Here is a 113959-nt window from a genome sequence, read left to right on the forward strand (position 1 = left end):
CCCGCGCCGGCCGCGGCGCAGGCTTGCACGCGGGCGCCCGCCTACACCCCCCGCCTTAACCCCCCCCCCCTCAAAACAAGACCGGTGGGGCAGGACACCGCCGGTGTCCTGCCCCTCCTCCCGTTTCAGGATCAGGCGCGGTACGCGGTCCACATGCTCTTCATGCGGGACACCTGGCCCGCGGTGAACTGGTACATGCAGGAGTCGTACGTGTAGTCCATGAAGTTGTGGATCGGGTCGACGCCCGCCTTGTTGGTGCAGCTGTCGCGGCCGGTCGGGCACTCGAACGCCGCGCTCTTCTCGGCCGGGGTGTCGGAGACGGAGTCGCCGCTGCCCGAGCAGCCGCCCTGGAAGGTGTGGTAGAGGCCCATCCAGTGGCCGACCTCGTGGGTGGCGGTGTCGCCCTCGTTGTAGTTGGCGGCGGAGCCGCCCGGGAGCGAGGTGTTGAGGAGGACCACGCCGTCCATGTTCGGCTGGGAGGCGTAGGAGCTCGGGAAGGTCGCCCAGCCGAGCAGGCCGCCGCCGAGGTTGGCGGTGTAGATGTTGAGCGCGTTCTTGCCGCCCTTGCGCAGGGCCGTCTTCATGTCCTTCTCGGCCTGGGTGCCGTCGGACACGTTGTACCAGGAGGCGTTGTCGGTGTAGTCGGTGCCGGCCAGCGAGAACTGGAAGCCGGAGTCGACGTTGCCGGTGCCCTGGCCGCTGTAGGCGGCGTTGAGGACCGCGATCTGGTTGCTGATGTCCGTGGCGGTCAGCTTGCCGGCGGTGCCGGAGGTGATGACGTGGACGTACACCGGGATGGTGGTCGCGGTGGTCGCCTCGGCGGCTCTCATGAGCCGCTGCGGGCCCTGCTCGGCGAGCTTCTTGCCGAGGTCGGCGTCCATGGCCTTGACCTGGGCGTCCGTCACCTCGTTCGGCTCGGCCGCCTTCTTGTCCTTCGGGCGGGCGATGCGTGCGTTGGCGGAGGCGTCCGTACCGGCGCAGGCCTCGGAGCCGGACTTGGCGGCGGCGAAGGTGGTGGGGGCGGTCAGGGGGGCGAACGCCAGGGTTCCGGCCAGGACGGCCGTACCCATGAGGCGGCGGCGGAGCTTGGGGGATATGCGGGCAGCAGCGCGCACGTGCGACTCCTCGCGAAGCGTGGTGGGGGGTGAGGGATTTCCTCACGCTGGCGCGAAGCTTATGTGTCCATGTCATGCATAGAGCAAGACCTGTAAGTAAAAGATTTGTTGCTTCTGCGTCCGAAGGGGCCCCTGGTCTGCACCAGAGGCCCCTTCAAACGAGAGATTTGACGGATCGTCAGCGGACCGGCTGGTAGACCCGTTCCACCTTCTGCGTGCCGTTCAGTGTCCGGAACGAGCGGGTCCATGCGGAAGTGGCGTCCTGCCGCCGCTTGTCGGATATGACGTAGTAGTCCATCTGTGAGCGCTCGGCCGTCACGTCCAGCACCCCGTATCCGTGGGCGTCCATGTCCAGCCACTTCACGTGCCAGTTGGCGGCCCTGATGGCGGACTCGGCCACCAGCGAGGCGGTGTCCGCCGGCACGTGCAGCATGTCGTCGATGTTGTCGGAGGTCACCGACGTCACCACGAACTCGGTCGCGGCCGTCCCCGAACCCGGGTACGTCGCCATGTTCACCGGAACCTCGTTCGCCCACGCCATGTGGATGTCACCGGTCAGGAACACCGTGTTCCTGATGTTCCGGTCCCTGAGGTGGGCGAGCAGCTCCTTGCGGTCGTCCGTGTACCCGTCCCACTGGTCCACGTTGATGGCGAGACCGCCCTCGGGCAGGCCGAGCAGCTTGGTGAGCGGCCCCAGCAGGTGCGCGGGCAGGGAGCCGAAGGCCACCGGCGAGATCATCACCGACGTGCCGACCAGCTTCCAGGAGGCGTTCGAGCTCGCCAGGCCGGACTTGAGCCAGTCCAGCTGGGCGCGCCCGGTGATGGTGCGCTCCGGGTCGTCCACGGCGCCGCTGCCGACCTTGACCTGCTCGGAGCGGAAGGAGCGCAGGTCCAGCAGGTGCAGGTCGGCGAGGGTGCCGAAACGCAGCCGCCGGTAGACGGTGCCGGCGGTGGAGGTGCGTACGGGCATCCACTCGAAGTACGCCTGCTTGGCGGCGGCCGCCCGGGCCGCCCAGTCGCCCTCGGCCCCCGGGGTGTGGTTCTCCGCGCCGCCCGACCAGGCGTCGTTGGCGAACTCGTGGTCGTCCCAGATCGCGACGATCGCGTGCGCGGCGTGCAGGGCCTGGAGGTCGGGGTCGGTCTTGTACGTGCCGTGCCGGGTGCGGTAGTCGGCGAGGCTGAGGATCTCGTGCTGGGGCTCGTGCCGGCGTACGACGTACTTGGCCTCGGGGTAGCCCCCGGTCTGGTACTCGTAGATGTAGTCGCCCAGGTGCAGGACCGCGTGCAGGTCAGAGCGGGCGGCCAGGTGGCGGTAGGCCGAGAAGTAGCCGGATTCCCAGTTGGCGCAGGAGACCACGCCGAAGCGGACCCCGGGCGTCGTGGTGTCGTGGCCGGGGGCGGTCAGGGTCCGGCCGACCGGGGAGACGGCGGAACCGGCGGTGAACCGGTAGAAGTACGCGGTCTGCGGCCGCAGTCCGCGGACGTCCGCCTTGACCGTGTGGTCGGAGACGGCGCTCGCGGTGACGGAGCCGCTCGCCACGATCCGGGAGAAGGCCTTGTCCTCGGCCACCTCCCAGGTCACGGGGGTGGCCGGGCCGACGCCGGAGCCGGGTACGGCCTCGGGGACCGGGGTGACGCGGGTCCACAGCAGGATCCCGTCGGGCAGCGGGTCGCCGGAGGCGACGCCGTGCAGGAAGGCGGGCGCGGTGTCGGCCGCCGACGCGGAGGGGGCTCCCAGGGCCGCCGTCGCGAAGGGGACGAGGGCCGCGGTGGCCGCCGCGGCCTTGACGACCGAACGGCGGCGCGGCGAAGCCGCAGAGGAAGGGGGGAGTTGACTGGTCACGGACGATCATATTACTGACGGGTATAACCCCCGGTACACCCTTGTGCGGCAACGGGCGGGCGAACTCTGGGAGTACGCCCGCCCGTTGACGGACCGGCCGGTCGGCCGTCTGCCGTCAGCCCGTCTGCCGTGGGCCTTCGGCCCGCGGCCTCCGGTCAGCCCGCGAGAGCCTTGTCGACGGAGGCCGTGAAGTCCTCCGGCGTCATCTTCTGGATCTCGATCTTCTTGCCGTCCATCTTCAGCGACGGGGTGCCCGTGACGCCGCTCTTGTCGAAGACCTTCGACATCTCCACCGCCCAGCGGTTGTACGTACCGTCCTCGACGGCCTTCTTGAACTCGGCGTTCCCCTTGAGCGCCGGCACCTGGTCGGCGACCTGGAGCAGGTAGTCGTCCTTGCCGAACTTGTCGTCCTTCTCCTCCGGGTGGTTCTCCTTGGAGTAGAGGGCCGACTTGTACTCCAGGAACGCCTCGGGGCTGACGTTCAGGGCCGCGCCCAGCGCGCTCAGGGCGTTCTTGGAGCCGCTGCCCCCGAAGGCCTTGTCGAGGAAGGTGGCGCCGACGTACTGGATCTTGTACTTGCCTGCGTCGAGGTCCTTCTTGATCTGCGGTCCGACGTTCTGCTCGAACTGCGAGCAGACCGGGCAGCGCGCGTCCTCGTAGAGCTCCAGCGTCTTCTTGGCGTCGGCCTTGCCCAGGACGACGGTCGTGCCGTTGTCGCCCGTGGTGTTCTTCGGCGCGACCAGCTGCGCGTCCGCGGCCTTCTCCCATTCGCCGGGCTTGTTGGCCTGGACGACTGCGTAGCCGATGACGCCGGCCACGGCGAGGACGCCGACCACGCCGAGCGCGACGATCACCTGGCGGCGCGCCTTCGCCTTCTTCGCCTGCTTCTCGCGCTCGGCGCGCAGCCGCTCGCGGGCCGCCGCCTTGTTCGCCTGGCTGTTGCGTGAACTCATGTGGATCTCCGTGGTGTGACAAAAGGGGTGGAAGGAACTGCCGTACGCGTCTCAGGCGCTCAGGAGCGCCGCGCGTACGGGAGGTCCCCGACGTCCCACGGAGTGGACGGGAAAGCGCGTACGTGCCGCCGCGCCCGCAAGCGCCGGCCGGGGCGTCCGCCGCGCCGGGCGGGCGGTCACCGCGGCCGAGGCGGCCACCAGCAGCAGCGGCCGGAACGCGAAGGCGGCCACCGCCCGCACCAGCCGGCCCAGCGAGCGCTCCCCGTACCGCAGCCAGGCCGCGGCCAGCAGCCCGACGCAGACGTGGCCCCCGAGCAGAAGCCAGGGCGTCCACGGGCCGGGCGAGGCGAGCAGCGCGGCCGGATCGCGGCCGGGCGCGGGCACCCCGGCCAGCGGCCCGCCCACCGGAGCCCCGCCGCACAGGCCGTCCAGCCCGATGGCCCGCAGCGGCCCCGAGACGGGGCCGCCCGCCGGGCCGTAGCAGACGTGCTGCCCGGTGGTGAAGACCGTGTCGGCGGCCAGTTCCAGCGGTACGAGCAGGGCGGCGATGGGGCCGAAGCCCCGCTCGCGGCCCGCCAGCGCGTACGCGATCACGAAGACGGCGGCGAAGGCGCCGGCCACCGTCGCGGGAGGCAGCGGCGCCCGCGACAACAGGACGTGCGAGCCGGCGGAGAGCAGCACGACGAGTGCGCTGAACAGCGCCGCCCGCAGCCCCCTGAGTCCTGCCCCTGATATGCCCATCGCCGCGAGTGTGCCATGCCTCCCTGTGAATCCAAGGCCTGGGCCCCGGACCGCCGGGACCTTACGGCCGGATCCTGCCGTTGCGGAAGAGGTCGACGAAGATCTGGTGGTCGGCGCGGGCCCGGGCCCCGTAGGCGTGCGCGAAGTCGACCAGCAGCTCCGCGAAGCCCTTCTCGTCGGCCGCGATGGCTGCGTCGATGGCCCGCTCGGTGGAGAACGGGACCAGCGAGTGGCCGCTCCCGGCCTCGTCGGCCGCCGCGTGCATGGTCGCCGTGGCCCGCCCCAGGTCCGCGACCACGGCCGCGATCTCCTCCGGGTCGTCGAGGTCGCCCCAGTCCAGGTCCACCGCGTACGGGGAGACCTCGGCCACCAGCTGCCCCGACCCGTCCAGCTCCGTCCAGCCCAGCCACGGGTCGGCGTGCGCCTGCAGGGCCCGCTGGGAGATCACCGTGCGGTGGCCCTCGTGCGCGAAGTAGTCCCGCACCGCCCGGTCGGTGATGTGCCGGGAGACGGCCGGGGTCTGCGCCTGCTTGAGGTAGATCACGACGTCGTTCTCCAGGGCGTCGCTGTGCCCCTCCAGCAGGATGTTGTACGAGGGCAGGCCGGCGGAGCCGATCCCGACGCCCCGGCGGCCCACCACGTCCTTGACCCGGTAGGAGTCCGGCCGCACCAGCGACTCGTCGGGCAGGGTCTCCAGGTACCCGTCGAAGGCGGCCAGCACCTTGTAGCGGGTGGCGGCGTCCAGCTCGATGGAGCCCCCGCCGGCCGTGAAGCGCCGCTCGTAGTCCCGGATCTCGGTCATCGAGTCCAGCAGCGAGAACCGGGTGCGGGAGCGGGCCGCGCGCAGGGCCGCCAGCAGCGGACCCTCGGCGGTGTCCAGGGTGAAGGAGGGCGCCTCCTCGTGCCTGCCGCCCGTCGCGAGGTGGTGGATCCGCTCCCGGTAGGCGCCCGCGTAGATCCGTACGAGCTCGCTGATCTGCTCGTCGCTGAAGGCCTTGGTGTAGCCGATCAGGGCGACGGAGGCGGCGAACCGCTTCAGGTCCCAGGTGAAGGGGCCGACGTAGGCCTCGTCGAAGTCGTTGACGTTGAAGATCAGGCGGCCGTTGGCGTCCATGTAGGTGCCGAAGTTCTCGGCGTGCAGATCGCCGTGGATCCACACCCGGCCGGTCCGCTCGTCCAGGTAGGGGCCGCCGTGGCGGTCGTGCTCCAGGTCGGCGTAGAAGAGGCAGGCCGTGCCCCGGTAGAAGGCGAAGGCGGAGGCCGCCATCTTGCGGAACTTGACCTGGAAGGCGGCGGGGTCGGCGGCGAGCAGCTCACCGAACGCGGTGTCGAAGACGTCGAGTATCTGCTCGGCGCGCTGTTCGTTCGTCGTCTCGGGGACCGCCATGGCGGGTGCCTCCTGGTGGCGCGGGATGGTTCACGTTTTTGATCGTGAGGGCTCGGACAGGTGTCCTGGCCTTGCAACGGATGACCGTACCGGTCGGTGCCCCGGATCTGTCAGTCGGCCGACGTAGACTTCGAGGCTGCCCCCCTCACAGCCTCCGGAGGTCTGCAACCGTGACCAAGCCGCCGTTCACGCACCTGCACGTCCACACCCAGTACTCGCTGCTGGACGGTGCCGCGCGGCTCAAGGACATGTTCAAGGCGTGCAATGAGATGGGCATGACGCACATCGCCATGTCCGACCACGGCAACCTGCACGGGGCGTACGACTTCTTCCACTCCGCCCAGAAGGCCGGGATCACCCCGATCATCGGCATCGAGGCCTACGTCGCCCCCGAGTCCCGGCGCAACAAGCGGCGCATCCAGTGGGGCCAGCCGCACCAGAAGCGCGACGACGTCTCCGGTTCCGGCGGCTACACCCACAAGACGATCTGGGCGGCGAACGCCACCGGCCTGCACAACCTCTTCCGGCTGTCCTCCGACGCCTACGCCGAGGGCTGGCTCACGAAGTGGCCGCGCATGGACAAGGAGACCATCAGCCAGTGGTCGGAGGGCCTGATCGCCTCCACCGGCTGCCCCTCCGGCGAGCTCCAGACCCGGCTGCGCCTCGGCCAGTTCGACGAGGCCCTGAAGTCGGCGTCCGAGTACCAGGACATCTTCGGCAAGGACCGCTACTTCCTGGAGCTGATGGACCACGGCATCGAGATCGAGCGCCGGGTCCGCGACGGCCTGCTGGAGATCGGCAAGAAGCTCGGCATCCCGCCGCTGGTGACCAACGACTCGCACTACACCTACGCGAGCGAGGCGGCCGCCCACGACGCCCTGCTCTGCATCCAGACGGGCAAGAACCTCTCCGACCCGGACCGCTTCCGGTTCGACGGCTCCGGGTACTACCTGAAGTCCACGGACGAGATGTACGCCATCGACTCCTCGGACGCCTGGCAGGAGGGCTGCGCCAACACGAAGCTGGTCGCGGACCAGATCGACACCGAGGGCATGTTCACGTTCCGGAACCTGATGCCGAAGTTCGACATCCCGGAGGGCTACACCGAGGTCACCTGGTTCCGCGAGGAGACCATGCGGGGCATGCACCGCCGCTTCCCGGGCGGCATCCCCGAGGACCGCCTCAAGCAGGTCGAGTACGAGATGGACACCATCATCTCGATGGGCTTCCCCGGCTACTTCCTCGTGGTCGCCGACTTCATCATGTGGGCCAAGAAGCAGGGCATCGCCGTCGGCCCCGGCCGAGGCTCCGCGGCCGGCTCGATCGTGGCGTACGCCCTCGGCATCACCGACCTCGACCCCATCCCGCACGGCCTGATCTTCGAGCGCTTCCTGAACCCCGAGCGCATCTCCATGCCCGATGTCGACATCGACTTCGACGAGCGCAGGCGCGTCGAGGTGATCCGGTACGTGACCGAGAAGTACGGCCAGGACAAGGTCGCCATGATCGGCACGTACGGCACGATCAAGGCCAAGAACGCCATCAAGGACTCCGCCCGGGTCCTGGGCTACCCGTACGCCATGGGCGACCGGCTCACCAAGGCCATGCCCGCCGACGTCCTCGGCAAGGGCATCCCGCTCTCCGGCATCCTCGACCCGAACCACCCCCGCTACGGCGAGGCGGGCGAGATCCGCTCGATGTACGAGAACGAGCCGGACGTGAAGAAGGTCATCGACACCGCCATGGGCGTCGAGGGCCTGGTCCGCCAGATGGGCGTGCACGCCGCCGGCGTGATCATGTCCAGCGAGACGATCACCGACCACGTGCCCGTCTGGGTGCGGCACACCGACGGCGTCACCATCACCCAGTGGGACTACCCGAGCTGCGAGTCGCTCGGCCTGCTGAAGATGGACTTCCTGGGCCTGCGCAACCTCACGATCATGGACGACGCCGTCAAGATGGTGAAGGCCAACAAGGGGATCGACATCGACCTCCTGGCCCTCCCGCTCGACGACCCCAAGACCTTCGAACTGCTCCAGCGCGGCGACACCCTCGGCGTCTTCCAGTTCGACGGCGGACCCATGCGCTCCCTGCTGCGCCTGATGAAGCCCGACAACTTCGAGGACATCTCCGCCGTCTCGGCCCTGTACCGGCCGGGCCCGATGGGCATGAACTCGCACACGAACTACGCGCTGCGCAAGAACAAGCAGCAGGAGATCACCCCGATCCACCCCGAGCTGGAGAAGCCGCTCGAAGAGGTGCTCGCGGTCACCTACGGCCTGATCGTCTACCAGGAGCAGGTCCAGAAGGCCGCCCAGATCATCGCCGGGTACTCGCTCGGCGAGGCCGACATCCTGCGCCGCGTCATGGGCAAGAAGAAGCCCGAGGAACTGGCGAAGAACTTCACCATCTTCCAGGAAGGCGCCCGCAAGAACGGCTACAGCGACCAGGCGATCCAGGCGCTGTGGGACGTCCTGGTCCCCTTCGCCGGCTACGCCTTCAACAAGGCCCACTCGGCCGCGTACGGCCTGGTCTCCTACTGGACCGCCTACCTCAAGGCCAACCACCCGGCCGAGTACATGGCCGGCCTGCTCACCTCGGTCAAGGACGACAAGGACAAGTCCGCGATCTACCTGAACGAGTGCCGGCGCATGGGCATCAAGGTGCTCCCGCCCAATGTGAACGAGTCGGAGTCGAACTTCGCCGCCCAGGGCGACGACGTGATCCTCTTCGGCCTCACCGCCGTGCGCAACGTCGGCCAGAACGTCGTCGACTCGATCATCAAGACGAGGAAGGCCAAGGGGAAGTACTCCTCCTTCCCCGACTTCCTGGACAAGGTCGAAGCCGTCGTCTGCAACAAGCGCACCATCGAGTCGCTGATCAAGGCCGGCGCCTTCGACGAGATGGGCCACACCCGCAAGGGCCTGGTCGCCCACCACGAGTCGATGATCGACAACGTGGTCGCGGTCAAGCGCAAGGAGGCCGAGGGCCAGTTCGACCTCTTCGGCGGCATGGGCGACGAGGGCGGGAGCGACGAGCCCGGCTTCGGCCTCGACGTGGAGTTCTCCGACGTCGAATGGGAGAAGTCCTACCTGCTCGCCCAGGAGCGCGAGATGCTCGGCCTCTACGTCTCCGACCACCCGCTGTTCGGCCTGGAGCACGTCCTGTCGGACAAGACCGACGCCGGCATCTCCCAGCTGACCGGCGGCGAGCACTCCGACGGCGCCGTCGTCACCATCGGCGGCATCATCTCGGGCCTCCAGCGCAAGATGACCAAGCAGGGCAACGCCTGGGCCATCGCCACCGTCGAGGACCTCGCCGGGTCCATCGAGTGCATGTTCTTCCCGGCGACCTACCAGCTGGTCTCGACCCAGCTGGTCGAGGACACCGTCGTCTTCGTCAAGGGACGCCTCGACAAGCGCGAGGACGTCCCCCGGCTGGTCGCCATGGAGATGATGGTCCCCGACCTCTCCTCGGCCGGGACGAACGCCCCCGTCGTCCTCACCATCCCGACGGTCAAGGTCACCCCTCCGATGGTCACCCGCCTGGGCGAGATCCTCCGCCACCACAAGGGCAACACCGAGGTCCGCATCAAGCTCCAGGGGCCGCGCACCACCACCGTGCTCCGCCTCGACAAGCACCGCGTACAGCCCGACCCGGCCCTCTTCGGGGACCTCAAGGTGCTCCTCGGGCCCTCCTGCCTCGCCGGATAGCGCCCGCGACCCGCGCGGCCCGGGCCGCAGCACGCGACGAGGGGCGCGCCCGGAGGACCGGGCGCGCCCCTTCGCACACCGCTCGCGGAGGCGGTCAGTTGTGGCCGAACTTCTTCTGCCTGCCCTTGCGGGCCATGTCCATCGGACTGGGGGCCGACGACGCGTGCTCGGACACCGCTTCCGCCGAGCCCTTCGCGACGTCGCCCGCGGAGCGGGACTGCTTGGCGGGCTGCTTCTGGTTCTTGTTCTTGGCCATGGTGGAGCCTCCGTGAGGGTCTAGGGGCCAGGACCGCCTTCACCCTCACACAGCACCAGAAACCCCGCATTTTGGATCATTGCCGTCCGGAGGAACCGCGCCGGGCCCGGATCCGTCCCCGCTCCCGGAACATCCGCCACGCCGATGATCGAGTTCCGGCCGTCAACGCCCTTGCGGTCGGGCAGACTCGGGGGACCCGCAGAAAACACAGAGGATCCCCGGGGAAGAGGGTGGAAAGCGTGGACCGCTGCGTCGTCCTGGTGGATGCCGGCTACCTGCTGGGCGCCGCCGCAAGCCTCCTCGCGGGGGAGCCCTCCCGCTCCCGCATCACCGTCGACCACGCCGCCCTCATCCAGGGCCTGCGCGAGCGGGCCGAGGCCGACACCGAGCAGCCCCTGCTGCGGATCTACTGGTTCGACGGCGCACCCGACCGGGTACCGCAGCCCGAGCACCGCCGACTGCGCGTCATGCCCCGGGTCACCGTCCGCCTGGGCGCCCTGACCCGCAGCGACGGCCGCTGGGCGCAGAAGGGCGTGGACGCCGCCATGCACGCCGAGCTGACCGAACTGGCCCGCAACCGCGCCTGCTCGGACGTCGTGCTCGTCACCGGCGACGGAGACCTGCTGCCCGGCCTGATGTCCGCCAAGGAACACGGCGTCGCCGTCCACCTGTGGGCCGTCCAAGCCGCCGACGGCGACTACAACCAGTCCGAGGACCTCGTCGCCGAGGCCGACGAACGCCGCGTCCTCGACCGCGCCTGGATCACCCGGGCCGTCCGCGCCAGGGACCTCGCCGGGCTGTGCGCCCCGCCGCCCGCCCCCCGTCCCGAGATCGCCGCCATCCTCTCCGCCCCCCTGCCCGAGGCGGCCCTCGCCGAGGCCGCCCGCAGCGCCGCGGACAGCACCGGCGAGACCGAGCCCGTCCCCTCCGAGCAGAGCTGCGCCCCCGTCCCCGCACCCGCCACCGGCGGCAAGACCGTCCCCACCCCCAAGGACCTCGCCGGCGCCCTGCGCGCCCCCGGCCAACAGGCCGGCCCCGCCGGCGGCCAGGGCGGGACACCGCACCCGGCGGGCAGCAGCGCCCTGCGCTGGTCCTCCGACAAGGGGTGGATCGACCGGGCCGGTCCGCTGGGGGAGCCCGCCGAGACCGCCTCCCTGCCCACCCTCGCCCAGCTCACCTCCGCCGAACAGCGCTGGGCCGACCGCGAGGAGGACATCACCACCGTCGGGGGCGACCCCTTCGAGGTCGGCCAGGTCTTCGCGCGCCGCTGGATGGAACGCCTCCCCGACAGCGTCCACCTGCAGAAGCTGGCCACCATGTACCCGCGGATCCCGCACCGCATCGACGGCGAACTGCTGCGCTACGCCGCCCGCTTCGGGCTCCTCGCCCACAAGGACGACCAGATCGACGAGCACGACCGGTACGCCATCCGGGCCGGGTTCTGGCGGGAGATCGACGTCCGGGCCGCCGCCGAGCACGTGGCCGGGCCCCCCTCCCCGGCGGCCCAGGCGCCGACGAGCCCCGCGGCCGACTAGGACACCGACGCGGACACCGACGCGGACACTGACGGGGACACCCGGGACGAGACCCGCACGACACGCGCCGGAGACCCGGTGGAGGTGGGGGTACCTCGCAGCGGTGGCCCGGGGGAAAGCGCGTAGGCTGCTCCCTCGTGAGTACGGGCACAGCACAAGCAACACCGAGCACGGCGGTCGCCGCGGAGACGGCGGCCGACGTGGTCTGCGCGGTGCGTGACCTGGTCAAGACGTACCCCGCGGTACGGGGCCGGCGCGGGGCTCCCGCGCTGCCCGAGACCCGGGCCACCGACGGGATCTGCCTCGACGTCCGCCGCGGGGAGATCTTCGGCCTGCTCGGCCCCAACGGCGCCGGCAAGTCGACGCTGGTCCGGCAGCTCACCGGGCTGCTGCGGCCCGACTCCGGCGCCGTGACCCTGCTCGGCCACGACCTCGTACGCCACCCGGAGCGGGCGGCCCGGCTCCTCGCCTACCTCGGGCAGGAGTCCACCGCACTGGACGAGCTGACGGTGGCCCTGGCCGCCGAGACCACCGGGCGGCTGCGCGGGCTCGACGCCCGGGCGGCGCGGACCGCGCGGGACGCCGTACTGGAGGAACTCGGCCTGACCGGCATCGCCGGGCGGCCCCTGAAGAAGCTCTCCGGCGGACAGCGCCGGCTGGCCTGCTTCGCCACCGCCCTGGTCGGCGAGCGGCCGGTGCTGGTCCTCGACGAGCCCACCACCGGCATGGACCCCGTCGCCCGGCGGGCCGTGTGGACGGCCGTGGACCGGCGGCGCGCGCAGCACGGCGCCACGGTGCTGCTGGTCACCCACAACGTCATCGAGGCCGAGACCGTCCTGGACCGGGTCGCCGTCATCGACCAGGGCCGGGTCATCGCCTGCGACACCCCCGGCGGGCTGAAGGCCAGGGTCTCCGGCGAGGTCCGGCTGGAGCTGGTGTGGCGCACCGCACCCCCGATGGACGTGCCGGAGGTCGCCTCGCTCGCCCCGGCCGCCGCCGAGGCCGGCCGCCGCTGGGTGCTGCGCCTGGCCCCGGACGAGGCGCGGGCCGCGGTGGCCGCGCTGACCGGCGGGCCGGCGTTCGCCGCCCTCGACGACTTCACCCTGGCCACCCCGAGCCTGGAGGACGTGTACCTCGCGCTCGGCGGACGCACCGCGAAGGGCCTGGTGAAGGCATGAGCGCCGCCCAGGCCCCGGCCGTCCTCGCCCCGCGGGCCCGTCTCTTCCCGGCGCTGGCCGCCGTGTACCGGGCGCAGCTGTCCCGGGCGCGGGTCGCCCGTATCCCCCTGCTGTTCGTGGCCACCTTCCAGTCCGTCGGGATCATGATCCTGATGCGGGGCGTGGTCGACGGCGGTTCGGAGGCGCGGGCCGTGGTGGCCGGCTCCTCCGTGCTCGTCGTCGCCTTCGTCGCACTGAACCTGCTCGCCCAGTACTTCGGACAGCTGCGGGCCGGGGGCGGTCTGGACCACTACGCCACCCTGCCCGTGCCGCCCGCGTCGGTGGTGCTGGGCGCGGCCGCCGCGTACGCCTCCTTCACCCTGCCGGGCACGCTGGTGACGGCCGTGTTCGGGTGCGTGCTGTTCGGGCTGCCCATGGGCGGGCTGTGGATCCTGGCCGCGGTGGTCCCCCTGGCGGGGGCCGCGCTGGCCGGGCTGGGCGCGGCGCTGGGGCTGCTCGCGCCACGGCAGGAGCTCGCCACGCTGGCCGGACAGCTGGGCATGTCGGCGGCCCTGCTGCTGGGCGTGCTGCCGGCGGAGCGGATGCCGGAGGCGGTCGTGTGGGCACGGGACCTGCTGCCGTCCACGTACGGGGTGGAGGCCTTCGCACGGACCTTCGCCCCGCATCCGGACTGGGCGAAGGTCGCCGCCGACCTCGGCGTGTGCGGTGCGGTGGGCGTGCTCTCGCTGGCCGTGGCCACGTGGGCCTACCGCCGGGCGGCGGTCCGCTGACGCCGGTGCGGTCCGCGGCGGGCACACCTGGCACGATGTGGGGGTGACCGAAGCCGTGACCACACCACCCTCCCCCCTGCCCGAACCGCCGTCGCCCGCCGGGGGCATCACCCTCGGGGACATCCGTGACGGCGCTGCCGTCGCCCTGGTGACCGGGGTGTCCGGCGTGCTCCTCGGACTGCTGTGGCTGTGGCTGGCGCCGCGGGCGCAGTACGTGTCGAACGGCGAGGCCGTCTTCCTGCGGAGCACCGAGAGCGAGGCGCAGATCGGCGCCGACGCGACGTTCTTCCTGCTGTCCGTGGCCATGGGCGTGCTGTGCGCCGTGCTCGTCTTCCTGTGGCGCCGGCGCGGGAGCGTCCCCCTGGTGGTGGGACTGGTCGCCGGATCGGTCTTCGGCGCGCTGGTCGCGTGGCGGCTGGGCGTGTGGCTCGGGCCGTCCACGGACGTGGTGGCCGCGGCACGGGCGGCGGGCAAGGGCGTGCCGTTCGACGCGCCGCTGCAGCTGCGCGCGTACGGGGTGCTGCTGGTGTGGCCGATGGCGGCGGCCGCCGTGCACCTGGTCCTGACGGCGCTGTGGGCCCCCTACGACCCGGAGCCGGCCGCCCCGTGGTCGGGCGCCTACCCGCCGGCCCACGTCCACGCGGACCGGCCGGCCCCGTCCTCCCCCTCGTCCCCGGCGACGGACTCTTCGGCGGACTCTTCGGCGGACTCCGCGGCCCAGGACCCCCCGCGCCCCTGACCGGGGGCCAGGATTACCGGCGGGCGATGGGGGCCAGGACGGCGCCCGTCAGGGCGGTCAGCGTGGCCGGGGGCAGTTCGATCTCCAGCCCCCGGCGGCCCGCCGAGACGCAGATGGTGGGGTGCTCCGACGCCGAAGCGTCCACCACGGTCCGCAGCCGCTTGCGCTGACCCAGCGGGGAGATCCCGCCCAGCACGTAGCCCGTGGTGCGCTCCGCCACCGCCGGATCCGCCATCGCCGCCCGCTTCCCGCCCACCGCGGCCGCCAGCGCCTTCAGGTCCAGGCTCCCGGACACCGGCACCACCGCCACCGTCAGCGCACCGTCGACGTCCGTGACCAGGGTCTTGAAGACCTGGTCGGGACTGACCCCCATCGCCTCCGCCGCCTCCTGACCGTACGAGGGGTGCGCCGGGTCGTGGTCGTACGCGTGCGTCGTGAAGGCCGCGTTCGCCGCCGTGAGGGCCGCGATCGCGGGAGTGCCGGCCGCGGGCTTCTTCTTCGCCATCGGATTCGGATCCCCCGTGCGTTCTAGTTCGGGCTCGTCGGAGCGCGGGTCAGGTCCACCGCCGGGAGCGACGGCAGGTGCCGGATCACCGCGGTCTCGGTACGCAGCAGCCCCAGCTCCTCCGCGAGGCGCGTCGCCGTGTCCGGTGCCTGGAGCAGCCGCTGTTTCGCCGGGATGTCCAGTACGGCCGCCGCCGCCACCAGGTACGAGACCACCGACGGCTCGTCCGGCAGGTCCGCGCCGGTGCTCAGCGACCGCTCCCGGGCCCCCGCCAGCCGCTTCTGGTAGTTCCGGAAGGCCCGCAGCACGCCCTCGGCCAGCGCGCCCGCGCCCTCGCCCGCGTCCTCCGGCAGCTCCTCCAGTTCGGCGACGAGGTAAGGCCCGGAGGCGTCCACGGAGAGCAGCCGGACGCGGGTGGTGCCGGTGGCGAGGACCTCGAAGCTGCCGTCCTCCCGCTCCCGGATCGTCGCCGCGTCCGCGACGCAGCCCACCCGGTGGAAGGCCTGGATCGGGTCCGGGCCGAAGCCCGCGGCCGGGCCGCGCTCCGGCAGGGCCGTCTGGTCCGGCAGACCGGGCGCGGTCGGGGCGACCTCCCGGCCGTCGCGGATCGCGACGACCGCGAAGCGGCGCGGGGCGTCGTCGGCCGCCTTCAACAGCTCCCGCATCATGGCGCGATAACGCTCCTCGAAGACGTTCAACGGGAGGACCAGTCCCGGGAACAGCACCGAGTTGAGCGGGAAGAGGGGAAGGCGAACGGTCGTCACGAGGGACCAGGGTAGTGGCCGCAGGCCAGGCCCCATAACGCGTATCAGCCCCGTCTCAGCAGCCGCGAGGCGCCCGCCGCCACCGTCGTCGCCAGGATCCATCCGAGCAGCACCAGGGTCGCCGAACCCCACTGCCAGTAGCCCTCCACCTTCCACTGGCCGTCCTGGCCGAGATCGATGACCGGCAGCAGGAGGTCCAGGGCGTAGAGCGCCGCGTTCCACGTGGGGTGCTCGTCCTCCTTGATCGGCGGCGGCTCGTGCCGGGAGAACAGCAGCGCCCCCGCCGCCCACAGCACCGCCATCCACAGCGCGGCCCGCCCGGGCCGGTACCCGTACACCACCGTCCAGTCCTGGAGGTAGCCCCACGCCTTCACCGCCGGCGGCAGGGTGGCCCTGCGGCGGCGCTGCTTGGCCAGCAGCACCTCGCGGGCGTCCGCGTCCTCGCCGCTGGCGCGCAGCACGGCGGCCAGCCGCTCGTACGGCTCCGGCGAGTACTCCGGGGTGGCCGCCGCCACCCAGGCCAGCCGCCGCGCCAGCGGGAAATGGCCGCGGGGCGCGAGGTTCTCGTAGACGAAGCCCTCGATCGCCACCCCGCCCTGGCCCGGCCAGCTGGTGGAGGTGTCGACCAGCTTGACCACCTTGGCACCGGACAGCACCACCCGCCCCTGCTCGGGCCGCTCGCCCACGAACCGCAGCTCCGGGGTCTGGATGCGGCGCAGCGAGACCTCCTGCTCGTCGGTCAGGGTGAACCGGGCGCCGTAGAAGTCGACCGCGTCGCCGAAGCGGCCGTCGTCCAGCCGCAGGCCGCCCTGGCACTCGAAGCGCCGGGCCCGCTGCCCGCGGGTGGGGGTCTGGCCGAGTCCGTACGGGGGAGTGGAGGACCCCGAGTCGCCGAGGACGTAGTCCAGCGCGATCGAGGTCAGGTACAAGGTTCGCTCGACGGTGAGCTGCGGGGCGTTCAGGGCGCGCCGCCCGTATGGGTTGCGCAGCCGGGCGCCGCGCAGGTTCATCGACACGCCGATCTTCGCGCCGCGCAGGCTGACCTCCCCGTACGTCTCCAGCAGCTCCCCCTGGAAGTCCTGCGCGACCGACATGCCGTCCGCGGCGAACGCCCGGCCCTTGTTGTCGCGCTGCACCACGGCCTGGCTGATGAGGAGGTCGGTGCCGATCTGCGCGTCGGTGAGCCGGATCCCCCGGGCCACCCGGCAGCGCGGCAGGTGCAGGTCGCCCTCGGTGTGCAGGCGGGACGCGTCCAGCCGGGGGATCGCGCAGTTGATCATGCGCAAGGTGCCGAAGCGGGTCTCGGACAGCTGGATCTCGCTGTCGAAGCGGCAGGACTGGAGCTCCACGTACGGCTGCACGATGCCGCCCGACAGGTCGAGGCGGCCCGTGATCCGCACGCCGCGCAGCTTCAGCGAGGCCACCCGGCCCGGCTCCGGCGGCGGCCCGTGGAGCAGCAGCAGCGCCACCACCGCGGCGCGGACGCTGCGCTGCGGGCCCCAGACCTCCTCGTTGTGCGGGTCGTCGTGGTCGGCCGCCCGCGCACTGAGGTCGCAGACGCTGCCCGTGCGGTACGCCTGCCACATGCGCTGCTCGGGACCGGTGAGGTCGGCCGGCTCCCCGTCCGCGTGCATCTCGGTCATGGCGGCCCCCCTCCGCGGTCACATACGTGTAGGGGAACGCTAACGGGGGGCGCTGACAGCCGGGGCGTGTATCAGCCAGTGATACGGGCGGACGGTGGCGGGAGGCGGTCTGAGAGAATTGTGAGGTGATCTCTCGTATCGACCTGCGCGGTGACGCCCTCCCCGAGGGCGGCGCCCTGCGCGATCTGCTGCCCCGTGCCGAGTTCGACGTGGAAGCCGCCCTGGAGAAGGTGCGGCCCATCTGCGAGGACGTCCATCATCGTGGCACGGCGGCGCTGATCGAGTACGCGGAGAAGTTCGACGGGGTGAAGCTGGAGCAGGTCAGGGTGCCCGCCGAGGCGCTCAAGGCCGCCCTCGACGCCCTCGACCCGGCCGTCCGCGCCGCCCTGGAGGAGTCCATCCGGCGCGCCCGGACCGTGCACCGCAGCCAGCGCCGCAGCGAGCACACCACCCAGGTGGTCCCCGGCGGAACCGTGACCGAGAAGTGGGTTCCGGTCGAGCGCGTGGGGCTGTACGCCCCGGGCGGCCGCTCGGTGTACCCGTCGTCCGTCGTCATGAACGTCGTACCGGCGCAGGAGGCGGGCGTCGAGTCGATCGCGCTGGCGTCCCCGCCGCAGAAGGAGTTCGGCGGCCTGCCGCACCCGACGATCCTCGCGGCCTGCGCGCTGCTCGGCGTCGACGAGGTGTACGCGGCCGGCGGCGCCGTCGCCGTCGCGATGTTCGCGTACGGCACGGAGGACTGCCTGCCCGTGAACATGGTCACCGGCCCCGGCAACATCTGGGTCGCCGCCGCCAAGCGCTACTTCACCGGGAAGATCGGCATCGACACCGAGGCCGGCCCCACCGAGATCGCGGTGCTCGCGGACTCCACGGCCGACCCGGTGCACGTCGCCGCCGACCTGATCAGCCAGGCCGAGCACGACCCGCTCGCCGCCGCCGTCCTGGTCACCGACTCCGAGGAGCTGGCCGCCGCCGTCGAGCAGGAGCTGGAGCCGCAGGTCGCGGCCACCAAGCACGTCGAGGACCGGATCAAGCCGGCCCTCGCCGGCAAGCAGTCCGCCATCGTGCTGGTCGACAGCCTGGAGGACGGCCTCAAGGTCGTCGACGCGTACGGCGCCGAACACCTGGAGATCCAGACCGCCGACGCCGCGGCCTGGGCCGCCCGCGTCCGCAACGCCGGCGCGATCTTCGTCGGCCCGTGGGCCCCGGTCTCGCTCGGCGACTACTGCGCCGGGTCGAACCACGTGCTGCCCACCGGCGGCTGCGCCTGCCACTCCTCCGGCCTGTCCGTGCAGTCCTTCCTGCGCGGCATCCACATCGTCGACTACACGCGCGACGCCCTCGCCGAGGTCACCCACCACGTGGTCACCCTGGCCGAGGCCGAGGACCTGCCCGCACACGGCGCCGCCCTGAAGGCACGCTTCGGGTGGAAGGTGCCGCAGGCATGACCGGCATCGACGACCTGCCCATCCGGGACGAACTGCGCGGCAAGAGCCCGTACGGCGCCCCGCAGCTCGACGTGCCCGTCCAGCTCAACACCAACGAGAACCCCTACCAGCTGCCCGAACCGCTGGTGCGGCGGATCGCCGAGCGCGTCGCCGAGGCCGCCCGCACCCTCAACCGCTACCCCGACCGGGACGCGGTCGAGCTGCGGACCGGGCTGGCCGCCTACCTCACCCGTACCGGCGGGCACCCGGTCGCACGGGAGAACGTCTGGGCCGCCAACGGCTCCAACGAGGTCATCCAGCAGCTGTTGCAGACCTTCGGCGGGCCCGGCCGCACCGCGATCGGCTTCGAGCCCTCCTACTCCATGCACGCGCTGATCGCCCGCGGCACCGGCACGGGCTGGATCTCCGGCCCGCGCAACGAGGACTTCACCATCGACGTGGAGGCGGCCGGGCAGGCCATCGCCGAGAACGCCCCCGACGTCGTCTTCATCACCTCGCCGAACAACCCCACCGGGACCGCGGTCGAGGCGGAGACCGTCCTCGCGCTGTACGAGGCCGCCCAGGCCGCCAAACCGTCCCTGGTGGTCGTGGACGAGGCGTACGTCGAGTTCAGCCACCGGCCCTCCCTCCTCCCGCTCATCGAGGGCCGGCCGAACATGGTGATCTCCCGGACCATGTCCAAGGCCTTCGGCGCGGCCGGGCTGCGCCTGGGCTACCTGGCCGCGCACCCGGCCGTGGTCGACGCCGTGCAGCTCGTACGCCTGCCGTACCACCTGTCGGCCGTCACCCAGGCGACCGCGCTGGCCGCCCTGGAGCACACCGACACCCTGCTCGGCTACGTCGAACAGCTCAAGGCCGAGCGGGACCGCCTCGTCGACGAGCTGCGGGCCATCGGCTACGACGTCACCGAGTCCGACGCGAACTTCATCCAGTTCGGCAGGTTCGCGGATTCGCACACCGCATGGCAGAAGATCCTCGACCAGGGAGTCCTGGTCCGTGACAACGGCGTACCGGGCTGGCTGCGGGTCACCGCGGGCACCCCCGCCGAGAACGACGCGTTCCTGGAAGCGGTTCGCGCACTGAAGAAGGAGCAGCACGCATGAGCCGCATCGGACGGGTCGAACGGACCACCAAGGAGACCTCGGTCCTCGTCGAGATAAACCTTGACGGCACCGGCAAGGTCGACGTCTCGACGGGCGTGGGCTTCTACGACCACATGCTCGACCAGCTCGGCCGCCACGGCCTCTTCGACCTCACCGTCAAGACGGACGGCGACCTGCACATCGACAGCCACCACACCATCGAGGACACCGCCCTCGCGCTCGGCGCCGCCTTCAAGCAGGCCCTCGGCGACAAGGTCGGCATCTACCGCTTCGGCAACTGCACCGTGCCGCTGGACGAGTCCCTCGCCCAGGTGACCGTCGACCTGTCCGGCCGCCCCTACCTCGTGCACACCGAGCCCGAGAACATGGCGCCGATGATCGGCTCGTACGACACCACGATGACCCGGCACATCCTGGAGTCCTTCGTCGCGCAGGCCCAGATCGCCCTGCACGTGCACGTCCCCTACGGCCGCAACGCCCACCACATCGTGGAGTGCCAGTTCAAGGCCCTGGCCCGGGCGCTGCGCTACGCCGCCGAGTTCGACCCCCGCGCGGCCGGCATCCTGCCCTCCACGAAGGGCGCCCTCTAGCCGTGAACGGCCTCAACACCATCCTGATCGTCCTCGGCCTGTTCCTGGCCGGGGGCGTCTACTCCTTCCAGAAGCAGGAGATGCCCAAGTCGGTCGTCATCCTGCTCGCCATCGGCTCCGCGATGTGCCTCGCCGCCGGAGTCCTGCGGATCCAGGGGATTTGGGAATGAGCGCAGCACGCCCCACCAAAACGGTCGTGGTCTTCGACTACGGCTTCGGCAACGTCCGTTCCGCCGAGCGCGCCCTCGCGCGGGTCGGCGCGGACGTCGAGATCACCCGCGACTACGACAAGGCCATGGACGCCGACGGACTGCTGGTCCCCGGTGTCGGTGCCTTCTCCGCCTGCATGCAGGGCCTCAAGGACGTCCGCGGTGACTGGATCATCGGCCGCCGGCTGTCCGGCGGACGCCCGGTCATGGGGATCTGCGTCGGCATGCAGATCCTCTTCGAGCGCGGCATCGAGCACGGCGTGGAGACCGAGGGGCTCGACGAGTGGCCCGGCACCGTCGGCCCGCTGAAGGCCCCGGTCGTCCCCCACATGGGCTGGAACACCGTCGAGGCGCCGGCCGACAGCCAGGCCTTCAAGGGCCTGGACGCCGATGCCCGGTTCTACTTCGTGCACTCGTACGCGGCGAAGGACTGGAGCCTGGAGGTCACCAACCCCAGGATCAAGGGCCCCAAGGTCACCTGGGCCACCCACGGCGAACGCTTCGTCGCGGCGGTGGAGAACGGTGCCCTGTGGGCCACCCAGTTCCACCCCGAGAAGTCCGGCGACGCCGGAGCCCAGCTCCTCACCAACTGGATCGAGACCCTGTGATGACCCAGCCCTCCGCCACGCTGGAGCTGCTGCCCGCCGTCGACGTCCGCGACGGCCAGGCCGTACGCCTCGTGCACGGGGTGTCCGGCAGCGAGACCTCCTACGGCTCCCCGCTGGAGGCGGCCCTCGCCTGGCAGCGCGCCGGCGCCGAATGGTTGCACCTGGTCGACCTCGACGCCGCCTTCGGCACCGGTGACAACCGGGCCCTCGTGGCCGAGATCACCGGCGCCATGGACATCAAGGTCGAGCTGTCCGGCGGCATCCGCGACGACGCCACGCTCGCCGCGGCCCTCGCCACCGGCTGCACCCGCGTCAACCTCGGCACCGCCGCCCTGGAGACCCCCGAGTGGGCCGCGAAGGCCATCGCCGAGCACGGCGACAAGATCGCGGTCGGGCTCGACGTACGCGGTACGACCCTCAAGGGCCGCGGCTGGACCAGCGAGGGCGGCGACCTGTACGAGACGCTCGCCCGCCTGGACTCCGAGGGCTGCGCCCGCTACGTCGTCACCGACATCGGCAAGGACGGCACGCTGACCGGCCCCAACCTGGAGCTGCTGCGGAACGTCTGCGCCGCCACCGACCGGCCCGTCGTGGCCTCCGGCGGCATCTCCTCCCTCGACGACCTGCGGGCGCTGTCGGAGCTGGTGCCGCTGGGCGTGGAGGGCGCGATCGTGGGCAAGGCCCTGTACGCCAAGGCCTTCACCCTCGAAGAGGCCCTACGGGTGGTGTCCGCATGAGCGCTTCCGACGAGGTCCGCCGGATCTCCTCGGGCGGCCCCTACGAGGACGTCATCGGCTACTCCCGGGCCGTGCAGCTCCCCAACGGGCTGGTCCTGGTCTCCGGCTGCACCGCCGCCGACGGCGGCGGGCCGTACGAGCAGGCGATCACCGCCTTCGGCGTCGCCTTCAAGGCGCTGGAGCAGGCCGGGCTCGGCCCCGAGCACGTGGTCCGCACCCGGATGTACCTCACGCACGCCCGCGACGTGGACGAGGTCGGCCGCGCCCACAAGGAGCTCTTCGACGAGGTCCGCCCCGCCGCATCCATGATCATCGTCTCCGGTTTCGTCGACCCCGCCATGGTCGTCGAGGTGGAGGTCGAAGCCTTTGGTCCCCCAGGAGCCGCCGCATGACTCTCGCCGTACGGGTGATCCCCTGCCTGGACGTGGACAACGGCCGCGTCGTCAAGGGCGTCAACTTCCAGAACCTGCGCGATGCGGGCGACCCGGTGGAGATGGCCAAGCTGTACGACGCCGAGGGCGCCGACGAGCTGACCTTCCTCGACATCACGGCGTCGTCCGGCAACCGCGAGACCACGTACGACGTGGTCCGCCGGACTGCCGAGCAGGTCTTCATCCCGCTCACCGTCGGCGGCGGCGTCCGCACCGCGGACGACGTGGACCGGCTGCTGCGTGCGGGTGCGGACAAGGTCGGCGTGAACACCGCCGCCATCGCCCGGCCCGAGCTCATCCAGGAGATCGCGGAGCGCTTCGGGCGCCAGGTCCTGGTCCTGTCGGTCGACGCCCGGCGCACGGCGTCCGGCTCCTTCGAGGTCACCACGCACGGCGGCCGCCGGGGCACGGGCATGGACGCCGTCGAGTGGGCGCACCGGGCGGCCGAGCTGGGCGCCGGGGAGATCCTGCTGAACTCGATGGACGCCGACGGCACCAAGGACGGCTACGACACCGAGATGATCACGGCGGTCCGCAAGTACGTCACCGTCCCGGTGATCGCCTCGGGCGGCGCGGGCCGGCTGGAGCACTTCCCGCCCGCGATCGAGGCCGGCGCCGACGCCGTCCTCGCGGCGTCGGTGTTCCACTTCGGCGACCTGCGCATCTCGGAGGTCAAGTCGGCCCTCCGCGAGGCGGGCCACCCGGTCCGCTGACGCCCCGGCCGGGCGGCGGTGCCGGTGCCCGGGGCGTTGCCCCGGGCCCCCGCGGGGCCGGCCGGTGCGAGGGCGCCGTGCGGAACCGCGCCGTGGGGAGTCAGATGCCGAGCGCGGCCACCGTCAGCTTGGCCACGGCCTCCTTGTCGCCGTCCAGCTCCACCGCCGCCGCGTCCTGGCGGCCGAAGCAGAACAGCGTCAGCTCCCCGGGCTCCCCGGTCACCGTCACCACCGGCGTGCCCTTGTGCCCGACCGCCGTCTGGCCGTTCGGCCGGCGCAGGACCAGGCCGACCGGGGAGCGGCGGCCCGTCAGGCGGGCCAGCTTCTCCAGGCGGAACCAGAGCGCGTCCGAGAACACCGGGTCCAGGTGCCGCGGCGACCAGTCCGGCTGCGCCCGCCGGACGTCCTCGGCGTGGACGTAGAACTCCACCGCGTTGGCCGCCTCGTCGATCTGCTTCACCGAGTACAGCGACAGCTTCGGCGGGCCGGTCCGGATGAGCTGGATGAGCTCCTCGTACGGCTTGGCCGCGTACTCGGCCATCGCCTTGTCCAGGCGGTCCTTCAGCACGTTCAGCAGCAGACCGCCCGCCGCGTCCGGGCGGCGCTCCCGGACCACCACGTGCGCCGCCAGTTCCCGGGTGCGCCACCCCTCGCACAGGGTCGGCGCCTCCGGTCCCGCCGCCTCCAACAGGTCCGCCAGCAGCAGTCGTTCACGCTTCGCATGGGTTGACATGCCGGCAAGCCTACGGCCGGAACACGCCCGGTGCCTGCCCATCAGGCGGACAGAGATCCATGTCGGAGCCCTCCGCGCGGCACAATGGCCCGCATGAGTACGTCCTCCCTCGACCCCGCCATCGCCGCCCGGCTCAAGCGCTCCGCCGACGGCCTGGTGCCCGCCATCGCCCAGCAGTACGACACCGGTGAGGTGCTCATGCTCGGCTGGATGGACGACGAGGCCCTGCACCGCACCCTGACCACCGGCCGCTGCACCTACTGGTCCCGAAGCCGCCGGGAGTACTGGGTCAAGGGCGATACTTCCGGCCACTTCCAGCACGTGAAGTCCGTCGCCCTCGACTGCGACGCCGACACCGTGCTCGTCAAGGTCGACCAGGTCGGCGCCGCCTGCCACACAGGCGCCCGTACGTGCTTCGACGCAGATGTCCTTCCGCTGGCAGCCGAAACAGGCAGGTAGGGTCCCACGCAATGGATCTTGAGACGTTCCGCAAGCTCGCGGCGGACCGCCGCGTCATCCCCGTGAGCCGCAAGCTCCTGGCCGACGGCGACACCCCCGTCGGGCTCTACCGGAAGCTGGCCGCCGAACGCCCCGGCACCTTCCTCCTGGAATCCGCCGAGAACGGCCGCTCCTGGTCGCGGTACTCGTTCGTCGGCGTACGCAGCGACGCCACCCTGACCGTCCGGGACGGGCAGGCCCACTGGATCGGCACCCCGCCCGTCGGCGTCCCCACCGGCGGCGACCCGCTGGAGGCCCTGCGCGCCACGGTCCAGGCCCTGCACACGCCCCGCGACCTCGCGGGCGGCATGCCCCCCTTCACCGGCGGCATGGTCGGCTACCTCGGCTACGACATCGTGCGCCGCCTGGAGCGGATCGGACAGCACGCCGAGGACGACCTCCTGCTGCCCGAGCTGACCATGCTGCTCACCTCCGACCTGGCGGTCCTGGACCACTGGGACGGCACGGTCCAGCTCATCGCCAACGCGATCAACCACAACGACCTCGACACGGGCGTGGACGAGGCCTACGCCGACGCCGTCGCCCGGCTCGACGCGATGGAGGCCGACCTCGCCCGGCCGGCCCCCTACACCCCGACCCCGCTGCCCGCCTCCGAGCTCCCCGGGTTCTCGGCCCTGTGGGGCGGCGAGAAGTACCAGGCCGCCGTCGAGGACATCAAGGAGCGGATCCGGGCGGGCGAGGCCTTCCAGGTGGTGCCCTCGCAGCGGTTCGAGACCCCCTGCCGGGCCTCGGCGCTGGACGTCTACCGGGTGCTGCGGGCCACCAACCCGTCCCCGTACATGTACCTCTTCCGCTTCGAGAACGGCTTCGACGTCGTCGGCTCCAGCCCCGAGGCGCTGGTCAAGGTCGAGGACGGGCGGGCCATGGTCCACCCCATCGCGGGCACCCGCCACCGCGGCGCCACCCCGCAGGAGGACCACGAGCTCGCCGAGGAACTGCTGGCCGACCCCAAGGAGCGCGCCGAGCACCTGATGCTCGTCGACCTCGGCCGCAACGACCTGGGCCGGGTCTGCGAGCCGGGCTCCGTCGAGGTCGTCGACTTCATGAGCATCGAGCGGTACTCCCACGTCATGCACATCGTCTCGACCGTCACCGGCCGGGTCGCCGAGGGCAGGACCGCCTTCGACGTGCTGACCGCCTGCTTCCCCGCCGGCACCCTGTCGGGGGCGCCCAAGCCGCGCGCCATGCAGATCATCGAGGAGCTGGAGCCCACCCGCCGCGGCCTGTACGGCGGCTGCGTCGGCTACCTCGACTTCGCCGGGGACTCCGACACCGCCATCGCCATCCGCACCGCGCTGCTGCGCGACGGCACGGCGTACGTCCAGGCCGGCGCCGGGGTCGTCGCCGACTCGGTGCCGCAGCTGGAGGACAACGAGTGCCGCAACAAGGCGGCCGCCGTGCTGCGCGCGGTGGGAGCGGCGAACCGCCTCCACGACGCCTGAGCGCGTAAGGGATAGTGGGGTACGTGAGTGCCGTACCCCCCTCCCGAACCCCCTCCGACGCGCCGGCCGGCCCGGAGGCCGCGCAGGCCCCCGACGGCCGCGGCGGCCGCCGCAGCGTGGCCGTCGCCCTGCTGCTCGGCACGCTCGGCGCGACCGTCGTCCTGCTCGCCTCCGGCCGGGTCTGGGCCCGCGGCACCGCCGCCGTCGGGGGCGGTGCGCTGCCGCTGACCGCGGACGGGCGGGCCGTCACCGGGCTCCCGGCGGCCCTGGCCATCGTGGGCCTCGCCGCGCTCGTGGCCGTCTTCGCCGTACGCGGCAAGGGCCGCCTGCTGGTTTCCGGGCTGCTGGCCCTCAGCGGGCTGGGCGCGGCGCTGTCGGCCGTCCTCGCGGCGGACGGACGCCGGGCGCTGGACGCGCAGGCCGCCCGGATGACGGCGGACACCGCGGCGCACGTCGGCGCCCTCACCCATACGGCCTGGCCGTACGTCACCGCTGCGGGCGCGGCACTGATCCTGCTCGCCGGGCTGCTGGCCCTGCGCTTCGGCCGCAGCTGGCCCGCCATGGGAGGCCGCTACGAGCGGGACGGCAGCCCCCGTACCCGTACGCCCGCCCGGGTCGACCCCGACCGGCCCGAGGACCTGTGGAAGGCTCTGGACCGCGGCGAGGACCCCACCCGCTGACCATCCATCCGGCGCGGTGCGGGACAATGTCCCCGAGCGTTCGACACAGACCGCGTTTTCTTCACAGCACTGCGACAGAGCAAACGAGGAGCCACTCATGGCGGGCAACAACCACGGACACACCCCGGCCGCCTGGACCGGTGTCATCATCGCCTTCATCGGTTTCTGCATCTCCGGGGCCTTCATGGTGATCGCCAACCCCGTCGGTTTCTGGGCCGGTCTCGCCGTCGTGGCGATCGGCGGTGTCGTGGGTCTGGCCATGAAGGCCGCGGGCATGGGTGCGCCGAAGCCCGCGCACGAGGACCTGGCCGTCGTCATCGCCGCCAACAAGGCCGCCGCCAAGGTCTGAGCGTTTCCACACCCCCGAAAAGGCGCGGCCCGTCGGGCTGCGCCTTTTGTCATGACCGGAGAGAATCAGCGGGTGGACCCCTCCCAGAGCCCCTCCGCCGTGCCCGCGCCGCCGGGGCCGCCGGCCGCCGCCTCCCGGGCCCGGCGGCTCGCCGCACCGGTGCTCACCGTGGCCGCGGCGGCCCTGGCCTTTGCGTACGTGGGCGCCGTGGATCCCAATGAACCCGGCCACTATCCGGTGTGCCCGCTTTTCCGGCTCACCGGAATCCTGTGCCCCGGCTGCGGCGGACTGCGCAGTGCGCATGCGTTCGCCCAGGGCGATCTGATCACCGCTCTCGGGGCGAATGCCCTGGCCGTCGCCGGCTACTTCGTCTTCGCCGGGTACATGGCCCTCTGGCTGGTTCGCGCCGGTCGGGGCGCCCCTGCGCCCCGGTTCGTCCTGCGCAGGGCCTGGGCATGGGCCCTGGGGCCGGTGGTGCTGGTCTTCGTGATCGTCCGGAATCTGCCTTTCGGTTCCGCCCTCGCCCCCTGAGCCGCCCCCGGGCTCTGCCGGTGCTCTGCGGGCGACCCATATGAATGCCACATTCCGAATGTCCAGGTAATGGGACGGCGTCAACCGCGTGCGGAGGGCAAGGCCACCTCCGGATACCATTTGATTGCTGACCTTGCAGTTGTACGTGTCTGCAAGGCGGCCGACCGTCATCGACCCGGAAGGGGGCCGCTCGCGTGAGTGTGCTCGACGAGATCATCGAAGGGGTCCGCGAAGACCTTGCCGAACGGCAGGCCCGCGTCAGCCTCGACGAGCTCAAGGAGCGTGCCGCCAAGGCGCCCCAGGCCAAGGACGGCGTCGCTGCCCTGCGCGGCGACGGCGTCAAGGTGATCTGCGAGGTCAAGCGCTCCAGCCCGTCCAAGGGCGCGCTGGCCGCGATCGCGGATCCGGCCGGACTCGCCGCCGACTACGAGGCGGGCGGTGCGGCGGTCATCTCCGTCCTCACCGAGCAGCGCCGATTCGGCGGCTCGCTGGCCGACCTGGAGGCCGTCCGCGCCCGCGTGGACATCCCGATCCTGCGCAAGGACTTCATCGTCACGGCCTACCAGCTGTGGGAGGCCCGCGCCTACGGCGCCGACCTCGCGCTGCTGATCGTCGCGGCACTGGAACAGGAGGCGCTCGTCTCCCTCATCGAGCGGGCCGAGTCCATCGGCCTCACCCCGCTCGTGGAGGTCCACGACGAGGAGGAGGTCGAGCGTGCGGTTGCGGCCGGCGCCAAGATCATCGGCGTCAACGCCCGCAACCTCAAGGACCTCAAGGTCGACCGCTCCACCTTCGAGCGCGTCGGCCCGGAGATCCCGGCCCACATCGTCAAGGTCGCCGAGTCCGGCATCCGCGGGCCGCACGACCTGATCGCCTACGCCAACGAGGGCGCCGACGCCGTCCTCGTCGGGGAGTCCCTGGTCACCGGACGCGACCCGAAGGCGGCCGTGGCCGACCTCGTCGCCGCCGGCGCCCACCCCGCCCTGCGCCACGGACGGAGCTGACCCGGCCCATGGCCCCCCACCGTCCCTCCGTCCGCACCCGCCCGGGCCACGGCCCGGCCGGCGTGCCGACGGCGCACGCGCCGCTGGCGCGCGGCTGCCGCCCCCGCGGCTGCCGCGCCCCGGCCCGGCGCGTGCACGGGCGGCGGGTCAGGTACGTGATCGGCTCCGAGCCCGGACAGGTCAACGGCATGCGATGGCGCCGCGGAGGCGCGCTGTAACGAGGAGTCCTGGCGGCCGCGTGCCCCACGGACCCCGTACGACCTGAAGCCCCGGCCGACCGGCCCCGGGCGCGGGTCCCCCGTACCGTACGCGCGACACCCCCGGCCTTCCGGCCAGCGGGGTGCACGGGTCACGGGCGGGCGGCGCAATACGGTGAAAACCACCTCGCCGCATTCGCAATCCCGTAGGAGTGACTGGGCATGTCCAGCACCGTTTCGTTCTTCATCCCGGACCCCGAGGGTCAGGTCCCCAACGCCGAGGGGTACTTCGGCGACTTCGGCGGCAAGTTCATCCCGGAGGCGCTCGTCGCCGCCGTGGACGAGGTCGCCGTCGAGTACGAAAAGGCCAAGAACGACCCGGCCTTCGCGGCCGAGCTGAACGACCTCATGGTCAACTACACCGGCCGGCCCAGCGCCCTCACCGAGGTGCCGCGGTTCGCCGAGCACGCCGGGGGCGCCCGGATCTTCCTCAAGCGGGAGGACCTCAACCACACCGGCTCGCACAAGATCAACAACGTGCTGGGCCAGGCGCTCCTCACCAAGCGCATGGGCAAGACCCGCGTCATCGCCGAGACCGGAGCCGGCCAGCACGGCGTCGCCACCGCCACCGCCTGCGCCCTCTTCGGCCTCGAATGCACCATCTACATGGGCGAGATCGACACCCAGCGCCAGGCGCTCAACGTGGCCCGGATGCGCATGCTCGGCGCCGAGGTCATCGCGGTCAAGTCCGGCTCGCGCACCCTCAAGGACGCCATCAACGAGGCGTTCCGCGACTGGGTCGCCAACGTCGACCGCACCCACTACCTCTTCGGCACGGTCGCCGGCCCGCACCCCTTCCCGGCCATGGTCCGCGACTTCCACCGCGTCATCGGCGTCGAGGCCCGCCGCCAGATCCTGGAGCGGGCCGGCCGGCTGCCCGACGCCGTCGCGGCCTGCGTCGGCGGCGGCTCCAACGCCATCGGCCTCTTCCACGCCTTCATCCCCGACACCGGGGTCCGCCTGGTCGGCTTCGAGCCCGCCGGGCACGGCGTGGAGACCGGCGAGCACGCCGCCACGCTGACCGCCGGCGAGCCGGGCATCCTGCACGGCTCCCGCTCGTACGTCCTGCAGGACGAGGAGGGCCAGATCACCGAGCCCTACTCGATCTCGGCCGGTCTGGACTACCCGGGCATCGGCCCCGAGCACTCCTTCCTCAAGGACGCCGGCCGCGGCGAGTACCGGGCGGTCACCGACGACGCCGCCATGCAGGCCCTGCGCCTGCTCTCCCGCACGGAGGGGATCATTCCGGCCATCGAGTCGGCGCACGCCCTCGCCGGCGCGCTCGACCTGGGCAGGGAGCTGGGCGAGGACGGGCTGATCGTGGTCAACCTGTCCGGCCGCGGCGACAAGGACATGGACACGGCTGCCCGCTACTTCGGGCTGTACGACACCGACGGGGAAGTCGCCGAGAACGAGTTCTCCAAGGGGGACGACAAGTGACCGCCAACGGAAACATCGACCTGCTGAGCGCGACCCTCGCCAAGGCCAAGTCCGAGGACCGGGCCGCACTCGTCGCCTACCTCCCCGCCGGCTTCCCCACCGTGGACGGCGGGATCGAGGCCGTCAAGGCGATCATCGCGGGCGGCGCCGACGTGGTCGAGATCGGCCTGCCGCACAGCGACCCGGTGCTCGACGGCCCGGTCATCCAGACCGCCGACGACATCGCCCTGCGCGGCGGGGTCAAGATCGCCGACGTGCTGCGGACCGTGCGCGAGGCGCACGCGGCGACCGGAGCCCCGGTCCTGGTCATGACGTACTGGAACCCCATCGACCGCTACGGCGTGGAGCGCTTCGCCACCGAGCTCGCGGCCGCGGGCGGCGCGGGCTGCATCCTGCCCGACCTGCCGGTCCAGGAGTCCGCCCTGTGGCGCGAGCACGCCGACCGGCTCGGCCTGGCGACCGTCTTCGTCGTCGCGCCCAGCAGCAAGGACGAGCGCCTGGCGACCATCACGGCGGCCGGGTCCGGCTTCGTGTACGCCGCCTCGCTGATGGGCGTCACCGGCACCCGCGAATCGGTGGGCCACGAGGCCCAGGAGCTGGTGCGCCGCACCCGCGCCACCGACGGTGCCCGCCGCGGGCTCCCCGTCTGCGTGGGCCTGGGCGTCTCCAACGCGGCCCAGGCCAAGGAGGTCGCGGGCTTCGCGGACGGGGTGATCGTCGGCTCTGCCTTCGTGAAGCTGCTGCTGGACGCGCCGGACCTGCCGGCCGGGCTGGCCGCCGTACGGGCGCTGGCGGGCGAGCTTGCGGAAGGCGTACGCAGGAGCTGACGCCGGGCGGTTCCCGAGGGGGTTCTGTAGCCCGATCGGGTGGAAGTGGGAGCGGGGAGGCACGCGAGTGCCTCCCCGCTTCGTTTGGCCGAACGTGAGCGAGAAGAACGACGGTGCGAACCGCGAAGCGAAACGATCGGCCCGCGAGCGACTCCAGGTGGAGCGCGAGCGGCAGAAGAAGAAGGACAAGCTCCGGCGCACCCTCGTCGTGGCCGGGGCGGTGGTCGGGGTCCTGGGCCTGGCGGCCGTCATCGGAGTGATCGCGGCCAACAGCGGCAAGAGCGACAAGTCCACCAAGGCCGGCCCCGTGACGGCCCCCTCCGGAGCCACCGGCAAGGACGCGCTCGCCATCCAGACGGGCAAGCCCGAGGCCCCCTCGACCCTGACCGTGTGGGAGGACTTCCGCTGCCCGGCGTGCAAGTCCTTCGAGACCAACTACCGGGACACGATCCACGACCTGGAGGCCAAGGGCCTGCTCAAGGTCGACTACCACCTGGTCACCCTCATCGACGGGAACATGGGCGGCAGCGGCTCGCTGAAGGGGGCGAACGCAGCGGCCTGCGCGCAGGACGCCGGGAAGTTCTCCGCGTACCACGACGTCCTCTTCCAGAACCAGCCGCAGGAGGTCGACGACGCCTACGGCGACAACGCGAAACTGCTGGAGCTGGCCGCCAAGGTGGACGGGCTGGTCACGCCCGGGTTCCGCTCCTGCGTCCAGGACGGCACGCACAACAGCTGGGTGGCCAAGTCGAACGAGGCCTTCCGGGCCGGGAAGTTCCGCGGCACCCCCACCGTCCAGCTGGACGGCACGGACATCTTCGGGGACCAGGCCCACCCGGTCACCCCGCAGAAGCTCAAGGAGCAGGTGGAGGCCAAGGCGAAGGCGAAGGGGAACGGGGGAGCGACGGCGTCGCCGTCGGCCTCGGCCTCCCGCTCGGCGTCGCCTTCGGCCGCGGCCTCGGCGTCCTCGGCGGCCCGGGCGAAGGGCTCGTCGCAGTCGGGCTCCTCGGCGGGGTCCGCCTCGTCGTCCTCGTCCTCCTCCTCGTCGTCGTCGACCTCGTCCGGTTCCGGGGCGGGGTCGCGGGCGGGCGCCGCGCCGGCCGCCTCGAAGGGCGCCGCCGACGGCTGAGGACCGCCGGCGCAGGTGTCGATTTGACGGCAAGCTTGCCGGGCGGGTTGCAGTCCGTACCGCCCGGCAGGGTAGCGTCGGTCCTGCCATGACTCTTGCCTTCATCCCCAGCCCGTCGACCGGCGTGGTCCACCTCGGACCGATCCCGCTGCGCGGCTACGCGTTCTGCATCATCATCGGCGTCTTCGTCGCCGTCTGGCTCGGCAACAAGCGCTGGATCGCGCGCGGCGGAAAGCCGGGCACGGTCGCCGACATCGCCGTCTGGGCAGTGCCGTTCGGCCTGATCGGCGGTCGCCTCTACCACGTGATCACCGATTACCAGCTCTACTTCGGCGAGGGCCGCAACTGGGTCGACGCCTTCAAGATCTGGGAGGGCGGCCTCGGCATCTGGGGGGCGATCGCGCTGGGCGCGGTGGGCGCCTGGATCGGCTGCCGCCTGCGGGGGATCCCGCTGCCGGCCTGGGCCGACGCCCTGGCCCCCGGGATCGCGCTGGCCCAGGCCTGCGGCCGGTGGGGCAACTGGTTCAACCAGGAGCTGTACGGCCGCGCCACCGACCTGCCGTGGGCGCTGGAGATCAGCGAGGGCCCCAACCGCGTCGCCGGCACCTACCACCCGACCTTCCTGTACGAGTCGCTGTGGTGCCTCGGCGTCGCCGCCCTGGTGATCTGGGCCGACCGCCGCTTCAAGCTGGGCCACGGCCGGGCGTTCGCCCTGTACGTCGCCGCGTACTGTGTGGGCCGCGGCTGGATCGAGTACATGCGGGTCGACGAGGCCCACCACATCCTCGGCGTCCGGCTGAACGTCTGGACCTCCATCGTCGTCTTCCTGCTGGCCGTGACCTACCTGGTGCTCTCGGCGAAGCTGCGCCCGGGCCGCGAGGAGGTCGTGGAGCCCGACCGGGGCCCGGCCGCCTCCGACCCCGCGACCGCGCAGAAGGACGCCGCGGGCACGGCCGACGCCGATGCGGAGGCCACCGAGGCCGCCAAGGTCGCCGAGGACGAGCCGAAGGACGCCGTGCAGACGGACGCCGACGCCCCCGAGGTCGGCAAGAAGCTCTGACCGGGAGCGATCCGGGAGCGATCCGGACCACTGACAGAGGGGCGCCGCGCCCACCGCGCGGCGCCCCTTCTGCGTCCGTCCGCCCCACCGCCCGGGGCGGTCATTCGCGGCGGGCGAGGGCGACGATCCGTTCCGCGCCCGCCAGGACCGCCGCGTCGATGAACCGGCCGTCCGGGAGGGCCACCGCGCCGGGGGTCCGGCGGGCGGCCGTGACGATCTCCTGCGCGGCGCTGACCTCCTCCGGTCCGGGCAGGTAGGCCCGCTCGATCACCGGCAGCTGGCGGGGGTGGATCGCCGCCCGGCCGAGGAACCCCAGGGCGCGGCCGCGGGCGCAGGAGACGGCCAGTGCCTCCAGGTCCCGGATGTCCGGGAACACCGACTGGGCGGGCGGGGCCAGCCCCGCCGCGCGGGCGGCGACCACCACCCGCGAACGCGGCCAGTCCAGGCCCGCCTCCGCGCTGACGCCCAGGTCGGCCCGCAGGTCCGACTCCCCGAGGGAGAGCCCGCGCAGGGCGGGGTGCGCGCGGGCGATCTCGTACGCGCGCTCCACGCCCAGCGCCGATTCCAGCAGGGCCCACAGGGCCACCCCGCCGGTGCGGTCGGCCACCGTGGCGATCTGCTCCGGGGCGGAAACCTTCGGCAGCCGCAGCCCCGCGAGGCCCGGCAGCCCGGTCACGGCGGTGAGGTCGGCCCCCGCCCACGGGGAGTCGAGGGCGTTGACGCGCACGTGCACGGGGACCTGAGGCCGCTCGGTGAGGAGCTCGGCGGTCGCCGCGCGGGCGTACTCCTTGCGCGAGGCCGACACCGCGTCCTCCAGGTCGACGATGACGGCGTCGGCCCCCGAGCGCAGGGCCTTGGCGACCACCTGGGGGCGGTCGCCCGGGACGTAGAGCCAGGTCAGGATCACAGGGCCCCCTCCATCCGGAGTGCGCTGATCTCGGCCGCTGACAGGCCGAGTTCGGTGAGGACGGCCTCGGTGTCCGCGCCGTGCGGGCGGCCCGCCCAGCGGATGGCGCCGGGCGTCCCGGACAGGCGGAACAGGATGTTCTGCATGCGGAGCGGGCCGAGTTCGGGGTCGTCGACCTCGGTCACCGTGTCCAGGGCCGCGAACTGCGGATCGGCCATGATGTCCCGTACGTCGTAGACCGGGGCCACGGCGGCCTCGGCCTCCTCGAAGGCGGCGACCACCTCGTCGGCCTTGTGGCGGGCGATCCAGCCGCCGACCGCTTCGTCCAGCAGGTGCGCGTGGGCGACCCGGCCGGAGCTGGTCGCGAACCAGGGCTCGGCGACCAGCTCGGGCCGGCCGACCAGGCGCACCACCCGCTCCGCGACGGACTGGGCGGAGGTGGAGACCGCCAGCCAGCGGCCGTCGGCGCTGCGGTAGGTGTTGCGGGGGGCGTTGTTGGTGGAGCGGTTGCCGGTGCGGGGCTGGACGTAGCCGAGCTGGTCGTACCAGAGCGGGTGCGGGCCGAGCACGGTCAGGATCGGCTCGATGATCGCCAGGTCCACGACCTGGCCGCGGCCGGTGCGGTCGCGCCCGGCCAGGGCGGTCATCACGGCGTACGCGGTGGTCAGCGCGGCGATGGAGTCGGCGAGCCCGAAGGGCGGCAGGGTCGGCGGCCCGTCCGGTTCCCCGGTGATCGCGGCGAAACCGCTCATCGCCTCGGCGAGCGTGCCGAAGCCGGGCCGGCGCGCGTACGGGCCCTGCTGGCCGAAGGCCGTGACGCGGGCCAGGACCAGCCGGGGGTTGGCGGCGGACAGCTCGGGCCAGCCGAGGCCCCATTTCTCCAGCGTGCCGGGGCGGAAGTTCTCGATCACCACGTCGGCGGTGGCGGCCAGCCGCAGCAGGGTGTCGCGGCCGCCGGGGGTGGACAGGTCCAGCGTCACCGTCCGCTTGTTCCGGCCGAGCAGCTTCCACCACAGGCCGATGCCGTCCTTGGCGGGGCCGTGGCCCCGGGAGGGGTCGGGCCGCCCGGGGTGCTCGACCTTGACCACCTCGGCGCCGAAGTCTCCCAGCAGGGTGGCGGCGAGCGGGCCGGCGAAGAGGGTGGCGATGTCGAGCACGCGCAGCCCCTGCAGGGGGCCGCCCGGGGGCTCGGAGCCGGCGGCGGACCCGGCGGACGGCTTCACGAGGTGGCTCCGGGGGCGGCGCCGCGGGCGGGGCCGGATGTCTGCCGGGCCGCGGGGGCGGGGCCGTCGGGTCCGGGACCGGGGCCCGGGTCGGGCCCGGCCGGGGCGGCGGCGTCGATCTGCGCGCGGGTCGGCATCGAGTCCTGGGCGCCCGGGCGTTGGACCGAGAGGGCGGCTGCCGTCGCGGCCCAGGCGAGGGCCCCGGGGACGGGGCGGCCCTCGCCGAGGGCGACGGCGAGCGCACCGACGAAGGTGTCCCCGGCGGCGGTGGTGTCCACCGCCCGGACCCGCGGCGCCGGCACGGTCAGCGGCTCCTGCCCGCGGGCGGCGTACAGGCACCCCGCCGCGCCGAGCGTGATGACGACCTCCGGGACCTCGTGCAGCAGGGCGGCGGCTGCCTGGTGGGGGTCGGTGAGTCCGGTGAGGGCGGCCGCCTCGTGCTCATTGGGGACGAGCAGGTCCACCACCGCGAGCAGCTCGGCCGGCAGGGGCTGCGCGGGGGCCGGGGTGAGCACCGTACGGACCCCGTGGGCGCGGGCGGCGCGGGCGCCGGCGAGGACGGCGGACAGCGGGACTTCGAGCTGGAGCAGCAGGGAGTCGGCGGCGCCGATCCGGCTCTCGTCACCCGCCTCCAGGCCGGTGACGCGGGCGTTGGCGCCGGGGATGACGACGATGCTGTTGCCGCCCTCGTCGTCGACGGTGATGTGGGCGGTCCCGCTGGCGCCCTCGACGGTGCGCAGGGCCGCCGTCTCCACCCCGGCCCCCGCGAGCGCGGAGCGCAGCCGTACGCCGAACTCGTCGGCGCCGACCGCCCCGATCATCACCACCTCCCCGCCGGAGCGGGCGGCGGCCACGGCCTGGTTGGCGCCCTTGCCGCCGGGGACGGTGCGGAACTCGCGGCCGGTGACGGTCTCGCCGAGGCGGGGGGCCTTGGCGACGTAGGCGACGAGGTCCATGTTGGTACTGCCGAGCACGGCGATGGCCGTCATGAGCGTGCTGCCTCCTGTGCGGTGAGCTGGGCGAGGGTGTCGAAGCCGATGCCGTCGAAGCCGGGGACGGTGGTGGCGAGACGGTTCTTCAGCGGGGCGCTCCAGCGGGGCGGGACGGCGCCTGCGACGAGCGCGGCGAGGCTTCCGGCGGTGGCCCCGTTGGAGTCGGTGTCCCAGCCGCCGGACACGGCACGGCAGACGGAGTGGGTGAAGTCGCCGTCGGCGTGGGTAAGCGCGGCGGCGACGAGGGCGGTGTTGGGGACGGCGTGCACCCAGTGGTAGTGGCCGTGGCGGGCGTGCAGGTGGTCGACGACGCGGTCGAAGTCCGCGAAGCGCTCGGCGGCGGCGATGGCGTCCCGGACGGCGTCGGCCAGGCGCGAGCGGGGCGGTACGGCGGCCAGCCCGGCCGCGAGGGCGGTGTGGATGCCGGACCGGCCGGAGGCGGCCTCGGCGATGGCGGCGGCGGCGAAGACGGCGGCGTAGACACCGTTGCCGGTGTGGCTGAGGACGGCGTCCCGGTGGGCCTGGGCGGCGGCCGCGGCCGGATCGCCGGGGTTGGTCCAGCCGTGGACGTCGGCGCGGATGAGGGCGCCGATCCACTCGCGGAAGGGGTTGTGGTGGGTGGCGGTGGCGGGGGGTTCCAGCCCGAGGAGCAGGTTGCGGTATGCGATGCGCTCGGCGGTGAAGGTCCGCCCGGCGGGGAGCTCGTCGAGCCAGAGGCGGCCGACGTCGGCGGTGCTGAAGCCCTTGCCGTGGCGGCGCAGCAGGATCAGGTTCAGCAGGGGGTAGTCGAGGTCGTCGTCCTCGGGGGCGCCGTCGATGTTCTCGGCGAGGGAGGTGGGGGCGGAGCGGCGGTTCCACGGGTGGGCGGCCAGCACCTCCGGGGGGACGCCGCGGGCGGTGAACCAGTCGTCCAGCGGCCAGTTTCCCGCGGCGCGGGCGAGGGCCCGGATCCCCTCCAGGGGCAGCTTCTCGACGGGCTTGCCGAGCACGCACCCCACGGCCCTCCCCACCCACGCGGCCTCCAGCCGCCTCACCAAGGCGCCGCCCGGCCCGGCCGTGGCCCCCGCCGTCGCCCCCGCCGTGGCCTCTGCCGTCGCTGCCCCGGTGCCCCCCGGGCCCGGACGGGTGGCGGCGCTGAGGGCGGGCCAGGTGGCGGGCTCGTGGGGAGTCCATGGGGACGGGAGCCGGGCGAGCTGCGTCAGGAGCTCGGTGGCCAGGGAGCGGAGCTCCGGTGGCGCCGGGGCGGGGGAGGCCCCGGCCCGGGCGGGGGCCGGGCGGCCGCCCGCCGCCAGCCAGGCGCGCAGCAGGGGCCCCGCGTCGCGCCCGTCCTCCGCGGCCTGCCGCAGTTCGTGCCCGACCAGGTCCTCCGGCTGGACCCAGGTCAGCCGTACCCCCGCTGCGGCGGCCCCCGCGCGCAGGGCTTCCGTGGCCGGGGCAGGGGCGCCCGGAGTGGTGGAGCCCGGGGTGAGGGGTGGCATCAGGCGGTCGTCAGCGTCGTGAAGGCCGCTTCGTGGGCGCGGCGCCGGGAGCGGTCGCGGGCGAAGACCTCCCGGGCCACCGCGGCCAGCGCCGCCGCCGGGGCGTGCAGGTCGAGGCGGCTGGCCTCGGCCACCTGCTTCGCCCAGGCGGCAGGTACCGCCGAGACGCCCGACAGTGCCCCCGCGACCGCGCCCGCCATCGTGGCGATGGAGTCGCAGTCCCGCCCGTAGTTGACGGCTCCGAGGACCGCGCCCTCGTACGCCCCGTCGGCGACGACCAGCATCCCGAGCGCGATCGGCAACTCCTCGACGGAGTGCAGCCGCGAGGGCCGCCGCGCCCCCAGCGACGGCTTGCGGTAGTCCGGGCCGACCGAGTCGTACGGCTCCACCGCGGCCCGCAGCGGAGCCAGCGCCGACTCGAAGTCCCGGTGCCGGCAGGCCACTTCGCAGACCGCCTCGATCGCCGCCCGCGTGCCGTCCTTCGCCAGCGCGAGCGCGGTGTCGACGACCGACGCGACCGTCGCCCCGGGCACGCACGCCGCCGCGACCGCCGCCGCGAAAACCCCCGCCGCCTCCCGGCCGTACGAGGACTGGTGCGCACCGGCGATGTCCACGGCCTCTGCGTAAGCAGCCTGCGGGTGCCCGGCGTTGACGATGCCGACCGGTGCCATGTACATCGCCGCACCGCAGTTGACGATGTTGCCGCCGCCGGCCTCGCGGGGGTCCGCGTGCGCGTAGTGCAGCCGGGTGACCATCCACTTCTCGGCGAGGAAGATCCGCTGGAGCGGCAGGGCCTCGGCCTCCAGTTCCGGGATCCAGCGCGGGGTGCCCATCAGGTCGGGGACCAGGTGCTCGGCGACCGCGTACGCGTCCAGGTGGTCCCGTACGGCCTCGTAGACCCGCACCAGTGCGTGCGTCATGAGGGTGTCGTCGGTGACGTGCCCGTCGCCCTTGTGGTACGGGGCGATGGGCCGGGCCGTACGCCAGTCCTCGTACCAGGGGCCGACGATGCCGTGCACGCGGCCGCCGTGCCGTTCCACGATCTGGTCCGGGGACCAGCCCTCCACCGGGCCGCCGAGCGCGTCGCCGACGGCCGCGCCGACGAGAGCGCCGGCCGACCGGTCTTCGAGAGTGAGCGTCATGTCCGAATCATCCCTTGAACGAGGTGAGTTCCGTACGAGCGAGCAGCGCGGCGAGTTCGACGAGGTCGGTGCCGGCGAGGCGGGGGAGGGCGCAGCCGGAGAGCCTCCGGCAGGCCTCGCGCCAGGCGGGGGGCAGGGAGTCGCCGCCGCCGAGGGCGCCGGTGAGCGCTCCGGCGAGGGCGGGTGCGGAGTCCGCGACCCGCGACAGGCAGGCGGCGGCCGGGACGGCCTCGACGGCCCGGCCGCGGGCGGCGGTCGCGAGGGCGAGGGCGACGGGGACGGTCTCGGCCGCGGCGATGCCGTAGCTGTAGACGTGGTCCACGATCTCGTGTTCGAGGGTGGGGACGATGGCGAACGCGCCGTCACCGTCGGTGTGGGCGCGGGCGAGCCCGACGGCGTGGCGGGCGTTGCGGCCGATCTCGGTGGCCTCGGGCAGCTGGCCGAGGGCGGCGTCGACGGCGGTGTCGGTGTCCGCGCCGGCGAGGGCCGCCGCGATGGCGGCGGCCATGGCGCGGGCGCCGTGGACTCCGTCGCCGTCCTGGGTGTAGCGGGCGTCGAACTCGGCGAGGGCCGCCGCGGCGGCCGGGTCCCCGGGGTGCACGACGGCGAGGACGCAGGCGCGCACGCAGGCGGCGTCGTCGAAGTAGTGCGGGTTGTCGTGGCCGGTGGCGGGCGGACGCAGGCCGGCGGCGAGGTTGCCGAGGCCGGCCCGTACGGAGATCCGGGCGCGCAGCGGGAGGACGGCGGACTCGACCTCGGGGGCGCGTTCGGCCGCGGCGGCGACCTCGCTGGCCAGGGCGTTCCAGGCGAGGTCGATGGCGGCCCGCATCCGGCGGGACCGGGACAGGTCGCTGAGCAGGACCCCGGCGGCGGTCAGTACGGACTCGGCGGCGAAGGCGGCCCATTCGGCGTCGTCGGAGGGGCCGAGGCGCAGGGGCTCGGGGGGCTGGTTGAGGGCGATGGGGACGGGGAGGGTGGTGGTGGCGTTCTGCTCGGCGAAGGTGTCGAGCTCGCGGGTGAGCCGGCGGGTCCAGTCGGGCATCCGGCTGGCCCGGTGCCGGGCGGCGGGCCACCCGGCGGCGTCGCCTGCGGCGAGCCCGAGCAGCAAACCCTCGATCCGCCGGGCCCCTGCGGGGGGCGCGGCGGCGGTCCGGACCCGCGCCGGGCGGCCCCCCACCCCGCCCCCGCCCCGCGCAGGCCCGGGAACCTGCTCCGCAGCCAGCCCGGTGCCGCCCCCCGGGGGCCCGGGAGCCTGCTCCGCAGCCAGCCCGACCCCGCCGCCCCGGCCTTCCGCTCCGTTCCCGCCGCTGCCGCCGCCCCGCGCGGGTCCGGGAACCTGCTCCGCAGCCGACCCGGTGCCGCCCCCCAGGGGCCCGGGAGCCTGCTCCGCAGCCAGTCCGACCCCGCCGCCGGAGCCACGTGCCCCGTGCGGGTCGGGGGCCGCGGCGAGTGCCGCCTCGACGGGATCACCCCCCGGGCCGGTGCCCGTGCCGCCCCGGACCCCGGCGGCGCCACCCCGCGCCCCCGCCCACCCGCTCCCGGCTCCTCCGGCCACCCAGACCACCGCCGGGGGCTCTGCCGGGGCGGAGTCGGGCGGGCCGTCCGCCGAGGCCGGCTCCGCCGGAACGGGCTCGCCCGGAGGCTCCGTGAACCCCCCGCCCGGGGGCTTCGCCCTGCTGTCGGCCGGCGCGGGGGCCGTCGTGACTTCGGCCGGTGTCGGGGGCGTGGACCGACCGGGTGGGCGGGGTTTCGTCAGGTCGTCGGTCTGGGGGGTTGCCGACGGGGTGGGAGTCGTCGTCATCGGGGCGGCTCGGATTCCGGGGTGAGGAGGTCCGCGATGTCCAGGACGTGGTAGCCCCGCATCGAGGGGAGGCAGCTGCCGCGTACCGGTCCGATCGCCGAGGACCAGGCGGCGGGGATGGCGGCGGCGCCCGAGAGGGCGCCGGCCAGCGAGCCCGCCACCGCCGCGGTGGTGTCGGCGTCGCGGCCCATGTTGACCGCCGTCAGGACCGACCCCGCGAAGTCCCCGCCCGCCGCCGCGAATGCCCCGAACGCCAGGCCCACCGCCTCCGGCGCCAGGTCCGTCCACGGGTAGCCGCCGATCACCACCGCGGAGCGCACCGCCCGTTCGCCGCGCGGGGCGGCCGTGACGGCGCGGCGCAGGGAGCGGGCCGTCCAGGAGCCCGAGGGGATGACCGACAGGGCCGCCGATACGACAGAGGCCGGCGATCCGCCGGCCATCGCCGCCGCGACGCCCGCGGCCACCGCCTGGCCGCCGTAGATGCCCTCCCCGTCGTGGCTCACCGTGCCGTCGATCGCGACCAGCCGCGCCGCCTCCGCGGGGCGGCCCGCCGCGAACACCCCGAAGGGGGCCGCCCGCATCGCCAGCCCGTCCGACCACGCGTGCCGGTGCTGCGCGGAGATGGGCGCCGCGAGGCCCCGGCGGAGGTTCTCCAGGGTTCCGCGTTCGCTGAAGCCCGCTCCGCGGAACGGGCCCTCGTCCAGGTCCGCGATCCAGTGGTGCCAGGCCCGCTCCACGTGGGAGACGGTGAGCGCCGACCCGTGGCGGGCCAGCAGCAGCCCCGAGAAGATCGCGTACTCGGTGTCGTCCGTGCCGGCCGGGTCCTGCGAGACGAAGCCCTCGATGCGGCCCCATTTCGCCCGGATCTCCGACGGTTTCATGTTCTCGGCGGGGGCGCCCAGCGCGTCGCCCACCGCGAGGCCCAGAAGAGCGCCCCTGGCCCGTTCGAGGAGGACCTGTGGACTGCATGCGATCAGCTCCATGGCGCGGCGCCTCTCCACTTGATGGCCTCATCCTGAGCCCTTGGGGGATTTGTGCCACGACAGGTGGTTTGTCGGTCGCCGCGAAACACCCCGCCCGCACCCCCGTCACCCGGTCGCCGACCCCCAAATCCCCAGGTAAGTACGGCCTTCCTTGCTGGCGGGCGCGAAAAATCGTGCGTAGTTTCGAGGTGGCAGGGGGAGTGGGACGCCTCGCAGAGCCCGTCCGTACAAAAGGGGAGATACGCCGCATGTCCATCATCGACATCGAAGCACCGCTGCACACGGCGCACCGCGACAACCACACCCACCGCGACGTCAACGGTGGATGGCTGCGGCCGGCCGTCTTCGGCGCCATGGACGGGCTCGTCTCCAACCTCGCCCTGATGACCGGCGTCGCCGGCGGCGCCGTCGCCCCGCAGACCATCGTGATCACCGGCCTCGCGGGCCTGGCGGCCGGCGCCTTCTCGATGGCGGCCGGCGAGTACACCTCCGTGGCCTCGCAGCGCGAGCTGGTCCTCGCCGAACTCGACATAGAACGCCAGCAGCTGCGCAAGCACCCGGTGGACGAGATGGAGGAGCTCGCCGAGCTCTACGTCTCCCGCGGGGTCGAGCCCGCCCTGGCCCGCGAGGTGGCGATGCAGCTGTCCCGCGACCCCGAGCAGGCGCTGGAGATCCACGCCCGCGAGGAGCTCGGCATCGACCCCGACGACCTGCCGTCGCCGATGGTGGCCGCCGTCTCGTCCTTCGGCTCCTTCGCGCTGGGGGCGCTGATCCCCGTACTGCCGTACCTGCTGGGCGCCACGTCCCTGTGGCCCGCGGTGCTGCTCGCCCTTCTCGGCCTCTTCGCCTGCGGCGCGGTCGTCTCCCGGGTCACCGCCCGGTCCTGGTGGTACAGCGGCCTGCGGCAGCTGCTGCTGGGCGGCGCGGCCGCCGGTGTGACGTACGTCCTGGGCACCTGGATCGGCGCAGCCATAGGCTGACCGGGCGCCGATGAGGCACTATGCAGTCGGCAACATAAGTAATCCATTACCCTGCGGTTTCAGGCCCGTGTCCGACGGGCATCAGACGAGGGCGCTCCGGGGCAACGATGCCCTCACACCGCGTCGGGACCTTCGCCCCCTGTGATGTGCGTCTGCTCGACGTGCTTCTCATCCTCTGCTGAAGACCGAACCCGCTGAACCCCCGCGAAGGTCCCTCTTCTCTGCTCGCTCCGCTTCTTTCTGCTGCGTGCAGTGTCCGCATGGTGAAACGGCATATCCGCTTCTCGGGATTGCGGTCATCATGTAACCTGCACGAAATTTCGCAGAGGGCCAACGTCGTCCCTCGGCTATGCAAATGCCACGACGACGACGGGAGAGCCGATGCGTTCCGCATCCACGCACTCCGCGACCGGCCTGAGCACCACCGCCTGGTCGCCCATGGACGGTCGCCCCGCCCCCCAGGGCATGTACGACCCGCGCAACGAGCACGACGCCTGCGGCGTCGGCTTTGTGGCCAACCTCAGCGGCGAGGCCAGCCACACGCTGGTCGAGCAGGCGCTGACCGTACTGCGGAACCTTGAGCACCGCGGCGCCACCGGATCCGAGCCGGACTCGGGCGACGGCGCCGGAATCCTCTCCCAGGTCCCGGACGCCTTCCTGCGCGAGGTGGCCGGATTCGAACTGCCCGAGGCCGGCGCCTACGCCGTCGGCATCGCCTTCCTCCCCGCCGACGGCACCGCACAGGCCGTCGCCGTGGAGCAGATCGAGGCGATCGCCGCCGAGGAGAACCTCACGGTCCTCGGCTGGCGCGAGGTCCCGGTCACCCCGGACCTGCTCGGCAACGGCGCCCGCGCCACCATGCCGGCCTTCCGCCAGCTCTTCGTGAGCAACGGGACGACGGGCATCGAGCTGGACCGCAAGGCCTTCGTGCTGCGCAAGCGCGCCGAGCGCGAGGCCGGGGTGTACTTCCCGTCGCTCTCCGCCCGCACCATCGTCTACAAGGGCATGCTGACCACCGGCCAGCTGGAGCCCTTCTTCCCGGACCTCTCCGACCGCCGCTTCGCCTCGACGCTGGCCCTGGTCCACTCGCGGTTCTCCACGAACACCTTCCCGTCCTGGCCGCTGGCCCACCCGTACCGCTTCGTCGCGCACAACGGCGAGATCAACACGGTCAAGGGCAACCGGAACTGGATGAAGGCCCGCGAGTCCCAGCTGGCCAGCGAGGCCTTCGGCGAGGGCGCGCTCGACCGGATCTTCCCGATCTGCACCCCGGACGCCTCCGACTCGGCCTCCTTCGACGAGGTCCTGGAGCTGCTCCACCTCGGCGGCCGCTCCCTCCCGCACAGCGTGCTGATGATGATCCCGGAGGCCTGGGAGAACCACACCTCCATGGACCCGGCGCGCCGCGCGTTCTACCAGTACCACTCCACCCTGATGGAGCCCTGGGACGGCCCGGCCTGCGTCACCTTCACCGACGGCACCCAGGTCGGCGCGGTCCTCGACCGCAACGGTCTGCGCCCCGGCCGCTACTGGGTCACCGACGACGGCCTCGTCGTCCTCGGCTCCGAGGTCGGCGTGCTCGACATCGACCCGGCCAAGGTCGTCCGCAAGGGCCGCCTCCAGCCCGGCAAGATGTTCCTCGTCGACACCGCCCAGAAGCGGATCATCGAGGACGACGAGATCAAGGCCGAGCTGGCTGCCGCGGCGCCGTACGCCGAGTGGCTCGACAGCGGCGAGATCGAGCTGACGGACCTGCCCGAGCGCGAGCACATCGTGCACACCCACGCCTCGGTCACCCGCCGCCAGCAGACCTTCGGCTACACCGAGGAAGAGCTGCGCGTCATCCTCGCGCCGATGGCCCGTACCGGCGGCGAGCCGCTCGGCTCCATGGGCACGGACTCCCCGATCGCAGCCCTCTCCGAGCGCCCCCGGCTGCTGTTCGACTACTTCACGCAGCTGTTCGCGCAGGTCACCAACCCGCCGCTGGACGCCATCCGCGAGGAGCTCGTCACCTCGCTGCTGTCCTCGCTGGGCCCCCAGGGCAACCTGCTGGAGCCGACCGCCGCGTCCTGCCGCAGCGTCACCCTGCCCTTCCCGGTGATCGACAACGACGAGCTGGCCAAGCTCATCCACATCAACCACGACGGCGACATGCCGGGCATGAAGGCCGCCACCCTCTCGGGCCTGTACCGGGTCTCCGGCGGCGGCGAGGCCCTCGCCGCCCGCATCGAGGAGATCCGCGCCGAGGCCGACGCGGCCATCGCGAACGGCGCCCGCCTGATCGTCCTCTCGGACCGCCACTCGGACGCCGAGCACGCGCCGATCCCCTCGCTGCTGCTCACCTCCGCCGTGCACCACCACCTCATCGCCACCAAGCAGCGCACCCAGGTGGGCCTGCTCGTCGAGGCCGGCGACGTCCGCGAGGTGCACCACGTCGCGCTGCTCATCGGCTACGGCGCCGCCGCAGTGAACCCGTACCTGGCCATGGAGTCCGTCGAGGACCTGCTGCGCGCCGGTACCTTCCTGTCCGGCCTGGAGCCGGAGCAGGCCATCAAGAACCTGATCTACGCCCTCGGCAAGGGCGTCCTGAAGGTCATGTCCAAGATGGGCATCTCGACGGTCGCCTCCTACCGCGGCGCCCAGGTGTTCGAGGCCGTCGGCCTGAACGAGGAGTTCGTCGGCACGTACTTCCAGGGCACCGCCACCAAGATCGGCGGCGCCGGTCTGGACGTCATCGCCCAGGAGGTGGCCGCCCGCCACGCCAAGGCGTACCCGGCCTCCGGCATCGCGGCCACCCACCGCGCGCTGGACATCGGCGGCGAGTACCAGTGGCGCCGCGAGGGCGAGCCGCACCTGTTCGACCCGGAGACGGTCTTCCGCCTCCAGCACGCCACCCGCAACCGCCGGTACGACATCTTCAAGAAGTACACCGACCGGGTGAACGAGCAGTCCGAGCGCCTGATGACGCTCCGCGGCCTGTTCGGCTTCAAGAGCGACCGCCCGTCCATCTCCGTGGACGAGGTCGAGCCGGTCTCCGAGATCGTCAAGCGCTTCTCCACCGGCGCCATGTCGTACGGCTCCATCTCCAAGGAGGCGCACGAGACCCTCGCCATCGCCATGAACCAGCTGGGCGGCAAGTCCAACACCGGTGAGGGCGGCGAGGACCCGGAGCGCCTGTACGACCCGGCGCGCCGCTCCTCGATCAAGCAGGTCGCCTCCGGCCGCTTCGGCGTCACGAGCGAGTACCTCGTCAACGCGGACGACATCCAGATCAAGATGGCGCAGGGCGCCAAGCCCGGCGAGGGCGGCCAGCTGCCCGGCCACAAGGTCTACCCGTGGGTCGCCAAGACCCGGCACTCCACCCCGGGCGTCGGCCTGATCTCCCCGCCGCCGCACCACGACATCTACTCCATCGAGGACCTGGCTCAGCTGATCCACGACCTCAAGAACGCCAACCCGGCCGCCCGCATCCACGTGAAGCTGGTCTCCGAGGTCGGTGTCGGCACCGTCGCCGCCGGTGTCTCCAAGGCCCACGCGGACGTCGTGCTGATCTCCGGCCACGACGGCGGTACGGGCGCGTCCCCGCTCACCTCGCTCAAGCACGCGGGCGGCCCCTGGGAGCTCGGCCTCGCCGAGACCCAGCAGACCCTGCTGCTCAACGGGCTGCGCGACCGCATCGTGGTCCAGACCGACGGCCAGCTCAAGACCGGCCGCGACGTCGTCATCGCCGCGCTGCTCGGCGCCGAGGAGTTCGGTTTCGCCACCGCGCCGCTCGTCGTCTCCGGCTGCATCATGATGCGCGTCTGCCACCTGGACACCTGCCCGGTCGGCGTCGCCACCCAGAACCCGGTGCTGCGCGAGCGCTTCTCCGGCAAGCCCGAGTTCGTCGTCAACTTCTTCGAGTTCATCGCGGAGGAGGTGCGCGAGCTGCTCGCCGAGCTCGGCTTCCGCAGCATCGAGGAGGCCGTCGGCCACGCCGAACTCCTCGACACCACCCAGGCCGTCACCCACTGGAAGGCGCAGGGCCTCGACCTGGAGCCCCTCTTCCACGTGCCGGCGCTGCCCGAGGGCGCGGTCCGCCACGCCCTGATCGAGCAGGACCACGGTCTGCAGAAGGCCCTCGACAACGAGCTGATCGAGCTCGCCGCCGAGGCCCTGAACGCGCCGAACGCCGAGGCCGCCCAGCCGGTCCGCGCGCAGGTCCCGATCCGGAACATCAACCGGACCGTCGGCACCATGCTCGGCTACGAGGTCACCAAGCGGTTCGGCGGTGCGGGCCTGCCCGACAACACCATCGACCTGACCTTCACCGGTTCGGCCGGCCAGTCCTTCGGCGCCTTCCTGCCGAAGGGCATCACCCTCCGCCTGGAGGGCGACGCCAACGACTACGTCGGCAAGGGCCTGTCGGGCGGCCGGGTCGTGGTCCGCCCCGACCGCGGCGCCGACCACCTCGCCGAGTACTCGACCATCGCCGGCAACACCATCGGCTACGGCGCCACCGGCGGCGAGATGTTCCTGCGGGGCCGCACCGGCGAGCGCTTCTGCGTCCGCAACTCCGGCGCCCTGGTCGTCTCGGAGGGCGTGGGCGACCACGGCTGCGAGTACATGACCGGCGGCACGGCCGTCGTCCTCGGCGAGACGGGCCGCAACTTCGCGGCCGGCATGTCGGGCGGCATCGCCTACGTCGTCGACCTCGACCCGAACAACGTCAACTCCGGCAACGCGGGCGCCGTCGAGGCCCTGTCCGACGCCGACAAGCAGTGGCTGCACGATGTGGTGCGCCGCCACGAGGAGGAGACCGGCTCGACCGTGGCCGCGAAGCTCCTGGCTGACTGGTCCGCCTCGGTGGACCGCTTCAGCAAGATCATTCCGACCACGTACAAGGCAGTGCTCGCCGCCAAGGACGCCGCTGAGCTGGCCGGACTCTCGGAGTCCGAGACCACGGAGAAGATGATGGAGGCGGCGACCCATGGCTGACCCGAAGGGCTTCCTCACCACCCCGCGCGAGACCGCCTGTACCCGTCCGGTGGCCGAGCGGCTGAAGGACTGGAACGAGGTCTACGTCCCCGGCTCCCTGCTCCCGATCATCAGCAAGCAGGCCGGCCGCTGCATGGACTGCGGCATCCCGTTCTGCCACAACGGCTGCCCGCTCGGGAACCTGATCCCCGAGTGGAACGACTACGCCTACCGTGAGGACTGGTCGGCCGCGTCCGAGCGCCTCCACGCGACGAACAACTTCCCGGAGTTCACGGGCCGGCTGTGCCCGGCGCCGTGCGAGTCGGCGTGCGTCCTCGGCATCAACCAGCCCGCCGTCACGATCAAGAACGTCGAAGTCTCGATCATCGACACGGCCTGGGACAACGGCGACGTCACCCCGCAGGCCCCGGAGCGGCTCTCCGGCAAGACGGTCGCCGTGATCGGCTCCGGCCCCTCGGGTCTGGCCGCCGCCCAGCAGCTGACCCGGGCCGGACACACCGTGGTGGTGTACGAGCGCGCCGACCGCGTCGGCGGTCTGCTGCGCTACGGCATCCCCGAGTTCAAGATGGAGAAGGTGCACATCAACCGCCGCATCGAGCAGATGCGCGCAGAGGGCACCAAGTTCCGCACCGGCATCGAGATCGGCCGCGACCTGACCGCCACGGACCTGCGCAAGCGGTTCGACGCGGTGGTCATCGCGGCGGGCGCCACCGTCTCCCGCGACCTGCCGGTCCCGGGTCGCGAGCTCAAGGGCATCCACTTCGCGATGGAGTACCTGCCCCTGGCCAACAAGGTGCAGGAGGGCGACTTCGTCGCCCCGCCGATCACCGCCGAGGGCAAGCACGTGGTCGTCATCGGCGGCGGCGACACCGGCGCCGACTGCGTCGGCACCGCCCACCGCCAGGGCGCCCTGTCGGTGACCCAGCTGGAGATCATGCCGAAGCCGTCCGAGGACCGCCCCTCGGGCCAGCCCTGGCCGACGTTCCCCATGCTGTACAAGGTCACCTCCGCGCACGAGGAGGGCGGCGAGCGGGTCTACTCCGTCTCCACCACCCACTTCGAAGGCGACGAGGACGGCAACGTCCAGGCCCTGCACCTGGTCGAGGTCGAGTTCATCGACGGCAAGCTCGTCCAGAAGGAGGGCACGGAACGCACCCTCCCGGCGCAGCTGGTCACCCTCGCCATGGGCTTCACCGGCACCGACCAGTCCAACGGCCTGGTCGACCAGTTCGGCCTGGAGCTCGACGCCCGCGGCAACATCGAGCGCGACGCCTCCTACGCGACCAACGTCGACGGCGTCTTCGTCGCGGGCGACGCCGGCCGCGGCCAGTCCCTGATCGTCTGGGCGATCGCCGAAGGCCGCTCCGCGGCCCGCGGCGTGGACCGCTACCTGACCGGCAGCAGCACCCTCCCGTACCCGGTCAAGCCGACGGACCGTGCCCTGACGGTCTGACCCTTCCGACGCCGGGCACTCGCACCGCTCGGCCGCGGGCGGCCTTCCGGGCTTCGGCCCGGCTGTGCCGGCCTCCGGCCGTCGGGTGGGTGGCGGGGAGCTTGCATCACCCCCGGTATCGCCGGGACCCCTCATACGGACCGCACAACGGAGTGCGGACCCCCGACACAGCGCCCGTCATGGCTCCTTTGGGACGCCGGGCACTCGCACCGCTCGGCCGCGGGCGGCCTTCCGGGCTTCGGCCCGGCTGCGCCGGCCTCCGGCCGTCGGGTGGGTGGCGGGGAGCTTGCATCACCCCCGGTATAGCCGGGACCCCTCATACGGACCGCACAACGGAGTGCGGACCCCCGACACAGCGCCCGTCATGTCCCCGACCAGGGATGACGGGCGCTGTGGCGTGCATGGGCCGGTTACTCGGGCTGGACGACCGTGGCGCCCCAGCGTATGGAGGGGGAGGAGGTCGTCACCCCGGCTCCGAAGCCGCCGTGGAGGCCGGTGCCGAGGGGGACGGTGACCTGGGTCGGGGTGGTGTCCTGGCAGTCGACGGTGAAGGGGGCCGGGTCGCGGTCAGGGTGGTTGTCGAGGTGGAAGCTCACTTCGATGCTGCCGCCGCCCGCGCAGCCGAAGGTGATGAAGGTGTCCAGCCGGGAGGAGAGGCCGCCCGAGACGAAGCCGCCGGGGCCGGTCTGCTCGGGAATCCAGATCAGGCCGTCGGGGCCCGGATAGGCGATGACTTCGTTCTCGGCTGCGGCTTGGGCCGCGCCTGCCGTGAGCATGAGGGCTGCGACCAGTGTGGTGAGCACGGCGGCCTTGCCGCCTTTGCGAACCTGCTTCTTCATGTGATCCCCCATGGTCGTGCCGGGTGTGTCCCCGACATCGATCACGTTAACCAGCGGCACTGACAACGGCCTTCGCGCGCCTCGTCGCCCGGTACGCGGACGGGGTGAGTCCCGTCTGGCGCAGGAGGTGGGTGCGCAGGGAGTCCGCTGTGCCCAGGCCGCTGCGGGCGGCGACCTGGTCCATCGGGAGGGTCGTGGTCTCCAGGATCTCCCGCGCGCGGTCCAGGCGTTGGTGCAGGAGCCACTGGAGGGGGCTGAGGCCGGTTTCGGCGCGGAAGCGGCGGGTCAGGGTGCGGGTGCTCGTGCCCGCGTGGCCGGCCAGGTCGGCGAGGCTGGTCGGCTCGTGCAGGCGGGCCAGCGCCCAGGCACGGGTCTGCGTGAGCGAGGTGCCCCGCTCGGGCGGGAGCGGGGTCCGGATGAACTGGGCCTGCCCGCCCGGCCGTATCGGGGCCGCCACCACCAGACGGGCGGTGGCGTTGGCCACGGCGGAGCCGAAATCGCAGCGCACCATGTGCAGGCACAGGTCGATGCCCGCGGACAGCCCCGCGGAGGTCAGCACCCCCTCGTCCTCCACGAACAGCACGTCGGGCCGTATCTCGACCGCCGGGAAGCGCCGCGCGAACTCCTCCGACATGGTCCAGAAGGTCGTCGCCGCCCGGCCGTCGAGCAGCCCCGCCTGAGCGAGTACGAACGCGCCCGTGCAGATGGAAGCGATGCGCCGGCCCCGTGCGGCCGCCGTCCGCAGGGCCTCCAGGACCCGGGGGTCCGTACGGACGCGGTCGCCCGTCCCCGTGACCATCACCGTGTCGGCCTGCTCAACGGCGTCCAGGCCCCGTCCCACGACGACGTCCACGCCGATCGCTGCCTCCACCACGCCGGGATCGGCGGTGCAGATCGTCACCTCGTAGGCCGGGTCGCCCTCGGCGCGCGTCGCACCGAACACCACCTCCGGAATCGACAGATCGAAGGTCGTCACCGGGGGCACCGCGATCACCGCGACGCGGTGCAGGCGGATCGACGTCATGGCTCGAATCTCCGGAAGGCTGGCATTCGGGCCACTACTGTACGGCCCTCCCCGGAGCGAGAGTTGATCCGCCGATCACACGGATCCGCCCTGTCTTCACGGGAGTACAGCCATGGCCCTGCACGTCGTCACCGGCGCCGGTCCCATCGGAACCGCCACCGCCCGCCTGCTCGCCGAAGCGGGCGAGCAGGTCCGCGTCATCACCCGCAGTGGCAGCGGGCCGGAGCACCCGCTCGTCGAGCGCGTGGCAGCCGACCTCACCGACACCGACCGGCTGACGCAGCTGCTGCACGGCGCCCGGACGCTCTACAACGCGGCCGCGCCCGCCTACCAGGACTGGCGCACCGGCTTTCCGCCGCTCGCGGCCTCGCTCCTGAGGGCGACCGGGCGCACCGGCACCGACTACGTGATGCTGGGCAACGTCTACGGGTACGGCGAGGCCGACGGCCCCCTCACGCCAGGACTGCCGATGAAGCCCGTCTCCGACAAAGGGCGGATCCGCGCCGCCATGTGGCGGGACGCGCTGGCCGCGCACGAGGCCGGCCGGGTGCGGGTGACCGAGGTCCGGGCCAGCGACTTTGTCGGTCGCGGGGCAATTTCCCTGTTCACGTTGGCCATCGCCCCGGCGGTACTGGCGGGCGCCGAGGCGGTCGTCCCGGCCCACCTGGACTCCCCGCACAGCTGGTCCTACGTGACGGACGTCGCGCGCACGCTGGTCGCCGCCGGAGCTCGGGACGACAGCTGGGGCCGCGCCTGGCACGTGCCGTCGGTGTCCGAACTGTCCCCCCGGGAGCTGGCGCTCCGCCTGGCCGAAGCCGCCGGAATGCCGGCCCCGGGGCTGACCGCGATGAGCCCCGAGCAGATGGCCGCGCTGGCCGCCACGGACGAGGTGATGGCCGAAATCTCCGAGATGGGCTACCTCTACGAGCGCGAGCTGCGCCTGGACGCGGCCGAGACCGAGCGGGTGCTCGGCGTCCGGGCCACCGCATTGGACCTCGTCCTCAAGGAGATGGTCCAGGAGGCGGGGGAGCGCGGCCGGTGACCCCGGGCGCCCCGGCGGGCGCCGACCGCCGCCCGCGCCCCCGGCTCGGCGGGTTACCTTCGCTCGTGCGGGTGATGTGCGGCGCCGCCGGGAGCGGAAGGGGGCGCGGCGGCGTCCGACCGGGGGTCCGCGGGTCTGGTAACAGTGCCGCATGCCCTCCCGAATGATGTCGGCCTGTGTGCTCGGCGCCGCCCTGCTCGCCCCCGTCGCCGCACCCGTCGCCGCCCCCGCCGCCGCCGACGGGACCACCGTCGACTACCACGGGCTGAGCCTGGGCGTCCCCGGCCACTGGCGGGTCGTCGACCTCGACCGCCACCCCGACGCCTGCCTGCGCCTCGACCTGCCCACGCTGTACCTCGGGCACGCCGGCGCCCAGCGGGAATGCACCGGCCGGGCCGTGCGGACCCGCGCCGACACCCTGCACCTGGAGCCGCTCGACGGGGCCCCGCCCCGCGCCGACATCCCCACCGTCGAGGTCGGCGGAGCGGCGGCCTTGCCCGAGGCCCGCGGCGAGAGCAACGAGGTCCGCTACGCCCTGCGCCGCCCCGGGGTGATGGCCACGCTGTCGTACGGGAACACCCCCGACGGCGTACGGGAGGTCCTGGCGCGGGCCGCCGCCCGGGCCGCGGCGCACGGCGCCGCCGTCGTCCCGGCCGGGGCCGTGGCCGGGCCCCGCCCCCGTACCGGCCAGGAGCCCTTCACCGGACACGGCTTCGATGCCTGCACCGCCCCCACCCAGAACGCCATGGACAGCTGGCGGGCCGCCTCGCCGTTCGGCGCGATCGGCATCTACATCGGCGGCCGGGCCCGCGCCTGCGCCCAGCCGCAGCTCACCGCCGCCTGGATCGGGCGGCAGGCCGACGCGGGGTGGCACCTGATGCCGCTGTGGGTGGGCCCGCAGCCCTGGCACAGCTCCACCACCGGCCTGTCCACCGACCCTTCCGAGGCCGACGGCCAGGGCCGGGACGCCGCCGAGGGCGCCGCCGAGGCGGCCCGGGGCCTCGGCCTGGCCGAAGGCACCGTGCTCTACAACGACCTTGAGCACTACACGGACCGGGAGACCTGGGACCCCCCGGTCGTCTCCTACCTCACCGCCTGGACGGTCCGGCTGCACGAGCTCGGCTACCGCGCGGGCGCCTACACCTCCGCGAGCTCCGGCGCCCAGGCGCTCAGCGCCCACCACGACCAGGCGCCCGAGGCCATGCCCGACGTCCTCTGGGCCGCCTCCTGGAACGGCCGGGCCGCGGTCGCCGACGCGGACATGGGCCTGCCCGAGGGCACCCCGCAGTGGGCCGGCCGGCGGCGCGCCCACCAGTACCGCGGTGACCACGACGCCACGTACGGCGGAGTCACGATCAACATCGACCGCAGCTGGGTCGACGTCGACCCCGCCGCGCTCCCGGCCGACGCCGGCCCACCGCCCGGCCTGCTCACCCTGCTCGGCTAGCGGGCTCCTCGCGCGGCGGCTCGTCGTCGTTGCCCCGCCGGATGGTGCGCAGCCCGCGCTCCGGGGTCCAGGTGCGCACGACCAGCTCGTCGCCGTCGATGCCGATGTGGACGATCTCGGTCAGGTCGGCGTGGAAGAGGTGGAAGGGGTGCGGGGTGTCCGTCTCCTCCGCGTACCGGTGCAGCTCGGGCGGGTCCAGCAGCTCGATCGCCCGCCCGGAGATCCGCACGTCCCCGTCGGGCATCTCCTCGCCCGCGCCGGGATTGGTGTGCAGCGCGAAGCGCGGGTCGCGCTGCAGGTCCCTGGCCTTCAGGGAGCCCGGCATCATGCCGAGCCACAGTTCACCGCCGCGGATGTCGACATTCAGCCCGGCCAGCCGCGGGGAGCCGTCCTTGCGCAGGGTGGCCAGGACGTGGTGCGGGTACTGCGCGAAACGGGCCCGGACCGCCGCCGCGAATTCCGGTTCCTGTCGTTCGAACGCTGCCCAGTTGTTCGTCGTCATACGTCCATCAAAGCGCCTGCCCCCGGTCGCCGCCGCTCAGACGCGCACGATGCCCGCCTCGCGGGCCGCCGCCAGCCAGGACGGGAACTCCGAGACCAGCCGGTCGAAGAGCACCCCGTCCGGCACCGCCCGCGGATCCGGCCCGGCATGGAAGTACCCGGCGTTGTCCACGACACGGCGCTCCGGGACGGGCAGTTCGTCCAGCCGGCGCAGGAAGTCGAACTGCGTGCTGCGCGTGTTGCCGAAGCCGACGAACTGCCAGAAGAGCGGCAGCCGGGCCGCCTTGCAGAGGTAGCGCTCCGCCGCGAGCCGGTCCACCGGGCCGCCGTCCGTCTGGAAGACGACGAGGGCGGGTTTGCCCGACCCGGAATCGAGGTGGTGGTCGATCACCGCGTCCATCGCCACGTGGTACGCCGTCTTGCCCATGTGGCCGAGCCGGGAGGCGATCTCCGCGATCCGCCCGGCGTGCCCGGCCAGGGGTATCTCCTCGACGGCGTCGATGTCGGTGGAGAAGAACACCACCGGCACCCGGCCGTCGTCGTCCAGGTGCGCGGACAGTCCCAGCACCCGGTCCGCGAGCGCCTGCACGGTGCCGTCCCGGTAGTACGGACGCATCGACCCCGAGTGGTCCAGGACCAGGTAAACCGCCGCGCGGCCGCCCTCCAGACCGTGCTTGCGCAGCGAAATCCCCGCGCTCTTGTAGAGGTTCACGAGCGCCGGAGCGGTCGCTTCCATCGTGCGGAGGCCGATCGCGCTGCGCGTCATGGCCCCGAGGGTACGTCGCCGGTACGGGCGATGTCATCGAGCATGGCGGCGGCGAGGTCCCGCTCGGAGGCGTAGTACCGCTCCGCCCACCGCAGGGCGAGCACGGGGTGCGTCACCCGGCCCGTCCCGTCCGTCCCGTCCGTCCCGGCCGCGGCCGCCAGGCCGGCCGCGGCCAGGTCGGCCGCCGCCCGCTCGCGCAAGCCCTCCGCGTAATCCCGCTGGCCGGCGAGGAGTTCGCGCAGCTGCTCCGGCTCCAGCAGGTGGCCCAGCCACAGCCGCAGCATCGGTCCGTGCTTGAGGACGGGCGGGTCGACGGGAGCCTCGCGGGCCCAGGCCTTGACGGCGGCCATGCCCTCGTCGGTGATCCGGTAGACCCGCTTGTCGCGGGTGCGGTTCTCCTCCGACACCCGCCGGGAGGAGGCGTAACCGGCTGCCTCCAGGCGCCTGAGCTCACCGTAGACCTGGCTGAAGGACGGGCTCCAGTAGAAGAACCCGAGCGAGCGGTCCGACCACTTCTTCAGGTCGTAGCCGGAGAGTTCCCGCCCGAAGGAGAGCAGGCCGAGCACCGCCCAGCCGGTCGCCGGGAGCCCGGGCCTGTCCGAGTCGTCTGCCACGCGCCGCAGTCTACGGCCGGCCGCACGGCCCGCTCCTCTTCCTCCCGCATGCCATGACTGCTAGGTATATGCCTCTCAGGCACAGGGCGTTCGGCGCTTGGAGGCCGGTCCATGACGTTCCCGCTCGACGGCAAGGTCGTCCTCATCACCGGCGCCGGACGCGGCCAGGGCGCCGCCGAGGCCCGGTTGTGCGCGCAGGCGGGGGCACGCGTGGTCGTCACCGACGTACGGGAGGAAGAGGGCCGGGCGGTGGCCGCGGAACTCGGCGGCCAGGCGCTGTACGTACGGCACGACGTGACCGACGCGGACAGCTGGGCGCAGGCCGTCCGCGCGGCCGTACGGGCCTTCGGGACCGTCTCGGCGCTGGTCAACAACGCGGCACTGTGGCGCACGGCCCACGTCGAGCAGCAGCGGCCCGAGGAGTTCGAGCAGCTGCTGCGGGTCAACCTGCTCGGGCCGTTCCTGGGCATCCAGGCGGTGGCCCCGCTGCTGCGGGCGGCCGGGGGCGGCTCGATCGTGAACATCTCCTCCACGGCGGGCCTGGTCGGCATCCCGGGCCACGCGGCCTACGGTTCCACCAAGTTCGGCCTGCGCGGGCTGACCCGCTCGGCGGCGCTGGACCTGGCCGGGGACGGGATCCGGGTCAACTCGGTGCACCCGGGCGCCATCGACACCCCGATGATCTCCGCGGTGTCGGGGCAGGACTGGTCGCACGTGCCGCTGGGGCGGATGGGCCGCCCGCGGGAGGTGGCGGAGCTGGTGCTCTTCCTCTGCTCGGACGCGTCCTCGTACGTGACGGGCACCGAGTTCGCGGTCGACGGCGGCATGACGGCCCGCTGAACCGGACCGGAGGGGGGCGGGGCGGCCGGATTCGAACCGGCGTCCTCCTCCATGCCGTGCAGGCGCACTACCTCTGTGCTACGACCCCGCCCTTGGACCGGACCCTACGTGATCACCCGGCGCGGACGCGTCCGGTTTTCCGACCGGCATGATTTGCTCATGTCGATGCTGCTGCGCCATCTGCTCGTCCTGGCCGTGGAGTACGGGGCGGTCCTGCTGCTGCGCGGCCCGGACGGCGCCCCCTGGATCCCCGTCCTGCTGGCCGTCTTCGTCGTCGGATCCGGCGTCCTGCACGGCACCGAGGCCGAGTTCGTGCCCCGCTTCCTGATCGCCCTGGCCGCGGTGGGCATCGCCGCACTCGGCAGCCGCGCCTGGGACGCCCCGCACCCCCTCTCGCCCTCGGGCGCGGCGGCGGCCCTGCTGCTGGTCCTGCAGACGGTGACCCTGACCCGCCACGCCCGCCGGACCGCCTGAGCGGGAAACCCGCTGGCCGGGCCGGAGGCGCCGGGCCTAGGGTCGGCCTCCATGCACCCCGTGACGACGTCCCCCACGACCACGCTCTGGCGCCCGACGGGCCCGGTCGAGCTCGACCTCGTCCGCGCGCTCGACTGGCGTGCGTGGCCGCCGCGCCTGCCCGAGCAGCCGATCTTCTACCCCGTCCTGAACGAGGACTACGCGATCCGCATCGCCCGCGACTGGAACGTCCGGCACGACGGCGCGGGCTTCGTGACGCGTTTCGAGGTCGACTCGGCGTTCCTGGCCCGCTACCCGGTCCGGCAGGCGGGCGGCGAGACGATCCTGGAGCTGTGGGTTCCGGCAGGGGAGCTGGAGGAGTTCAACGCGCACATCGTGGGACGCATCGAGGTGGTGCGGGAGTTCCGGTGAGAATGGCGCCATGACCACCGCGCCCCGCACACCCGCGCCCGAGCCGGAGCCTGCCCCCGAGCCCGGCGCCGGGCCCGCCGCGGGACCCGCCCCCGTCCGCACGCGGGCGCGGTCCTTCGATGCGGCCGCCGCGCTCTACGCCGCCCACCGGCCCGGGTACCCCGAGGAACTGTTCGACGCCGTCGAGGAGCTCAGCGGGCGGGCGCTGCGGGGGGCCAGGGTGGCCGACGTCGGGGCCGGGACCGGCATCGCCACCGGCCTGCTGCGCGCCCGCGGGGCCGAGGTCCTCGCCGTCGAACCCGGCGACGGCATGGCCGCCGAGTTCCGCCGCGCGCATCCCGGGATCCCGCTCGTGCGCGGGGACGGGGACCGGCTGCCGCTCGCCGGCGCGAGCCTCGACCTCCTCACCTACGCCCAGGCCTGGCACTGGACCGACCCCGCCCGCTCCGTCCCCGAAGCCCGCCGCGTGCTGCGCCCGGGCGGCGCGCTCGCCCTGTGGTGGAACGATGCGGACACCACCGTCCCCTGGATCGCCGCGCAGGACGCGCGCATCCGCGCCCTGTTCGGCGCCGGCGGGTCCACCTTCCGCGCGCTGCCGCCCGAACTGGCCTTCACCACCCGCCAGGTGCCCTGGTCACGCCGTGTCCCGCTCGACGCCCACCTCGCCAACCTGGCCAGCCACTCCGCCTTCCTCGTACTCGGCGGAACCGCCACGGCCGAGTTCCTGACCGCCGAACGGACCCGCCTCGGCCGCCTCTTCCCCGGCGGGCTCGTCGAGGAGCAGTACGTCGTCACCCTCGCCGTGGCGGTCCCGTGAGAGGGTCCGCCGTTCTCGCACCGGCCGCGCCGGCCGTGTGCGTGCTCGTGCTGGTGCTCGGCAGCCTCACCGGCTGTGCCTCCTGGCGCGCCGGGGACGGCGACGTGCGCTACTACGAGGACTTCAGCACCCACGAGCCGCTGCGCGTGCAGGGCTATCCGTCCGCGGGCTCGCTGCGGCTCGTCCAGGAGGTCGTCTGGCGGCTCGGCGACGGCGACGAGGGGAAGCTCGCCTCGCTCGCGAGCAGCGACAGTTCGCCCGGTGAGGCGACGAAGGTCGCGCGGGGCTGGATCGCGGAGTTCCACCAGGGCGCCCGGGGGCAGGTCACCGCAGCCTTCTGCAGCCCAGGAGATGGGCGCGAGGCCCTGGTGCTCACCTTCCACGACACCGGGCAGACCAAGGCCCTCCACGTCCGGCTGGACGGAAACGGCGGGGAGGACGGCTGGCGCGTACGGATGCGCGAGGCCGAGCAGGCGCGCGGCGAGACCCCCGAAAGGCTCCCGCAGTGCACGTGAAGCACGGGCTGCCGCGGTACGCCGAGCGGGGCCGGCAGGCGGTGGCCGGCCCGGGCCCCGGCGACGGTGGCCGGGCCGCGCGTCACCGCCCGGCGGCGGCCCGCAGCACCTCCGCCCGGCACTGGGCCGGCGTGCCCCAGGCGTCGCGCAGGGGGCGGGCCTTGCGCAGCCACAGGGAGAGGTCCAGTTCCTCGGTGTAGCCGACCGCGCCGTGGAGCTGGAGCGCCGTCATGGCCGCCCCGTACGCCGCCTCGCCCGCCGCGAGCTTCGCCGCCGCCACCTCACCGGGGCCCGGGGCCAGCGCCGCGGCCCACACCAGGGGCCGGGCGAACTCCAGCGCGAGGAGGGTGTCCGCCAGCCGGTGTTTGACGGCCTGGAAGCTGCCGATCGGCGCCCCGAACTGGCTGCGCTGCTTCGCGTACTCCACCGTCCGTTCCAGCAGCGCCAGGCCGACGCCGAGGCACTGGGCCGCCGTCAGCAGCCGCGCCCACGACGCCGCCTCCCGCGCCGCCGCCACGACCCGGGGGCCCGCCGCCAGCAGCTCCCCGCCCGGCGGCGGCCGGAAGAGGCGCCGCGCCGGGTCCGTGGACCGCAGCAGCCCGGACCCGGACACCGGCGCGAGCCGCAGCTCGCCCTCCTGCGACACCGTGAAGCAGTACGGGGCCGCGTCCGCGTCGAGGGCGTACGGGCCGGTGCCGGGCAGCGTCAGCGTCGCGGACGCCTCGCCCGAGACCAGGCCCGGCAGGAAGCGCTTGGCCAGGGCCTCGTCGCCCGTCCGGGCCAGCCGGGACAGCAGGAGCGAGGCGGCCGCCGTCTCCACCACGGGCCCCGGCACCCCGGCCCGGCCGCACTCCACCAGGGCCATCGAGAGCTCCACCGGCAGCAGCCCCGCGCCGTCGTACTCCTCCTCCGCCGCCAGCGCGAAGACGCCCGCCCGCGCGAGCCGGCCCCACAGCGCCCGCCCGGGCGCCGGGTCCCCGGCCGCCCAGGCCCGTACCGCCGCCGGGACCTCGGCGGAGGCCAGCAGGGAGTGCAGGGTACGGGCGAAGTCGGCCTGTTCCCCGGTCGGCAGGAAGCGCATCAGCGGCGGCCTTTCGGGAGGCCGAGCAGCCGCTCGGCGATGATGTCGCGCTGGATCTCGTTGGTGCCGGCGTAGACGGGACCGGCCAGCGAGAAGAGCCAGGGCTCCGCCCACGGCCCCTCCGCCAGCTCCGCGTCCGCCCCCAGCAGGTCCAGCGCCGTCTCGTGCAGGGCGATGTCGTACTGCGACCAGAACACCTTGTTCAGGCTGGACTCGGCGCCGATGCCCTCCCCGGCCGCCAGCCGCGCGACGCTCGCCCAGGTGAACAGTTCGTAGGCCCGCGCCCCGACCAGCGCGTCCGCCACCCGGCCGGCCGACGCGGTGTCGGCCAGGTCACCGGCCGTCCGCCACAGCGCGAGCAGCCGATCGGCCGCGGCGAGGAAGCGGCCCGGGGAACGCAGCGTCAGGCCCCGCTCGTTGCCCGTCGTCGACATCGCGATCCGCCATCCCTGGCCCGGCTCGCCGATCACGTCCTCGTCCGGTACGAACACCTCGTCGAGGAAGAGCTCCGCGAAGGCGGGCTTGCCGTCCAGGCGGCCGATGGGCCGCACGGTGACCCCCGGGGCCCGCAGGTCGAACATCAGGTACGTGAGCCCCTGGTGCGGCTTGGGCGCGTCCGGGTCCGTGCGGAAGATGCCGAAGGCCCGGTCCGCGAAGGCCGCCCGCGAGGACCAGGTCTTCTGCCCCGACAGCAGCCAGCCGCCCTCGGTACGGACCGCCCTGGACCGCAGTGACGCCAGGTCGGAGCCCGCCTCCGGTTCCGACCAGGCCTGCGCCCAGACCACCTCGCCGCTCGCCATGGAGGGCAGCACCCGCGCGCGCTGTTCGGGGGTGCCGTGGTCGAAGAGCGTGGGGGCCAGCAAGTGGATGCCGTTCTGCGAGACCCGGCCGGGGGCGCCCGCCGCCCAGTACTCCTCCTCGAACACCAGCCAGCGTTCGATGTCGACGCCCCGGCCCCCGTACTCCTCGGGCCAGGACACCACGGCCCAGCGGTCCGCGTGGAGCCGCGCCTCCCACGCGCGGTGCGCCGCGAAGCCCTCCGCCGTCTCCAGGGAGGGCAGCGGGTCCGCGGGCACACGGGCGGCGAGCCAGGCGCGGGCCTCGGCCCGGAAGGCCTCCACGTCCGCCCCATGGGTCAGGTCCATCAGCCGTCGCCTCCTCCACGCTTCCCTAACAAGTGTTTGGTAGATTAACGTACGGCCATGAGCAGCGTCGAGGAATCCCGCCCCCCGCGGCCGAAGGAGACGCCGACCCGTCCCGCACCCGCGTACGTGGCCGGGCACGGACTGCTGGAGGGCCGCACCGCCGTCATCACCGCCGCCGCCGGAGCCGGCATCGGCGGCGCCACCGCCCGCCGCTTCCTGGAGGAAGGGGCCCGCATCGTCATCGGCGACGCCCACGCCCGCCGCCTGAAGGAGACCGAGGACGCGCTCACCGCCGAGTTCGGCGCCGGCCGCGTCACCTCCCTGCCCTGCGACGTCACCGACGAGGACCAGGTCCGCGCCCTGTTCGCGCACGCCGAACAGGCCCACGGCGGCCTCGACGTCGTCGTCAACAACGCCGGCCTCGGCGGCACCGCCGCCCTCGTCGACATGACCGACGAACAGTGGGGCAAGGTCCTCGACGTCACCCTGAACGGCACCTTCCGCTGCACCCGCGCCGCCCTGCGCTCCCTCAAGGCGTCCGGCACCGGCGGGGTCGTCGTCAACAACGCCTCCGTCATCGGCTGGCGCGCCCAGACCGGTCAGGCCCACTACGCCGCCGCCAAGGCCGGGGTGATGGCCCTGACCCGCTGCGCCGCCCTGGAGGCGGCCGGGTTCGGCGTACGCGTGAACGCGGTCGCCCCCAGCCTGGCCATGCACCCGCACCTGGTGAAGGTCACCAGCGAGGAGCTGCTGCGCGAGCTGACCGCCCGCGAGGCCTTCGGCCGGTACGCCGAGCCGTGGGAGGTGGCCAACGTCATCGTCTTCCTGGCCAGCGGCTACTCCTCGTACATGACCGGCGAGACCGTCTCGGTCAGCAGCCAGCACGCATAGGCCGAGAATGGGCCTGTGCCGACGAACCAGAAGAAGACCCAGGTGACGCCCTCACCCGAGCGGCGCCGCGAACTCCTCGACACCGCCGCCGAGGTCTTCGCCGCGCAGGGCTACAACGCCACCACCGTCCGCAAGATCGCCGACGCCGCCGGCATGCTCGCCGGCAGCCTCTACTACCACTTCGATTCCAAGGAATCGATGCTCGACGAGATCCTCTCGTCCTTCCTGAACGAGCTGTGGGCCGGCTACGACAGCGTCCTGGCCGCCGGACTCGACCCCAGGCGGACCATCGAGGCCCTCGTCACCGAGTCCTTCCGGGAGATCGACCGGCACCGCGCCGCCGTCGCGATCTACCAGAAGGAGGCCCGGCACCTGTCCGTGCAGCCCCGCTTCCACTACCTGTCCGACTCCCAGGTGAAGTTCGAGAAGGCCTGGCTGGGGACGCTGGAGCGCGGGGTGGAGGCCAAGGTCTTCCGGGCCGACCTCGACATCCGCCTCACCTACCGCTTCGTGCGCGACACGGTGTGGGTGGCCGCGTCCTGGTACCGGCCGGGCGGACAGCACAGCCCCGAGGAGATCGCCCGCCAGTACCTGTCGATGGTCCTGGACGGGATCGCCGTACGCACCTGACCCGACCCCGAGTCGAAGGAGCCCCCGATGCCCGAGGCCTACATCGTCGAAGCGGTACGCACCCCCGTCGGACGCCGGGGCGGCGGCCTGTCCGCGGTCCACCCCGCCGACCTCGGCGCCCATGTGCTCAAGGCGCTCGTCGCCCGCTCCGGCATCGACCCGGCGGCGGTGGAGGACGTCGTCTTCGGCTGCCTGGACACCGTCGGGCCGCAGGCCGGAGACATCGCGCGGACCGCATGGCTGGCGGCGGGACTGCCCGAGGAGGTGCCCGGGGTCACCGTCGACCGCCAGTGCGGCTCCTCCCAGCAGGCCGTCCACTTCGCCGCCCAGGGAGTCCTCTCGGGCACCCAGGACCTGGTGGTCGCCGGCGGCACCCAGAACATGTCGATGATCCCGATCGCCTTCGCCTCCCGGCAGGCGGCCGAGCCCCTCGGCCTCACCGAGGGCCCCTACGCCGGCAGCGAGGGATGGCGGGCTCGGTACGGGGACGCACCGGTCAACCAGTTCCACGGCGCCCAGCTCATCGCGCAGAAATGGGGGATCACCCGCCGGGACATGGAGGAGTTCGCCCTGCGCTCCCACCAGCGGGCGGTCCGGGCCCTCGACGAGGGCCGCTTCGACCGCGAAACCGAGCCGTACGGGGACGTACGCCTCGACGAGGGCCCGCGCCGGGACACCACCCTGGAGAAGATGGCCGGCCTCAGGCCCGTCCTGGAGGGCGGCACGATCACCGCGGCCGTCTCCTCCCAGGTCTCGGACGGGGCCGCGGCCCTCCTCATCGCCTCCGAGCGGGCCGTCGCCGAACACGGCCTGCGCCCCCGCGCCCGCATCCACCACCTCTCCGTACGCGGCGAGGACCCCATCCGGATGCTGTCGGCCCCGATCCCCGCCACCGCGTACGCCCTGAAGAAGACCGGCATGTCACTCGACGACATCGACCTGGTGGAGATCAACGAGGCGTTCGCCCCGGTCGTCCTCGCCTGGCTGAAGGAGACGGGAGCCGACCCCGACCGGGTCAACGTCAACGGCGGCGCCATCGCCCTCGGCCACCCGCTGGGCGCCACCGGGGTGAAACTGATGACCACCCTGCTCCACGAACTGGAACGCACCGGCGGCCGCTTCGGCCTCCAGACCATGTGCGAGGGCGGCGGCCAGGCCAACGTCACCATCATCGAGCGCCTCTGACAGGCCCGCCGACACGCCGTCCGGCCGGGGGCTCGGCCCCCGGCCCTGCGAAGGTGTGCTAGCTTGGTCACGTTGCAGTTGTGGTACCCATGAACTTTATGTGCGCCTGACGGGAATGTTCCTCAGGCGCTTTTATTGTTTTTCCCGGAATCTCCCGGATGGGGCCCTTGCCATCTATTCAGGAGATTCACATGGCACTTGGCACCGTGAAGTGGTTCAACTCGGAAAAGGGCTTCGGCTTCATCGAGCAGGACGGCGGCGGCCCGGACGTCTTCGCCCACTACTCGAACATCGCCACCTCCGGCTTCCGTGAGCTGCAGGAGGGCCAGCGCGTGTCCTTCGACGTCACGCAGGGCCAGAAGGGCCCCCAGGCGGAGAACATCCTCCCCGCCAACTAAGGCCGGTCAGCACGCCGGGGTCCGCACCGCGAGGTGCGGACCCCGGCTTGTCTGCTGTTTCCGACGGTTTCCCGTCACCCCCGCACCACCCGTTGTATTGGCTGTACCCGTCGTACCTGCCGGTTTCAGGAGGACTTTCTCGCATGACCAGCTCCAGCTCCGCACGCCCCACCCGCCGCCCCACCCGGAACCGAGGCGCGGCCCAGGGACGTCCGAAGGCTGGCGCGGGACGGCAGAAGTCCGCGCCCGTCGCCCGGCCCCAGGAATTCACCATGCCCGAACCGCTGGCCCCGGCACTGCCGCCGGTCGCCGCGTTCGAGGACATGGACATGCCCGAGGCGCTGCTGAAGACCCTCGCCGCCCAGGGCGTCACCGAGCCGTTCCCCATCCAGGCCGCGACCCTGCCGAACTCCCTCGTCGGCCGCGACCTGCTCGGCCGCGGCCGCACCGGCTCCGGCAAGACGCTGGCCTTCGGCCTGGCCCTGCTGGCCCGGACCGCGGGCCGCCGCGCCCAGCCGAAGGCGCCGCTCGCGCTGGTCCTCGTACCGACCCGCGAGCTCGCGCAGCAGGTCACCGACGCGCTGGCCCCGTACGCCACCGCCGTCAACCTGCGCATCGCGACCGTCGTCGGCGGCATGTCGATCAACCGGCAGGCCGGCGCGCTGCGCCGCGGCGCCGAGGTGCTCGTCGCCACCCCCGGCCGCCTCAAGGACCTCATCGACCGCGGGGACGCGGTCCTCGACCAGGTCTCCATCACGGTCCTCGACGAGGCCGACCAGATGACCGACATGGGCTTCATGCCGCAGGTCACCGCCCTGCTCAAGCAGGTCGAGCCGGACGGGCAGCGGATGCTGTTCTCGGCGACCCTCGACAAGAACATCGACAAGCTCGTCAAGATGTTCCTGACCGACCCGGTCGGCCACTCCGTGGACCCGTCCGCCGGCGCGGTCACCACCATGGAGCACCACGTCCTGTACGTCATGGACGAGACCGACAAGAAGGCCGTCGCCACGCGTATAGCCGCCCGCGACGGCCGGGTGATCATGTTCGTGGACACCAAGCGCGGTGTCGACCGCATGGTCAAGAAGCTCCTGGCGGACGGCGTACGGGCCTCCGGCCTGCACGGCGGCCGCTCGCAGCCGCAGCGCAACCGGACGCTGGACTGGTTCAAGACGGGCGAGGTCACCGCGCTGGTCGCCACCAACGTGGCCGCGCGCGGCATCCACATCGACGACCTGGACCTCGTCGTCAACGTGGACCCGCCCACCGACCACAAGGACTACCTGCACCGCGGCGGCCGCACCGCCCGCGCCGGCGAGTCCGGCAGCGTGGTCACCCTCGTCCTGCCCGACCAGAAGCGGGACATGACCCGGCTGATGTCGGACGCCGGGATCTCCCCGCGCACCGCCCAGATCAAGTCCTCCGACGAGGAACTGGCCCGGCTGACCGGCGCCAAGGAGCCGTCCGGCATCCCGGTGGTGCTGGAGGTGCCGCAGCCCGCGCAGCCCAAGGCGCGTTCCGGCTCGGGCCGCCGTCCGGGCGGACCGCGTACGGGCTCCCCCGCGGCCGCGGCTTCCGGCGGCGGTGGCCGCGGCCGCCGCTCCGGTGGCGGCAGCACCGGGCAGGCTCCCGCGGCCGGGTCGGGTCAGGCCCGTCGCGGCCAGGCCGCCGGTCAGGGCGGCGGCTCCGGCGAGCGCGGCCGACGCACCGGAGGCGCACCCTCCGGCGGTGCGGCGGCGGCTTCGGCGCGCAGCCGCGTCGGTGGCGCCGGCCAGGGGCGCCGCCGGTCCGCCTGATCCACCCGGACGTACCCGGCTACGCCGGGCGGCCGCGCACCGCGCGCGGCCGCCCGGCGTAGCCGTTCCTATGACCGGACCAGCCTGGCCTGCAGCTTCGCGAGGGTGCGCAGGTCCAGGCCGAGGCCGTCCGTCAGGTAGCCGTAGAAACCGCCGTAGTCGGCCTCCATCCGAGCGGTCGCCGCGTCCAGGTAGTCCTGGCGGACCTCCTGGAGCGGGATGAGCAGGTCCGGGTTCTGCATCCGCCCGGACTGCTTCAGACCCGCCCGCACCTGCGCGTCGTAGGCGGCGCGGAAGGTGTTCGACGCCAGGTAGTCGCGCTCGGCCGCGTCCTGCGGCACGGCCAGGGCCCGCAGCAGCACGTAGGCCAGCCAGCCGGTGCGGTCCTTGCCCGACGTGCAGTGGAACAGCAGCGGGCCCTGCGTGCCGTCCGCGAGCTCCCGCAGCGTCGCCGCGAACTGCGCCCGGTTCTCGGGGCTGGTCACGAAGGTGCGGTAGATGTCGCGCATGTAGGCCTCGGCACGCCCGCCGCCGAGCATCCGCTCCTGGGTGACGGGGTCGCCGCTGGAGATCGCCCCGACGAGCGTCCCGTACAGGCCGAGGTCGCTGACCGGGCGGGAGGTGGGGGTGAGCCCCGCGGGCAGCCGGTCGGCGCCGTCGTACTGGAGCTCCATGGGGATGCGGAAGTCGACGACCTTGGTGAGGCCGAGAGCGGAGACGGTGGTGAGGTCGGCCGCCGTCAGCTTGCTGAGGGCGTCGGAGCGGTAGACCAGCCCGCGGCGCACTTCACCGCCCGTCCAGGTGCGGTACCCGCCCAGGTCGCGCAGGTTGACCGCGCCTTGCAGGGGAATCTGGCGAATCGTTTCCGCAGCGACCTGCTGCGGGTGCTGCTGCGGGTGCTGGTGCTGGTGCCGGGCACCGGCCGCCGCCGGCGCGGCGTACGCGGCGGCGGGCAGGGTCCCGAGGGTCAGGGCGCAGGCGAGCACCGCGGTCGCCAGGCGGATTCGGGCACGGCTCATCTGTGGCAACTCCCGTGGAGGAGAAGGGGGATCACCCTGCCGGTGGCAGGGCGGCGAACGACTGCAGGTGGTCCAGCGCGCTGTGCGCTTCGGCCATGACGCGGGCGACGAGTTCCGCACAGGACGGCAGGTCCTCGATCACACCCGCGACCTGGCCCGATGCCATGACACCGAGGTCCGTACGGCCCTCGACCATGGACGCCTTCAGGAGCATGGGGGTATTGGCGGCCAGCAGGACCTGGCTCCAGGACAGGTCCTTGCCGCCCTTCATCGCGAGGCCGTCGCGGACCATCTGCCGCCAGGACAGACCCGACAGCCTCCGGAAGCCGGCCGCGTGCCGCACCGCCCGCAGCAGGGCCCCGGCCCGGCCCGCCCGCTCCAGGGAGTCGACGAGCTCGCTGCGCAGCATCCGGTGCGGCAGCCCGTCGACGGCCGTCGTCACGGTGACGTCCTTGACGCCGGCGGCCAGGTAGCGGGCCTTGACGGCGTCCGGGACGGTCGAGTCGGAGGTCAGCAGGAAACGGGTGCCCATGGCGATGCCCGAAGCCCCGTACGCCAGCGCGGCCACCAGCCCGCGCCCGTCCCGGAAGCCACCGGCCGCGACCACCGGGATGTCCACGGCGTCCACGACCTGCGGCAGCAGCACCGTCGTGGCCACGTCCCCGGTGTGCCCGCCGCCCTCGCCGCCCTGCACGATCACCGCGTCGGCACCCCAGGCCGCGACCTTCTCGGCGTGCCGGCGCGCCCCGATCGACGGGATCACGACCACGCCCGCGTCCTTCAGGCGGGCGATCAGCTCCCTGGACGGCGCGAGCGCGAAGGAAGCGACCCGTACTCCCTCGTCGACGATCAGCTGCGCGCGCTCGGCCGCGTCCCCGGCGTCCGCGCGCAGGTTGACCCCGAAGGGCGCCTGCGTACGGGACTTGACCTCGCGCACCGCCGCCCGCAACTGGTCCAGGGTCATCGTCGCCGATGCCAGGATGCCCAGGGCCCCGGCGTTCGCGGTGGCCGAGACCAGCCGCGGCCCCGCCACCCAGCCCATGCCCGTCTGCACGAGCGGATGGGCGACCCCGACCAGCCGGGTGAATGCCGTCTCCACCGCCTCAGACCCGCACTTCCCGCTCGCGCAGCCCCCGGGGGTCGACGACCTCCCGGATCAGCCGCAGCTCCTCGCCGGTCGGCTCCCGCGTGTACGGGACCTCGTCGGCGACGGCCAGGTCGAACCCGGTGGCCGAGCGGACCTCCTCGACGGTGACGCCCGGATGGAGCGAGGCCAGGCGCATCGAGCGGTCGGGCGTGGCGAAGTCGAAGACCCCGAGATCGCTGACCACCCGGGGCAGCCGGTGGAAGCGGGTCACCCCGGCCGCCTCCGCCCGGTCGTGGCCCACCCCGCTGACCATGTCGACCCGCTCGACGAACACCCGCGGCGAATGCCGGGGGACCCAGTAACTCACCGGGTTGTTCAGCGTGTTGACCGGCGCCCCGCGCACCCCGAGCAGCTGGCGGGCCGGCCGCTCCCAGTCGCCGATGCAGGAGATGTTCTGGTTGCCGAACCGGTCGATCTGGCTCGCACCCATCATCACGTGCCGCCGCCCGCCCGTGACCATGGTGAGGTGGCGGCGGTACGGGAGCCACCCCTCGACCGTGCCGTCGAGGGAGACCAGCATGGCCTCGCCGTCGGTGAGCAGGAGGTCGGGGGAGAAGGTCCGCTTCGCCAGCCGCGCACCGAAGGACGGGACCAGCCCCATGGGGCTGGCGAGGACCTCGCCGTTGTCGCGCCAGGCCTCGGCGCAGGCGATCACACAGTATTCGGCGCGCGTCGGGGGAGGGGTCACCGCTGCTGCTCCTCGTGCCAGGCCCGGACGGCCGACTGGTAGGCGTGCTCGTCCGGCCCGGCGAGGAAGCGGGCGGCGAACTCGGGCCAGGGGGTGGACGCGTACAGCTTCTGGAAGGCCTCGTCCCGGTCGTGGTCGGGGACGCAGGAGGTGAAGTGCGCGCCGTTCGGGGCCTCCACCACGCCGGTGACGCTGTGCCGGCTGACCAGCAGGGACTGCGGCGGCCCGGCCTTGGTGAGGTCGGCGCTCTCCACGAGCTGCTCGCAGGAGACGTAGGCGGCGTCGGCGGCCTCGCAGAACAGGTCGTCGAAGTAGGGGTCCGGGCCCAGGTACTGGGCGTTGCCGAGGCGGTCGGCGCGGTTGAGGTGGACCAGGGCCGCATCCATGCGCAGGGCGGGGACGGCGACGAGCTCCTCGCGGTCGCCGTAGGGGGAGGTGACGGTCCGCAGCTCGGGGTTGACGCGCATGACGTCGGAGCCGAGGCCGGCGCGGACCGGGAGGAACGGCAGCCGGTTGGCGGCCGCGTGCAGGCCCCACATGAACATGGCCTCGTCCAGCTCGGTGAGGGCGAAGGCCCCGCGCTCGCGGGCGGCCCGGAAATGCGGCTCCAGCGGGATGGAGTCCAGGGTGGCGAAGGGGGCGATCAGCCTCCGGATCCGCCCCGCGGCGGCGAGCAGACCCACGTCGGGGCCGCCGTACGAGACCACGGTGAGATCGCCGATCTCGGACCGGAGCAGCGCTCTGACCAGGGCCATCGGCTTGCGCCGCGCCCCCCAGCCGCCGATGCCCAGCGTCATCCCGCTGCGCAGCTGCCCGACCACGTCCTCGGGCGTCATCGTCTTGTCGCTCACGCGTCCCGCTCCTTCCCGAAGGTGTCGCGGACCCGGTCGGCCGCCCCGCTCAGATTGGCCTCGAAGGTGAAGCCCTGCTCGAAGCGGTAGCTGCGCCGTACGTCGACCGGGTCGATGCCGTTGATGGCCGCCTTCGCCAGCCGGATCAGGTAGCCGTCCTTGCGGGCGATCTCGGAGGCCAGTTCGAGGACCGCCGGCCGCAGCTCCTCGCGCGCCACCACCCTCCACACCGAGCCGTGGGCGTGCAGTTCGGCCGCCGTGGCGGTACGCGAGGTGTAGTAGAGGGCCCGCATCAGGTGCTGGGGGACGAGCCGCGCCAGGTGGGTGGCGGCGCCCAGCGCCCCGCGGTCCAGCTCGGGCAGCCCGAAGACGGCGTCCTCGGAGGCGACGACGGCGTCGGCGTTGCCGACGAGCCCGATGCCGCCGCCCAGGCAGAACCCCTGTACGGCCGCGACGACCGGCACCTCGCACTCGTACACCGCCGCGAACGCCTCGGCGCAGCCCCCGTTGGCGCCGATGAGCGCGGCATGGCCGGGATCGCGCTGCATCTCCTTGATGTCGACGCCGGCGTTGAAGCCGCGGCCCTCGGCGGCGAGGACGACGCACCGGGTCTGCGGATCGCGTCCGGCCGCGCGCAGGGCGTCGGCGAGCTCGTACCAGCCCTGGACGGGCAGCGCGTTGACGGGTGGGAAGTCGACCGTGACGAGGGCGATGCCCTTGCCGGGGCTTGAGGTGGAGACACCCATGAGCGGATCAGCTACCTTTCCACCAAACATTTGTTAGGTGAGGAAGGTAGCAGCCCATGGAGCTCGACGGGAGGGTTGTCGTCATCACCGGCGGAACCCGCGGAGTCGGCGCCGGCATTGCCCGGTCGTTCCTCGCGGCAGGCGCCCGGGTCGTCGTCTGCGCCCGCAGGCCGCCGGACGAACCGGTCGCGGAGGGCGGCCGCGAAGCCGCCTACCTCCCGCTGGACCTGCGCGACCCGGCCGCCGTACACGCGTTCTTCGCCCTGGTCGCACACCGGTACGGGCGCCTGGACTGCCTGGTCAACAACGCGGGCGGCGCCCCGTACCGGCTGCTCGGAGAAGGAGGGGCCCAGCGGCACCAGCGGGTCGTCGAACTGAACCTCATCGCCCCGATGACCGCCTCCCTGGCGGCCTACGGGCTGCTGCGCACGACGCGCGGCTCCGTCGTGATGATCGGCAGCGTCAGCGGCACCCGGCCCTCGCCCGGGACCGCCGCCTACGGGGCGGCGAAGGCGGGCCTGGAACACCTCGCCCGGTCCATGGCCGTGGAATGGGCACCCGAGGTCCGGGTGAACTCGCTGGTCCTCGGCATGGTGCGGACCGAGCTGGCGCACCTGCACTACGGCGACGACGCGGGGATCGCGGCGGTGGGCGCGACCGTGCCGCTGGGACGGCTGGCGGAGCCGGCGGACGTCGGGGCCGCGGCGGTCTTCCTCGCCTCGGACCGGGCGGGATATGTAAGCGGGGCCAGCCTGCTGGTGCACGGGGGCGGGGAACGCCCGGCGTTCCTGGAAGCGGCAACTGTCAACAAGGAGGCTTGAGATGGGGATGGCCGAAGGCCGGGTCGTGATCGTGACGGGTGCCGGAAGGGGGCTGGGGCGGGCGCACGCCCTGGCCTTCGCCGCCGAAGGGGCGCGGGTCGTCGTCAACGACCTCGGCGTGGGCCTGGACGGACTGCCCGGCCCCGACAGCCCGGCGGGGCAGGTCGTCGCGGAGATCACCGCGCTGGGCGGGGAGGCGGTGGCGCACGGCGAGGACATAGCGAGCAGCGAGGGCGCGTCCTCGCTGGTCGAGTGCGCCCTCACCACGTTCGGGCGGCTGGACACGCTCGTCAACAACGCGGGCTTCCTGCGGGACCGGATGCTCGTCAACCTGGAGGAGGCCGACTGGGACGCGGTCATGCGGGTCCACCTGAAGGGGCACTTCCTGCCGCTCAAATTCGCTGCGGCGCACTGGCGGGCACAGGCGAAGGCGGGCCGCCCGGTGGCGGCGCGCGTGGTGAACACCTCCTCGGGGGCCGGCCTGCTGGGCTCGGTCGGGCAGGGCAACTACAGCGCGGCCAAGGCCGGCATCCTCGGCATGACCCTGGTCGCGGCCGCCGAGCTCGGCCGGTACGGGATCCAGGTCAACGCCATCGCCCCGGCGGCCCGGACCCGGATGACCGAACAGGCCTTCGCCGAGACCATGGCCGCGCCGGGGAAGGGCGGCTTCGACGCGATGGCCCCGGAGAACGTCTCCCCGCTGGTGGTCTGGCTCGGCTCCGAGGCCTCGGCCGGCGTCACGGGCCGGGTCTTCGAGGCCGAGGGGGGCCGCATCACCGTGATGGAGGGCTGGCACCCCGGACCCACCGCCGACCGCGGAGCCCGCTGGACCCCCGCCGAGGCGGGCGAGGCGGCGACGAAACTCCTCGCCCGGGCCCAGCCCCCGGAGCCGGTGTACGGGGCCTGAGGCCGCCGGAGCCCGCGGGGCCGGGCCCGCGGGGCCGACCTCGCGGGGCCGGGCCCGTCTCCGAGGTGGCCACCGGGGGGGGCCGGGGTCAGTCCTGCGCCAGGCGGCTCGCCGCCCGCAGCTGGCGGGCGTTGGAACCCCGGAGGAAGCGGATCACCGTCTCCAGTTCCTCCGTCGTGAACTCCTCGCACAGCTCGGCGACCTCGTGCGCCCAGTCCTCGAACACCGGCTGGATCGCCGACAGCCGCTCCGGCAGCGCCTCCACCAGGACCCGCCGTTTGTCCGTGGGGTGTTTGACCCGGCGGACGAAGCCCTTGCGTTCCAGCCGGTCCACCAGACCCGTCACCGAGGCCGGAGCCAGTCCCGAGTGCGCGGACAGCTCCTTCGCCGTCAGCGGGCCGCGCCGCTGCAGCAGGTCCAGCGTTTTGGTCTCGGTGGCGCTCAGGCCCTGCTTGGCCGCCGCCGCCTCGTGGAAGACCACGGTGGCCGCGCTCATCTCCCGGCCCGTGCGGTTGAGTTCGGCCAGTACCGCCTGCCTGCGGGGGTCGCTCTCGTCGCTCATGCAGCCACCGTACCAAGTATTTAGTTCGTGCGAACGAAAGACTTGTGATCACGCCTGCACCCGTGCGAGTCTTTCGTTCGTCCGAACGAAATACTTTGGCCGGGAGGCCCTCATGAGCCCGTATCCACGCCGCTGGGCCGCCGCCGTCGTCATGACGGCCGCGGCCCTGATGGACCTGCTCGACGTCACCATCGTCAACGTCGCCATCCCCTCCATCGGCCGCGACCTGCACGCCTCGCACAGCGCCCTGCAGTGGCTCGTCTCCGCCTACCTCCTCGGCTTCGCCGCCACCCTGATCGTCTCCGGGCACCTCGGCGACCGCTACGGCCGCAAGGCCCTCTTCCTCGCCGGGACCGCAGGCTTCGGGCTCGCGAGCCTGGGCTGCGGCATCGCCCAGTCGCCCGGCCAGCTGATCACCGCCCGCGCCGTCCAGGGCGTGACGGCCGCCCTGCTGATGCCCCAGGTGCTCGGCTCCTTCCGCACCCTCTTCCAGGGCAGGGAACGCGGCGCCGTCTTCGGGATGTACGGGGCCGTGGCCGGCTTCGCCTCCGCCGTCGGACTGCTGCTCGGCGGCCTGCTCACCGACGCCGACCTCTTCGGCTGGGGCTGGCGGTCGGTCTTCCTCGTGAACGTGCCGGTCGCGGCGGCCGCTTGCGTGGCCGGCGCCCTCCTCGTCCCCGCCACCCGCGAACGCGGAGCCGGCCGCCCCGACGTCGCCGGCAGCATCGCACTGGCCGGAGGCCTGGTCGCGGTCGTGCTGCCGCTCGTGCAGGGCGAGGCCAACGGCTGGCCGCTGTGGGGCTGGCTCTGCCTGGGCGCGGGCGTCCTCACCGTCGCCGGACTCGGCCTCATCGAAGCCCGCCGCCGGGGCGGCACCGTGCCGCTGCTGCCCTCCCGGGCCTTCGCCCTGCCCGCGTTCTCCGTCGGACTCGCCGTCCAACTGCTCTTCTCCGTCGGCATGCAGGGCTTCTTCCTGATCTTCGCGATGTGGCTCCAGGGCGGGCAGGGCTACACCCCGATGCAGGCCGGGGTCCTCACCATCGCCTTCTCGGCGGGAGGCTTCCTGACCGCACCCGTCGCCGACTCCCTCGCCGTACGCTTCGGCCGCACGGTGCTCGCCGCCGGGGCGCTGCTGATGGCGGGCGGCTTCGCCGGAATCTGGTACGCCGCCTCGCAGGCCACCGCCGGGCACGCCGGGGCCTGGCCGCTCGTGCCCGGACTGGCCGTCGCCGGCGCCGGACTCGGCTTCCTGGTCGTGCCGCTGGTCAACGTCGTCCTCTCCGCGGTCCCGGCCGACATCGCGGGCGGCGCCTCCGGAATCTTCTCCACCGCCCAGCAGTTCGGCGGCGCCCTGGGCGCGGCCGTCATCGGCAGCGTCTTCTTCGGCGCCCTGCCCGACGGCGGACCCACCCACGCGCTGACCACCGCGATGCCCTGGGTGAGCGCCGGATTCCTGCTGAGCGCCGTGCTCTGCCTGGCGCTGCCGCGGACGGCGGTGACCGCCGAACCGGCCGCGGACACCGAGCCGGTGGCGGCGTAGGCAGGCACCGCCCGCCGCGGGCGCGGGCGGCCGGAAAAGGAACGGGCCCGGCCCCCTGGCGAGGGGTCGGGACCGGATCCTTCACTCGTGCGATGGGGTATCACTACCCACTCCGCTCCCTCGCCGAACCTCCGCGGCACGCCTGCGTATCGCAGTCGAGAACGCAGCGGCACAGACCGCACCGGGCACCGGCCGGTCACCGGCAGCCGCTGCCCGTACACCGGGCACGGAAACCTCACCCGCAGACCCGTGCCGTGCTGCTCGAAGCGGTACGCAGCCTGGGGGCTGGTGAACCAGGCGGAGAGGTCCTCGCCGCACAGAAGGGCCCGCTCGGCGAGGCCGCGCAGGTACAGGTCCTCGTCCGCAGTGAAGGCGGCGTCGGCGGGGCCGAAGCTCGTGCCGTGGGCGCGGATCCCGTCGGGGGACCGGCGGCGGGACAGGGCGTCGGACGGTCGCCCCGCTCCCGGGCCGCAGATTGTCCGAAAACACGTTCTTGTCGCCCGACATGCTCCGGGTGTGACATGTACTCGTCATCCATCCCCTTCGTCGGATGGCACGCACGGCCCAACCCCCCACGAAAGGCAGTGTGTTGACCGTGTCCACTCTTGCCAGGCTCATCAAGCGAACCCTCGCCGCCGGGGCGGTCGCCCTCGCCGCCATCAGCCTCCAGCCCGGCGCCGCGAACGCCTCCCCGACCCCCGTCGTCGGCGGCACCCGCGCCGCACAGGGAGAGTTCCCCTTCATGGTGCGCCTGTCCATGGGCTGCGGCGGAGCCCTCTACACCCAGCAGATCGTCCTCACCGCCGCCCACTGCGTGAACGGCTCCGGCAACACCAGCTCCATCACCGCCACCGCCGGAGTCGTCGACCTCCAGAGCTCCAGCGCCATCAAGGTCAAGTCCACCAAGGTGCTCCAGGCCCCCGGCTACAACGGCCAGGGCAAGGACTGGGCGCTGATCAAGCTCGCCAAGCCCATCAACCTGCCCACCCTCAAGATCGCCGACACGAAGGAGTACGACAACGGCACCTTCACCGTCGCCGGCTGGGGAGCCGCCCGCGAAGGCGGCGGCCAGCAGCGCTACCTGCTGAAGGCCACCGTCCCCTTCGTCTCCGACGCCGCCTGCCAGAGCGCCTACGGCAGCGAGCTCGTCCCGAGCGAGGAGATCTGCGCCGGCTACGACCGCGGCGGCGTCGACACCTGCCAGGGCGACTCCGGCGGCCCCATGTTCCGCCGCGATAACGCAGGCGCCTGGATCCAGGTCGGCATCGTCAGCTGGGGCCAGGGCTGCGCCCGCGCCGGCTACCCCGGCGTCTACACGGAGGTCTCGACCTTCGCCGGCGCCATCAAGGCAGCGGCCGCCGGCCTCTGACCCCACGGGGCCGCGACCCCAGTCCCGGCCCCGCCCCCAGCCCCCGTTCGGCGGCACGCGGCTACGGGCGCCCGAGACCGCACCTCGGGTTCCCACCGGGGCGCCCCACGACCCCCGAACCCCCGGCTACGGTCCCCCACCTGGCACCACCGGCCATCAGCCTCCCGGCTGCGGACGCGCACCCGGGCGGCACCGGCCCCAAAGGACTGCCGGCCACGGACCCGCACCCGGGCACCAACCGGCCGCCGAGACCCCCTCTTCCCGCAGGTCCCCACCCCCACCCGCCCCCACCCCGTTGCCGGGGCCGGTCCGGGCAGACCGAAGCCTCGGCAGGGCGTCTCAGCAGTCGAGGAGAATACGGAGCCACCGCGCACGGCACGTATTCTCGTGGACCATGAACACCACCGAACCCGACGACAACGTCACCGCCGAGCTGGCCCGCCTGCGGGACAGCATCGACAACATCGACGCCGCCGTGGTCCACATGCTCGCCGAGCGCTTCAAGTGCACCCAGCAGGTCGGCCACCTCAAGGCCCGGCACCAGCTCCCCCCGGCCGACCCGGCCCGCGAGGCCAGCCAGATCGCCCGGCTCCGCCAGCTCGCCGAGAACGCCAAGCTCGACCCCGCCTTCGCCGAGAAGCTCCTCAACTTCATCATCGCCGAGGTCATCCGCCACCACGAGACGATCGCGGCGGCCGAGGAATAGCCAAACCCAGCGCCGGCGAACCACACGCCGGCCAGCACCCCGGGGCAGGCCGGCACCACACGGCGGCCCGAACCCAGCCGGCCGGAACCCCGAGCCCAGCGCGGGCCGAAACCACAGTGCGGACCACGGCCGCGACCTCGCCACCGGCCGGAACCCCCGCGGCGGCTACGCGCCCAAGGCAGGCCGGCACCACACGGCGGGCCGGAACCGAGCCGGCCGGAACCCCAGCGCCGGCCACGAGCCCAGCGCGGGCCGGACCCACAGCGCAGATCACGGCCGCGACTTCGGCACCGGCCGGACCCCCGCGGCGGCTGCGCGCCCAAGGCAGGCCGGCACCACACACGGCGGGCCGGAACCCAGCCGGCCGGAACCCCAGCGCCGGCCGCGAGCCCAGCGCGGGCCGGACCCACAGTGCGGACCACGGCCGCGACTTCGGCACCGGCCGGAACCCCCGCGGCGGCTACGCGCCCAAGGCAGGCCGGCACCACACGGCGGGCCGGAACCCAGCCGGCCGGAACCCCAGCGCCGGCCACGAGCCCAGCGCGGGCCGGACCCACAGTGCGGACCACGGCCGCGACTTCGCCACCGGCCGGAACCCCCGCGGCGTCCACGAGCCCAGCGCGGGCCGGAACTCCAGCGCAGCCACCGACCCCAGTGTGGGTAAGAACCACAGGCCATGCGCACAGCAGCATGCCAGGAACGAACACAGAAGGCAGACCACCAGCCCACGCCAGCCACCAGCCAGCGCAGAGAAGCCCCGGCGTCGGCCGGAACCCCAGCGGGCGGGAAGCACAGCGCCGCCACGAACCCAGCGGGGGCCGGAACTCCAGCGCAGACCACGACTCCAGCGTGGGTACGCACCACAGCACAAGCCATGCGCCCAGCGCATGCCAGGAACGAACGCAGACAGCAGACCACGAATCCACGCCAGCCGCCGACCAGCGCAGACACGACACCACCGCCGGCCATCACCAGACGGCGGGCCAGGACCTGTGGCACGCCAGACCCCGGTGCCGGTCACCACAGGCTGCCGGGACCACACGGTCGGCCAGCACAATCCAGTCAGCCAGAACCCCAGGGCGGTCCAGAACCCGAGGGCGGTCCAGAGGCCCAAGGCGGTCCAGAATCCCAGCGCCAGCCGGGACCCCAGCGCGGGCCAGAACTACAGCGCCGACCACGAGCACAGCGCGGGCCAGAACCACACGCCCGGCCCACCACATAGCTCAGCGCAGCCCCGACACCACCGCTGCCCCAACCCCCACGCCGGCCCACCGCTGCCCCAGCCCCGCACGCCAGGCCGGCCCCACCGCTGCCCCCCACCCCCAGCCAGCCCCACCGCTGCCCCGCCCCCCACGTCGGCCAGCCCCCCGCCACCCGCGCCCCCGCCCCCACCGCTGCCCCCCACCGCTGCCCCCCCCCACCCGCCCCCGTCGGGCAGCATGGCCCCCATGTCCGCACTGACGCGCAACGAAGCGCAGATCCGAGCCCAGCTCCTCGACGTCCAGCACTACGCCGTCACCCTCGACCTCACCCGCGACGGCGACACCTTCGACTCCACCACCGTCATCCGGTTCACAACCCGAACCGCCGCGGACACCGCCGTCCCCGCGGACACCGCCGTCCCCGCGGCCACCGCCGTCCCCGCGGCCACCGCCGACCCCGCGGCCACCGTGGACACCTTCGTGGAGCTCAAACCGGACGAACTGCGCTCCGCCGAACTCGACGGCCACCCCCTCGACCCGGCCGCCCTCACCGGCAACCGCCTCCCGCTCACCGGACTGACCGCAGGCCCCCACGAACTGCGCCTCGACACCCGCATGCGCTACTCCCGCACCGGCGAAGGCCTGCACCGCTTCACCGACCCCGCCGACGGCGAGACGTACGTCTACACCCAGATGTTCCTCGACGACATCCAGCGGGTCTTCCCGGCCTTCGACCAGCCCGACCTCAAGGCCGTCTTCGAGTTCACCGTCACCGCCCCCGCCCACTGGACCGTCCTCGCCAACGGCACCACCGAACGCATCGGCACCCGCGACCGCGACGGCGCCGGCATCTGGAAGTCCGCCCCCACCCCCCGCATCTCCACCTACCTCGCCGCCGTCGCCGCCGGCCCCTGGCACAGCGTCCGCACCGAACACGCCGGCCTCCCCTTCGGCATCCACTGCCGCCGGTCCCTCGCCGCCCACCTCGACGCCGACGCCGAGGAAATCCTCTCCCTCACCACCGCCTGCTACGACCGCTACCACGAGAAGTTCTCCGAGCCCTACCCCTTCGACTCCTACGACCAGGCCTTCGTCCCCGAATTCAACGCGGGCGCCATGGAGAACCCCGGCCTCGTCACCTTCCGCGACGAATTCGTCTTCCGCTCCGCCGTCACCGACACCGAACGCCAGCGCCGCGCCATGGTCATCGCCCACGAAATGGCCCACATGTGGTTCGGCGACCTCGTCACCCTGCGCTGGTGGGACGACATCTGGCTCAACGAGTCCTTCGCCGAATACATGGGCTACCAGACCCTCGTCGAAGCCACCCGCTTCACCGGCACCTGGACCGAATTCGGCATGGAACGCAAACCCTGGGGCTACGACGCCGACCAGCGCCCCTCCACCCACCCCGTCGCCCCCGACGCCGTACCCGACACCGCCGGCGCCCTCCTCAACTTCGACGGCATCTCCTACGCCAAGGGCGCCTCCGCCCTGCGCCAACTCGTCGCCTGGCTCGGCGAAAAGGACTTCCTCGCCGGCATCAACACCCACTTCACCCGCCACAAATTCGCCAACGCCTCCCTCGCCGACTTCGTCGACTCCCTCGCCGCCCACACCGACCGCGACGTCCACGCCTGGGCCGACATCTGGCTGCGCACCACCGGCGCCGACACCCTCACCCCCCGCATCGAGGAGACCACCGAAGGCCCCGCCGGCTGGACCCTCACCATCGACCGCCAGGGCACCCGCCCCCACACCATCGCCGCCGGCCTCTACGACCGCGACCCCGGCCAAGGCCTCGAACTGCGCGAACTCCTCGCCCTCGACGTCCCCACCGACGAGGTCATCTCCGTCAGCGGCCCCCGCCCCGCCCTCCTCGTCCTCAACGACGGCGACCTCACCTACGCCAAGATCCGCCTCGACGCCACCTCCGTCGAAACCGCCCTCGCCGCCCTCGGAGACATCCCCGACCCCCTCACCCGCGCCGTCGTCTGGACCTCCCTGCGCGACATGGTCCGCGACGGCGAACTCGCAGCCGACACCTACCTCGCCACCGCCGCCGCCCACCTGCCCACGGAGGACGACCTCGCCATCGTCCAAGGCGTACTGGCCTTCGCCCGCCACCAGATCAGCGACGGCTACCTCACCCCCGAACACCGCACCGACGCCCTCACCACCCTCACCACCATCGCCCGCGCCCTCCTGCGCCGCACCGAAGACGGCTCACACCCCGGCCTGCGCCTCGCCGCCGTACGCGCCCTCATCGACAGCGCCACCCAGCCCGACACCATCGCCGCCTGGCTCGCCGACGACACCGTCCCCGGCGGCCCCGACATCGACCCCGAGCTGCGCTGGCGCATCCTCGCCCGCCTCGCCGTCCTCGGCGCCGTGGGGGAGGACGAGATCACCGCCGCCCTCGCCGCCGACCCCAGCGCCACCGGCGAGGAAGGCGCCGCCCACTGCCGCGCCGCCCTCCCCACCCCCGAGGCCAAAGCCGCCGCCTGGGAACGCCTCTTCCACGACGACTCCCTGTCCAACTACCTCTTCCGCGCCACCGCCCAAGGCTTCTGGCAGCCCGAACAGGCCGACCTCGTACGCGAGTACGTACCGCGCTACTACACCGAAGCCGTCTCCCTCGGCGCCCGCCGCGGACCCGCCATCGCCGAAGCCGCAGGCCGCTGGGCCTTCCCCGGCCACGCCGTGGACGAGGACCACCTGAACACCGGACGCGCCTGCCTCGCCGAAGCCGACATCGTCCCCTCCCTGCGCCGCAAGCTCGTCGACCAGCTCGACGACCTCGCCCGCGCCCTGCGCATCCGCACCGCCTGACCCCGCCCCCCGGACCCGGCCCGCCCCACCAGCGGGCCGGCCACCCCGGCACCCCCACAGCAGGCACCGGCCACCCCGGCGCTCCCACGGGGAACGCCGGCTTCCCCGGCAGCCGCCCTACAAGCGCCGGCCACCCCGGCACCCCCCAGCAGGCACCGGGCACCCCGGCACCCCACAGGAAACGCCGGCCACCCCGCCCCCCACCCACACCCACGGCAAGAACCCCGAACGGGCAAACCCCGGCGGTTACCCCATTCGGGTCTGGTCGTTGTACCGGTCGGGCCCGCACTGCCACCGCAGCAGCGCCCACCGCCGGGCACCGCACGACGGGGCCGGCCCCCCAGCCGACCCGTTCCCGTGAGGACACCCATGACAGCGCCGCCGCCCGCACCCCTGCCCCCGCTCGCCGGCGGCACAGCCGGTGCCGACGCCCTGCGCCCCCTCCTCGACACCGTCCTCGACGCCCTCCACACCGGAGCCCGGGCCCGCGGCGGCCCCCTCCCCGCCGGCGGCCCCGACACCGTCACCGCCCGCGTCACCGCCGCACTCGGCGACCTGCTGCCCGACCACGGCACCGGCGACCACGAAGCCCTGCGCACCCTCGTCCACACCCTCGCCGCAGGCGCCGCCGACCCCGCCGACCCCCTCTGCGCCGCCCACCTCCACGGCCCGCCCCTCGCCGTCGCCGCCGCAGCCGACCTCGCCGCGAGCGCCCTCAACCCCTCCCTCGACTCCTGGGACCAAGCCCCCGCAGCCTCAGCCCTCGAAGCCCTCCTCACCGCCACCCTCGCCGCCGAGTTCTACGACACCCCCCACCCCGACGCCCTCATCACCACCGGCGGCACCGAAGCCAACCAGCTCGCCCTCCTCCTCGCCCGCGAACGCCACGGCCCCACCCTCACCGTCCTGCACGGAGCCAACGCCCACCACTCCATCCCCCGCGCCGCCTGGCTCCTCGGCCTGCCCCCCACCACCACCCTGCCCACCCCCACCGGCACCCTCGACCCCGCCCGCCTCACCGAGGCCCTCGCCACCACCCCCGGCCCCACCCTCGTCACCGCCACCGCCGGCACCACCGACGCCGGACTCATCGACCCCCTCGACGCCCTCGCCGACCTCTGCGCCCACCACGGCGCCGACCTCCACATCGACGCCGCCTACGGCGGACTGCTCGCCCTCAGCCCCCGCCACCGCCCCGCCCTCAACGGCCTGCAACGCGCTCAATCGATCACCATCGACCTGCACAAACTCGGATGGCAACCCGTCGCCGCCGGCCTCCTCGCCGTCCGCGACACCACCCTCCTCGCCCCCCTCGCCCACCAGGCCGACTACCTCAACGCCCCCGACGACACCGAAGCAGGCCTGCCCGACCTCCTCGGCCGCTCCCTGCGCACCACCCGCCGCCCCGACGCCCTCAAAATCGCCACCACCCTGCGCGCACTCGGCCGCGACGGACTCGCCCACCTCATCGACCGCACCTGCGCACTCGCCCACCACCTCGCAGGACTCCTCGAAGCACACCCCCGCTTCGAACTCCACGCACCACCCACCATCAGCACCGTCCTCTTCCGCCCCACCCCCACTCCCACCACCTCCACCCCCGACGCCCCCACCCCCGACGCCCCCACCCCCGGCGACGACCACCACCTCGCCGCCCTCCGCCGCACCCTGCTCCACACCGGCACCGCCGTCCTCGGCCGCGCCACCGCCGACGGCCGCCTCTGGCTCAAGGCAACCCTCCTCAACCCCCACACCACCCCACAGGACCTGGACACCCTCGTCACCCTCCTGGAAGGCAGCACCCACCGATGACCGCCCAGCACGATGCACCCCACGACCTCGTCGGAATCGGCATCGGCCCCGCCAACCTGTCCCTCGCCGCCCTCGCCCACGGCCTCCCCCACCAAGGAGCCGGCGAACTCGCCACCGCCTTCTACGACCAGCGCCGCGACTTCCGCTGGCACCCCGGACTCCTCATCGAGGGCACCACCCTCCAAGTCCCCTACCTCGCCGACCTCGTCACCCTCGCCGACCCCTCCAGCCCCTGGACCTTCCTCAACTACCTCCGGCACAAGGAACGGCTCTTCCCCTTCTACTTCGCCGAGCAGTTCCACATCCAGCGCGCCGAATACGACGCCTACTGCCGCTGGGTCGCCGAACGCCTCCCCGGCCTCCACTTCGGCCACCAAGTCGACGCCGTCCGCTGGAACCCCGAACACGACCTCTTCGAAGTCGACTACACCCAACTCGACGACAACGGCGAAGCCGAAGCCCTCGGCCGCACCTACACCCGCAACCTCGCCCTCGGCATCGGCACCGCCCCCCACATCCCCGAGCCCCTGCGCCCCCTCGTCGACGCCCCCACCGTCCCCGTCATCCACTCCGCCGACTACCTCGACCACCGCGACCGCATCCTCGGCGCCGAACACGTCACCGTCATCGGATCAGGCCAGTCCGGCGCCGAGGTCTTCCTCGACCTGCTGCGCGCCCGCCCCGCCGGCCGCGAACGCATCAGCTGGCTCGCCCGCACCCCCTCCTTCGCCCCCATGGAGTACTCCAAACTCGGCCTCGAACACTTCACCCCCGACTACACCCGCTACTTCCACTCCCTGCCCGAACCCGTCCGCGACCAGCTCGTCCCCGCCCAATGGCAACTGCACAAAGGCATCGACGCCGCCACCATCAGCGCCATCCACGACGAGCTCTACCGCCGCACCCTCCACGGAGGCTGGCCCGACACCGTCCTCACCCCCGGAGTCAGCGTCCGCACCGCAGGCCGCGTCGCCACCACCAAAGTCGAGCTGCACCTCGAACACACCGAGCAGGGCGCCCGCTCCCGCCTCACCACCGACGCCGTCGTCCTCGCCACCGGCTACAAGGAGCGCCCCCTCACCAGCCTCCTCGCCGGCCTCGACCCGTACCTGCGCAAGGACTCCTCCGGACGCCCCCGCATCGACGAACAGCACCGCATGATCCTCGACCCCGGCGTCACCGGCAGCGTCTTCGTCCAGAACGGCGAACGCCACACCCACGGCGTCGGAGCCCCCGACCTCGGCCTCGCCGCCTGGCGCAGCGCCGGCATCCTCAACACCCTCACCGGCAAGGAGCCCTACCCCCAGCCGGCACGCACCGCGTTCACCACCTTCGGCCTGGACCAGCGCGAACCCAGCCGCCCCCGGCCCACCGTCTCCCTGCTGCCCCTCGTCGACCAGCCCTAGCACGGCGAAGGGCGGGCACCCTCACGGGTGCCCGCCCAGGGGCTGCTGCCGTCTGTCAGAGACCAGCCCATCGTGCCCCGGTGATCAGAAGGGCAGCGGGAACGGCAGCGGGAACGGAAGCGGCGGCAGCGGGATCGGCAGCTTCGGCAGCGGCGGCAGCGGGATCGGCAGCTTCGGCAGCTTCGGAACCGGCGGCAGCGGGATCGGCAGCTTCGGGACCGGCGGCACCGGCAGCGGCAGCTTCGGGACCGGCGGCACCGGCAGCGGCAGCTTCGGGACCGGCGGCACCGGCAGCGGCAGCTTCGGCAGCGGGAACTTGGGCAGCGGGATCGGAGGCTTCGGCACCGGGATCTTCGGGAACGGCACCGGGATCTTCGGGATCGGGAACTTCGGGATCGGCGGCAGCGGAATCGGAAGCTTGGGCGGTACGGGCACCGGCACCTTGGGCACCGGGATCGGGATCTTCGGCGGCACCGGACCCGGAGGCAGCGGCACGGGAAGCTTCGGCGGCACCGGACCCGGAGGCAGCGGCACCGGAAGCTTCGGAGGCGCCGGAACCTTCGGCATCGGCGACGAGGGATGCTTGCCCTTCCCCTGACCGTCCTTCTTCCCCTTCTTCCCGTTCTTCCCGTTCTTGTTCTCCTTCCACTTGTCCTTCTTCTTGTTTTCTTTGTGGTTGTTCCCGCTGTGTTTCTCACCGGTCAGATTGGCCTGACTGACCGCCGCGGTCGGGTCGGGCTCCGCGGCAAATGCGGCAGCCGGCAGCACCGCTCCGGCCGCCAAGGCGGTCGTCGTCGTCAGCATCACGAAGCGCCTGGTCAGGGACGTCTTGAGCATGGAACTCTCCTTGTGCGTGGGTAGGGGATCCACAGCACCGGCGCTCTGTCGGCCGGTACCGGTGAATTCCACGGACCGCATTGGCCCGTACCCCAGGAAAGCGCGGACCGGACAAGGAGGACACGTCCCGGAATTTCGGGGCTTGACAAAAGAAAAAGGGCCCGGTCCCATGGACCGAGCCCTTTTACGACCGGACTAGAACACCGGAACACCGGCCCGCGTGAGCCGCCAGTCCACCGAGGCGAACTGCGCCGGATCGATCGTCCCCTTGGCCTTCACCCACTGGATGATCGTGTTACGGATCTCCTCCGAGTTCGACCACAGCTGCTTCGCCTGCGGCACGTGCGGGAAGTTCCCGCCACCCGAAGCCCGGTAATTGTTCACCGCCAGCACGAACTGCGCCGCAGGATCCACCGCCTTCCCCTGGAAGGACAGACCCGAGATCCGCGAACCGACCGGCTGCGCGATGTCGATCTCGTATGCCAGGCCGTACACCGCGTCGTAGTTGTAATCCGGCGTACCCTCCGCATTCGTCAGCTTCGCCGGATCCACCACCTCACCCGGAGCCGTCCGCACGTAGTACCGCGCCGAGTACTCCAGGTAGTCCTTCACCTGCGCACCCGTCAGCAGACGCGCCTCCATCGTGTTCTCGAACGGATACAGACCCGCCGCATCCTTGATCGTCACCTGGCCCGCCGGAATCGACGCCGTCCGCGAGAAACACGACGCCTGCGACAGCACCGGCAGCGCCGCCCACTCCGTCCCCGCCAGCGCCCCCTTCACCGTCTCCGCCTGCACATGGTTGATCAGGTCGATGATCGGCACGTCCTTGACCGGACCCTCCGCCGAAGACATCGCCTGCACCGACGTCCCGATCACCTGGTTGACGTACGCCACCACCTTGCGGTGCTCGTCCGACAGCAGCGACACGATCTTCGGGTCCTCGGCCGCCGTATTCGAGTTCAGCACCCGCGCCGACACCTTCGCCACCGACCAGCAGCCCTTCGACCAGGTCAGCTCGAAATCGAACAGCGTCAGCCGCTGCCCCCACTTCAGCGGTTCCGACAACACCACGTCCTTGCCGGTCGCCTTGTTCTTCACCCGGTACTCCGGGATCTCCGTGTGCGCGTGCCCCACCAGGACCGCGTCGATCCCCGGCACCTGCTCCGCCACCAGAGCCGCCGCATTCTCGATGTACGGCAGCTGGTCCCCGTAACTCGACGTACCACTCGAACCCGAATGCGCCGACACGATCACCACGTCCGCACCCATCGAGCGCAGCTTCGGCACGTACTTCGCCGCCTGCTCCTCAAGACCCGGGAACGTCATCTTCCCCTGCACGTTCGCCTTGTCCCAGATGGCGATCCCCGGGTTCGTCAGCCCCAGCACCGCCACCTTCACATCCCGCCCGTGCGGGGTCCGCAGCCGGTGCATGCTGTACGGAGGGAACGCCGGCCGGAGCGTCTTCGCATCCAGCGCGTTCGCCCCCAGCAGCGGAAAATCGCACTGCTCCTCGAACTTGCGCAGCACCGGAATCCCGTAATTGAACTCGTGATTGCCCAGCGCCGCAGCGTCATAGCCGATCGCATTCATCGCCTGCGCCATCGGATGCACCGGACCACGCCGGGCCGTGATCGGATCGACCTTCGCGTAGTAGTACGACAACTGCGTGCCCTGGATGGTGTCACCCGCATCGATCAGCAGCGTGTTGCACCGCCCCTTCTCCGCGCGGACCTGGTTCACCAACGTGGAGATCTTCGCCAGACCCACGTCGTTGTGCGCCTTGTCGTCGAACTCCTTGTCCGTGAAATAGTCCCAGTTGAAGACATTCCCGTGCAGATCGGTCGTCCCCATCACCGTGAACGCGTACGTCCGCGGCGCAGCGGCCGCCGAAGCCGCCGAAGCCGCCGAACCGGCCTCGGCCGCGGCGGCCGGGGAGCTCGTGGCCCCCGCCAACGCCACAGCCGCACCCGTCGCAGCCGAAGTACCCAAGAACGTCCTGCGGTCGAACGCCATGCCATCTCCCCTTTTGAGGCGTGAACAACGCGCGTAGATTCTGACCGATCGGTAACAAGCAGCAACACCCCTGCAAGGTTTCGATCCGATGACCACACCCCCGCACACCACAGTGCGACAGTGAAACCATGACCCAGGACGCATCGCACCAGCCCTACGGCACCCCCGAAGTACCCCGCGTCGCCGTCCGCGGCGAAGCCCGCCTCGAAGTCGACCCCGAGATCGCCCGCATCGGCATCACCGTCAGCGCCCGCGGCACCGACCGACGCACCGCCCTCGACGACCTCACCCGCCGCAACAACGCCGTCCTCGACCTCGTCAAGAGCTACGGAAACCCCGTCGAAAAACTCGAAACCGGCGCCTTCTCCATCACCCCCGAACTCACCCGCCACGGCCGCGCCGAACGCGTCCGCGCCTACCAAGGCCGCGTCCACATCACCGCCGAACTCAGCGACTTCACCGCCCTCGGCGAACTCACCACCCGCCTCGCCGACCTCGAACTCACCAGCATCGACGGCCCCTGGTGGGCCCTGCGCCCCACCTCACCCGCCCACGGCGAGGCCCGCCGCCAAGCCGTACTCGAAGCCGTCCAGCGCGCACGCGAATACGCCGCCGCCCTCGGCGCCCGCCTCGCCGCCCTCGTCGAACTCGCCGACCTCGGCGCCGAGAACGCCACCCCCTTCAACGCCGCCCCCGCCGGCGTCATGCGCACCATGGCCTACGGCGGAACCGACGAGACCACCGCCCCGCCCCTCGACCTCGAACCCCAGCGCCAGACCGTCTACGCCCAGGTGAACGCCCGCTTCACCATGACCCCGCCAGAGCTCTGACACACCCCCGGGGGTGCTCATCAGAGCACCCCCACGCACATTCAACAATTGTCAACAAGCTTTTGCCCAAAGGTTGTTGAGCAGACACCCGGAACCAATTTCCTACTGCCTGGTAGGGGCATACGCTCGCCCCATGCGACGAGCAAAAATCGTATGTACCCTCGGTCCCGCCACCGACTCATACGACCAGATCAAAGCCCTGGTCGAAGCCGGAATGGACATCGCCCGCCTCAACCTCAGCCACGGCACCTACGCCGAACACGAGGAGCGCTACCAGCGCGTACGCAAAGCCTCCGACGAAACCGGCCACAGCGTCGGCATCCTCGCCGACCTTCAAGGCCCGAAGATCCGACTCGGCCGCTTCACCGAAGGACCCGTACTCCTTGAACGCGGCGACGAATTCACCATCACCGTCGAAGACATCGAAGGCGACCGCCACACCTGCGGCACCACCTACAAAGGACTCGCCCACGACGTCACCACCGGCGAACGCATCCTCGTCGACGACGGCCGCGTCACCCTCCAAGTCACCAACGTCGACGGACCCCGCGTCAACTGCCTCGTCATCGAAGGCGGCATGGTCTCCGACCACAAAGGACTCAACCTCCCCGGCGTAGCCGTCTCCGTCCCCGCCCTCTCCGACAAGGACAAAGAAGACCTCCGCTGGGCCCTGCGCACCGGCGCCGACGTCATCGCCCTCTCCTTCGTCCGCAGCGGCAACGACATCGACGACGTCCACCGCATCATGGACGAAGAAGGCCGCCGCCTCCCTGTCATCGCCAAGATCGAAAAACCCCAAGCCGTCGAAAACATCGACGACATCGTCGCCGCCTTCGACGGCATCATGGTCGCCCGCGGCGACCTCGGCGTCGAAATGCCCCTCGAACACGTCCCCATCGTCCAAAAGCGCGCCGTCAAACTCGCCAAGCGCAACGCCAAACCCGTCATCGTCGCCACCCAAATGCTCGACTCGATGATCGACAACTCCCGACCCACCCGCGCCGAAGCCTCAGACGTCGCCAACGCCATCATCGACGGCACCGACGCCGTCATGCTCTCCGGCGAAACCAGCGTCGGCAAATACCCCGTCGACACCGTCAAAACCATGTCCCGCATCGTCGAAGCCGCCGAAGAAGACATCCTCGCCAAGGGCCTGCCACCCCTCACCGACCGCAACAAACCCCGCACCCAAGGCGGAGCCGTCGCCCGCGCAGCCGCAGAAATGGGCGACTTCCTCGGCGCCAAATTCCTCGTCGCCTTCACCCAGAGCGGAGACACCGCCCGCCGACTCTCCCGCTACCGCTCACCCATCCCCCTCCTCGCCTTCACCCCCGACCCCGCCACCCGCTCCCAACTCAACCTCACCTGGGGCGTCGAAACCTTCCTCGGACCCCACGTCGACTCAACCGACGCCATGGTCGCCCAAGTCGAAGAAGAACTCCTGCGCATCGGCCGCTGCCTCCCCGGCGACATCGTCGTCATCACCGCCGGCTCACCCCCCGGCGTCACCGGCTCCACCAACCTCGTACGCGTCCACCACATCGGCGACGCCGTCCGCTGACCCCCCACCACCCACCGCGTCGGGCCCGTCCCACCCGACGCGGGGCCCCCCCCCACGAACCCTTGACCTCAACCAAACCTGAGGTCCTACGGTCACCCCCATGACCACCCCCACCTACACCCAAGCCCAACTCGCCGCCCAACCCATCGGCTACTGGACCCGCGAAGCCGCCCGCCTCGTCACCGACGGCCTCCGCACCGCCCTCGCCGAAGAACACCTCACCCAACCCCACTGGTGGATCCTCAACCACATCGCAGCCACCCCCGGCCACTGGCAACGCACCACCCTCACCCAAAAACTCGCCCCCTACGACGACCAGAACACCGACTTCACCACCGTCTACGACGACCTCACCACCCGAGGCTGGCTCACCGAAACCAACGCCACCCTCACCCTCACCCCAGCAGGCGAAGCCGGCCGCCTCCGCGCCCACGACCGCAACGCCAAAGTCCACACCCGCATGCGCCAAGGCATCGACGACGCCGCCTACGCCCACACCATCAACACCCTGCGCCACCTCGTCGCCAACCTCGGCGGCAACGGCAACCTCCCCGACTAGGACCCGCCCGGCCGGTCATGCGGCACGGGTCTGCACCCTCCGCTGGGAACATAGGGTGTCGGACATGGACATGAGAACGCTGATCGAAGACCTGGTGGGAGAAGCCGAAGGGCTCATCCGAGATCACGTGTGGGTCCTGACACCCCGCCATCGCACGGTCCTCGCGAAGGCCGCCGCCGACCTGCACGCCGCCGTCGGCGCTCCCCAGGCCCAGGAGGCGCTGCCCGTACTCGACCGCCTGGAACACCTGCGGGAAGCACTCGCCGCTGTGGCCATCGCTCTTGCCCACGTCCACGGGCATACAGCCTGGTTCCTCGGCGCAGCCGCCACCGCTCTCACCCCCGTCCTCCACTGGCGCGCCCTGCCCGCCGGAGACAGCCACACCTTCGGCGCCGTCGCACCGACCCCTCAGCAGTACGCGGAAGCCGAGGACGCAGTCCGCCGGCTCCAGAGCGCCCTCGCCTGCATCGCCTCCGCCTGAGACCCGGCGGAACAGCACGACCGCCCCCGGACCGGCCATATGGCCGTGTTCCATGGGTTGCGTGATCGCCCGGACAAGTCCTGGGGCCTGCCCGGCCGACCACGTGCCCGCTCCCTACCCGAGACATGACAGCGGCGGGGGTCGGGTGGAGCGACACCGGCAAGATCGGCCGACGAGTGCCCCTTGCCGGGTCATCAACACCGACCCCATCCTGGTCAGCGAACCGGCAGCAGTGCCTCATGGGGGGACATGTGACAACCGGAAGCGACAGGACCCAGCGCATGCGGAAGGTGCGCATGGGCTTGGCGTACGGCCTACTGGCACTCGCCCTGCCGGGGCTGATCGTTTCCACACCGTTCGTGCTGGCCCTCTTGGCCCCGGCGAGCCCCGACTGGGGCAAACTCAGTGACATCAGCCAGACCTACGGGGCCGTGTCCGTCGTGCTCTCGGCCCTCGCTCTGGCCGGTGTCGCCCTCTCGCTCCTCTACCAGGTACGGATGGCGCGCACGAGCAGTGAGCAGGCCATCAGGGAGAGCCATCTCCAACTCGCCGCACTCGCGCTGAGGGACCCGGCCCTGCTCCAGGCGTGGTCACCGCCCGCGGCACCCGTCAGCTTGAAGCGGCATCAGCAGCATCTGATCACGTCGCTCGCTCTCGGAGAGCTGCTACAGCGCTTCCGCATCGGCCACCTGTCCGTCGAGAAACTCGCGGTGAAACTCGACGGGCATTTTCGCGGTGAGATCGCACGCGAACAGTGGGAGCGCGAGGGGGCCGGGTGGCGCCGCACCATGGAGGCCGGTGATCGCCGCGACCGTGCGTTCGTACGCCTGGTGGACGAACGCCATCGGGCTGCTACGGCGGCGGGGCCGGCGGCCCCTCTCCTGGAATTTCAAGATCGGCCGGACCGGCCCGAGAACCCCGCCCTCAGCCCGCCAGCCGCAACACCCAGCGACGCGCCGGGTCCGAGTCACAGGTGAACTGCACCAGCCGCACGTTGTTCTCCGTCGAACGCCCGCCGGCCCGCGTCGCGCACTTGCCGGTCTGCTCGTTGCCGTTCTGGAGCGCCGCCCCCGAACGCTTCGGCGCCGCACCGGCCGCCGAAGGAGCGGGCAGCATCAGCACGCCGCCCGCCACGAGAACCGTCGCCGCCGTCAGAAAACGGCGTGTCTGAGTGTGAGCGCGCGTGGGGGTGCTCCTCAACGGTGGCTCCGGCTAGTACTTCGGTCCGATGTGGGTGTCCATGAGGGCGACGGACGCTTTGCGGGCGATGGAGACGTTGAGTAGAGCACTACCCCTGGCCAGGACCGTCCACTCGACCCCGACCTTGGTGAGCGTGTCCGTACAGAGCTTCCGGATGTCGTCTGACTTGTTGGTGAAGAAGTACCGCGGGTACTCGTAGCGCTTGCCGTTCCGCACCGTCCAGTTGGTGATCCGGCACCCGTCGGAGTGGATGAGCCCTCGGATGAAGTCCCAGGGGTGAGCGTCGACGATGTCCTGTTGCCATTCTTGGAGGCTGATCCGCCGCTCGTGCTTCTTGCCCGGCCCGTGTTGCGGGAACATGCAGGTCCAGTGCCGCCCATAGCTGGTGACGGCTACGCAGCCCTGGCGCTGCAACACGTAGACCTTGTCTTGTGGGCGCACGGCAGTGATGGCTGTGCGGCACTCCTCGATGAGCCCCGGCCAGGCGTCCGCGCAGGCGATGCGGAGGAGATGCCCTCCACGGGGGTGGGGGCTGATGCAGCCGTCACCGAGATAGAGACCCAGCAGGTACGCGTAGGAGGCCCTGTCAGTGGGTGCTGTGCACGGGAGGGCCTGGGGGAGCAGGCGCGGGAGGGGTTCCACGCGGGACTGCCACGCGCGGATCGCGGAGCGGGATATCCCGGTTTCCTTGCTGACGGAGTTCAGACTGCGCCCGTGGGCGAGCAAGTCCAGAACGTGTCGGCGGGTGGCCATGTCGTACATGCGGTCGACGCTGCCGGGCGGAATTCGCTCACGCTGCGCATTTCGGCGCCGTTCGCTGGTACGAGTGAAGGTCACGCGATTATCGCGTGACCTTGGAAAGTAAGGAAAAGTGCCCCGGGTCGGACTCGAACCGACACTGAATGGGTTTTGAATCCATCGCCTGCTGCCAATTGGGCTACCGGGGCCCAGTGAATCGAAGGTTGCCTCCGACCCGCTGCGAGTCCACCATACCGTAGCTAGGTAGGCTCGTGGCAGCTTGTTATGCCCCGTAAAGAGGAGCCATCCGTGACCGCCGAGCACGAGTCGACGCCCACGCCCGACGCCGACCAGTCGCACGTTCCGCCGCTGACGACCCGCGTCGTCATCGCCGAGGACGAGGCGCTCATCCGTCTCGACCTGAAAGAGATGCTCGAAGAAGAGGGCTACTCCGTGGTCGGCGAGGCCGGGGACGGGCAGACCGCCGTCGAGCTGGCCCGGGAGCACCGGCCCGACCTGGTGATCCTCGATGTGAAGATGCCCGTCCTGGACGGTATCTCCGCGGCCGAGAAGATCGCGGAGGAGTCCATCGCGCCGGTGCTCATGCTCACCGCGTTCTCGCAGCGCGACCTGGTCGAGCGGGCGCGGGACGCCGGGGCCATGGCGTACCTCGTGAAGCCGTTCAGCAAGAGCGACGTCGTGCCGGCCATCGAGATGGCCGTGTCGCGCTTCGCGGAGCTGCGGGCGCTGGAGAAGGAGGTCGCCGACCTCTCGCAGCGGCTGGAGACGCGCAAGCTGGTGGACCGGGCCAAGAGCATCCTGCAGACGCAGTACGGGCTGACGGAGCCGGCCGCGTTCCGGTGGATCCAGAAGACCTCCATGGACCGTCGTATGTCCATGCAGCAGGTCGCCGAGGCGGTCATCGAGGACGCCGAGGAGAAGAAGAACGCCGCGCAGTAGCGGCAGGTGTGTACGCGTGAGGCCCGCCACCGGATCCGGTGGCGGGCCTCACGCGTGTGCGGGTGGCGGGGGTGTCAGTCCTCGCCGAGGTAGGCCTTGCGGACGTCCTCGTTGTGCAGGAGCTCCTGGCCCGTGCCCGACAGGACGATCTTGCCGATCTCCATCACGTGGGCCTGGTCGGCCAGGGAGAGGGCGGCCTGGGCGTTCTGCTCGACGAGCAGGATCGTGGTGCCGGTCGCCTTGAGTTCGGCGATGGTGGCCATGATCTTCTGCATCATCAGCGGGGAGAGGCCCATGGAGGGCTCGTCCAGCATGAGCAGCTTGGGCTGGGACATGAGCGCGCGGCCCATGGCGAGCATCTGCTGCTCACCGCCCGAGAGGGTGCCGGCGGCCTGCTTGCGGCGTTCGCCCAGGATGGGGAACATCTCGTAGGCGCGCTGGATGTCCTTCTCGATGCCGTCCTTGTCGGTGCGCAGGAAGGCGCCGAGCTGGAGGTTTTCGGCGATCGTCAGCCGGGGGAAGATGTGGCGTCCCTCGGGGGAGTGGGCGAGGCCCAGGGAGACGATCTTGTGGGCGGGGACGCTGGCCAGGGGCTTGCCGTCGAAGGTGATGGTGCCGCCTGCGGGCTTGAGGAGCCCGGAGAGGGTGCGCAGGGTGGTGGTCTTGCCGGCGCCGTTGGTGCCGACGAGGCAGACGATTTCGCCTTCGTTGACTTCGAAGGAGATGCCCTTGACGGCTTCGATCTTGCCGTAGGCGACCTTGAGGTCTTCGACCTTGAGCAGTGCGGTCATTTGGCCTCTCCGTCCTTGCTGGTGGTGCTGGTGGTGCCGGTGGTGCTGTCGGCGTCCGCGTCCGCGTCGGGAGCGTCGGCCTCGGCGTCCGCGTCGGGGGCGTCGGCCTCGGCGTCCGCGTCCGGGGCGTCGGCCTCGGGCTCGGCCTCAGCGTCGGCCTCGGCCTCCGTCTCGGCCTCCGGCTCCGCCGCGGCGGCGGCGTCGGCGGCCGCGTGTTCCTCGGCGGCTTCGACTTCGGCGACTTCGGCTGCGCCGGGGTCGCCTTCGAAGGGTTCGCCGAGGTAGGCGGCGATGACGCGCTCGTCGCCCTGGACTTCGGCTGCGGTGCCTTCGATGAGCTTCTCGCCCTGGACGAGGCAGGCGACGCGGTCGCAGAGGTTGAAGATGAAGCGCATGTCGTGCTCGATGACGAGGACGGCGATGCCCATGTCGCGGATGGCGAAGATGAGTTCTTCGGCAGCGCGGGTTTCCTGGGGGTTCATGCCGGCGGTGGGCTCGTCGAGGAGCAGGAGGCCGGGGTCGCTGGCGAGGGCGCGGGCGATTTCGAGCTTGCGCTGTTCGCCGTAGGGGAGGTTCTTCGCCAGGTGCTGGGCTTTGTGCTCCAGGCCGATGAATTCCAGGAGTTCCATGGCGCGGGCTTCGCTGGCGGCTTCGGCCTTCTTGAAGCCGGGGCCGCGCAGGAGGGCCGACCAGAGGCCTTCCTTGGTGCGGGTGTGGCGTCCGACGAGGACGTTCTCCAGGACGGTCATGTTGGAGAAGAGTCGGATGTTCTGGAAGGTGCGGGCGATGCCGGCCTTGGTGACGAGGTGGGGCTTGGGCGGCAGGACGGTGCCCTTGTAGCTGACGGTGCCCTCGGTGGGGACGTACAGCCCGGTGAGGCAGTTGAAGAAGGTGGTCTTGCCGGCGCCGTTGGGGCCGATGAGGCCGACGATTTCGCCTGCGTTGACCTTGAGGTCGACGGAGCGGACGGCGGTGAGGCCGCCGAAGCGCATGGTGACGCCGCTGGCTTCGAGGACGGTTTCCGCGGCCGGGGTGGCGGCGGGGGTGGTGGTGTTGTCGGTGGTGGTCGTCATGGTGTTCACGCACCAGCCTTGGCGGTGGCCAGGTCCGTGGGGGCCTGGTCAGCGGTGTCGTCGTGGTACTCCAGCTGCGCGCGCTTGTTGGCGATGAGGCCTTCGGGGCGGAAGCGCATGAGGATGATGAGGGCGATGCCGAAGCCGAGGAGCTGGTAGTCCTGGAGGAAGGACAGCTTGGCGGGGATGAGGAAGAGGAGTGCGGCGCCGAGGATGGGGCCGCGGATGGTTCCCATGCCGCCGAGGATGACGGCGGCGAGGAGGAACGCGCTGTTCGGGGGCACGGGGCCGGCGAACTGGTACATCTCGGGGACCACGGTGTGCTGGACGTGGGCCTGTACGGTGCCGGCGAGGCCGGCGAGGGTGGCGCCGAGGGCGAAGGCGATGAGCTTGACGCGGAAGCCGTTGATGCCCATGGCGGTGGCGGCGGTTTCGTCTTCGCGGATGGCGACCCAGGCGCGGCCGATGCGGCTGCTGCCTGCGCGGCTGAAGACGACGACCACGAGGACCATCGCGAGCAGCATGAGCAGGTAGTAGTTGGCGTAGGCGCCGAGTTCGATGCCGGCGACGGTGTGGGCTTCGCCGAAGTTCCACCCGAAGATTTCGAGGTCGGGGATGTTGGTGATGCCGTTGGGCCCGTTGGTGATCTTGGGTCCGGAGACGCCGTCGAGGTTGCCCATGGCGATGCGGAAGATTTCTCCGAAGCCGAGGGTGACGATGGCGAGGTAGTCGCCGCGCAGGCGGAGGGTGGGGGCGCCGATGATGACGCCGAAGACCAGGGAGGCGAGTGCGCCGGTGAGGACTGCGGCCCAGAAGGGGAAGTGGACGTGGAAGGCGCTGGAGGCGCTTCCGGAGACGAGGGCCGCGGTGTAGGCGCCGACGCCGAGGAAGGCGACGTAGCCGAGGTCGAGGAGGCCGGCGAGGCCGACGACGACGTTGAGGCCGAGGGCGACGGTCGCGAAGATCAGGATGTTGACCGCGATCAGCGTGTAGGTGTCGCCGCCCTGCTGGGTGAGGGGGAAGGCGATGGCTGCGACGAAGGCGGAGATGACCGTGATCTGGCGGTTGTTCGCGGTGATGTCGGTCAGGCGCTGGGTGAGCCCGGACTTCATGATCGCGAAGGACGCGAACGCGACGAGGATGAGGTACGCGGTGAAGAGCTGCGGTTCCTTGTCGTCGGTGTCGATTCCGAAGGTGACCACGTAGAGGCCGACGGCGAAGACGGCGACGATGATCAGGATTTCGGCCCAGGAGGACAGCTTCTTGGCGGGGGCTGCCTTGCGGGTGTCGTCGGGGAGCTTGTAGGCGGCGAGGGCCGGGATGAGGGCTCCGACGACGGCGACGTAGGCGCCGGGTTCGAGGTGGACGAATCCGCCGAGGACCCAGGCGATGGCGACGACCGTGTAGAGGGTGGTCGCGAAGGTGCCGAGGGCGAGGATCCACAGTGCCTTGCGTGCGCCGGCGGGGGTGAGCCAGCCGAGGCCCTTGATGCCGAGGGCGGAGAGCGCGTGCAGGGCGGTGAGGACGGCGCCGGCCAGGGTGAGGAGCTGGAGCTGGGCGGGGTTGCCGTTGATGGTGAGGTTGCCCGGGAACTGGGTGGTCCAGGTCCAGGCGAGGAAGGTGCTGACGACGGCGAGGAGGCTGCCGCCGACGATGGCGTAGAGCAGGGCGGTGCGGGAGGGGGCACCGCTGGCTTCGGCGTCGAGCGGGAGGGTGGCTTCGTTGGTCATGGTTGTCACGCCCTATCCGCGACGCGCTGGCCGAGGAGGCCTTGTGGCCGTACGAGGAGGACGACGATGAGGAGTACGAAGGCCCAGACGTTGGACCAGGCTCCGCCGCCGAGCTGCTGCATGCCGGGGATGTCTTCGATGTAGGCGATCGAGAGGGCTTCGGCGAGGCCGAGGACGACGCCGCCGACCATGGCGCCGTAGATGTTGCCGATGCCGCCGAGGACGGCTGCGGTGAAGGCCTTGAGGCCGAGGATGAAGCCCATTTCGAAGTTGATCTGGCCCTTGTCGACGCCGTAGGCGACGGCGGCGACGGCGGCGAACGCGGCACCGATGGCGAAGGCCATGACGATGATGCGGTCGGTGTTGATGCCCATCAGCTTGGCGGTGTCGGGGTCCTGTGCGGTGGCCTGCATGGCGCGGCCGCTGCGGCTCTTCTGGACGAAGATGCCGAGGACGAGCATGCAGAGGGGCGCGAGGATCAGGACGAAGGCGTCCGAGCGCTGGATGGAGAGGCTGTCGGTGATCTTGAAGGCTTCGCCGGTGAACTCGGGGAAGCTGACGGCCTTCTTGGCGTCGGGGTAGAAGCCCCAGACGAGCTGCTGGAGGACGATCGACAGGCCGATCGCGGTGATGAGGGGGGCGAGCCGGGGGGCGTTGCGCAGGGGGCGGTAGGCGAACCGCTCTGCGGCGGTGGCGACGGCTACGGAGGCGATCGCGCCACCGATGATCATGAGCGGTATCGCCACCAGCAGGGAGGTTCCGCTCGGGAGAGCGGTGTAGGTGGTGACGGCGCCGAAGCCGCCGATCATGAAGATCTCGCCGTGGGCGAAGTTGATGAGCTGGACGATGCCGTAGACCATGGTGTACCCGATGGCGATGAGGCCGTAAAGGGCACCGAGGGCAAGGCCGTTGGCCAGCTGTTGCGGCAGTTCGTGCACCGCAGGGCCTCCGATGAGCGTGTCGGATATGAGTCCGCGCGAGGGCGCTGTTTGCGCCCTCGCGCGGCGTGGTTCATTTGGTGATCAGACGCTGCGTGACCAGGTGCAGCGTGGCGTGCGGGTCGTGAGCGACTTGGGGACTACTGGTTGAAGGTGTCGCTCTTGACGTCGATCCACTTGCCGCCCTCGACCTTGTAGACCGTGAGCTGCTTGTTGGTGGTGTCGCCGAACTCGTCGAAGGCGACCTTGCCGGTGACGCCGTCGAAGGAGACCTTGCCGAGGGCCTCGACGACCTTGGCGCGGGCGTCGGTGGGGAGCTTGCCGCCGTTGGCGGCGACGACGGCCTTGACGGCCTGGATGACGGACCAGCCGGCGTCGTAGGAGTAGCCGCCGTAGGCCGCGTAGGGGTCCTTGTAGCCGCCGGCCTGGTAGTCGGCGATGAAGGTCTTGGCGGTGGGCAGCTTCTCGACGGGGTAGCCGATGGAGGTGGAGAGGTCGCCCTCGTTGGCTTCGCCGGAGGCGGTGATGAAGGCGGGGTCCTGGATGCCGTCGCCGCCCATGAGCGGGATGTTGGCGCCGGTCTTCTTGACCTGGTCGGCGAGGAGGCCGCCCTCGGGGTACTGGCCGCCGAAGTAGACGGAGTCGGCGCCGGAGGACTTGACCTTGTCGGCGGTGGAGGAGAAGTCGGTCTCCTTCACGGTGACGTGGTCGGTGCCGACGACCTCGCCGCCGAGCTTCTTGAACTCGTCGGAGAAGATCGCGGCGAGGCCGGCGCCGTAGGTCTGCTTGTCGTCGACGACGAAGACCTTCTTCTTGCCGGCGTCCTTGAAGAGGTACTGGGCGGCGAACTTGCCCTGGACGACGTCGGTGGCGGCGGTGCGGAAGTAGGTCTTGAAGGGGCGCTTGGGCTCGCCCTTGCCCCAGTTGTCGCCCTGGCTGAGCGAGGGGTTGGTGTTGGCGGGGGAGACCTGCGCCAGGTTGGCGGCGGCGAAGACGCCCTGCATGGACTGGGCGACGCCGGAGTTGAGGGGGCCGACGACGCCGATGACGTCCTTGTTGCCGACGAGCTTGGTGGCGTTGGCCTGACCGGAGGCCGGGACGGCCTGGTCGTCGAGGGCCTCGACCTTGAATTCGATGCCGGGGACCTCGTTGTTCTTGTTGGCCGTCTTGGCCGCGAGGTCGACGGAGTTCTTGATTCCCTGGCCGAGCGCGGAGAGCGATCCGGTGAGGGGGGCGTCCACGCCGATGACGACGACGGTCTTGGAGCCGTCGGCCTTGTCTCCGGTCTTCGCCTCGTCGCGCGATCCGCATGCGGTGAGGGTCAGTGCTCCCGTGGTGATCACGGTGGTGAGGACGAGCAGAGAACGGTGTCGCACGATTCTTCCTTTCCCTGGCGCGGCCCCCTCATATGAGGTGCCGTTGGGTCGCCGGGCCGCACTGGGATGTCCACGGCCGTGCTGGTCGCGCCCTGCGGCGCGGTGACTGGCCGTGACTCTAGGCCGAGGGGGCGAGTGCGGGGAGCGGGGAAAGGAGGATGTGACTGTCTTGTTATGCCAAGGCCAAGAATGCGTGGTGGGAGTGTGGACAGATCGGGCGTTTGGATACTTCGGAGATCGTCCGCATGGTGAGAATTACCCGCTCCTCTAAGGGGCTTGAGGGCCTCATGGTCCTGTCATTGATCGACGGTGGCGGAATGTTGCTGACCGTGTCCGAAAGAATCCGGCGGGTGCTATTGGGGCGGGGAAAAAGGGGATTCTGTAGGGCGTGAGCATTACTGACGGTAATGAGCGACCTTGATCCACTTGGCCTGAACGGATCAGGCGCGCCGGGGCGGAAGGGTGCTCGACCTGCGGGTTGGCCGTGCGCGGCCGGGTGACCGGAAGCCGGACAGCGGACGCGGGATTCCGGTCACGCGCCCGGGCTCGGCGGGCGCCAGTTCTCGGAACTCCAGGTGGCTCCGTTCTGCTCGGCGCAGCGCTGCGCCACGAACCGGTCGATCAGCTCAAGTGCCTTGTCCCGCCCGGCAGTTCGCTCCTCGGCGCGGCCGGCTGCGACGGCGTCCTCGTGGATCGCGTACTGCGCGTTGGACAGGCCCTTCTGCTCCCAGTCCAGACCGGACCAGGTGCTGCCCTTGAGGGTCTCCTTCGCCCAGTACGAGACCAGACTTGTGCAGATCTGTGCCGGTGAGGAAGGGCTCACTGCGGGTGTTGTCGGGTGCTGTGGTGCAGGTGGGGCGGTGGTGGAGCAACCGGACAGGAGGAGGGCCGCCAGGAGGGCGGCGGCGCCGTACCGGGCCGCGGTGCATGGCTGGATCCCCATGAGGGGAAGGTAGGCCGTCACCTTCGGTGACACAACAGGGGTCGGCGTGATGGGCGCGGACTGGCGGATTCCGGGCGGGTGGGGGGCCTGTGGGGAGGGGGTCGGGGCGGGGCGGCGGCCGGGAAGACCGCAGGCCCGTACCTGCCCCGGCGGGGGGCGGGCACGGGCCTGTGCGGGCGCGGGCCGGGTGGTGCGGCGCGGCGGCGGTGCGGTGCGGCGGCGAGCCGGGTCAGCCTTCGGCGGCCGGGTTCGCGTCGCGCAGCAGGCAGGTCAGGCGGGCGGTGCAGACCCGGCGGTCCTGCTCGTCGCTGATCACGACCTCGTAGGTGGCGGTGGAGCGGCCGCGGTGGACGGGGGTGGCGACGCCGGTGACCGTGCCGGAGCGCACCCCGCGGTGGTGGGTGCAGTTCAGGTCCACGCCGACGGCGATCTTGTTGATGCCGCCGTGCATCATCGCGCCGACCGAGCCGAGGGTTTCGGCCAGGACCGCGGAGGCGCCGCCGTGCAGGAGTCCGTACGGCTGGGTGTTGCCCTTGACCGGCATGGTGGCCACGACCCGCTCTGCGGAGGCTTCCAGGATGCGGATGTCCATCCGCTCACCGAGGTCGCCGGCGGAGAAGAGGGCGGGCAGGTCGATGCCCAGGGCCGCGTACTCGTCGAGGACTTCCTGCGGGAACTTCACAGCGTGCTGCTCGCCCATGGCCGGGCTCCTTCGTCAACGATCGTTAACCATCTTGTCGTGAAGCCGTTCTATCAGGCCGGTTCGAAGCGCACGACGACGGACTTGCTGGCGGGGGTGTTGCTGGTGTCCGCGGTGGAGTCCAGCGGGACGAGCACGTTCGTCTCGGGGTAGTAGGCGGCGGCGCAGCCGCGGGCGGTCGGGTAGTGCACGACGCGGAAGCCGGGGGCGCGCCGCTCCACGCCGTCCTTCCACTCGCTGACGAGGTCGGTGTAGGAGCCGTCGGCGAGGCCGAGCAAGGCGGCGTCCTCGGGGTGGACCATGACGACGCGGCGGCCGCCGGTGATGCCGCGGTAGCGGTCGTCGAGGCCGTAGATGGTGGTGTTGTACTGGTCGTGGCTGCGCAGGGTCTGGAGCAGCAGCCGGCCGGCCGGGACCTCGGGGTACTCCACGGGTGCGGCGGTGAAGTTCGCCTTGCCGGTCCTGGTGGGGAAGCGGCGCTCGTCGCGGGGGGCGTGCGGGAGGCGGAAGCCGTCCGGGCGGGCCGCGCGGGCGTTGAAGTCCTCGAAGCCGGGGACCACCCGGGAGATGCGGTCGCGGATGGCCGCGTAGTCCTGCTCGAACTCCTCCCACGGGGTGGCGGAGGCCGTGCCGAGGACGGCGCGGGCCATGCGGGCGACGATCGCGGGCTCGGAGAGCAGGTGCGGCGAGGCGGGGGCGAGGTTGCCGCGGGAGGAGTGGACCATGCCCATGGAGTCCTCGACGGTCACGAACTGCCGGCCGGCGGCCTGGACGTCCTTGTCGGTGCGGCCGAGGGTGGGCAGGATCAGCGCGCGCCGGCCGGTGACCGCGTGGGAGCGGTTGAGTTTGGTCGAGACGTGGACGGTGAGGGAGGCCTTGCGGATCGCGGCCTCGGTGACCTCGGTGTCGGGGGTGGCGCCGACGAAGTTGCCGCCCATCGCGAAGAGGACCTTGGCCCGGCCGTCGCGCAGGGCCTGGATGGAGCGGACGACGTCGTACCCGTGGTGGCGGGGCGAGGTGATGCCGAATTCCTTGTCGAGGGCGTCGAGGAAGGCGGGTGCGGGGCGTTCGAAGATCCCCATGGTGCGGTCGCCCTGGACGTTGGAGTGGCCGCGGACGGGGCAGACGCCCGCGCCGGGGCGGCCGATGTTGCCGCGCAGCAGGAGGAGGTTGACGACCTCGCGGATGGTGGCGACGGCGTGCTTGTGCTGGGTCAGGCCCATGGCCCAGCAGACGATGGTCCGCTGGGAGGCGAGGATCATGGCGAGGGCGCGTTCGATCTCGGGGCGGGTCAGGCCGGTCGCCTTCAGGGTCTCGTCCCAGTCGGCCTGCCGGGCGGCGGCGGTGAATTCCTCGTAGCCGTGGGTGTGCTCGCGGACGAAGTCCTCGTCGACGGCGCCGTCCGTCTCGATGACGAGCTTGTTCAGGAGGCGGAAGAGGGCCTGGTCGCCGCCGATGCGGATCTGGAGGAAGAGGTCGGTCAGGGCGGTGCCCTTGAGCATGCCGAGGGGGCTCTGCGGGTTCTTGAACCGTTCCAGGCCGGCCTCGGGCAGCGGATTGACCGAGATGATCTGCGCTCCGGCGGACTTGGCCTGCTCCAGCGCGGAGAGCATGCGCGGGTGGTTGGTGCCCGGGTTCTGTCCGGCGACGATGATCAGGTCGGCCTGGTGGAGGTCTTCGAGGGAGACGCTGCCCTTGCCGATGCCGATGGTCTCGTTCAGTGCGGAGCCGGAGGACTCGTGGCACATGTTGGAGCAGTCGGGCAGGTTGTTGGTGCCGAATTCGCGGGCGAACAGCTGGAAGAGGAACGCGGCCTCGTTGCTGGTGCGGCCCGAGGTGTAGAAGAGGGCCTGGTCGGGGGAGTCGAGGGCGTTCAGCTCCTCGGCGATGATCTCGAAGGCCCGCTGCCAGCTGACGGCCTCGTACCGGTCGGCGCCCTCCTTGAGGAGGACGGGCTCGGTGATGCGGCCCTGCTGGCCCAGCCAGTAGCCGGAGCGTCCGGCGAGGTCGGCCACGGGGTGGGCGGCGAAGAAGGCGGGGGTCACCCGGCGCAGGGTGGCCTCCTCGGCGACGGCCTTGGCGCCGTTCTCGCAGAATTCGGCGGTGTGCCGCTTGTCACCCTCGGGCCAGGCGCAGCCGGGGCAGTCGAAGCCGTCCTTCTGGTTGACCTTGAGAAGGGTGCGGGCGGTGCGGGCGAGGCCCATCTGCTGCTGGGCGATCCTCAGGGTGTGCCCGATGGCGGGCAGGCCGGCCGCGGCGTGCTGAGGGGGCGCGACCTGCGGCGCGTCCTGGACGGGATCACCTGCGGGCGGCTTGGTGGCCATGTCGCTCCCCTTTGAGCAGTCGAGCAGCGCGGCGGACGGTGCCGCGCGGTGGGCGGTGCGCCCCCGATCCTGTCACGGACCGCCGACATCGCCGGCGGGGGGAATTGTCGGTGGGGCCGCCTAGGATCGGGGGCGTGGCAGAGAACGCATCGAAGAAGACCGACCAGACGACCGCAGCGGACCGCCCCCGCCTGATGCTCATGGACGGGCACTCCCTGGCGTACCGGGCGTTCTTCGCGCTGCCCGCGGAGAACTTCACGACCGCGACGGGGCAGCCGACCAACGCCATCTACGGTTTCGCGTCGATGCTGGCGAACACGCTGCGCGACGAGGCGCCCACGCATTTCGCGGTGGCGTTCGACGTCTCGCGCAAGACGTGGCGCTCGACGGAGTTCCCCGAGTACAAGGCGAACCGCTCGAAGACCCCCGACGAGTTCAAGGGGCAGGTCGAGCTGATCGGTGAGCTGCTCGACGCGATGAACGTGCCGCGGTTCGCGATCGACGGTTTCGAGGCCGACGACGTGATCGCGACGCTGGCCACGCAGGCCGAGGCGCTGGGCTTCGAGGTGCTGATCGTCACCGGTGACCGGGACTCCTTCCAGCTGGTCTCCGAGCACACCACCGTGCTGTACCCGACGAAGGGCGTCTCCGAGCTGACCCGTTTCACGCCGGAGAAGGTCGAGGAGAAGTACGGGCTGACGCCGCAGCAGTACCCGGACTTCGCGGCGCTGCGGGGGGACCCGTCCGACAACCTGCCGGGCATCCCGGGTGTCGGGGAGAAGACCGCCGCCAAGTGGATCACCCAGTTCGGGTCGTTCGCCCAGCTCGTGGAGCGGGTGGAGGAGGTGAAGGGCAAGGTCGGGCAGAACCTGCGCGACCACCTGGAGGCCGTGAAGCTCAACCGGGTCCTGACCGAGATGGTGCGGGACGTCGAGCTGCCGAAGGCGCCGGGCGACCTGGTCCGCCTGCCGTACGACCGGTCCGCGGTGACGGGCGTGCTGGACGTCCTGGAGATCCGCAACGCCTCTCTGCGCGAGCGGCTGCTGGGTGTGGACCCGGGTACGGGCGAGGAGCAGGCCCCGGCTCCGGCGCCCGGTGTGGAGCTGGACGGGAGCGTGCTCGGCACGGGCGAGGTGGCCCCGTGGCTGGAGCGCCACGGGCAGGGACCGCTCGGCATCTCGACGGTCGACAGCTGGGCGCTGGGCCAGGGCAGTGTCAGCGAGATCGGCCTGGCCGCGGCCGACGGCGCCGCCGCCTGGTTCGAGCCGTCCGCGCTGGACGAGGCCGACGAGCGGGCGTTCGCCGCATGGGCCGCCGACCCGGCCAGGCCCAAGGTGGTGCACCACGCCAAGGGCCTGATGCGGGTCTTCCCCGAGCACGGCTGGACCCTGGCGGGGGTCACCATGGACACCGCGCTCGCCGCGTACCTGGTCAAGCCGGGCCGCCGCTCCTTCGCCCTGGACGCCCTGTCCAACGAGTACCTGCACCGGGAGCTGGCGCCGCCGGCCGCCGACGGGCAGCTCGCCTTCGGCGCCGACGAGACCGCCGAGGCGGAGGCGCTGATGGCGCAGGCCCGCGCCGTCCTCGACCTCGGTGAGGCGTTCACCGGCAAGCTCGCCGAGGTGGGCGCCGCCGAGCTGCTCCACGACATGGAGCTGCCGACCTCCGAGCTGCTCGCCCGGATGGAGCGGGCCGGCATCGCCGCCGACCGCGACCACCTGGAGGCCATGGAGCAGCAGTTCGCGGGTGCGGTGCAGCAGGCGGTGAAGGAGGCCCACGCGGCGGTCGGCCACGAGTTCAACCTCGGGTCGCCCAAGCAGCTCCAGGAGGTCTTCTTCGGCGAGCTGGACCTGCCGAAGACGAAGAAGACCAAGACCGGCTACACCACGGACGCGGACGCTCTGGCCTGGCTGGCCACCCAGACCGACCACGAACTGCCCGTGATCATGCTGCGGCACCGGGAGCAGGCCAAGCTGCGGGTCACCGTCGAGGGTCTGGTCAAGACGATCGCCGCCGACGGCCGGGTGCACACCAGCTTCAGCCAGACGGTCGCCGCGACCGGCCGGCTGTCCTCCACCGACCCCAACCTGCAGAACGTCCCGGTGCGCACCGACGAGGGCCGTGCCATCCGCCGCGGTTTCGTCGTCGGCGAGGGCTTCGAGTCGCTGATGACCGCCGACTACAGCCAGATCGAGCTGCGGGTGATGGCCCACCTGTCCGAGGACGAGGGCCTCATCGAGGCGTTCCTGTCCGGTGAGGACCTCCACACCACCGTCGCCTCCCAGGTGTTCGCGGTGGAGCGGGACCGGGTCGACCCCGAGATGCGCCGCAAGATCAAGGCGATGTCGTACGGACTCGCGTACGGGCTCTCCGCCTTCGGCCTGTCCCAGCAGCTCGGCATCGAACCCGCCGAGGCGCGCGGCCTGATGGAGACCTTCTTCGAGCGGTTCGGCGGGGTCCGGGACTACCTGGGGCGCGTCGTGGAGGAGGCCCGCGCCACCGGTTACACGGCGACGATCTTCGGCCGCCGCCGGTACCTGCCCGACCTGGGCAGCGACAACCGCCAGCGCCGCGAAGCCGCCGAGCGGATGGCGCTGAACGCCCCGATCCAGGGCACCGCCGCCGACATCGTCAAGGTCGCGATGCTGCGCGTGGACCGGGCGATCACCGGGGCCGGCCTGAAGTCGCGGATGCTGCTCCAGGTCCACGACGAAATCGTGCTGGAGATCGCCCCCGGCGAGCGCGAGCAGGTCGAGGAGCTCGTGCGCCGCGAGATGGGGGCCGCCGTCGAGCTGCGCGCCCCGCTGGACGTCTCCGTCGGTGTGGGCCCCGACTGGGAGTCCGCCGCGCACTGATCCCGGGCCCGGCCCGTACGGCGCCCGTCCCCGCTATGCGGTGGGGACGGGCGTTCGCGTCTCGTCGCGGGGCCGGTCCCCGTCGCCGTCCCGGTCGCGGTCCCCGTCGCGGTCGCGGAGCGGGCGGTGCAGCAGGCGTACGAGGGCCCCGTACAGCAGCAGGCCCACGGCGAGGCCGCCGCCCGCGCCGAAACAGACCGTCGGGACGATGTCGAGCGGCGTGCGGATCCGGTCGAAGAAGGTGAAGAAGCGCAGGACGCGCATCGTCACACCGGCCGCCACGCACACCACGACCAGGGCCGCCCCGCCCAGGACCTCCCCGCGGCCCAGCACCGGCACGGACGCCGGGACCGGGGAGGCGGGCAGGCGGCGCAGGGCGGTCACCGTGAACCAGAGCAGGACGCAGGCCGCCACCGCCGAAGTCCCGTACTGCAGGTAGGTGTAGGGAGGAAAGCCGAAGGCGATCGGCTCCCCGAGCCAGGGCAGCGCGTTCGTGCCCCACCGGTCCATGTGCGTGAAGCTGTCCCACCCGACGTGGGTGAGCGAGCCGAGGACCGCCGAGAGGTAGAACCACAGCGCCAGCCGGGCCGGCCGGCGCTCCTGCCGCCACCGCTCGCCCCGCACGGCGGCATGGACACGTCCCTGCCAGCGGTGCGGCAGCAGCGCGGTCAGCGGCTCGCGCAGCAGCAGCCAGCACGCCGTGAGGGCGGCGGTGAGCACGGCGTCCGCGGTGAACACGCCGGGCAGCGAGTGGGTGACGTCGCCGTACGGCATGACGCCCTCCACCACGGCGTCCGCGAAGTAGAACGTGTCGGGTGCGAACGAGCCGAGGACGAGCGCGGAGGCGACCAGCGGTCCGCGTGCGCGGCCGGTGCGGCGGACGGCCGGCAGGACGGCAGCCGCATGGCTGAGCGTGAACGGCATGGCACCTCTCCTGTGACTTCGCGGAGCAGCCAGTATGCGTCAGCTGCGCACGAAGTGAGGACCTCGTGAAACCCGGCCGCCGATGCGTGTACCTGTCAAGAGAGTTGACGTATGGTCACGCCGACGTCGAGGGGAAGGGGCCCGGCTCATGTCGGCTCGGACGGCTCGATCCGGACGCAGGCTGCGCAGGGGCGGGGTCGCCGCCCTCGTCTGCGCACTCGTGGCGGCGGCCGTGACCGCCTCCCAAGGCCCGCCCGGTGAACGGCCGTTGGCCGCCGGCGGGGACGGCCTCGCACAGGCCGCGCCACCGCCACCGCCGCCGGGCACGGGCGGCGACACCGCCTGGTCCGCCGAACTGCCGCCCGCGACCGGCCCCGGGCCGTCGGCCACCGCTGCGCCCGAGCCGCGGGGAGAGCCCGTCGCCCTGGGCGGCTCCGAAGCGGGCGCCGCCCAGGGCATACCGGCCACCGTGCTGGCGGCGTACCGGCAGGCGGAGCAGCGCGTGGCCGCAACCGACCCCCGCTGCGGGCTGCGCTGGCAGCTCCTCGCGGCGATCGGCAAGGTCGAGTCCGGGCAGGCGGCCGGCGGCCGGGTCGACGCCGCGGGCACCACGCTCCGGCCGATCCGCGGGCCCGTACTCGACGGCCGCGGCTTCGCGACCGTCAAGGACACCGACGGCGGGGCCTACGACGGCGACGCGGTCTATGACCGGGCGGTCGGGCCGATGCAGTTCATCCCCTCCACCTGGGCGGTCTGGGGACAGGACGCGGACGGCGACGGCCGGCGCAACCCGGACAACGTGTACGACGCGGCCCTCGCCGCCGCGCGCTACCTCTGCGCCGGCAGCCGGGACCTGCGGGCGGAGGCCGATCTGGACCGGGCCGTGCTGGCGTACAACCACTCCGCGGAATACCTGAGGACGGTGCGGTCCTGGTACGCGTACTACCTCAAGGGGACGCACGAGATCCCGGACGGCAGGGGCCCGGGGGCGCCGGCCGTACCGCAGTCCGCGAAGCCGAGGCCGGAGCCGACCCCGCCGGCCACGCCGAGCCCGACCCCCACACCGAGCCCGACTCCCACGCCGAGCCCGAGCCCCACGCCGAGCCCGAGCCCGGCTCCCACACCGAGCCCGACCCCCACCCCCACGCCGACCCCGACGCCGAGCCCGTCGCCCACGCCCACCCCCTCGCCCTCGCCCTCGCCCAGCGGCACCCCCGGCCCGGCCCCGACGCCGTCCCCGCGGCCCACCCCCAGCCCGGTGCCCAGCCCCCGGCCGAGCCCGTCCGCCTCTCCCGGCCCCGCGCAGCCGCAGCCGCAGACACCACCGGCGCCATCACCGCAGCCGTCCCGGCCCCCGGTGCCGAGCCGCACGCAAAGCCCGTAGTCCAACGGTTCTCATCTCGCCCGCGCATTGCTACGGTGCCCCCTCCCTGACACCCCATCAGATCCCGGAGGGGCCCCGCATGCGCGCACTCGCCGCCGCCGTCATCGGGCTTGCCGCCGCGCTGGCCCTCGTGTTCGCCGTCACGGCGTTCGGAGTGCCGGAAGGCAAGACCTCGCCCAGACCGCTGCTCACCACCGCGCCCACCGCGCCCGGACAGGAGTAGGGAGGCCCGGCCGTGCGACGCAGAGTGAGCCTCGTCCTGCTGGCCCTGGCGGTGTTCTGCGCAGCCCTCGCCCCGCTGCTGCGCTGGTACGCGTACCCCCGGCTCGCCAAGATCCCGCCGAACCAGTACCAGGAGGTGGTCCTGGAGGCGAAGGACGCCATCCTCCTCGACTACACCGCCGGCATGGAGCCCAAGAAGGTCGACAAGGTCACGATCGTCCAGACCCTGAAGGGCAACGTCGAGGCCTCCGAGGAGATCGAGGCGAGCGCGGGCAAGGACGTCGTCGTCTGGGACACCCTCACCCACATCATGGGCCCGGACGGCAAGATGGTCTCCCAGATCCCCGAGCGCTACATCTTCGACGCCCACACCCAGGAGCCCGTGCACGCCACCGGCGAGGCGGTCGACGGGGACCCGGTCAGGCGCGAGGGCATCGAGTTCAAGTGGCCGTTCTTCACCGAGCCGCGCGACTACCTCTACTTCGACGCGCAGACCCGCACCTCCTCGCCCATCCACTACGTCGGCCCGCGCACCTTCCACGGGATGGACGTGTACTACTACGAGCAGACGGTCCCCTGGACGAAGGTCTCCCTGCCGAAGAAGATGCCGATCGAGGGCATCGACCCGGCGACCTTCGAGCAGAGCACCGGCACCAGCCTCTGGTACAAGACGAAGGCGATGTTCTGGGTCGACCCGGTGACCGGAGCCCCCGTCAACGCCGAGCAGGTCATCGAGCAGGAGATGCGCGGCGGCATCGCGGCCGGGGCACCCGAGGGCAGGCTCACCGTCTTCGCGGGGCACGTGAAGATGAGGGACGACTACGCGGAGTACACGCGCGAGCTCGTCGCCTCGAACCGGGTGAAGGTCCTCGCGCTGCACACGTACGCCCCGGTCGGGCTGGCGGCGGGCGGGCTCGCGCTGTTCGGGCTCGCGCTGTGGCTGGAGGCGCGCGGCCGCCGCCCCGAGGAGGGGTTCACCGTCTGAGGCGGGCGTTGGTGTGGCGGGTGGGCTCCGCGGTGGCCGGGTCCTGCGGCCAGGGGTGCTTGGGGTAGCGGCCGCGCAGCTCGGCGCGGACGGCGCGGTAGCCGTCCTGCCAGAAGGAGGCGAGGTCGGCGGTCACGGCGGCGGGCCGCCCGGCCGGTGACAGCAGGTGCACCAGCACCGGCACCCCGGCCACCCGCGGGGTCTCGGCCAGCCCGAACATCTCCTGGAGCTTCACGGCGAGGACCGGCTGCCCGTGCTCGGCGGAGTAGTCGACCCGGATCCGCGAGCCGCTGGGCACCTCGATCCGTTCCGGGGCCAGCTCGTCCAGGCGGCCGGCCTCGCCGGTGGACCAGGGCAGCAGCCGCAGCAAGGCCTGCCCGGCGTCGATCCGCCCGAGGTCGGCCCGGCGCCGGGCGCGGGACAGCTCGGGCTCCAGCCAGTCGTCGGCGCGCTCCAGCAGCGCGCCGTCGTGCTGTACGTCGGGCCAGGCGCCGCCGAGGGTGCGGTGCAGGAAGCCCAGCCGGGCGCGCAGCGCCGTTGCGTCCGCGGACCAGCGCAGCAGGCCCAGGCCGTCGGTGCGGAGCCCGTCGAGGAGGGCGGCCCGGACCAGGGCGGGGTCGGGGTCGCGCAGCGGCCGGGCGACCAGCTCGACGGCACCGAGCCGCTCCACCGACCGGGCCACCACGTCGCCGTCCACCCAGTGCACTTCCTCCGCGGAGGTCAGCAGGTGTGCGGCGGCGGCGCGGGCGGTGTCCTCGTCGAGGACCGCTGCCAGCCGGACCCGCGCGGAGGCGGAGTGCGGGGCCCGGTCGGCGACGGCCACCGCCAGCCAGGGCGCGCTGCGCAGCGCAGAGCCTTCGCCGAGCTCGGCCCCCGTGCCGGAGGCCATGAGGAAGGCCCCGCCGCCCTTGGCCCTCGCCACGCGCTCGGGGAAGGCCAGAGCCGCGATCAGCCCGGCGGCCTGGTCGTTGCGGGGCTCGCCGCCGAACCAGTCGGGGCGTCCGCTCGGGTACTCCCGCGCCCCGGGAGTGCCCGGCGAGAGCCGATCGGGTGGGGCCGCGGCCGCCCCCTGGACGGCTTGGATCAAGCGGCGGTACTCCTGCCGCCAGCGCGGTCCGTAGCCCCCGACGCCCTGGAACGCCTGGCGCCAGGCGGCCGCCAGGTCGTCCCCGTACTCGCGCGGCGGCTCCTCCGTCAACAGGGCGACCAGGGGCGCGGCCCGCTGCACGCCCAGGATCTCCGCGCCGTCCAGCAGGGCCCGCGCCAGGCGCGGGTGCAGACCCAGCCGGGCCATGCGCAGCCCGCGCGGGGTCGGCCGCCCGGCGTCGTCCACCGCGCCGATCGTCACCAGGACCTCCCGTGCGGCGGCCATCGCCCCGGCGGACGGCGGGTCCAGCAGGGCCAGCCCGGACGCGTCGGGATCGCCCCAGCAGGCTGCCTGGAGCGCGAACGCCGCCAGATCCGCGGTCCGGATCTCCGGCGACGGGTAGGCCGTCAGCCGGGAGTCCTCGGCCTCGGACCAGCAGCGGTACACCGCTCCCGGCGCCTCGCGCCCGGCCCGCCCCGCCCGCTGACGGGCCCCCGCGCGGGACACCCGTACGGTCGCCAGGGAGCCCAGGCCCCGCGCATGGTCGACCCGGGGCTCCCGGGCCAGACCCGAGTCGACGACCACCCGTACGCCGGGCACGGTCAGGCTCGACTCCGCGACCGCCGTCGCCAGGATCACCCGGCGGTGGGCGCCCGCGGTCAGCGCCGCGTCCTGCACGGACTGCAGGGCCCGGCCGTGCAGCTGGAGCACCTCCGCGCCGACGACCGGTTCCAGCCGTCCCGCGACCCGGGCGATCTCGCCGACGCCGGGCAGGAAGCACAGGACGTCGCCGGAACGTTCCGCCAGCGCCCGCCGCACCACGGATGCCACGTGCGCCAGCTGCGCCGGGTCCACCCGCATCCCGTGCGGCGGCCGCACCGGGCGGGCCGGAGGCGCCCACACGACCTCCACCGGGTAGGAGACGCCCTCGGCCTCCACCACCGGCGCGTCCCCCAGCAGCCGGGCCCAGCCGGCCGCATCGGTCGTCGCCGAAGCGGCCACCAGGCGCAGCTCCGGGCGCAGGGTCTGCCGTACGTCCAGGAGGAAGGCGGCGGCGGTGTCCGCGTCGAGGTGTCGCTCGTGGCATTCGTCCAGGACCACCACGTCGGTGCCGGCCAGCTCCTGGTCGCGCTGGAGGCGCTGCAGGAGCACGCCGGTGGTGACCACTTCCACGGCCGTGCGCGGGCCGACGGCCCGTTCGCCGCGCACCGTGAAGCCGACCGATTCCCCCACGGCCTCGCCCAGGAGCCACGCCATCCGGCGCGCTGCGGCCCGGGCGGCGATCCGTCGCGGCTCGGCCACCAGGACGCGGCGGCGCCGGCCGTCTCCCACCAGCCCGGCCAGGACCAGCGGCACCAGCGTGGTCTTGCCGGTGCCGGGCGGGGCGCAGAGCACCGCGGTGCCGTGCCCGTCCAGCGCGCAGAGGAGCGCGGGCACGGCCTCGCGTACGGGCAGGGAGTCGAGGGCGGCCGTACGGATCAAGGGTCAGTCCTCGGGTCGTTCGCAGACGAAGATCGCGGTGCCGGGGATCAGGTTGCCGCGCAGCGGGGACCAGCCGCCCCACTCCTGGGTGTTCCATCCGGGCCATTCCGGCTCGACCAGGTCGAGCAGGCGGAAACCGCCCGCCACCACGTCGCGGACCCGGTCGCCGAGGGTGCGGTGGTGCTCCACGTACACCGCGCGTCCCCGTTCGTCCTGCTCCACGTACGGGGTGCGGTCGAAATAGGAGGCGGACACGGACAACCCCTCGGGGCCGGGCTCGTCCGGGAAGGCCCAGCGCACGGGGTGGGTGACGGAGAAGACCCAGCGGCCGCCCGGGCGCAGGACGCGGTGCACTTCGCGCATCACGTTGACGGGGTCGGCGACGAAGGGGACGGCGCCGTAGGCGGAGCAGGCCAGGTCGAAGGAGCCGTCGCGGAAGGGCAGCCGCCCGGCGTCGGCCTCCACCAGCGGGACGTCCTCGCCGATGCGCAGCGCGTGCTGGAGCTGGCGGTGGGAGAGGTCCAGGGCCACCGGGCGGGCGCCCTGGGCGGCCAGCCAGCGCGAGCACTGGGCGGCTCCGGCGCCGATCTCCAGGACGGCCTTGCCCTTGAGTGAGGCCGCCGGGCCGAGGAGGGCGGCCTCCGCCTCGTCGAGGCCCTCGGGGCCCCAGACGAAGCGGTCGTCGCCGAGGAAGGCCCCGTGCTCGCTCTGGTAGTCGTCGGCGTTGCGGTCCCACCAGCTGCGGCTCGCCCGGCTGCTCTCCGCTTCGTCGGCGTCACGGCGGGTGGCCTCGGCGTCGTCCTCGGCGCCGGGGGCGGCCTCGTACGCGTCTTCGGGGGCGTAGTCCTCTTGGTTCATGGGGCCCGTCGTCGTAGTCTGCGGATGTCTTCGGATGTTCGGACGTGTCTTCGGACGCGTCGTGGGTGGTGTGCGCGGTCGTGTCCCCGGACTTTCCGGCCGGAGGCAGGAGGGCCACCGGCGTGCTCCCGCCCACGAATTGTGCCGGTTATGCGGTGATCCGCCCGGGGTGTGCGCCTTCGCGCATTGACCGTGTCCGGCTGCCCCCGTATGCTACAAGTTGCGCTGCGAGCCTGTGCTCCTCAGACCTAGCAGGCTGCGCTTGCATCTGTTGATGACCCCTCGGTTTTCGAGGCCCTTGCCGCCTTCGGCGGAATCTGGGGCTTCCTTGGCTGTCCGGCTTCTTCGGCAGATGCCGATAAGGGCTCCCGGCGTAGCAGTACCTACGACTTTCTGTCCGTAACCGGAGCCCTTTCCCACATGACGAGCAGCACCGAGACCACCTCTACCACTCCGCAGGTAGCGGTCAACGACATCGGTAACGAGGAAGCCTTCCTCGCCGCGATCGACGAGACGATCAAGTACTTCAACGACGGCGACATCGTCGACGGCGTCATCGTGAAGGTCGACCGGGACGAGGTCCTGCTCGACATCGGTTACAAGACCGAAGGCGTGATCCCGAGCCGCGAGCTCTCGATCAAGCACGACGTCGACCCGAACGAGGTCGTCAAGGTCGGCGACGAGATCGAGGCCCTGGTTCTCCAGAAGGAGGACAAGGAAGGCCGTCTGATCCTGTCCAAGAAGCGCGCTCAGTACGAGCGTGCCTGGGGCACGATCGAGAAGATCAAGGAAGAGGACGGCATCGTCACCGGTACCGTCATCGAGGTCGTCAAGGGTGGTCTCATCCTCGACATCGGCCTCCGTGGCTTCCTGCCGGCCTCCCTCGTCGAGATGCGTCGCGTCCGCGACCTCCAGCCCTACGTGGGCAAGGAGCTCGAAGCCAAGATCATCGAGCTGGACAAGAACCGCAACAACGTGGTCCTGTCCCGCCGCGCCTGGCTGGAGCAGACCCAGTCCGAGGTCCGCCAGACGTTCCTCACCACCCTGCAGAAGGGTCAGGTCCGCTCCGGCGTCGTCTCCTCGATCGTCAACTTCGGTGCCTTCGTGGACCTGGGTGGCGTCGACGGTCTCGTGCACGTCTCCGAGCTGTCCTGGAAGCACATCGACCACCCGTCCGAGGTCGTCGAGGTCGGCCAGGAGGTCACCGTCGAGGTTCTCGACGTGGACATGGACCGCGAGCGCGTCTCCCTGTCGCTGAAGGCGACGCAGGAGGACCCGTGGCAGCAGTTCGCCCGGACCCACCAGATCGGTCAGGTCGTCCCGGGTAAGGTCACCAAGCTGGTTCCGTTCGGTGCGTTCGTCCGTGTGGACGAGGGCATCGAGGGTCTGGTCCACATCTCCGAGCTGGCCGAGCGCCACGTGGAGATCCCGGAGCAGGTCGTCCAGGTCAACGACGAGATCTTCGTCAAGGTCATCGACATCGACCTTGAGCGTCGCCGGATCTCGCTGTCCCTGAAGCAGGCCAACGAGTCCTTCGGTGCCGACCCGGCGTCGGTCGAGTTCGACCCGACCCTGTACGGCATGGCCGCGTCCTACGACGACCAGGGGAACTACATCTACCCCGAGGGCTTCGACCCCGAGACCAACGACTGGCTTGAGGGCTACGAGACCCAGCGCGAGACCTGGGAGCGCCAGTACGCCGAGGCGCAGGTCCGCTTCGAGCAGCACCAGGCCCAGGTCATCAAGAGCCGCGAGGCCGACGAGGCCGCTGCCGCCGAGGGCGCTGCCGCCCCGGTCGCCGGTGGCAACGCCGGTGCGGGCATCTCGGGTGGTTCCTACTCCTCGGAGTCGGACGAGACCTCGGGCGCCCTGGCCTCCGACGAGGCCCTGGCCGCGCTGCGCGAGAAGCTGGCCGGCGGCCAGAGCTGATCGCAGCACGACGCACGCACCGCGCTGCGGTGTGAGCTGAGCTGAAAGTAAGGCCCGTCCCCTCGGGGGGACGGGCCTTACTGCTGTCCGGGGCGGGCCTGGTGGCCGGTGGCCGTTCGCGTTCCCGGGAAAGCCCGGGAAAGCCGCCAACTGGGGAATGGTGCAGCCCTCTTGGACGTTCATGGCAGAGAAGGCGGCGAGGAGGAGTGGTAGCGGTGCTTGATCCACGAGGTTTGTACGAATGGGATGCCAAGGGCCTGGCAG

102 protein-coding genes, 2 tRNA genes and 1 pseudogene (1 of these 105 cut by a window edge) are annotated in these 113959 nt (G+C 72.2%); 59 read left to right on the forward strand and 46 right to left on the reverse strand.

All coding sequences use genetic code 11. From position 1 onward, the window contains the following. Nucleotides 1–131 precede the first annotated feature (131 nt). The 5 genes from ABZ128_RS16145 to ABZ128_RS16165 form a co-directional block, all read right to left on the reverse strand. Complete coding sequence (locus ABZ128_RS16145) at nt 132–1070, reverse strand: zinc metalloprotease (protein ID WP_356849067.1); 939 nt, start codon at nt 1068–1070, stop codon at nt 132–134. Nucleotides 1071–1293: 223 nt separating this feature from the next. Further along, on the reverse strand, nt 1294–2958 hold the full coding sequence (locus tag ABZ128_RS16150) for an alkaline phosphatase D family protein (protein WP_356848893.1): 1665 nt from the start codon (nt 2956–2958) through the stop codon (nt 1294–1296). A 155-nt stretch (nt 2959–3113) separates the two neighbouring features. Next, nucleotides 3114–3911 carry a thioredoxin domain-containing protein gene (locus tag ABZ128_RS16155; protein WP_356848894.1) on the reverse strand — a complete coding sequence of 266 codons (798 nt, stop codon included), beginning with the start codon at nt 3909–3911 and terminating at the stop codon, nt 3114–3116. 51 nt (nt 3912–3962) lie between these two features. Further along, nucleotides 3963–4652, reverse strand: a complete 690-nt coding sequence (locus ABZ128_RS16160) for a hypothetical protein (protein WP_356848896.1) — start codon at nt 4650–4652, stop codon at nt 3963–3965. Nucleotides 4653–4713: 61 nt separating this feature from the next. Continuing rightward, on the reverse strand, nt 4714–6039 hold the full coding sequence (locus tag ABZ128_RS16165; RefSeq protein ID WP_356848898.1) for a DUF2252 domain-containing protein: 1326 nt from the start codon (nt 6037–6039) through the stop codon (nt 4714–4716). A 170-nt stretch (nt 6040–6209) separates the two neighbouring features. On the opposite strand from ABZ128_RS16165, the gene dnaE reads away from it, so the two are divergent. Beyond that, nucleotides 6210–9752: a DNA polymerase III subunit alpha gene (dnaE, locus tag ABZ128_RS16170; RefSeq protein WP_356848899.1), complete on the forward strand. Its 3543-nt coding sequence runs from the start codon at nt 6210–6212 to the stop codon at nt 9750–9752. Nucleotides 9753–9846: 94 nt separating this feature from the next. On the opposite strand, the gene ABZ128_RS16175 is transcribed toward dnaE, so the two are convergent. Continuing rightward, nucleotides 9847–10008, reverse strand: coding sequence for a hypothetical protein (locus ABZ128_RS16175; RefSeq protein WP_356848900.1), 162 nt, complete (start codon nt 10006–10008; stop codon nt 9847–9849). 230 nt (nt 10009–10238) lie between these two features. Between ABZ128_RS16175 and ABZ128_RS16180 the strand changes: the two genes are divergently transcribed. The 4 genes from ABZ128_RS16180 to ABZ128_RS16195 all read left to right on the forward strand — a co-directional run bounded on the left by ABZ128_RS16180 (nt 10239) and on the right by ABZ128_RS16195 (nt 14230). Next, entirely contained in the window at nt 10239–11543 is a 1305-nt protein-coding gene (locus ABZ128_RS16180; protein ID WP_356848902.1) for an NYN domain-containing protein, read from the forward strand. A gap of 200 nt (nt 11544–11743) precedes the next feature. Further along, entirely contained in the window at nt 11744–12721 is a 978-nt protein-coding gene (locus tag ABZ128_RS16185) for an ABC transporter ATP-binding protein (protein ID WP_356849069.1), read from the forward strand. Then, complete coding sequence (locus tag ABZ128_RS16190; protein ID WP_356848903.1) at nt 12718–13491, forward strand: ABC transporter permease; 774 nt, start codon at nt 12718–12720, stop codon at nt 13489–13491. Before ABZ128_RS16185 ends, ABZ128_RS16190 begins: the two co-directional genes overlap by 4 nt. A gap of 43 nt (nt 13492–13534) precedes the next feature. Then, nucleotides 13535–14230 (forward strand): hypothetical protein, encoded by a 696-nt coding sequence (locus tag ABZ128_RS16195; protein WP_356848904.1) that lies wholly within the window; start codon nt 13535–13537, stop codon nt 14228–14230. 13 nt (nt 14231–14243) lie between these two features. On the opposite strand, the gene ybaK is transcribed toward ABZ128_RS16195, so the two are convergent. The 3 genes from ybaK to ABZ128_RS16210 are packed head-to-tail and all read right to left on the reverse strand — an operon-like array spanning nt 14244 to nt 17142. Continuing rightward, nucleotides 14244–14735: a Cys-tRNA(Pro) deacylase gene (gene ybaK / locus ABZ128_RS16200; RefSeq protein WP_356848905.1), complete on the reverse strand. Its 492-nt coding sequence runs from the start codon at nt 14733–14735 to the stop codon at nt 14244–14246. A 23-nt stretch (nt 14736–14758) separates the two neighbouring features. Further along, nucleotides 14759–15499, reverse strand: a complete 741-nt coding sequence (locus tag ABZ128_RS16205; RefSeq protein WP_356848907.1) for an LON peptidase substrate-binding domain-containing protein — start codon at nt 15497–15499, stop codon at nt 14759–14761. Nucleotides 15500–15543: 44 nt separating this feature from the next. Next, complete coding sequence (locus ABZ128_RS16210) at nt 15544–17142, reverse strand: oxidoreductase (RefSeq protein ID WP_356848908.1); 1599 nt, start codon at nt 17140–17142, stop codon at nt 15544–15546. Nucleotides 17143–17267: 125 nt separating this feature from the next. On the opposite strand from ABZ128_RS16210, the gene hisD reads away from it, so the two are divergent. From hisD to hisF, 8 genes are read left to right on the forward strand one after another with little or no spacing between them, the layout of a single operon-like run. After that, entirely contained in the window at nt 17268–18590 is a 1323-nt protein-coding gene (gene hisD, locus ABZ128_RS16215; protein WP_356848909.1) for a histidinol dehydrogenase, read from the forward strand. After that, nucleotides 18587–19693 (forward strand): histidinol-phosphate transaminase, encoded by a 1107-nt coding sequence (locus tag ABZ128_RS16220; RefSeq protein WP_356848910.1) that lies wholly within the window; start codon nt 18587–18589, stop codon nt 19691–19693. The genes hisD and ABZ128_RS16220 overlap by 4 nt, the downstream gene beginning before the upstream one ends. After that, complete coding sequence (gene hisB, locus ABZ128_RS16225; RefSeq protein ID WP_356848911.1) at nt 19690–20283, forward strand: imidazoleglycerol-phosphate dehydratase HisB; 594 nt, start codon at nt 19690–19692, stop codon at nt 20281–20283. Before ABZ128_RS16220 ends, hisB begins: the two co-directional genes overlap by 4 nt. 2 nt (nt 20284–20285) lie before the next feature. Further along, a complete protein-coding gene (locus ABZ128_RS16230) occupies nt 20286–20453 on the forward strand; it encodes a hypothetical protein (RefSeq protein WP_356848912.1) in 168 nt (55 codons plus the stop codon). Continuing rightward, complete coding sequence (gene hisH / locus ABZ128_RS16235; RefSeq protein WP_356848913.1) at nt 20450–21100, forward strand: imidazole glycerol phosphate synthase subunit HisH; 651 nt, start codon at nt 20450–20452, stop codon at nt 21098–21100. The genes ABZ128_RS16230 and hisH overlap by 4 nt, the downstream gene beginning before the upstream one ends. Next, nucleotides 21100–21837 carry a bifunctional 1-(5-phosphoribosyl)-5-((5-phosphoribosylamino)methylideneamino)imidazole-4-carboxamide isomerase/phosphoribosylanthranilate isomerase PriA gene (gene priA / locus ABZ128_RS16240; RefSeq protein ID WP_356848915.1) on the forward strand — a complete coding sequence of 246 codons (738 nt, stop codon included), beginning with the start codon at nt 21100–21102 and terminating at the stop codon, nt 21835–21837. Before hisH ends, priA begins: the two co-directional genes overlap by 1 nt. Continuing rightward, the gene (locus ABZ128_RS16245; protein ID WP_356848916.1) at nt 21834–22229 is read left to right on the forward strand and encodes a RidA family protein; all 396 of its coding nucleotides are present in this window, start codon (nt 21834–21836) and stop codon (nt 22227–22229) included. Before priA ends, ABZ128_RS16245 begins: the two co-directional genes overlap by 4 nt. Further along, the gene (gene hisF, locus ABZ128_RS16250; RefSeq protein WP_356848917.1) at nt 22226–22981 is read left to right on the forward strand and encodes an imidazole glycerol phosphate synthase subunit HisF; all 756 of its coding nucleotides are present in this window, start codon (nt 22226–22228) and stop codon (nt 22979–22981) included. The genes ABZ128_RS16245 and hisF overlap by 4 nt, the downstream gene beginning before the upstream one ends. 100 nt (nt 22982–23081) lie before the next feature. On the opposite strand, the gene ABZ128_RS16255 is transcribed toward hisF, so the two are convergent. Continuing rightward, entirely contained in the window at nt 23082–23714 is a 633-nt protein-coding gene (locus tag ABZ128_RS16255) for a TIGR03085 family metal-binding protein (RefSeq protein ID WP_356848919.1), read from the reverse strand. A gap of 84 nt (nt 23715–23798) precedes the next feature. Here ABZ128_RS16255 and hisI point away from each other — a divergent pair, with 84 nt between their 5' ends. The 11 genes and pseudogenes from hisI (at nt 23799) to lgt (ending at nt 32952) form a co-directional block, all read left to right on the forward strand. Beyond that, the gene (gene hisI / locus ABZ128_RS16260; RefSeq protein WP_356848921.1) at nt 23799–24173 is read left to right on the forward strand and encodes a phosphoribosyl-AMP cyclohydrolase; all 375 of its coding nucleotides are present in this window, start codon (nt 23799–23801) and stop codon (nt 24171–24173) included. A gap of 11 nt (nt 24174–24184) precedes the next feature. Further along, nucleotides 24185–25675: an anthranilate synthase component I gene (locus ABZ128_RS16265; protein ID WP_356848923.1), complete on the forward strand. Its 1491-nt coding sequence runs from the start codon at nt 24185–24187 to the stop codon at nt 25673–25675. A 23-nt stretch (nt 25676–25698) separates the two neighbouring features. Then, nucleotides 25699–26355, forward strand: coding sequence for a TIGR02234 family membrane protein (locus tag ABZ128_RS16270; RefSeq protein ID WP_356848924.1), 657 nt, complete (start codon nt 25699–25701; stop codon nt 26353–26355). 97 nt (nt 26356–26452) lie between these two features. Next, nucleotides 26453–26704 carry an HGxxPAAW family protein gene (locus ABZ128_RS16275; protein WP_356848925.1) on the forward strand — a complete coding sequence of 84 codons (252 nt, stop codon included), beginning with the start codon at nt 26453–26455 and terminating at the stop codon, nt 26702–26704. Nucleotides 26705–26755: 51 nt separating this feature from the next. Further along, nucleotides 26756–27235 (forward strand): DUF2752 domain-containing protein, encoded by a 480-nt coding sequence (locus tag ABZ128_RS16280; RefSeq protein WP_356848926.1) that lies wholly within the window; start codon nt 26756–26758, stop codon nt 27233–27235. 194 nt (nt 27236–27429) lie between these two features. Continuing rightward, nucleotides 27430–28239 carry an indole-3-glycerol phosphate synthase TrpC gene (gene trpC, locus ABZ128_RS16285; protein ID WP_356848928.1) on the forward strand — a complete coding sequence of 270 codons (810 nt, stop codon included), beginning with the start codon at nt 27430–27432 and terminating at the stop codon, nt 28237–28239. Nucleotides 28240–28247: 8 nt separating this feature from the next. After that, a complete protein-coding gene (locus ABZ128_RS16290; protein WP_356848930.1) occupies nt 28248–28457 on the forward strand; it encodes a tryptophan synthase subunit(beta) in 210 nt (69 codons plus the stop codon). Between the two features lie 201 nt (nt 28458–28658). Then, nucleotides 28659–29936 carry a tryptophan synthase subunit beta gene (gene trpB, locus ABZ128_RS16295; RefSeq protein ID WP_356848931.1) on the forward strand — a complete coding sequence of 426 codons (1278 nt, stop codon included), beginning with the start codon at nt 28659–28661 and terminating at the stop codon, nt 29934–29936. Next, nucleotides 29933–30763 (forward strand): tryptophan synthase subunit alpha, encoded by an 831-nt coding sequence (gene trpA, locus ABZ128_RS16300; RefSeq protein ID WP_356848933.1) that lies wholly within the window; start codon nt 29933–29935, stop codon nt 30761–30763. Before trpB ends, trpA begins: the two co-directional genes overlap by 4 nt. Before the next feature lie 94 nt (nt 30764–30857). Next, a pseudogene (locus tag ABZ128_RS16305) lies at nt 30858–31634 on the forward strand (thioredoxin domain-containing protein); the annotation flags it as partial. Nucleotides 31635–31980: 346 nt separating this feature from the next. Continuing rightward, nucleotides 31981–32952: a prolipoprotein diacylglyceryl transferase gene (gene lgt / locus ABZ128_RS16310; protein WP_356848934.1), complete on the forward strand. Its 972-nt coding sequence runs from the start codon at nt 31981–31983 to the stop codon at nt 32950–32952. Between the two features lie 100 nt (nt 32953–33052). Here the strand turns inward: lgt and ABZ128_RS16315 are convergent, their stop codons facing one another. From ABZ128_RS16315 to ABZ128_RS16345, 7 genes are all read right to left on the reverse strand, one after another. Further along, complete coding sequence (locus tag ABZ128_RS16315; protein ID WP_356848936.1) at nt 33053–33859, reverse strand: CoA ester lyase; 807 nt, start codon at nt 33857–33859, stop codon at nt 33053–33055. After that, a complete protein-coding gene (locus ABZ128_RS16320) occupies nt 33856–35082 on the reverse strand; it encodes a CoA transferase (protein ID WP_356848937.1) in 1227 nt (408 codons plus the stop codon). The genes ABZ128_RS16315 and ABZ128_RS16320 overlap by 4 nt, the downstream gene beginning before the upstream one ends. After that, entirely contained in the window at nt 35079–36071 is a 993-nt protein-coding gene (gene rbsK, locus ABZ128_RS16325; RefSeq protein ID WP_356848938.1) for a ribokinase, read from the reverse strand. The genes ABZ128_RS16320 and rbsK overlap by 4 nt, the downstream gene beginning before the upstream one ends. Further along, nucleotides 36068–37552, reverse strand: coding sequence for an ADP-ribosylglycohydrolase family protein (locus ABZ128_RS16330; RefSeq protein ID WP_356848939.1), 1485 nt, complete (start codon nt 37550–37552; stop codon nt 36068–36070). Before ABZ128_RS16330 ends, rbsK begins: the two co-directional genes overlap by 4 nt. Beyond that, complete coding sequence (locus ABZ128_RS16335; RefSeq protein WP_356848941.1) at nt 37552–38694, reverse strand: ADP-ribosylglycohydrolase family protein; 1143 nt, start codon at nt 38692–38694, stop codon at nt 37552–37554. The genes ABZ128_RS16330 and ABZ128_RS16335 overlap by 1 nt, the downstream gene beginning before the upstream one ends. A 7-nt stretch (nt 38695–38701) precedes the next feature. Then, nucleotides 38702–39871 (reverse strand): ADP-ribosylglycohydrolase family protein, encoded by a 1170-nt coding sequence (locus ABZ128_RS16340; protein WP_356848943.1) that lies wholly within the window; start codon nt 39869–39871, stop codon nt 38702–38704. Nucleotides 39872–40491: 620 nt separating this feature from the next. Further along, entirely contained in the window at nt 40492–41478 is a 987-nt protein-coding gene (locus tag ABZ128_RS16345; RefSeq protein ID WP_356848945.1) for an ADP-ribosylglycohydrolase family protein, read from the reverse strand. Between the two features lie 248 nt (nt 41479–41726). Between ABZ128_RS16345 and ABZ128_RS16350 the strand changes: the two genes are divergently transcribed. The 3 genes from ABZ128_RS16350 to ABZ128_RS16360 all read left to right on the forward strand — a co-directional run bounded on the left by ABZ128_RS16350 (nt 41727) and on the right by ABZ128_RS16360 (nt 48888). After that, entirely contained in the window at nt 41727–42458 is a 732-nt protein-coding gene (locus ABZ128_RS16350; protein ID WP_356848946.1) for a VIT1/CCC1 transporter family protein, read from the forward strand. A gap of 414 nt (nt 42459–42872) precedes the next feature. Next, nucleotides 42873–47435: a glutamate synthase large subunit gene (gene gltB / locus ABZ128_RS16355; protein ID WP_356849071.1), complete on the forward strand. Its 4563-nt coding sequence runs from the start codon at nt 42873–42875 to the stop codon at nt 47433–47435. Next, nucleotides 47428–48888: a glutamate synthase subunit beta gene (locus ABZ128_RS16360; RefSeq protein ID WP_356848947.1), complete on the forward strand. Its 1461-nt coding sequence runs from the start codon at nt 47428–47430 to the stop codon at nt 48886–48888. Before gltB ends, ABZ128_RS16360 begins: the two co-directional genes overlap by 8 nt. A 410-nt stretch (nt 48889–49298) precedes the next feature. Here the strand turns inward: ABZ128_RS16360 and ABZ128_RS16365 are convergent, their stop codons facing one another. Both ABZ128_RS16365 and ABZ128_RS16370 read right to left on the reverse strand, forming a co-directional pair. Next, nucleotides 49299–49727, reverse strand: coding sequence for a hypothetical protein (locus ABZ128_RS16365; protein ID WP_356848948.1), 429 nt, complete (start codon nt 49725–49727; stop codon nt 49299–49301). Nucleotides 49728–49773: 46 nt separating this feature from the next. Next, nucleotides 49774–50751 (reverse strand): helix-turn-helix domain-containing protein, encoded by a 978-nt coding sequence (locus tag ABZ128_RS16370; RefSeq protein ID WP_356848949.1) that lies wholly within the window; start codon nt 50749–50751, stop codon nt 49774–49776. 112 nt (nt 50752–50863) lie between these two features. Here ABZ128_RS16370 and ABZ128_RS16375 point away from each other — a divergent pair, with 112 nt between their 5' ends. Both ABZ128_RS16375 and ABZ128_RS16380 read left to right on the forward strand, forming a co-directional pair. Continuing rightward, nucleotides 50864–51793, forward strand: coding sequence for an NAD-dependent epimerase/dehydratase family protein (locus tag ABZ128_RS16375; protein WP_356848950.1), 930 nt, complete (start codon nt 50864–50866; stop codon nt 51791–51793). Between the two features lie 151 nt (nt 51794–51944). Then, the gene (locus ABZ128_RS16380; protein ID WP_356848951.1) at nt 51945–53240 is read left to right on the forward strand and encodes a DUF1906 domain-containing protein; all 1296 of its coding nucleotides are present in this window, start codon (nt 51945–51947) and stop codon (nt 53238–53240) included. On the opposite strand, the gene ABZ128_RS16385 is transcribed toward ABZ128_RS16380, so the two are convergent. Genes ABZ128_RS16385 through ABZ128_RS16395 form a run of 3 tightly spaced genes read right to left on the reverse strand, consistent with a single transcriptional unit; the run spans nt 53224 to nt 55121 of the window. After that, nucleotides 53224–53742: a pyridoxamine 5'-phosphate oxidase family protein gene (locus tag ABZ128_RS16385; RefSeq protein WP_356848952.1), complete on the reverse strand. Its 519-nt coding sequence runs from the start codon at nt 53740–53742 to the stop codon at nt 53224–53226. The two genes, ABZ128_RS16380 and ABZ128_RS16385, sit on opposite strands and share 17 nt — an antisense overlap. Before the next feature lie 36 nt (nt 53743–53778). Then, nucleotides 53779–54507 carry a VWA domain-containing protein gene (locus ABZ128_RS16390; protein WP_356848953.1) on the reverse strand — a complete coding sequence of 243 codons (729 nt, stop codon included), beginning with the start codon at nt 54505–54507 and terminating at the stop codon, nt 53779–53781. Beyond that, the gene (locus ABZ128_RS16395; RefSeq protein WP_356848955.1) at nt 54504–55121 is read right to left on the reverse strand and encodes a PadR family transcriptional regulator; all 618 of its coding nucleotides are present in this window, start codon (nt 55119–55121) and stop codon (nt 54504–54506) included. Before ABZ128_RS16395 ends, ABZ128_RS16390 begins: the two co-directional genes overlap by 4 nt. A 111-nt stretch (nt 55122–55232) precedes the next feature. Between ABZ128_RS16395 and ABZ128_RS16400 the strand changes: the two genes are divergently transcribed. Continuing rightward, a complete protein-coding gene (locus ABZ128_RS16400; protein ID WP_356848956.1) occupies nt 55233–55961 on the forward strand; it encodes a glucose 1-dehydrogenase in 729 nt (242 codons plus the stop codon). A gap of 15 nt (nt 55962–55976) precedes the next feature. Here the strand turns inward: ABZ128_RS16400 and ABZ128_RS16405 are convergent. Continuing rightward, nucleotides 55977–56051, reverse strand: a tRNA-Ala gene (locus ABZ128_RS16405). Nucleotides 56052–56120: 69 nt separating this feature from the next. On the opposite strand from ABZ128_RS16405, the gene ABZ128_RS16410 reads away from it, so the two are divergent. From ABZ128_RS16410 to ABZ128_RS16425, 4 genes are read left to right on the forward strand one after another with little or no spacing between them, the layout of a single operon-like run. Then, complete coding sequence (locus tag ABZ128_RS16410) at nt 56121–56435, forward strand: hypothetical protein (protein ID WP_356848957.1); 315 nt, start codon at nt 56121–56123, stop codon at nt 56433–56435. 51 nt (nt 56436–56486) lie between these two features. Beyond that, complete coding sequence (locus tag ABZ128_RS16415) at nt 56487–56846, forward strand: hypothetical protein (protein ID WP_356848958.1); 360 nt, start codon at nt 56487–56489, stop codon at nt 56844–56846. Nucleotides 56847–56856: 10 nt separating this feature from the next. Next, nucleotides 56857–57663, forward strand: coding sequence for a methyltransferase domain-containing protein (locus ABZ128_RS16420; RefSeq protein WP_356848959.1), 807 nt, complete (start codon nt 56857–56859; stop codon nt 57661–57663). Continuing rightward, a complete protein-coding gene (locus ABZ128_RS16425) occupies nt 57660–58178 on the forward strand; it encodes a hypothetical protein (RefSeq protein ID WP_356848960.1) in 519 nt (172 codons plus the stop codon). Before ABZ128_RS16420 ends, ABZ128_RS16425 begins: the two co-directional genes overlap by 4 nt. A gap of 82 nt (nt 58179–58260) precedes the next feature. Here ABZ128_RS16425 and ABZ128_RS16430 read toward each other — a convergent pair whose 3' ends face one another. Both ABZ128_RS16430 and ABZ128_RS16435 read right to left on the reverse strand, forming a co-directional pair. Beyond that, nucleotides 58261–59259 carry an acyl-CoA dehydrogenase family protein gene (locus ABZ128_RS16430; RefSeq protein ID WP_356848961.1) on the reverse strand — a complete coding sequence of 333 codons (999 nt, stop codon included), beginning with the start codon at nt 59257–59259 and terminating at the stop codon, nt 58261–58263. Continuing rightward, nucleotides 59259–60404 carry an acyl-CoA dehydrogenase family protein gene (locus ABZ128_RS16435; RefSeq protein ID WP_356848962.1) on the reverse strand — a complete coding sequence of 382 codons (1146 nt, stop codon included), beginning with the start codon at nt 60402–60404 and terminating at the stop codon, nt 59259–59261. The genes ABZ128_RS16430 and ABZ128_RS16435 overlap by 1 nt, the downstream gene beginning before the upstream one ends. Nucleotides 60405–60461: 57 nt before the next feature. Here ABZ128_RS16435 and ABZ128_RS16440 point away from each other — a divergent pair, with 57 nt between their 5' ends. From ABZ128_RS16440 to ABZ128_RS16460, 5 genes are all read left to right on the forward strand, one after another. Then, a complete protein-coding gene (locus ABZ128_RS16440; RefSeq protein WP_356848964.1) occupies nt 60462–61295 on the forward strand; it encodes an SDR family oxidoreductase in 834 nt (277 codons plus the stop codon). Nucleotides 61296–61310: 15 nt separating this feature from the next. Next, entirely contained in the window at nt 61311–61925 is a 615-nt protein-coding gene (locus ABZ128_RS16445; RefSeq protein WP_356848965.1) for a TetR/AcrR family transcriptional regulator, read from the forward strand. Between the two features lie 27 nt (nt 61926–61952). Beyond that, nucleotides 61953–63110, forward strand: a complete 1158-nt coding sequence (locus tag ABZ128_RS16450; protein WP_356848966.1) for an acetyl-CoA C-acetyltransferase — start codon at nt 61953–61955, stop codon at nt 63108–63110. A gap of 191 nt (nt 63111–63301) precedes the next feature. Continuing rightward, entirely contained in the window at nt 63302–63508 is a 207-nt protein-coding gene (locus ABZ128_RS16455) for a cold-shock protein (RefSeq protein WP_328925160.1), read from the forward strand. Nucleotides 63509–63651: 143 nt separating this feature from the next. Continuing rightward, the gene (locus ABZ128_RS16460) at nt 63652–65304 is read left to right on the forward strand and encodes a DEAD/DEAH box helicase (protein ID WP_356848968.1); all 1653 of its coding nucleotides are present in this window, start codon (nt 63652–63654) and stop codon (nt 65302–65304) included. A 68-nt stretch (nt 65305–65372) separates the two neighbouring features. On the opposite strand, the gene ABZ128_RS16465 is transcribed toward ABZ128_RS16460, so the two are convergent. Genes ABZ128_RS16465 through ABZ128_RS16485 form a run of 5 tightly spaced genes read right to left on the reverse strand, consistent with a single transcriptional unit; the run spans nt 65373 to nt 69755 of the window. Beyond that, on the reverse strand, nt 65373–66323 hold the full coding sequence (locus tag ABZ128_RS16465; protein WP_356848969.1) for a tyrosine-protein phosphatase: 951 nt from the start codon (nt 66321–66323) through the stop codon (nt 65373–65375). 31 nt (nt 66324–66354) lie between these two features. Further along, entirely contained in the window at nt 66355–67422 is a 1068-nt protein-coding gene (locus tag ABZ128_RS16470) for a nitronate monooxygenase (protein ID WP_356848971.1), read from the reverse strand. Nucleotides 67423–67426: 4 nt separating this feature from the next. After that, nucleotides 67427–68158: a CoA-transferase gene (locus ABZ128_RS16475; protein ID WP_356848973.1), complete on the reverse strand. Its 732-nt coding sequence runs from the start codon at nt 68156–68158 to the stop codon at nt 67427–67429. Further along, nucleotides 68155–69009: a CoA-transferase gene (locus ABZ128_RS16480; protein ID WP_356848975.1), complete on the reverse strand. Its 855-nt coding sequence runs from the start codon at nt 69007–69009 to the stop codon at nt 68155–68157. The genes ABZ128_RS16475 and ABZ128_RS16480 overlap by 4 nt, the downstream gene beginning before the upstream one ends. Further along, nucleotides 69006–69755 (reverse strand): enoyl-CoA hydratase family protein, encoded by a 750-nt coding sequence (locus ABZ128_RS16485; protein ID WP_356848977.1) that lies wholly within the window; start codon nt 69753–69755, stop codon nt 69006–69008. Before ABZ128_RS16485 ends, ABZ128_RS16480 begins: the two co-directional genes overlap by 4 nt. 56 nt (nt 69756–69811) lie before the next feature. Here ABZ128_RS16485 and ABZ128_RS16490 point away from each other — a divergent pair, with 56 nt between their 5' ends. Both ABZ128_RS16490 and ABZ128_RS16495 read left to right on the forward strand, forming a co-directional pair. Next, on the forward strand, nt 69812–70576 hold the full coding sequence (locus tag ABZ128_RS16490; RefSeq protein WP_356848979.1) for an SDR family oxidoreductase: 765 nt from the start codon (nt 69812–69814) through the stop codon (nt 70574–70576). Between the two features lies 1 nt (nt 70577). After that, entirely contained in the window at nt 70578–71483 is a 906-nt protein-coding gene (locus tag ABZ128_RS16495; RefSeq protein ID WP_356848981.1) for an SDR family oxidoreductase, read from the forward strand. Between the two features lie 88 nt (nt 71484–71571). Here ABZ128_RS16495 and ABZ128_RS16500 read toward each other — a convergent pair whose 3' ends face one another. After that, a complete protein-coding gene (locus ABZ128_RS16500; protein WP_356848982.1) occupies nt 71572–72045 on the reverse strand; it encodes a MarR family transcriptional regulator in 474 nt (157 codons plus the stop codon). Nucleotides 72046–72157: 112 nt separating this feature from the next. Here ABZ128_RS16500 and ABZ128_RS16505 point away from each other — a divergent pair, with 112 nt between their 5' ends. The 6 genes from ABZ128_RS16505 (at nt 72158) to ABZ128_RS16530 (ending at nt 82912) form a co-directional block, all read left to right on the forward strand. Further along, the gene (locus tag ABZ128_RS16505; RefSeq protein WP_356848984.1) at nt 72158–73585 is read left to right on the forward strand and encodes an MFS transporter; all 1428 of its coding nucleotides are present in this window, start codon (nt 72158–72160) and stop codon (nt 73583–73585) included. 550 nt (nt 73586–74135) lie between these two features. After that, complete coding sequence (locus ABZ128_RS16510; RefSeq protein WP_356848985.1) at nt 74136–74954, forward strand: serine protease; 819 nt, start codon at nt 74136–74138, stop codon at nt 74952–74954. 394 nt (nt 74955–75348) lie between these two features. Further along, nucleotides 75349–75660 carry a chorismate mutase gene (locus tag ABZ128_RS16515; protein ID WP_356848987.1) on the forward strand — a complete coding sequence of 104 codons (312 nt, stop codon included), beginning with the start codon at nt 75349–75351 and terminating at the stop codon, nt 75658–75660. Nucleotides 75661–77108: 1448 nt separating this feature from the next. Beyond that, a complete protein-coding gene (gene pepN / locus ABZ128_RS16520; RefSeq protein ID WP_356848988.1) occupies nt 77109–79694 on the forward strand; it encodes an aminopeptidase N in 2586 nt (861 codons plus the stop codon). A 369-nt stretch (nt 79695–80063) separates the two neighbouring features. Further along, nucleotides 80064–81506, forward strand: coding sequence for an aminotransferase class V-fold PLP-dependent enzyme (locus ABZ128_RS16525; protein WP_356848990.1), 1443 nt, complete (start codon nt 80064–80066; stop codon nt 81504–81506). Continuing rightward, nucleotides 81503–82912 carry a SidA/IucD/PvdA family monooxygenase gene (locus ABZ128_RS16530; RefSeq protein ID WP_356848991.1) on the forward strand — a complete coding sequence of 470 codons (1410 nt, stop codon included), beginning with the start codon at nt 81503–81505 and terminating at the stop codon, nt 82910–82912. Before ABZ128_RS16525 ends, ABZ128_RS16530 begins: the two co-directional genes overlap by 4 nt. Before the next feature lie 84 nt (nt 82913–82996). Here the strand turns inward: ABZ128_RS16530 and ABZ128_RS16535 are convergent, their stop codons facing one another. Further along, on the reverse strand, nt 82997–83749 hold the full coding sequence (locus ABZ128_RS16535; protein WP_356848993.1) for a hypothetical protein: 753 nt from the start codon (nt 83747–83749) through the stop codon (nt 82997–82999). A 195-nt stretch (nt 83750–83944) separates the two neighbouring features. Further along, nucleotides 83945–85765, reverse strand: a complete 1821-nt coding sequence (locus ABZ128_RS16540; protein ID WP_356848994.1) for a 5'-nucleotidase C-terminal domain-containing protein — start codon at nt 85763–85765, stop codon at nt 83945–83947. 128 nt (nt 85766–85893) lie between these two features. On the opposite strand from ABZ128_RS16540, the gene ABZ128_RS16545 reads away from it, so the two are divergent. The 5 genes from ABZ128_RS16545 to ABZ128_RS16565 all read left to right on the forward strand — a co-directional run bounded on the left by ABZ128_RS16545 (nt 85894) and on the right by ABZ128_RS16565 (nt 90173). Beyond that, nucleotides 85894–86595: an SIMPL domain-containing protein gene (locus ABZ128_RS16545; protein WP_356848996.1), complete on the forward strand. Its 702-nt coding sequence runs from the start codon at nt 85894–85896 to the stop codon at nt 86593–86595. A 133-nt stretch (nt 86596–86728) separates the two neighbouring features. Then, on the forward strand, nt 86729–88156 hold the full coding sequence (gene pyk / locus ABZ128_RS16550; protein WP_356848997.1) for a pyruvate kinase: 1428 nt from the start codon (nt 86729–86731) through the stop codon (nt 88154–88156). Between the two features lie 100 nt (nt 88157–88256). Beyond that, entirely contained in the window at nt 88257–88715 is a 459-nt protein-coding gene (locus tag ABZ128_RS16555) for a MarR family transcriptional regulator (RefSeq protein ID WP_356848999.1), read from the forward strand. 64 nt (nt 88716–88779) lie between these two features. Further along, a complete protein-coding gene (locus ABZ128_RS16560) occupies nt 88780–89196 on the forward strand; it encodes a hypothetical protein (RefSeq protein ID WP_356849000.1) in 417 nt (138 codons plus the stop codon). A gap of 281 nt (nt 89197–89477) precedes the next feature. Next, nucleotides 89478–90173, forward strand: a complete 696-nt coding sequence (locus tag ABZ128_RS16565; RefSeq protein ID WP_356849001.1) for a DUF6082 family protein — start codon at nt 89478–89480, stop codon at nt 90171–90173. A gap of 235 nt (nt 90174–90408) precedes the next feature. On the opposite strand, the gene ABZ128_RS16570 is transcribed toward ABZ128_RS16565, so the two are convergent. Beyond that, nucleotides 90409–91158, reverse strand: coding sequence for a helix-turn-helix domain-containing protein (locus ABZ128_RS16570; RefSeq protein WP_356849073.1), 750 nt, complete (start codon nt 91156–91158; stop codon nt 90409–90411). Between the two features lie 110 nt (nt 91159–91268). Beyond that, nucleotides 91269–91343 (reverse strand) — tRNA-Leu (locus tag ABZ128_RS16575). A gap of 76 nt (nt 91344–91419) precedes the next feature. Here ABZ128_RS16575 and ABZ128_RS16580 point away from each other — a divergent pair. Further along, nucleotides 91420–92094, forward strand: coding sequence for a response regulator (locus ABZ128_RS16580; protein WP_356849002.1), 675 nt, complete (start codon nt 91420–91422; stop codon nt 92092–92094). Between the two features lie 74 nt (nt 92095–92168). On the opposite strand, the gene ABZ128_RS16585 is transcribed toward ABZ128_RS16580, so the two are convergent. The 8 genes from ABZ128_RS16585 to ABZ128_RS16620 form a co-directional block, all read right to left on the reverse strand. Then, nucleotides 92169–92885, reverse strand: coding sequence for an ABC transporter ATP-binding protein (locus tag ABZ128_RS16585; RefSeq protein WP_356849003.1), 717 nt, complete (start codon nt 92883–92885; stop codon nt 92169–92171). Further along, nucleotides 92882–93958 (reverse strand): ABC transporter ATP-binding protein, encoded by a 1077-nt coding sequence (locus tag ABZ128_RS16590; RefSeq protein WP_356849074.1) that lies wholly within the window; start codon nt 93956–93958, stop codon nt 92882–92884. The genes ABZ128_RS16585 and ABZ128_RS16590 overlap by 4 nt, the downstream gene beginning before the upstream one ends. Before the next feature lie 5 nt (nt 93959–93963). Next, nucleotides 93964–95688 carry a branched-chain amino acid ABC transporter permease gene (locus tag ABZ128_RS16595; protein ID WP_356849004.1) on the reverse strand — a complete coding sequence of 575 codons (1725 nt, stop codon included), beginning with the start codon at nt 95686–95688 and terminating at the stop codon, nt 93964–93966. A 5-nt stretch (nt 95689–95693) separates the two neighbouring features. Further along, a complete protein-coding gene (locus ABZ128_RS16600) occupies nt 95694–96626 on the reverse strand; it encodes a branched-chain amino acid ABC transporter permease (protein WP_356849005.1) in 933 nt (310 codons plus the stop codon). 140 nt (nt 96627–96766) lie between these two features. Beyond that, nucleotides 96767–98002, reverse strand: coding sequence for a branched-chain amino acid ABC transporter substrate-binding protein (locus ABZ128_RS16605; protein WP_356849006.1), 1236 nt, complete (start codon nt 98000–98002; stop codon nt 96767–96769). Between the two features lie 532 nt (nt 98003–98534). Further along, complete coding sequence (locus ABZ128_RS16610) at nt 98535–98945, reverse strand: hypothetical protein (RefSeq protein WP_356849008.1); 411 nt, start codon at nt 98943–98945, stop codon at nt 98535–98537. Between the two features lie 229 nt (nt 98946–99174). After that, nucleotides 99175–99645 carry a hotdog fold thioesterase gene (locus tag ABZ128_RS16615; protein WP_356849009.1) on the reverse strand — a complete coding sequence of 157 codons (471 nt, stop codon included), beginning with the start codon at nt 99643–99645 and terminating at the stop codon, nt 99175–99177. A gap of 53 nt (nt 99646–99698) precedes the next feature. Continuing rightward, nucleotides 99699–101969, reverse strand: a complete 2271-nt coding sequence (locus tag ABZ128_RS16620) for an FdhF/YdeP family oxidoreductase (RefSeq protein ID WP_356849011.1) — start codon at nt 101967–101969, stop codon at nt 99699–99701. A 134-nt stretch (nt 101970–102103) separates the two neighbouring features. Between ABZ128_RS16620 and polA the strand changes: the two genes are divergently transcribed. After that, entirely contained in the window at nt 102104–104824 is a 2721-nt protein-coding gene (gene polA, locus ABZ128_RS16625) for a DNA polymerase I (RefSeq protein ID WP_356849012.1), read from the forward strand. A 33-nt stretch (nt 104825–104857) separates the two neighbouring features. Here the strand turns inward: polA and ABZ128_RS16630 are convergent, their stop codons facing one another. Then, complete coding sequence (locus ABZ128_RS16630; protein ID WP_356849014.1) at nt 104858–105748, reverse strand: DUF4184 family protein; 891 nt, start codon at nt 105746–105748, stop codon at nt 104858–104860. Nucleotides 105749–105896: 148 nt separating this feature from the next. Here ABZ128_RS16630 and ABZ128_RS16635 point away from each other — a divergent pair, with 148 nt between their 5' ends. The 3 genes from ABZ128_RS16635 to ABZ128_RS16645 all read left to right on the forward strand — a co-directional run bounded on the left by ABZ128_RS16635 (nt 105897) and on the right by ABZ128_RS16645 (nt 108339). After that, nucleotides 105897–107132, forward strand: coding sequence for a lytic transglycosylase domain-containing protein (locus ABZ128_RS16635; protein WP_356849016.1), 1236 nt, complete (start codon nt 105897–105899; stop codon nt 107130–107132). Between the two features lie 79 nt (nt 107133–107211). Then, nucleotides 107212–107355, forward strand: coding sequence for an SPW_0924 family protein (locus ABZ128_RS16640; RefSeq protein ID WP_356849018.1), 144 nt, complete (start codon nt 107212–107214; stop codon nt 107353–107355). A 12-nt stretch (nt 107356–107367) separates the two neighbouring features. Continuing rightward, entirely contained in the window at nt 107368–108339 is a 972-nt protein-coding gene (locus tag ABZ128_RS16645; RefSeq protein WP_356849020.1) for a DUF3068 domain-containing protein, read from the forward strand. Here ABZ128_RS16645 and hrpB read toward each other — a convergent pair. Further along, nucleotides 108329–110908 carry an ATP-dependent helicase HrpB gene (hrpB, locus tag ABZ128_RS16650; protein ID WP_356849021.1) on the reverse strand — a complete coding sequence of 860 codons (2580 nt, stop codon included), beginning with the start codon at nt 110906–110908 and terminating at the stop codon, nt 108329–108331. The genes ABZ128_RS16645 and hrpB overlap by 11 nt on opposite strands. Nucleotides 110909–110911: 3 nt before the next feature. Then, nucleotides 110912–111766, reverse strand: a complete 855-nt coding sequence (locus ABZ128_RS16655; RefSeq protein ID WP_356849023.1) for a class I SAM-dependent methyltransferase — start codon at nt 111764–111766, stop codon at nt 110912–110914. 420 nt (nt 111767–112186) lie between these two features. Here ABZ128_RS16655 and rpsA point away from each other — a divergent pair, with 420 nt between their 5' ends. Together rpsA and ABZ128_RS16665 are read left to right on the forward strand one after the other, a co-directional pair. Continuing rightward, a complete protein-coding gene (gene rpsA, locus ABZ128_RS16660) occupies nt 112187–113695 on the forward strand; it encodes a 30S ribosomal protein S1 (RefSeq protein WP_356849025.1) in 1509 nt (502 codons plus the stop codon). Between the two features lie 215 nt (nt 113696–113910). After that, nucleotides 113911–113959: the 5' end (the start) of a PAC2 family protein gene (locus tag ABZ128_RS16665; protein WP_356849027.1), read on the forward strand. It continues 890 nt past the right edge of the window; only the first 49 of its 939 coding nucleotides appear in the window; its start codon is at nt 113911–113913; the stop codon falls past the right edge of the window.

The organism is Streptomyces sp. NPDC006326 (assembly GCF_040612915.1).
In the GTDB taxonomy this organism is placed as follows: Bacteria; Actinomycetota; Actinomycetes; order Streptomycetales; family Streptomycetaceae; genus Streptomyces.

Coding starts and splice junctions, on each gene's coding strand:
- ABZ128_RS16145 (WP_356849067.1), bottom strand. CDS start 1,070: ATGGGTACGGCCGTCCTGGCCGGAACCCTGGCGTTCGCCCCCCTGACC.
- ABZ128_RS16155 (WP_356848894.1), bottom strand. CDS start 3,911: ATGAGTTCACGCAACAGCCAGGCGAACAAGGCGGCGGCCCGCGAGCGG.
- ABZ128_RS16160 (WP_356848896.1), bottom strand. CDS start 4,652: ATGGGCATATCAGGGGCAGGACTCAGGGGGCTGCGGGCGGCGCTGTTC.
- ABZ128_RS16165 (WP_356848898.1), bottom strand. CDS start 6,039: ATGGCGGTCCCCGAGACGACGAACGAACAGCGCGCCGAGCAGATACTC.
- ABZ128_RS16175 (WP_356848900.1), bottom strand. CDS start 10,008: ATGGCCAAGAACAAGAACCAGAAGCAGCCCGCCAAGCAGTCCCGCTCC.
- ABZ128_RS16190 (WP_356848903.1), top strand. CDS start 12,718: ATGAGCGCCGCCCAGGCCCCGGCCGTCCTCGCCCCGCGGGCCCGTCTC.
- ybaK (WP_356848905.1), bottom strand. CDS start 14,735: ATGGCGAAGAAGAAGCCCGCGGCCGGCACTCCCGCGATCGCGGCCCTC.
- ABZ128_RS16210 (WP_356848908.1), bottom strand. CDS start 17,142: ATGACCGAGATGCACGCGGACGGGGAGCCGGCCGACCTCACCGGTCCC.
- ABZ128_RS16220 (WP_356848910.1), top strand. CDS start 18,587: ATGACCGGCATCGACGACCTGCCCATCCGGGACGAACTGCGCGGCAAG.
- hisB (WP_356848911.1), top strand. CDS start 19,690: ATGAGCCGCATCGGACGGGTCGAACGGACCACCAAGGAGACCTCGGTC.
- hisH (WP_356848913.1), top strand. CDS start 20,450: ATGAGCGCAGCACGCCCCACCAAAACGGTCGTGGTCTTCGACTACGGC.
- priA (WP_356848915.1), top strand. CDS start 21,100: ATGACCCAGCCCTCCGCCACGCTGGAGCTGCTGCCCGCCGTCGACGTC.
- ABZ128_RS16245 (WP_356848916.1), top strand. CDS start 21,834: ATGAGCGCTTCCGACGAGGTCCGCCGGATCTCCTCGGGCGGCCCCTAC.
- hisF (WP_356848917.1), top strand. CDS start 22,226: ATGACTCTCGCCGTACGGGTGATCCCCTGCCTGGACGTGGACAACGGC.
- ABZ128_RS16255 (WP_356848919.1), bottom strand. CDS start 23,714: ATGTCAACCCATGCGAAGCGTGAACGACTGCTGCTGGCGGACCTGTTG.
- hisI (WP_356848921.1), top strand. CDS start 23,799: ATGGCCCGCATGAGTACGTCCTCCCTCGACCCCGCCATCGCCGCCCGG.
- ABZ128_RS16265 (WP_356848923.1), top strand. CDS start 24,185: ATGGATCTTGAGACGTTCCGCAAGCTCGCGGCGGACCGCCGCGTCATC.
- ABZ128_RS16275 (WP_356848925.1), top strand. CDS start 26,453: ATGGCGGGCAACAACCACGGACACACCCCGGCCGCCTGGACCGGTGTC.
- ABZ128_RS16280 (WP_356848926.1), top strand. CDS start 26,756: ATGACCGGAGAGAATCAGCGGGTGGACCCCTCCCAGAGCCCCTCCGCC.
- ABZ128_RS16290 (WP_356848930.1), top strand. CDS start 28,248: ATGGCCCCCCACCGTCCCTCCGTCCGCACCCGCCCGGGCCACGGCCCG.
- trpB (WP_356848931.1), top strand. CDS start 28,659: ATGTCCAGCACCGTTTCGTTCTTCATCCCGGACCCCGAGGGTCAGGTC.
- lgt (WP_356848934.1), top strand. CDS start 31,981: ATGACTCTTGCCTTCATCCCCAGCCCGTCGACCGGCGTGGTCCACCTC.
- rbsK (WP_356848938.1), bottom strand. CDS start 36,071: ATGACGGCCATCGCCGTGCTCGGCAGTACCAACATGGACCTCGTCGCC.
- ABZ128_RS16330 (WP_356848939.1), bottom strand. CDS start 37,552: ATGCCACCCCTCACCCCGGGCTCCACCACTCCGGGCGCCCCTGCCCCG.
- ABZ128_RS16335 (WP_356848941.1), bottom strand. CDS start 38,694: ATGACGCTCACTCTCGAAGACCGGTCGGCCGGCGCTCTCGTCGGCGCG.
- ABZ128_RS16345 (WP_356848945.1), bottom strand. CDS start 41,478: ATGGAGCTGATCGCATGCAGTCCACAGGTCCTCCTCGAACGGGCCAGG.
- ABZ128_RS16350 (WP_356848946.1), top strand. CDS start 41,727: ATGTCCATCATCGACATCGAAGCACCGCTGCACACGGCGCACCGCGAC.
- ABZ128_RS16360 (WP_356848947.1), top strand. CDS start 47,428: ATGGCTGACCCGAAGGGCTTCCTCACCACCCCGCGCGAGACCGCCTGT.
- ABZ128_RS16365 (WP_356848948.1), bottom strand. CDS start 49,727: ATGAAGAAGCAGGTTCGCAAAGGCGGCAAGGCCGCCGTGCTCACCACA.
- ABZ128_RS16370 (WP_356848949.1), bottom strand. CDS start 50,751: ATGACGTCGATCCGCCTGCACCGCGTCGCGGTGATCGCGGTGCCCCCG.
- ABZ128_RS16375 (WP_356848950.1), top strand. CDS start 50,864: ATGGCCCTGCACGTCGTCACCGGCGCCGGTCCCATCGGAACCGCCACC.
- ABZ128_RS16380 (WP_356848951.1), top strand. CDS start 51,945: ATGCCCTCCCGAATGATGTCGGCCTGTGTGCTCGGCGCCGCCCTGCTC.
- ABZ128_RS16385 (WP_356848952.1), bottom strand. CDS start 53,742: ATGACGACGAACAACTGGGCAGCGTTCGAACGACAGGAACCGGAATTC.
- ABZ128_RS16390 (WP_356848953.1), bottom strand. CDS start 54,507: ATGACGCGCAGCGCGATCGGCCTCCGCACGATGGAAGCGACCGCTCCG.
- ABZ128_RS16400 (WP_356848956.1), top strand. CDS start 55,233: ATGACGTTCCCGCTCGACGGCAAGGTCGTCCTCATCACCGGCGCCGGA.
- ABZ128_RS16410 (WP_356848957.1), top strand. CDS start 56,121: ATGTCGATGCTGCTGCGCCATCTGCTCGTCCTGGCCGTGGAGTACGGG.
- ABZ128_RS16415 (WP_356848958.1), top strand. CDS start 56,487: ATGCACCCCGTGACGACGTCCCCCACGACCACGCTCTGGCGCCCGACG.
- ABZ128_RS16420 (WP_356848959.1), top strand. CDS start 56,857: ATGACCACCGCGCCCCGCACACCCGCGCCCGAGCCGGAGCCTGCCCCC.
- ABZ128_RS16430 (WP_356848961.1), bottom strand. CDS start 59,259: ATGCGCTTCCTGCCGACCGGGGAACAGGCCGACTTCGCCCGTACCCTG.
- ABZ128_RS16435 (WP_356848962.1), bottom strand. CDS start 60,404: ATGGACCTGACCCATGGGGCGGACGTGGAGGCCTTCCGGGCCGAGGCC.
- ABZ128_RS16440 (WP_356848964.1), top strand. CDS start 60,462: ATGAGCAGCGTCGAGGAATCCCGCCCCCCGCGGCCGAAGGAGACGCCG.
- ABZ128_RS16450 (WP_356848966.1), top strand. CDS start 61,953: ATGCCCGAGGCCTACATCGTCGAAGCGGTACGCACCCCCGTCGGACGC.
- ABZ128_RS16455 (WP_328925160.1), top strand. CDS start 63,302: ATGGCACTTGGCACCGTGAAGTGGTTCAACTCGGAAAAGGGCTTCGGC.
- ABZ128_RS16460 (WP_356848968.1), top strand. CDS start 63,652: ATGACCAGCTCCAGCTCCGCACGCCCCACCCGCCGCCCCACCCGGAAC.
- ABZ128_RS16465 (WP_356848969.1), bottom strand. CDS start 66,323: ATGAGCCGTGCCCGAATCCGCCTGGCGACCGCGGTGCTCGCCTGCGCC.
- ABZ128_RS16485 (WP_356848977.1), bottom strand. CDS start 69,755: ATGGGTGTCTCCACCTCAAGCCCCGGCAAGGGCATCGCCCTCGTCACG.
- ABZ128_RS16490 (WP_356848979.1), top strand. CDS start 69,812: ATGGAGCTCGACGGGAGGGTTGTCGTCATCACCGGCGGAACCCGCGGA.
- ABZ128_RS16495 (WP_356848981.1), top strand. CDS start 70,578: ATGGGGATGGCCGAAGGCCGGGTCGTGATCGTGACGGGTGCCGGAAGG.
- ABZ128_RS16500 (WP_356848982.1), bottom strand. CDS start 72,045: ATGAGCGACGAGAGCGACCCCCGCAGGCAGGCGGTACTGGCCGAACTC.
- ABZ128_RS16505 (WP_356848984.1), top strand. CDS start 72,158: ATGAGCCCGTATCCACGCCGCTGGGCCGCCGCCGTCGTCATGACGGCC.
- ABZ128_RS16510 (WP_356848985.1), top strand. CDS start 74,136: ATGGCACGCACGGCCCAACCCCCCACGAAAGGCAGTGTGTTGACCGTG.
- ABZ128_RS16515 (WP_356848987.1), top strand. CDS start 75,349: ATGAACACCACCGAACCCGACGACAACGTCACCGCCGAGCTGGCCCGC.
- pepN (WP_356848988.1), top strand. CDS start 77,109: ATGTCCGCACTGACGCGCAACGAAGCGCAGATCCGAGCCCAGCTCCTC.
- ABZ128_RS16525 (WP_356848990.1), top strand. CDS start 80,064: ATGACAGCGCCGCCGCCCGCACCCCTGCCCCCGCTCGCCGGCGGCACA.
- ABZ128_RS16530 (WP_356848991.1), top strand. CDS start 81,503: ATGACCGCCCAGCACGATGCACCCCACGACCTCGTCGGAATCGGCATC.
- ABZ128_RS16535 (WP_356848993.1), bottom strand. CDS start 83,749: ATGCTCAAGACGTCCCTGACCAGGCGCTTCGTGATGCTGACGACGACG.
- ABZ128_RS16540 (WP_356848994.1), bottom strand. CDS start 85,765: ATGGCGTTCGACCGCAGGACGTTCTTGGGTACTTCGGCTGCGACGGGT.
- ABZ128_RS16545 (WP_356848996.1), top strand. CDS start 85,894: ATGACCCAGGACGCATCGCACCAGCCCTACGGCACCCCCGAAGTACCC.
- pyk (WP_356848997.1), top strand. CDS start 86,729: ATGCGACGAGCAAAAATCGTATGTACCCTCGGTCCCGCCACCGACTCA.
- ABZ128_RS16555 (WP_356848999.1), top strand. CDS start 88,257: ATGACCACCCCCACCTACACCCAAGCCCAACTCGCCGCCCAACCCATC.
- ABZ128_RS16560 (WP_356849000.1), top strand. CDS start 88,780: ATGGACATGAGAACGCTGATCGAAGACCTGGTGGGAGAAGCCGAAGGG.
- ABZ128_RS16565 (WP_356849001.1), top strand. CDS start 89,478: ATGCGGAAGGTGCGCATGGGCTTGGCGTACGGCCTACTGGCACTCGCC.
- ABZ128_RS16570 (WP_356849073.1), bottom strand. CDS start 91,158: ATGTACGACATGGCCACCCGCCGACACGTTCTGGACTTGCTCGCCCAC.
- ABZ128_RS16580 (WP_356849002.1), top strand. CDS start 91,420: ATGCCCCGTAAAGAGGAGCCATCCGTGACCGCCGAGCACGAGTCGACG.
- ABZ128_RS16585 (WP_356849003.1), bottom strand. CDS start 92,885: ATGACCGCACTGCTCAAGGTCGAAGACCTCAAGGTCGCCTACGGCAAG.
- ABZ128_RS16590 (WP_356849074.1), bottom strand. CDS start 93,958: ATGACGACCACCACCGACAACACCACCACCCCCGCCGCCACCCCGGCC.
- ABZ128_RS16595 (WP_356849004.1), bottom strand. CDS start 95,688: ATGACCAACGAAGCCACCCTCCCGCTCGACGCCGAAGCCAGCGGTGCC.
- ABZ128_RS16610 (WP_356849008.1), bottom strand. CDS start 98,945: ATGGGGATCCAGCCATGCACCGCGGCCCGGTACGGCGCCGCCGCCCTC.
- ABZ128_RS16615 (WP_356849009.1), bottom strand. CDS start 99,645: ATGGGCGAGCAGCACGCTGTGAAGTTCCCGCAGGAAGTCCTCGACGAG.
- ABZ128_RS16620 (WP_356849011.1), bottom strand. CDS start 101,969: ATGGCCACCAAGCCGCCCGCAGGTGATCCCGTCCAGGACGCGCCGCAG.
- ABZ128_RS16630 (WP_356849014.1), bottom strand. CDS start 105,748: ATGCCGTTCACGCTCAGCCATGCGGCTGCCGTCCTGCCGGCCGTCCGC.
- ABZ128_RS16635 (WP_356849016.1), top strand. CDS start 105,897: ATGTCGGCTCGGACGGCTCGATCCGGACGCAGGCTGCGCAGGGGCGGG.
- ABZ128_RS16640 (WP_356849018.1), top strand. CDS start 107,212: ATGCGCGCACTCGCCGCCGCCGTCATCGGGCTTGCCGCCGCGCTGGCC.
- ABZ128_RS16655 (WP_356849023.1), bottom strand. CDS start 111,766: ATGAACCAAGAGGACTACGCCCCCGAAGACGCGTACGAGGCCGCCCCC.
- rpsA (WP_356849025.1), top strand. CDS start 112,187: ATGACGAGCAGCACCGAGACCACCTCTACCACTCCGCAGGTAGCGGTC.